The organism is Rhizobium croatiense, assembly GCF_019793465.1.
GTDB lineage: Bacteria > Pseudomonadota > Alphaproteobacteria > Rhizobiales > Rhizobiaceae > Rhizobium > Rhizobium croatiense.
The window spans coordinates 56,063-167,576 of record NZ_JAILYJ010000009.1; the positions used below are offsets into that span (position 1 = coordinate 56,063).

Sequence of the window (111,514 nt, forward strand, 5' to 3'; positions counted from 1 at the left end):
GCCGTCGATGTTCTCGGCTTTCATGGTCAGACCGTGCTTCACAGGCCCGACGACGGACTGACGATTCAGATCGGCGACGGAGGCGACCTCGCCCGGCGAACCGGCATATCGGTGGTCTACGACATGCGCGCCAATGACATGCTCCATGGCGGGCAGGGCGCGCCGCTGGTGCCGGCCTATCACGCCGCACTCGCCGGAAAATTCCAGCAGGCGCGACAGGCGGTGTGCTTCGTCAACATCGGCGGCATCTCCAATCTGACCTCGATCGGCACTGACGGCCGCATATCGGCCTTCGACAGCGGGCCGGGCAATACGCTGATCGACCAATGGGTGGAGATGAAGACCGGCAAAACCTATGATCCCGGCGGCGAGATCGGCGGACGCGGCAAGCTGGTCGCCGCCCTGGCGGAGCGATATCTGCAAAGCCCGTTCTTCCGCGGCAATGTCCGCCGGTCGCTCGATCGCGGCGATTTCGCGCCGCTTCATCAGGGCGAGGCGAGCCTCGAAGACGGCGCCCGGACGCTCGCCCATGTCGCTGCCGCTTCGATCATTAAATCTGCTGGCTTCCTGCCCGAGATCCCGTCGATCTACATCGTCTGCGGCGGCGGTCGGCTGAACGCCACTCTGATGGCGGAGTTTTCAATCATGGCCGAAGGGCGGGGATCGCGGGTCTTGACCGCCGAGGAAGCCGGATTCGACGGCGATGCGATGGAGGCCGAAGCCTGGGCTTATCTCGCCGTTCGCTCGCTGGACGGGCTGCCGCTGACATTTCCGGGCACGACCGGCGTTGACGCTCCCGTCAGCGGTGGGGTGCTGGCAAAGCCATGAGTGACGAGCGGCTGATCCTTCGGACGTCGCGGCTGCGTTTCGTCATGTGGAACGAAGGCGATGCGCCGCTGGTGCAGCGGCTGCATTCGACGACGGCGACGACGCGATATCTCCCCGGTAACGCGCCGTGGAGTATCGAGAAGGCGGAACAGCGGCTGCGGGGCTGGTTCGAGGAACAGGCGCGCGACGGCACAACCAAATACAAGCTCCTCGGGGAGGACGGCCGGTTCATCGGCCGCGCCGGCATTTCGCGGTTCAGGGGCGAGCAGTTCGAGCTCGGTTATTCCCTGATCGAGGAGGCGTGGGGCAAGGGCCTGGCAACGGAAGCGGCAAGCGCCCTGGCCGACTGGTTTTTCGAAAGCAGACTTGCGCCCGCTTTCATTGCCTTCACGCATCCCGAAAACGTCGCCTCCCAGCGCGTTCTCAGGAAGATCGGCATGCGCGAACGCGCGCCGATCCTGATCGACGGAGTGTCCGGCACCGCTTTCGAGCTGACCGCCGCGATGCAGTCAAAACTCTAACTCTTTACGGCAACCGGCCGAACGCGTCCGCCTAGGGTCCGACCGCTGCTCGACGGATAAAGGGCTCGCGTTACGCGTCAGCGAATTCGCTTGGCCGCCGGCTCCGGCACCAGTTCGCCGTTGAGGCGGCGGTCGAGATAGTCCTCGCATTCGCTCATCAGCGTCTCCACCTGACCGTTGAAAAAGTGGTTGGCGTTGGCCACGGTGCGATGGGTGATGAGAATGCCCTTCTGGGTCTTCAGCTTCTCCACAAGGCCGTTGACGTCCTTTTCCGGCGCCACCTTGTCGGCCTCGCCGTTGATGATCAGGCCGGAGGAGGGGCAGGGCGCCAGGAAGGAGAAGTCGTAGGTATTGGGCTGCGGGGCGATCGACATGAAGCCCTCGATCTCCGGCCGGCGCATCAGGAGCTGCATGCCGATCCAGGAACCGAAGGAATAACCGGCGACCCAACAGGTCTTCGAATCGGGATGCAGGCTCTGCACCCAGTCGAGCGCCGAGGCGGCATCCGACAATTCGCCGGCGCCGTGGTCGAATTCGCCCTGGCTGCGGCCGATGCCCCGGAAATTGAAGCGCAACGTCGTGAACCCGCGCTTCTGGAACATGTAGAAGAGCTGGTAGACGATCTGATTGTTCATCGTGCCGCCGAACTGCGGATGCGGATGCAGGATCAGGGCGATGGGCGCGCTTTTTTCCTTGGAGGGCTGGTAGCGGCCTTCAAGACGGCCGGCTGGGCCGTTGAAAATTACTTCGGGCATTGGTACTCCGGGTTTTATTTCGCGTTCGCGCTGCGTTGGACGACAACATGACTTGACTAACGTTGTCAGCTTTTCTAAAACGCAGTTTAGAACAATTCGAAACTTGCATGGCGATCCACGCTTCGTGGAACGTGTCATAAGGCAAGCCCGGCGGAAATTTCAAGAAAAATGAACCGCGGGTGCTGAAGCAAGCTCGTCAAGCGCAGGACTGAAGATCATGGCGCCGCCACGCCTTTATCTCGACTGGAATGCCACAGCGCCGCTGCACCCGGCAGCGCGCGAGGCGATCATGCGCGCCATCGACGTGTTTGGCAATCCGAACAGCGTGCATGGAGAGGGACGCGCCGCGCGCGCCGCCATCGAAGGCGCGCGACGCAAGGTAGCGGCACTGGCCGGCACCGATGCCGGCAATGTGGTCTTCACCAGCGGCGCGACGGAAGCCGCCAATCTGGTGCTGACGCCGGATTTCCGCATGGGGCGGACGCCGCTTCAGCTTGGCCGTCTCTATTTTTCGGCGATCGAACACCCCGCCGTGCGCGAGGGCGGGCGCTTTCCCAAGGAGAAAATGACCGAGATTCCGGTGACGGAAGCCGGCATCGTCGATCTCGACGCGCTTGACCGCCTGCTTGCTGCCCATGACAAGGCCGCCGGCCTGCCGATGGTCGCCGTCATGCTTGTTAACAACGAGACGGGCATTGTCCAGCCGGTCGAGGCGGCGGCAAAAATCGTGCATGCCCATGGCGGACTTTTCGTGGTCGACGCCGTGCAGGCGGCCGGCCGTATCCCGCTCGATATCAACAGGATCGGTGCCGATTTCATGATCGTCTCCTCGCACAAGATCGGCGGACCGAAAGGTGCCGGCGCGCTGATTGCGCGCGGCGAGGCGCTGATGCCGCGGCCGCTGATCCAGGGTGGCGGGCAGGAGCGTGGTCACCGGTCGGGGACACAGAATTCGCTGGCGCTGATCGGTTTTGGCGCGGCGGCCGAGACGGCCACGGGCGAGCTGGAGACGCGCAATGCGGCAATCGGCGCGTTGCGCGAGCGGCTGGAGGAAGGCATGCGACGGCACGCCGCCGACGTGATCATCCATGGCGAGAGCGGCGAGCGTGTCGCCAATACGATCTTCTTCACCCTGCCGGGGTTGAAGGCCGAGACCGGACAGATCGCTTTCGATCTCGAAGGTGTCGCGCTCTCGGCGGGCTCGGCCTGCTCGTCGGGACGGCTTGGCGAAAGCCATGTGCTGACGGCGATGGGCCGCGACGCCAAGCTCGGCGCACTGCGCATCTCGCTCGGCTTCTCGACCACGGAAGAAGACATAGACAGGGCGGTTGCCGCTTTTGCGAAGATCGCCTGCCGGCGCAGGTCGGCGGGCGAGGCGGCCTGACCGCATCATAAACTTGCGGAAACGCAAATTTCTGCTTGCCAATCGGGCTGAAAAGTCCCTTTTGGCCTCTTACATCAGGGCAAGGAATTGCCCGACCATCAGGGCAAAGTATTGCCCGACATGAAGGGCGAGACGATTGCCCATATGCTACAAGCTGCCGGACCTTGGATCCGGCGAGATTGGAGAATGAAATGGCTGCCGTGCAGGAAACGATCGACCAGGTGCGCCTGATCGATGTGGACCAGTACAAATACGGTTTCGAGACCGTCATCGAAATGGACAAGGCGCCGAAGGGCCTGTCCGAGGATATCATCCGCTTCATTTCGGCCAAGAAGCAGGAGCCGGAATGGATGCTGGAATGGCGTCTGGAAGCTTATCGGCGCTGGCTGACGCTGGAAGAGCCGACCTGGGCTCGCGTCAATTATCCGAAGATCGATTTCAACGACATCTATTATTACGCTGCGCCGAAAAGCACGCCGGGTCCGAAGTCGCTCGATGAGGTCGATCCGGAGCTGTTGAAGGTCTATGAGAAGCTCGGCATTCCGCTGCGTGAGCAGGAGATTCTTGCCGGCGTCGAGAAGCCGAAGATCGCCGTCGACGCGGTCTTCGACAGCGTCTCTGTGGTCACCACCTTCAAGGCGGAGCTGAAGAAGGCGGGCGTGATCTTCATGTCGATCTCGGAAGCCATCCGCGAACATCCCGATCTCGTCCGGAAATATCTCGGTTCGGTCGTACCGACCTCGGACAATTATTACGCGACGCTGAATTCGGCTGTCTTCACCGACGGTTCCTTCGTCTTCGTGCCGAAGGGCGTTCGCTGCCCGATGGAGCTGTCGACCTATTTCCGCATCAACGAGAAGGGCACCGGCCAGTTCGAGCGCACGCTGATCATCGCGGAAGAGGGCGCCTACGTCTCCTACCTCGAAGGCTGCACGGCGCCGCAGCGCGACGAAAACCAGCTGCATGCCGCCGTGGTCGAGCTCGTGGCGCTCGACGATGCCGAGATCAAATATTCCACCGTCCAGAACTGGTATCCGGGTGATAAGGAAGGCAAGGGCGGCATCTACAATTTCGTCACCAAGCGCGGCGATTGCCGCGGCGACCGCTCGAAGATCTCCTGGACGCAGGTCGAAACCGGCTCGGCGATCACCTGGAAATATCCGTCCTGCATCCTGCGCGGCGACGACTCCAGGGGCGAATTCTATTCGATCGCCGTCTCGAACGGCCATCAGCAGATCGACAGCGGCACCAAGATGATCCATCTCGGCAAGAATACCTCGAGCCGCATCGTCTCCAAGGGCATCGCCGCCGGTGTTTCCAACAACACCTATCGTGGCCAGGTCTCGGCTCACCGCAAGGCGTCAAACGCGCGCAACTTCACCCAGTGCGATTCGCTGTTGATCGGTGACAAGTGCGGCGCCCATACCGTGCCTTACATCGAGGCGAAGAATTCGACGGCGCAGTTCGAGCATGAGGCGACAACCTCGAAGATCTCCGAGGATCAGCTGTTTTACTGCCTGCAGCGCGGTATCCCGACGGAGGCGGCGATTGCACTCATCGTCAACGGCTTCGTCAAGGAAGTGCTGCAGGAGCTGCCGATGGAATTTGCCGTCGAGGCACAGAAGCTGATCAGCATTTCGCTTGAGGGGAGTGTCGGCTAAAACACAGCCTCCGTCATCCTCGGGCTTGTCCCGAGGATCTGCTGCGGTCAGGGACAGGGATGACTGGTTTTGTCTATATGATGTCCGACAAACCGCGGGGCGTCCGGCGTTACGAGTGATCTGCACGGTCGCATATGGGAACACCGCAACGAAATCCATAAGGGTTTCACGCAGAAATACAGAGCAAAGAATCTCGTTTGGTTCGAGAACCATCCGAACATTGTGTTGGCGATCCAGCGGGAGAAATCCCTGAAGCGCTATATGCGCGAGTGGAAAATAAAGCTCATAGAGGAGCTCAATCCGACCTGGATAGACCTTTATGAGCGGATTGATGAAATTGAGAATGTCTATCGACCGCATCCGAATACGCGGGAGTGGAGCGATTACAATTGAGGGCTTAGATCCTCGGGACAAGCCCGAGGATGACGGATCGAGACCAGCGCGAGCGGTCAATTGGGCGGATCCTTGAAGTCCGCCGGATAACAGGAAAGACAAAGATGCTTGAAATCAAAAACCTTCATGCCCGCATTGCCGAAGACGGCACCGAGATCATCCGTGGCCTGAACCTCACCGTGAAGGCTGGCGAAGTTGCCGCGATCATGGGGCCGAACGGCTCCGGCAAGTCGACGCTCTCCTATGTGCTGTCCGGCCGCAGCGACTACGAAGTCACCGAAGGCGACATTCTCTATAATGGCGAGAGCATTCTCGAGCTCGATCCGTCCGAGCGCGCCGCCAAGGGTATCTTCCTTGCCTTCCAGTATCCGGTCGAAATCCCGGGTGTCGCCACCATGCAGTTCCTCAAGGTGGCGATGAACGAGCAGCGCAAGGCGCGTGGCGAGGACGAACTGACGACGCCGGATTTCATGCGTCGCGTCAAGGATGCTGCGGCCAAGCTGCAGATCAACACCGAGATGCTGAAGCGGCCGCTCAACGTCGGCTTCTCCGGCGGCGAGAAGAAACGCGCCGAGATCCTGCAGATGGCGCTGCTGGAGCCGAAGCTCTGCGTGCTCGACGAAACCGACTCGGGCCTCGACATCGACGCGCTGAAGATCGTCGCCGACGGCGTCAATGCGTTGCGTTCGCCCGACCGCGCTGTCGTCGTCATCACCCACTATCAGCGCCTGCTCGACTATATCGTGCCTGATATGGTTCACGTGCTCTACAAGGGCCAGGTGATCAAGTCGGGCGACAAGACGCTGGCGCATGAGCTCGAAGCCAACGGCTATGCCGATATCATCGGCGCGGCGGCCTGAGTTCGGGTGGAAAGGACGACCTCCATGAACATGCAGACGACGAGTCGCCTGACTGCGGCCGAAACGGCGCTGATCGACGCCTTCAACCAGCAGATCGGCGAGTTGCCAGGCAACGGCATGGTGACGGCGCTGCGCGACCGGCTTCTCGATGACCTGAAGAAGGCCGGCCTGCCGACGCGCCGCATCGAAGCCTGGCATTACACCGATTTCAAAAACCTGCTGCGCGGCTTGCCGCCGCAGGCAGGTGACGCCGGCTCCGACCCGCTTGAGCCGCTCGTCGCGGGTTCCAGGGTGCTGGCGGTGATCCAGGGCCATGCCAATCAGAAGGCGGTCGCAGAGGGGCTTGGTGTGTCAGCCTATAGCGAACGTCTGCGGGACGGCTCGGCCGCAGGCGGGCTCGATGCGCTCGGCAGCGACGATGCGGTCGGCCGCATCAATGGCAGCTTCGTACGCGACGGCTATGTGGTTGACGTGCCCGATGATACCGAGCTTGAAAATCCGCTCGAGATCCAGTTCATCCATGCTGGCGGGCAGACCCATACGCGCCTTCCCGTTTCCTTCGGCGCCGGCGTCAAGGCAACCGTTATCGAGCGTCACCGTGCGGTGACGGGCGATGCTGCCTTCGTGTCCCATGTCAGTGACATCACCGTCGGCAAAGGCACGGAACTGACCTGGATCATCCTGCAGCAGCAGGGTGCCGACGATACGCATCTCGGCCAAATCCGCGTCGATCTCGGCGCCGATGCCAAGCTTCGCCTGTTCGTGATCAATGCCGGCGGCAAGCTGGTGCGCCAGGAGCTGCACATCAAGGTGACCGGCGAGGGCGCCGATCTGACGCTGCGCGGCATCAACCTGCTCGGGGCCGAGAGCCATACCGACGTGACGATGGTGCTCGGCCACGACGTGCCGCATACCGGCTCGACCGAGGTGATCCGCAACGTGGTGTTCGACCGCGCCAAGGGTGTCTTCCAGGGCATGATCCGGGTGGCGCCCGATGCGCAGAAGACCGACGCCAAAATGGCGTGCAACACGCTTCTGATGTCGGACGATGCCGAGTTCTCGGTCAAGCCCGAGCTCGAGATCTTCGCCGACGACGTCCAGTGCGGCCACGGCGCGACGGTGACCGATATCGACGCCAATCATCTGTATTACATGATGGCGCGCGGCATTCCGGAGAACAAGGCGCGGGCAATGCTCGTCAACGCCTTCGTCGCCGAGATCGTCGAGGAACTGGAAGACGAGGCCCTGGTCGAGGCGCTGGAAGGCGTGATTTCGGCCTGGCTCGAAAAGCACACCTGATCGGATATAGCCATGGACAAGATCGTGCCGGCCACGCAATACGACGTCGAAGCCATCCGCCGGGATTTTCCGATCCTGGCGGAGAAGGTGCACGGCAAGCCGCTGGTCTATCTCGACAACGGCGCCTCGGCCCAGAAGCCGCAGTCGGTGATCGACGCGATCTCGCATGCCTATAGCCACGAATACGCCAATGTGCATCGCGGCCTGCATTATCTCTCCAATGCCGCGACCGATGCCTATGAGGCGGCGCGCGAAAAGGTCCGCCGTTTCCTCAACGCCCCTTCGGTCAATGACATCGTCTTCACCAAGAATTCGACGGAAGCGATCAACACCGTCGCCTATGGCTGGGGCATGCCCAAGCTCGACGAAGGTGACGAGATCGTCCTGACGATCATGGAGCACCACTCCAACATCGTGCCCTGGCATTTCATTCGGGAACGGCAGGGCGCCAAACTGGTTTGGGTGCCGGTGGACGACGAGGGCGCCTTCCATATCGAGGATTTCGAGAAGAGCCTGACGGAGCGCACCAAGCTCGTCGCCATCACCCATATGTCGAATGCGCTCGGCACGATCGTTCCGGTCAAGGAGGTCTGCCGCATCGCGCATGAACGCGGCATTCCGGTCTTGATCGACGGCAGCCAGGGCGCCGTGCATCTCCCGGTCGACGTGCAGGATATCGATTGCGACTGGTACGTCATGACCGGCCACAAGCTCTACGGCCCGTCGGGCATCGGCGTGCTCTACGGCAAGAAGGAGCGGCTTTTCGAGATGCGCCCCTTCCAGGGCGGTGGCGAGATGATCTTCGAGGTTGCCGAGGATGCGGTCACCTACAACGATCCGCCGCATCGCTTCGAAGCCGGTACGCCGCCGATCGTCCAGGCGATCGGGCTCGGTTATGCGCTCGACTATATGGAGAAGGTCGGCCGCGAGGCGATCGCCCGCCATGAGGCCGATCTTGCCGCTTACGCGGTCGAGCGGCTGAAATCGGTCAATTCGCTGCGCGTGTTCGGTACGGCGCCCGACAAGGGCAGTATCTTTTCCTTCGAGCTTGCCGGCATCCACGCCCACGACGTCTCGATGGTGATCGACCGGCAGGGCATTGCGGTGCGTGCCGGCACGCATTGCGCCATGCCGCTCTTGAAACGCTTCGGCGTCACCGCCACATGCCGTGCATCCTTCGGCATGTACAATACCCGCGCCGAGGTCGATGCCCTGGCCGATGCGCTTGAATATGCGCGCAAGTTCTTTGCTTGAGGAGTGTCCGTGATGAGCCTGGACGAAAGCGAACAGAAGATAGACGTGCGTGAAGGCATCGTGCATTCCAGCATTCCGGCCGATGAACTGGCACGGCTGAGCGACGACGTCATCAGCGCGTTGAAAACCGTCTACGACCCGGAAATTCCCGCCGACATCTTCGAACTCGGTCTGATCTACAAGATCGACATTGAGGACAACAGGATGGTGAAGATCATGATGACGCTGACCGCGCCCGGCTGCCCGGTCGCCGGTGAGATGCCGGGCTGGGTGGAAAACGCCGTCGGCGCCGTCGAAGGCGTGTCCGGCGTTGAGGTCGAAATGACCTTCGATCCGCCGTGGACACCGGACCGCATGTCGGAAGAGGCGCAGGTCGCGGTCGGCTGGTACTGACATCCCGCGGTATTGATCCGTTTACCTCAGGGTACTACATTTGAGTCACGATGCGCCGGATCTTGACCCCGGTTGCGGAAGGAGAATGGGCCGATGGGCTTTGCAATCATGAGCATGACGGACGGGGCCGCTGCCCGCGTCAAGGCAATCGTCGAGAATTCCGGGCCGGAGGCCAAGGGCGTTCGCGTCGGCATAAAGAAGGGCGGCTGCGCCGGGATGGAATATACCATCGACCTGGTGACGGAGCCGAATGCCAAGGACGACCTGATCGAGCGTGATGGTGCAAAAGTCTGGGTCGAGCCATCGGCAGCTCTCTATCTCCTCGGCACCGAAATGGGCTTCGAGCAGACGACGCTACGCTCCGGCTTCACCTTCACCAACCCGAACCAGACATCGGCATGCGGCTGCGGCGAATCCGTCGAACTGAAGCCCGCCGATCTCGCGGCCCTTGCCGCGCAGCGCCAAAGCGAACCGGCGCATTCTTGACGCCGTTCGCATGGGCTGGCTGAAATTACCCGCTAAGCGTCGCTGGTGAAGCCGGTTTGGCTCCATCAAGATCACCGGGTCCCGTTTTGCGGATGCTCAAAACGAGGCGCTGCACCACAGGCTGCGTCTTGCTCAGCGGTACCTGTCGCGAAAAACGATAACGATTGTGATCGTGTCTCGATTTGCATGATAGAGACGACGCGGCAGCCGGAGGGATTTTTTTCGGCTAACCGAACACCAAGGTTGGTGGAAAATATGGGGTCCGGGTTCCAGCGCTCGTAGCGCCCGGTGCCGAGGAGTTCATCTCGCTCGGCGAGAAATGCCGTCCTCAGGTGGTTTTCTTCGTCCGCCGAGATCGGCTTTGCTTCCTGAGCGAGTTCGAGTTCGCACGAACGTCTTGATTTGCCATGATCGGGTGGATACTCGGTTTCCACGACAACGAAGCGAGCTCCGGGAACCTCCCAGCGCTGTTCAGCCATTTTGTACCCGTGCAGAAGTGGAAAGGGGACCCCAGGAACGGTCACCGGGGCCACCGTCCTGACGTCACGCCCAAGGTCGCGCAATCCTGTTGCATCAAAGTCTTTGCCTGTCTCTACGGCAATTCGACAGCGTGTGAACAGGTCACGCCAAACACCGGAAAGGTCTTCGCTAGCGCGAGCACTGGTTATCAGGGCGAAATTCAGAAGAATTGACAAGGTAATGCGGCGCAAGCGGAATTCTTTCCTGAGATGATGTATGAGCGCCTATAGGGCAATTCTGCTAGTCTAGCAGAGCGGCTTATTTCGCGACGGCCGAGGCAGTCGGCAGATCGACATAGGTCCGATCCACGTTGAATTATAGCAGAGCGACTACTTTGAGAATCGCACTCAGTCGCGCTTAATGTTCATCAGCATTTCCCACATATCCGCGCCGGTCTCGAAGACCACGGCGTTCGCCTTATAGGCCTGTTCGGCTTCGATGAGATCGGTCAGTCCGGTGGCCGGATCGACATCCGACGCCGTCGGGTTGACCGCGGCCTGGACGCCGCCGGATGCAACGGAGGTGAGGCTGGTATTCAGTCTGGCATAGTCCGGCGTGCTGCTGTTGGCGACGTTGTTGGCGATCGCGCCGATTCGCGTCGTCTGCGACCGCATGCCCGAAAGAGCAATGTTCGAGATGCCCGATATGCTCATCAGCCGTTTCCCCAGAACTGGATAATCGTCTTTTACCGACAAGGATTTAGAGAATGCTGAAGGCGTTGCGTTAGCAAAGATCTATCAAACGCACGCCCTGCCGTTCCGCCTGTTCCGGATTGGCACAAGAACTCATCGCTATCGCGATGCCACCCAGTCGTGCCAATCGCTTTCGTTGCCGTTGAAGACGTTGAGGTCGATCTTGCCATCGACGCCATCGGAAAGACCCGAACCGGAATATTGCCAGAAGACCCATTTGCGGCCCGGATAGACTTTGGAGGGGTGGGCGGCCACTGAGCGCAGCCAGAAGGGATAGTCGAGCATCTGGCCCTTTAAATTGTCGCGGTAGAAATCCGGTGCCGTGTAGATGATCGGGCGCTGGCCGTAATGGCGCTCCAACTTGTCCATGAACACCTGCATCTTTTCCCGGACGCGGGCGGGGGAAATCCGCCGCTTGCAGCTCGATTCGCCGTTCCATTCGACGTCGATCACGGGCGGAAGCGCGTTTGCTTCTCTCGGCACGTTGCGGATGAACCAGTCGGCCTGTTCGCCTGCCGTCCGGCACCAGTAGAAGAAGTGGTAGGCGCCGTGTTTCAGGCCGGCCTCCTTGGCCCGGCGCCAGTTCTTCCTGAACATCGGATCGAGGTGATCGCCGCCGTCCGTCGCCTTGATATAGACGAAGTTCGCGCCTTGCCTGCGCAACGTCTCCCAGTCGATTTCACCTTGCCAGCGCGATACGTCGACGCCGTGCACGGCAAACTTTCTCGGCGACGTCGAGCCGAAATTAATCGGCTTGGCGTCGCGGAAACGGTGGCTGTAGATCTGGCCGCGCGATGGCGATCTCGTGCGGAGATCGGGCTCGATTCTTGGGTTGGAAGGCATGAGCATCGCGACGGGCTTTTCCGTCGGCATCGGCATGCCGACCGGCCTTTCCGCGGGCACGAGCGCCTGCGGCTCTGGAACCGGTCCGGTCCAACTCAACGCTTCTTGCGGCGCGCTTGCCTGTGCGGTGTCGCCCACGGCGGCTGCCGGTATCGGGCCGTCCGGCTTGGTGATGGCATTGGTTGTTTCCGCCGAAGGCACAGGAGTGAGCACATCTTCGGCGCCGGAACTGGCGGCGCATCCCGACAGGATCAGGGCGGCGAGGAAGATTGCAGATACAGCCGATGGACGCATGAGAACCTGTACGCAAAACAAGAGATCGACGGTGATCGGAACCGCCTTTATGAAAAGCTAACAGGGACTTGCTAAGAAAGGTTAAATTTGAACCCGGTGCCCAGAAACGGGCATCGCTGGGTTCGACCGCTTGCCAAACGTTGAGGCCGACAGGCAACCAGCCCCTCCCGACGACGGGAGGGGCTTGCCGAATTGCTGTTACTCCGCTGCTTCCGCGTAGCTTTCCACCGGCGGGCAGGTGCAGATCAGGTTGCGGTCGCCGTAGACGTTGTCGACGCGGTTGACCGGCGACCAGTATTTGTCGACGCGGAAGGCGCCGGGGGGGAAGCAGGCCTGCTCGCGCGAATAGGGCCGGTCCCATTCGCCGACGAGGTCTTCCACCGTGTGCGGGGCGTTCTTCAGCGGGTTGTTGACCTTGTCCATACGGCCTTCCTCGATAGCGCGGGCTTCCTCACGGATCGCCAGCATCGCCTCGCAGAAACGGTCGAGCTCGGCCTTGGTCTCGCTTTCCGTCGGCTCGATCATCAGCGTGCCGGCCACCGGCCAGCTCATGGTCGGCGCATGGAAGCCGCAGTCGATCAGCCGCTTGGCGACGTCGTCGACGGTGACGCCTGAACTGTCGACCAGCGGCCGGGTGTCGATGATGCATTCATGCGCCACGCGGCCGGTCTTCGACTTGTAGAGCACGTCATAGGCGCCCTTCAGCCGGGCGGCGATGTAGTTGGCGTTGAGGATCGCCACCTTGGTCGCTTGCGTCAGGCCTTCGCCGCCCATCATCAGGCAGTAGCTCCAGGAGATCGGCAGGATCGAAGCCGAGCCGAAGGCGGCGGCCGAAACCGCGCCCGGACGGCCGTCGGTCTCGGGATGGCCGGGCAGGTGGGGCGCCAGATGCGCCTTGACGCCGATCGGACCCATGCCGGGGCCGCCGCCGCCATGCGGGATGCAGAAGGTCTTGTGCAGGTTGAGATGGGACACGTCGGAACCGATGTCACCAGGGCGGGACAGGCCGACCATGGCGTTCATGTTGGCGCCGTCGAGATAGACCTGGCCGCCGTGTTTGTGCACGAGATCGCAGATCTCCCTGACGGTTTCCTCGAACACGCCGTGCGTCGAGGGATAGGTGATCATGCAGCAGGAGAGATTTGCCGCATGCTCCTCTGCCTTCGCACGGAAATCCTCCATGTCGATGTCGCCGTTCTCGCGCACCTTGACGACGACCACCTTCATGCCGACCATCTGGGCCGAAGCCGGGTTGGTGCCGTGCGCCGAGGTCGGGATCAGGCAAACGTCGCGATGAGCCTCGCCATTGGCGATGTGGTAGTTGCGGATCGTCAGCAGGCCGGCATATTCGCCTTGCGCGCCGGAATTCGGCTGCATCGAGAAGGCGTCGTAACCGGTGACGGCGCAGAGCTTTTCCGTCAGGTCGTCGAGCATCTCGCGATAGCCGAGCGCCTGATCGGCCGGCACGAAGGGATGGATGTCGGAAAATTCCGGCCAGGTGATCGGCAGCATTTCCGCGGTCGCATTGAGCTTCATCGTGCATGAGCCGAGCGGGATCATGGCGCGATCGAGGGCGAGATCCCGGTCGGAGAGCCGGCGGATATAGCGCGTCATCTCGCTCTCGGCCCGGTTCATGTGGAAGATCGGATGGGTGAGATAATCGCTGGTCCGGAGCAGGCCCTTCGGCAGGCGGTAGGAGGGCTCGAAATCGGCGATGGTGAAATTGCCGCCGAAGGCGCGCCAGACGGCTTCGAGGGTCGCAGGTCGCGTGCGCTCGTCGAGGCTCATGCCGATCCCGGTTTCGCCGACCTTGCGCAAATTGACGCCTTCGGCGACGGCGGCGCGCAGGATGAGCCCCTGCATGTGGCCGACATCGACGGTGATCGTGTCGAAGAAGCTTTCGGGTTCAATCTTATAGCCAAGCTTTTCCAGGCCCTTGGCCATCAGCACGGCCTTCTGGTGCACCTGCTGGGCGATCGCCTTGATGCCATCGGGTCCGTGAAAGACCGTATACATCGAGGCCATGACGGCAAGCAGCACCTGGGCGGTGCAGATGTTCGACGTCGCCTTCTCGCGACGGATATGCTGTTCGCGGGTCTGCAGCGACAGGCGGTAGGCGCGGTTGCCGCGGGCATCGACGGAAACGCCGACGAGGCGGCCGGGCATGGAGCGCTTGATGGCGTCCTTCACCGCCATATAGGCCGCATGCGGGCCGCCGTAGCCAACGGGAACGCCGAAGCGCTGCGAGGAGCCGATGGCGATGTCGGCGCCCATTTCGCCGGGTGATTTCAACAGCGTTAGCGCCAGGATATCGGCGGCAACGACGGCGATGGCGCCGGCCTGGTGCAGGCGTGCGATCAGCCCGGTGAAATCATGCACGTGGCCATGGGTGCCGGGATATTGGAAGATCGCCCCGAAGACGTCGACGGGATCGAGATCGGTGAAGGGATTGCCGACGATGACGCTCCAGCCGAGCGGTTCGGCGCGGGTGCGGATGAGGGCGATGGTCTGCGGATGGCAGTTGGCATCGACGAAGAAAGCCTTCGCCTTCGACTTGGAGACGCGCTCGGCCATTGCCATGCCTTCGGCAGCGGCGGTCGCCTCGTCGAGCAGCGAGGCGTTGGCGACATCGAGGCCGGTCAGGTCTGAGATCATCGTCTGATAGTTCAAGAGCGCTTCCAAACGGCCCTGGCTGATTTCAGGCTGGTAGGGCGTGTAAGCCGTGTACCAGGCGGGATTCTCCAGGATATTGCGCTGGATGACCGGCGGCGTGATCGTGCCGTAGTAGCCCTGGCCGATCAGCGAGACCAGCACCTTGTTCTTGTTGGCGGTCTCGCGCAGCTTGTCGAGCGCCTCGCGTTCGGTCATCGGCGCGCCCCAGACGAGCGGCGCCTTCTGGCGGATGGCGGGCGGCAGCGTCGCATCGATCAGCCCGTCGAGGCTGTTATAGCCGATCACCTTCAGCATGTCGGTCATCTCGGCCGGCGAGGGGCCGATATGGCGGCGATTGGCGAAATCGTAGGGCTGATAATCGGTGAACTGGAATTCGGTCGGCGTCGTCATTACGCGATGAGCTCCTTGTATGCGGCCTCGTCGAGGAGACCATCGGCATCGGCACGATTCTTGAGCTTCAGCTTGAAGAACCAGCCGGCGCCCTGCGGATCGGAGTTGATGAGCGAGGGATCGGCGACGATCGCCTCGTTGACCGCGGTGATCTCGCCGTCGAGCGGACAATAGACTTCGGAGGCTGCCTTGACGGATTCGACGGTTGCCGCATCGTCGTTCTTCGCGAAGCTCTTGCCGACTTCGGGCAGCTCGACGAAGACGAGATCGCCCAGCTGTTCGACGGCATAGGTGGTGATGCCAACGGTTGCGACATCGCCGTCGAGTTCAAGCCATTCATGTTCAGCGGTAAATTTCAGCATGGAAAAATCCTTTCGGAAACAGGGTCAGCGTTTGTAGGTCGGCGTAACGAAGGGCAGGGCAGAGACGGTCACGGGCAGGAACTTGCCGCGTACCTCGGCATAAACCTGCGTGCCGGCCGCAGCATGAGAGACCGGCACGTAGCCCATGGCGACAGGGCCTTCGACGCTGGGGCCGAAGCCGCCCGAGGTGACTTCGCCGATTTCGGTCTGGCCCTCGGCATCGGCATAGAGCTTTGCATGGCCGCGCACCGGCGCCTTGCCTTCCGGCTTCAGGCCGACGCGGCGGCGGGCAGCGCCGTTTTCGAGTTCGGAGAGAATGCGGCCGGAGCCCGGGAAGCCGCCGGCGCGTGCGCCGCCGGCGCGCCGCGCCTTCTGCATTGCCCATTCGAGCGCTGCCTCGACGGGCGAGGTGGTCGTGTCGATATCGTTGCCATAAAGGCAGAGGCCGGCTTCCAGGCGCAGCGAATCGCGGGCGCCGAGGCCAATCGCCTGGACATCGGGATGTTCGAGCAACCGCATGGTGACATCCACGGCTTTGTCTGATGGAATCGAGATCTCGAAGCCGTCCTCGCCGCTATAGCCCGAGCGCGAGACCAGGCAGGAAACGTCGTGCAGGCGGCAGTGGCGCACATCCATGAATTTCATCGCCGCGACATCGGCCCAGAGTTCGGCGAGAACCGCGACTGCGCGCGGCCCCTGCAGCGCGATCAAAGCGCGGTTGAGAAGGGTGATGTCGCACTGGTCGCCGATATGGGCCTGCAGATGGGCGAGATCGGCCTCCTTGCAGGCGGCGTTGACGACGACGAAGAGGTGGTCGTCGAGATGGGCGATCATCAGGTCGTCGAGAATGCAGCCGGTGTCGTCGGTGAAAAAGCCGTAGCGCTGGCGGCCTTCGGCAAGGCCTAGGATGTCGACCGGCACCAGGCTTTCGAGCGCCAGCGCAGCATCCTCGTAGCGGCCCGACTTCGCCTTCACGATGACCTGGCCCATGTGGGAGACATCGAAGAGGCCGGCCTCAGTGCGGGTATGAAGATGCTCCTTCATCACGCCTGCGGGATATTGCACCGGCATGTCGTAACCCGCGAACGGCACCATGCGGGCGCCGAGCGAAAGATGCAGGGCATGCAGCGGGGTTTTCTTCAGGGCAGCAGTATCGTCCAAAAGACGCCTCCGGGGTTTGCGCCTTCTCGCGAAGGCGCGGGCTCAAATCTGAAGGCGCGGCTGCGCACTTCTCTCCTGAGCCCCCTCTGTCCCTTTGCCTGAGATTGTTATCCCTTCGGCGAGCGTTTCGAGAACGCTTCTCTCCAGAGTTCCGTCTGCCCCTTGCTGGTCCTTTTGCCTGAGAGTTTCCGGGGCGGTTGCTCCTTCGGCACCGGTGGCGAAAGCACCGGATTCTCCCAACAGGGTTGGCCGCAATTATCCGGCGGAGGCAGCGCTTGGCAAGGCCAAATGTCGTGACCGGACAAATTTTTGTCGCCATAGTCAGGTCCGGCCGCCAGCTACGGCAAATCTGCTTTTGCAATTTAAGGGGAAACCGGCTATCGCGACAGGCTGTTGAAGGGGGTCTCATGCGGCGGAACGGACTGAAAGCAACGCTCTTTCTGCGCATGCTTTGCGCCTTGAGCTTGGCTTTGCTTGGATTTGCCCATCAGGCGCCGCAGGCTGCCGCTTCCGACGGTTATGACGCCGCCGCCTATGTGCTGCCCGACGGCAGCTTTGCCTCGCTTTGCGTCACCGTGAGAGACAGCGGCGGCAAGACCGTCGCCTTCAAGCCGAATTGCGAGGCCTGCCGGCTATCGGCCTCGGTGATCCTGCCGACGCCGGATGCTGGGTCCTGGCTCGAGCGCAAGCTCGCCTCGCTCGGCAATGCGCCGATCGAGATCGCCGCCTTTGCCGGCGCCAGCGCCGTCAGCCGGGCGAATTCGCGCGCGCCTCCGTCCCTCGTCTGATCTGCCTCCGCAACCGATGACGCAGCATGCCGGTCCGCCCAAGAGAAGTCCGCGGCCGGCGAGGAGATATCCGATGAAGACTATCAAGACTTTTGCGCTTGCCGCGCTTCTTTCCGCAACCGCCTTTGCCGTCGCCGAAGCACATATGACCTTCCTCAACAAGGAGGCGACGCAGGAAACCACCATTCTCGCCACGCTGCAGCTGCCGCATGGTTGCGACGGCAGGGCGACCACCGAAGTGCGGGTCAAACTCCCGGAGGGCTTCGTCTTCGCCAAGCCGCAGCCGAAGGCCGGCTGGGAGCTCGAAGTGATCAAGGGCGACTACCAGAAGACCTACGACAACCACGGCGACAAGGTGAAGACGGGCGCGGTCGAGATCCGCTGGAAGAACGGTAATCTTTCCGACGATTTCTACGACACCTTTGTCATCCAGGGGAAGGTATCCGGCATTGCGGCGGGTACGTCGCTGGCCTTTCCGGTGATCCAGATGTGCGGCGACGCCGTTGCGGCCTGGGATCAGGTGGCAAAGGACGGCAGCGACCCGCATGGGATGAAAAATCCGGCGCCGCTCTTGAAGGTCGTCGCCGGGGACAGCCATAGTCACGATCACGACATGGCCGGCATGGACATGTCGGGAATGGGCGCTGCGGTGCCGGCCGGCGAAACGGTCAAGGCGGGGGATCTTGAAATCTCAGGCGGTTTCGCCAAGGCGATGCTGCCCGGCCAGCCGGTCGGCGGCGGCTTCTTCACGGTGAGGAATAGCGGCCAGGCGGACGATCGCCTGGTGTCGGTCACCTCGCCGGTATCAGGTGAGGTTCAGATCCATGCGATGGAAACGAAGGACAATGTCATGCGGATGCGGCAGCTGAAGGATGGCATCGCCATCGCTGCGGGCGAAACCGTCAAGCTCGAGCCCGGCAACCTGCATCTGATGTTCCAGAAGGTGAAAACGCCGTTCAAGCAGGGCGATGCCGTGCCCGTGACGTTGACCTTTGAGAAGGCCGGCAAGGTCGACCTGGTGCTGCAGGTGCTGTCGGCCCAGGGCAAGTGAGAGCGCAGTCCAGGAGCCCGCGGCCGTGGCTGCGGGCTCTTCTTAACCCAGGTATGGCTTCGTTCGGAAAGCGGTCGCCTCAGACGTCTTCATAGGATTGCAGCGCCTGCTTGAGGCCGGTCTGCGGCTGGCGGTTGCCTTTGGCCATCAGGTCGAGCGCCACTTCCGTCGATTGAATGATGCTGGAGGGCTCCTCGGCCTGGTCGGGGCTTTCGGCCTTCAATTGCCGGTCGGCAATGCGCTTTGCATCACGCGCTGCCGTGCTCGTTGCCACGCGCTGCGGGATCCTCAGCGATTCGAAGGCAATGGCGGCGGTGTTGGCCGATATGGACAGGAGCTGCGTCATGCCGTCACGGTAGCGGCATGGTCTTGGCGCTATCGTAAGAAAATCATTGGCATTTTACCGAGTGGCAGGAATTCGCGCGATGCCATTGGAACAGCTGCCGAATTGCGGTAAATCCGGCTTATGATTCAGGCTTTCCTTGTCGCCCTCGGCGGCGCGATCGGTTCCGTTCTCAGATATTACGTCGGCCAGTGGGCGCTGAGGCTCATGGGGCCCGCCTTTCCCTGGGGCACGCTTGCCGTCAACGTGGTCGGCTGCTTCGTCATCGGCGTCTTCGCCGAACTGATCGCACGCAGGTTCAACGCCTCAATGGAGCTGCGCCTCCTGCTGATTACCGGCTTTCTCGGCGGCTTCACCACCTTCTCGGCCTTCTCGCTCGATGCGATCTCCCTGTTCGAGCGCGGCGAGGCCGTCGCCGGCGGGATCTACATCGCTGCAAGCGTCGGGCTTTCGATGGCGGCTGTCATATCAGGGCTCGCCGTCATGCGCGCTTTGGCCTGATTTCGATTCCGGTTTCCGTTTTGTGAGAAAATGCTCTAAAGGCTCCGGCAAGAACGCCGGCTCGGCCCGTGCGGCAATTTCCGAAAGATCGACTATGGCTGGCATAGAACATATCAAGGTTGAACCCGACGAAGCCGGCATGCGGCTCGATCGCTGGTTCAAAGTGCATTTTCCCGGGCTCGGCTTCGGTCCGCTGCAGAAGCTGCTGCGCTCCGGCCAGGTGCGCGTCGACGGCGGTCGTGTCAAATCGGATGCGCGCGTGCAGCCCGGCCAGACGGTGCGCGTGCCGCCGCTCGATGTCGATGCGAAGCTGAAATCCGGTCCGATCGCCGGCAGGGATCTCAAGCATTCGTCCGATTTTGAACTCCTGTCGCGCATGGTGCTGCATGAGGACGAAAAGGTGATCGTGCTCAACAAGCCGCCCGGGCTTGCGGTGCAGGGCGGCTCCGGCGTCGCCCGGCATATCGACCAGATGCTCGAAGCCTGGATCAGCCCCAAGGGCGAGAAGCCGCGGCTCGTCCACCGCCTCGACCGCGACACGTCAGGTGTTCTCGTCATCGCCCGCACCCGCGGCGCCGCACAGAAGCTGACGGCCGCCTTCCGCGAGCGCGATACCAAGAAGACCTACTGGGCACTGGTCAAGGGCGTGCCGCGCAAGCACGAGGACAAGATCTCGACCTGGCTCGTCAAGGAGCCAACCGCCGATGGCGATCGCATGCGCATCGCCAAACACGGTGAGGACGGCGCCGATCATGCGATTTCCTTCTACCGCGTGCTGGAGACGGCGGCGCAGAACCTCGCATGGCTGGAGATGGAACCTTATACCGGTCGTACGCACCAGTTGCGCGTCCATGCCCTGCACATCGGCCATCCGATCATCGGCGATCCGAAATATTTCGACGACGATCCGAACTGGGATTTTCCGGGCGGTATCCAGAAGCGGCTGCATCTACACGCGCGCCATATCGATATTCCGCACCCTTCCGGCGGTCGCCTGCGCGTCAGCGCGCCGTTGCCACCGCATATGGTGCAGACCTGGAACCTCCTCGGTCTCGATCTTGCCGGTGCTGAAAGGGATAGCGAATGAAACTTGCGCTTTTCGATTGCGACGGCACGCTGGTCGACAGCGCTGGGCTGATCCACGAAACGATGCGCCGCACCTTCGAGAAGTTCGGCAAGCCGGAACCGCGGTTTGAGGACACCAAGGCCATTATTGGCCTGTCGCTGGATATCGCGATCGCCCGCATGCAGGGCAGGCCGCATGTCGAGCAGCAGGACATCGACATGACGGCGCATTACAAATCGCTGTTTACGGTCGTGCGCCAGGACCTCGACTACAGGGAGCCGCTGTTTGCCGGCATCCGCGAGATGATCGACGCGATTAGCGGCCGCGAGGATCTGCTGATCGGCGCGGTGACCGGTAAATCCCGACGCGGGCTGAAGCTGGTGATGAAGACGCACGGCTTCGACCAGCATTTTGTCGTTACCCGCACTGCCGACGATTGCCCGTCCAAGCCGCATCCGGCCATGGTGACGGAATGCTGTGACGAAACCGGCATGAATGCGCGCGATGCCGTTGTCATTGGCGATGCGGTTTACGATATGCAGATGGCAAAGGCGGCCGGCGCCAAGGCGATCGGCGTTGCCTGGGGCTATGCCAGCGTGGATGAGCTGATCGCTAATGGCGCCGATGCGATCGCCTATCATCCGAACGAGATATTGCGCCATTTTTCCTGAGGTGAGCCCATGCGCGATCTGCTGAACGATCTTTCCGAAGGCCTGAGCCATCCCGATCCCATCCGCCGGGCACAGATTCAGATGAAGAAACCGCTGCCGAAGCGCTTCTATGCCGAGGTCGCCGTTGCCGAGCACGAGGGCGGTTTTGCGATCACGCTCGACGGCAAGATGGTGCGCACGCCGGCGCGACAGGTTCTCGCCGTGCCGACCGAAGCGCTCGCGCAGCTTGTCGCCGCCGAATGGCAGGCCCAAGGCCAGGAGATCGATCCCGTGACCATGCCGGTGACCCGGCTCGTCAACACCGCGCTCGACGGCGTGGCCACCAATGTGCAGGCGATCTTCGAAGACATCCTGCGCTTTTCCGCGAGCGACCTCCTCTGCTACCGCGCCGACGGCCCCGAACTGCTGGTCGAGCGCCAGTGGGAGCGCTGGGATCCGGTAATCGACTGGGCGGCCAATGATCTGGGCGCCCGCTTCATCCTCATTGAGGGGGTGATGCACCACGAGCAGCCGCGCGAGGCGACCGCAGCCTTTGCCGTCACGCTGGCGCGGCATCAGAGCCCAATGGCGCTCGCCGCTCTCCACACCATCACGACGCTGACCGGTTCGGCGATCCTGGCACTGGCCTTTGCCGAGGGTCGGGTGACGGTGGAAGAGGTGTGGTCGCTCGCCCATCTCGACGAGGACTGGACGATCGAGCATTGGGGGCGCGACGAGGAAGCCGAGGAGCGCCGCGCCAAGCGCTTTGTCGAGTTCAAGGCGGCGGCGGATGTTTTTTTCGCCCTAAGCGCCTGAAACATATTGCCTTCCCGGGCATTATGACGAAACTGCGACTCCAATGGGGTGGGTGCGGGATTTTGTCATGAATTGGCTGAGGTCGAGTTTTTGCCGGGCCGTACTCGTCTGTATTGCGCTCACGGACTGCGCCAGCCTTTTAGGTCCGAAGCCTGCGCCGCAGCTCTACGATGTGCGCAGCGCGGTCGTTCTCTCCGGACCGAACATGCCGGCCGAACTGCTCTCCGGCATCAACGACCGCGTCAATGCCGCGATCAATGCCACTGTGCGCGATACCGCGCTGCCGCGGGTTGTGCTGACGATCCGCGTGATATCCATCCAGAAAGGCCTCGGCTTCCAGAAGGACCGCAACGTCGCCAAGATCAGCGTCGACGCGGCTTCGGTGGAGGATGGCTCGGTGATCGCCGTCAGCGCCTTCGACGTGACCAGCATGGCCGCCGATCCCAAGCTTGCCGACGAAATCATCGCCGAGGATGTGGCAGCCAGGATACGCTCGGTTTTCTCGCTCAGCGGACGTAGCCGCTAAGGATGATTGGGCCTGGTCGGCCTAGAATCTGAATCTTGTTCTAAATTAAAGAGTTAAAGCATGATGTCGCCCGAAAACCGCTCACACTTTTCGGCATCATGCTCTAACGCATATCCAACACGCAGGCGGTGAGGGAAATCGCATGAAGGAAATTCTCGAAGAACTGGAACGCCGCCGCGGCATCGCCCGCCTTGGCGGCGGCAAGGCGCGTATCGAGGCTCAGCACAAGCGTGGCAAGCTGACGGCGCGGGAGCGCATCGACCTCTTTCTCGACGAAGGCTCCTTCGAGGAGTTCGACATGTTCGTCGAACATCGCTCCACCGATTTCGGCATGGACAAGAGCCGCATTGCCGGCGACGGCGTCGTGACCGGCTGGGGCACGGTCAATGGCCGCACGGTCTTCGTCTTCGCCAAAGACTTCACCGTCTTCGGCGGCTCGCTTTCGGAAGCGCATGCCGAGAAGATCATGAAGGTGCAGGACATGGCGCTGAAAAACCGCGCGCCGATCGTCGGCATCTATGATGCGGGCGGCGCCCGCATCCAGGAAGGCGTGGCCGCACTTGGCGGTTATGCCGAAGTGTTCCAGCGCAACGTGCTCGCTTCGGGCGTTATCCCGCAGATCTCCGTCATCATGGGTCCCTGCGCCGGCGGCGACGTCTATTCGCCTGCCATGACCGATTTCATCTTCATGGTGCGCGATACCTCCTACATGTTCGTCACCGGCCCCGATGTGGTGAAAACCGTCACCAACGAGACGGTAACCGCTGAGGAACTCGGCGGCGCCGTGGTGCATAGCACCCGCTCTTCGATTGCCGACGGCGCCTATGAGAATGATGTCGAAACGCTGCTGCAGGTGCGCCGGCTGATCGATTTCCTGCCGCTTTCGAACACCGCGCCGCTGCCCGAGATCGAATGTTACCAGTCGGTGACGGAGACCGACGCATCGCTCGACACGCTGGTGCCGGCGAGCGCCAACAAGCCTTATGACATCAAGGAACTGATCCGGAAGGTGGCGGACGAGGGGGATTTCTTCGAGATCCAGGCGAGCTTTGCCGGAAATATCGTCTGCGGCTTCGGCCGCATCGAAGGCTCCACCGTCGGCTTCGTCGCCAACCAGCCGATGGTGCTGGCCGGCGTGCTCGACAGCGACGCCTCGCGCAAGGCCGCCCGCTTCGTGCGCTTCTGCGACTGCTTCAACATTCCGATCGTCACCTTCGTCGACGTGCCGGGCTTCCTGCCGGGCACCGCACAGGAATATGGCGGGCTCATCAAGCATGGCGCCAAGCTGCTCTTTGCCTATGCCGAGGCGACGGTGCCGAAGCTCACCGTCATCACCCGCAAGGCTTTCGGCGGCGCCTATGATGTGATGGCGTCGAAGCATCTGCGTGGCGACTTGAACTATGCCTGGCCGACGGCGCAGATCGCCGTGATGGGCGCCAAGGGCGCGGTCGAGATCATCTTCCGCAAGGATATCGCCGATCCGGAAAAGATCGCCGCCCATACGAAAATGTACGAGGACCGGTTCCTGTCCCCCTTCGTCGCCGCCGAGCGCGGTTATGTCGACGAGGTGATCATGCCGCATTCGACCCGGAGGCGGCTGGCGCGCGGCCTGAAGATGCTGCGCAACAAGGATCTCGCCAATCCGTGGAAGAAACACGACAACATTCCGCTCTGACATTCGAAAATGAAAAAGCCGCTGGCTCAGGTGTTTGCCTGCTGTCGAAAAAGTGAACGGATGTCAGCGATCCGTGTGTTCAATCCCTGTCGGGGACGGGCTAACGCTCGGCTGCAATATTTTAAATGGAGAGGTTTTATGTCAAGTTTCGAGCGTCTTTCTGCCTATCAGCCCTATGGGCTGGCCGCTCTCAGAATCATCACCGCGCTGCTGTTCATCGAACATGGCACGATGAAGCTTTTCAGTTTCCCCATTCCGGCGATGGAGGGCTCGCTGCCGCCGCTGATGCTTTTTGCAGCCCTCCTGGAGTTGGTCGGCGGCATCCTCATTCTCGTCGGCCTGCTGACGCGTCCCGTCGCCTTCCTGCTGGCCGGCCAAATGGCGGTCGCCTATTTCATGGCGCATGCGCCGCGTAGCTTCTTCCCTGTTGTCAATGAGGGCGACGCCGCGATCCTGTTCTGCTTCGTCTTCCTCTACCTGTTCTTCTCCGGTCCCGGCGCGTTTGCCGTCGACAGCCGCAAGACAGCCTGATGATATAGACTGCGGGGCGTTGCAATGCCCCGCAGCGTTTTCTTTATTTAGGCGGTGAGCTTGAGACCGGCGATGCCGCCGACGATCAGCGTGATACAGGCAAGACGGGAGACACTTGCCTGATCGCCGAGCAGCCAGATGCTGAGCAGCACGGTGCCGACCGTGCCGATGCCGGTCCAGACCGCATAGGCGGTGCCGATCGGCAGTTGCTTCACCGCCAGGCCGAGCAGCACGACGCTGACCACCATGGATATGACAGTCAACGCTGTCGGCAACGGCCGCGTGAAACCATCAGTGTATTTAAGGCCGATCGCCCAACCACATTCGAAAAGACCGGCAAGAAAAAGCAGAAACCAGGCCATGCGACTCTCCTTGTTCAAGAGCGAGGCCGTCCCCGCGACGTCGCATCCGTCAGGATGCCGCAGTCGTCTGCGATAGCGTCTATATGCGTGAGGGGACGGCTGCGTTCAAGGTGGGAATCCGCATGGCCGCCATGCCACCCGTTTCATGCGGGTGTGATCAGGGCTGCCGGCCAGCCTCGGCGGAAAGGCTCTTGGCACGGCGGCAGAGGCGATCGAAAGTCTCGAGGAAGCGTGAGCGGTCTTTCGGGCTGAAGGCGGCGTTGTAGCCCTTGCTCTCGCCGGTTTCGCGCAAATGCGCGCCGAGATCGCGCATGGCACTGGCCATGCCGATATTGGTCTCGTCGAAGACACGGCCCGTCGGGCCGCTGACGAAAGCGCCGGTGGCGACACAGCGCACAGCGAGCGGCACGTCGGCGGTGACGACGACATCGCCCGGACCGGCGTGCTCGGCAATCCAGTTGTCGGCGGCATCGAAGGCGTTGGAGACGATGACGTTGTGAACCATCGGATCGCGCGATGGGCGCAGGCCGGAATTGGCGACGAAGGTAACTTCGAGGCCGTGGCGTTCGGCAACTTTCAGGACTTCCGGCTTCACCGGGCAGGCATCGGCATCGACATAGATCATGACAATATCCTTGCCGGCCGGATGGCGAGCTGGCGGACCATATCGATATGGGGAATGCCGTCTTCCAGATATTCCTCCGATACCACGACGAAACCGAACGCTTCGTAGAATCGGCGCAGATGGGCCTGCGCCGACAAGGCAATGGGGTTTGCCGGATAAAGCCGTTCGCAAGCAGAGATCGCTTCGCTCATCAATGCATCGCCCAGCCGCTTGCCGCGATGGGCGGGTGAGACGACGACGCGGCCGATCTTAGACGGATCCTGCGGCTCGTGCGGTTTCAGGATCCGCGCCGAGGCCAGGAGTTCGCTGCTCTCCATCAGCCGTAGATGCAGGGCATCGATATCCTTGCCGTCCAGTTCCGGATAAGGGCAGTTCTGCTCGACGACGAAAACATCGACGCGCATTTTCAACAGGTCGTACAGCTCCCGCGCGAGGAGCTCATCGACACTCTTGAGGTCGGTCGTGTAGGTCGTCGAAGCCATCAGTAGACCACCACGCCGCGGATGCTCTCGCCCTTGTGCATCATCTCGAAGCCCTTGTTGATGTCTTCGAGCGGCATGGTGTGGGTGATCATCGGGTCGATCTGGATCTTGCCCTGCATGTACCAGTCGACAATCTTGGGCACGTCGGTGCGGCCGCGCGCGCCGCCGAAGGCGGTGCCCATCCAGTTGCGGCCGGTGACCAGCTGGAACGGCCGGGTGGAGATCTCCTGGCCGGCGCCGGCAACGCCGATGATGATCGACTTGCCCCAGCCGCGGTGCGATGCTTCCAGCGCCTGGCGCATCACCTTGGTGTTGCCGGTGCAGTCGAAGGTGTAGTCGGCGCCGCCGATTAGGTCGCCGCCCCGCTTCGTCATGTTGACGAGATAGGGCACGATGTCGTCGCCGACCTCCTTCGGATTGACGAAATGCGTCATGCCGAATTTCTCGCCCCAGGCCTTGCGCTCGGGATTGATGTCGACGCCGATGATCATGTCGGCGCCGGCCAGGCTTAAGCCCTGCAGCACGTTGAGGCCGATACCGCCGAGACCGAAGACGATGGCGGTGGCGCCGATCTCGACCTTGGCGGTGTTGATCACCGCGCCGATGCCGGTTGTCACCCCGCAGCCGATGTAGCAGATCTTGTCGAAGGGCGCGTCGGGATTGACCTTGGCAAGGGCAATCTCCGGCAGCACGGTGAAATTGGCGAAGGTCGAGCAGCCCATATAGTGATGGATCTTGTCCTTGCCGATCGAGAAGCGCGAAGTACCATCAGGCATCAGACCCTGGCCCTGGGTCGAGCGGATGGCGGTGCAGAGATTGGTCTTGCGCGACAGGCAGGAATAACATTCGCGGCATTCCGGCGTGTAGAGCGGAATGACGTGGTCACCCTTCTTCACCGAAGTGACACCGGGGCCGACATCGACGACGATGCCGGCACCTTCATGGCCGAGGATCGCCGGGAACAGGCCTTCCGGATCGGCGCCCGACAGGGTGAAATCGTCGGTGTGGCAGATGCCGGTCGCCTTGACCTCGACCAGCACTTCGCCGGCCTTCGGCCCCTCCAGCTGCACGGTCATCACTTCCAGCGGTTTTCCGGCCTGAACGGCTACGGCGGCGCGAACGTCCATTTGACATCTCCCTGACAATATTATTGGGGCTGAGCTTGGCATGGTCGGCGCGCCGCGCTCAAGCGAAAACGGCCGGCTGCGGGGCTTTCTCTCAGGCGAATTCCATGATCACGGCATCGACGGCCAGGCTTTCGCCGGCCGCGGCATTGATCTTCGAAACAACGAGATCGCGCTCGGCGCGCAGCACGTTTTCCATTTTCATCGCTTCGACGATCGCAAGCGTCTCGCCGGCCTTGACCTCCTGTCCCTCGGCAACCGCGATGGCAACGACGAGGCCGGGCATAGGGCAGAGCAGGAGCTTGGAGGTATCAGGCGGCAGCTTCACCGGCATCAGCCTGTCGAGTTCGGCATGGCGCGGCGAAAAGACCTTGGCGGTGACGGACAATCCCTGCCAGTCGATGCGCAGGCCGTTGAGAACGGGACGGATCTGGGCAGTGATATCCCGGCCGCTGACCTTGCCGCTCCAGACCGGGTCACCCGGTCTCCAATCGGTGACAACGCTCCGGTTCTCGCCCTCTATCGCCATGTCCATATCGAAGGGGATGGTGACGAGGCCGTCGAGCAATCTGACATCGACATAGTTTTCGCCTGTCTTGACCACCCAATGCTCACGCAGCGGGCCGGATGCGGCGCGCAGGCGATCGGCGAAACCTTCGCGGCGGTTCGTTTCGATCAGCGAGGCCGACAGCGCGATCGCAGCGAGCGTGGCTTCCTCCTGCCGGTCCGGCTTCATCGGCGCGAAGCCGTCAGGATATTCCTCGGCGATGAAACCGGTGGAAAGCCGGCCTTCGCGCCAGCGCGGATGTTTCATCAGCGCCGACAGGAAGGGGACATTGTGTTCGATGCCGTCGACGACGAAGCCGTCGAGCGCCCGGCCCATGGCGTCGATCGCCTCGCCGCGCGTCGGCGCCCAGGTGCAGAGCTTTGCGATCATCGGATCGTAATACATCGAGATTTCAGCGCCTTCGAAAACGCCGGTATCGTTGCGGACGACGACATGGCCGGTCCGGCCTTCCACCGGCGGGCGGTAGCGCGTCAGGCGGCCGATCGAAGGCAGGAAATTGCGGTAGGGATCTTCGGCATAGAGCCGGCTTTCGATCGCCCAGCCGTCGAGGCTGACATCCTCCTGGCCGAAGCGGAGCGGCTCTCCGGCCGCGACGCGGATCATTTGTTCGACGAGATCGATGCCGGTGACGAGCTCGGTGACCGGATGCTCGACCTGAAGGCGGGTGTTCATTTCGAGGAAATAGAAGTTGCGGTCGCGGTCGACGATGAATTCGACGGTGCCGGCGCTCTGGTAGTCGACGGCTTTAGCCAGCGCCACCGATTGTTCGCCCATGGCCTTGCGGGTCTTTTCGTCGAGGAACGGCGAGGGCGCCTCTTCGGCCACCTTCTGGTTGCGCCGCTGGATCGAGCATTCCCGCTCGCCGAGATAGACGACGTTGCCGTGTGCATCGGCCAGCACTTGGATTTCGATGTGGCGCGGCTCGACGACGAACTTCTCGATGAAGATGCGGTCGTCGCCGAACGAGCTTTTCGCCTCCGACCGGGCGCGCTCGAAGCCATCGCGGACCTCCGTCTTGTTCCAGGCGATGCGCATGCCCTTGCCGCCGCCGCCGGCCGACGCCTTGATCATGACGGGATAGCCGATGCCGCCGGCGATCGTTTCCGCATGGGCAGCATCGTCGATGATGCCGAGATGGCCGGGCACGGTGGACACACCGGCGGCGTTGGCGAATTTCTTCGATTCGATCTTGTCGCCCATCGCCATGATTGCCTTCGGCTTCGGGCCGATGAAGACGATTCCCTGCTTTTCCAACTCGGCGCAGAAGGAGGCGCGCTCGGAAAGAAAGCCGTAGCCGGGATGCACCGCCTCGGCGCCGGTCGCCTTGCAGGCGGCGATGATCTTCTCGGCGACCAGATAACTTTCGGAGGCTGCGGCGGGGCCGATATGGACGGCCTCGTCGGCCATTTCGACATGCAGCGCATCCCGATCCGCATCCGAATAGACCGCAACGGTCGAAATGCCCATACGGCGCGCGGTCTTGATCACGCGGCAGGCAATCTCGCCGCGATTCGCGATCAGGATTTTCTTGAACATCGAGACTCCACCCAGAAATGCGTTCCGGAGTTTTACGCATAAAACACCGGAACGCACAATCGCGCTTGAGAAAGCTCAGGCGACCGCGGCTCTGGCAACCGGTTCTTCGTCGACGATGCGAAGCCAGCGGCTGCGGCGCGGCTCGGGACGATCGCGCAGTTCGACGGCAGCCATGATGCCGGCCCAGTGCGGATGGTTGGCAGCCGGCAGGGTTGCCTGCTCGATCTGCTGGAAGACGCCATATTCGCCCGAAGACACGGCGATGACGCCGCCTGCGGCGATGCTTCTGAAGATGCGCATCGTAAAGTCGACGTCCTGGCGGGTGATGCTCCTGCGGTCGACGGCGCGTGACAGCTTGTAGCCGCCGATGCCGTCGGTGATCGCCAGACGAAGCTGGTCGAGGGCAAGCGCTCTCAATTCACCCGGGACATCGGCCGAAATCTCCATGATGTGGAGAATGAGCTCGAGCTCCAGCGCCGAGTTGACGACGCCGTCGGTCGTGAACATGCGCATGATCCAGGCAACGTTGATGTCATCCAACGAGCCCTGCGGATAGGTGTGGTTGACGATGAAACCGGCGAGTTGCTCCACGAAGAAGGCGTTCCACTCGGCACATTTTTCAGGACAGGAATTGTTGAGCGCCAACATCGCCGCGACATCCTGGGATGTCCGGATTCCCTCGGGAAAGGCATGTTTGCGCAATAGCACGATATCTTCGGCCGCCAGCCGATGCTTGCCGGCCACGACGCAGGCCGGAAAAGCGAGACGAAATTCGCTCATGTTTTAACTCCAGGCTTCATCATGAAGCCACAGAGAGTTCTATCCCCTGCGAATTGACGATCCCTCAAGAAGGGGAGTTAACCCGATACTCTCGAATTCAGGAGGATTTTAGCGACTGTGCTGCTGGCGCTCGCGCCAGATGATGAAGAGCCCCGATGCAATGATGATGAAGATGCCGATCCACTTGGAAAAATTCGGGAAATCGTTGAACAGCGCATAGCCGAGCACCGTGGCCGAGATGATCTCGAAATATTGGAAAGGCGCAAGCAGCGACATCGGCGCAAGCCGGAAAGCCCGGACAACCAGCAGATGCGCATAGCCGGAGATCGAGCCGAGAGCGAGAAGCAGGGCGAGACCGAGACCGGAGGCGGGCAGGGAGATGGTGAAATTCGCATTGCCGGCGCCGCTGCCGACGAGAAGGGCGGCGGCCATGAACACCGTTCCGCCGATGCCGGCCATCGTCTGCATGGTGAGCGGCGAATCGGCCTCGCCGATCGCGCGGTTGAGGAAAAGATAGAGCGAGAACAGAAAAGCGCAGGCGACCGGCAGCAGCGCCTTGAGGCCGAAAATCTCGTAGCTGGGCTGAATGACGATCATTGCGCCGCCGAAACCGACCGCGATCGCCATCCAGCGGCGCCAGCCGACCTTCTCTCCCAGGAACACCGCCGACATGGCGGTCAGCATGAAGGGCTCGACGAAATAGATGGCGAAGACGTCGGCAAGCGGCATGTATTTGACGGCGACGAAGAACAGCAGGCTGGCAGCCCCGTGCAGCACGCCGCGCAGAATATTCATCCATGGTCGTTTGGCCGAAAACGCCTTGAGCCCGAACAGAGCGACGAGGATTGGCAGGGTGCAGGCGATCTGGAAAAAGAATCGGTAGAACGTCACCTGGCCCGGCGACATCGCCTCGAAAGTCGCCATGTATTTGGCGATGGCATCCATGGTTGGCAGGATGACCATGGCGCCGGACATGATGGCCATGCCCTTCAGGGAGTTTTGATGAGGATCTGACATGGCGGCCGATTCTTGCGGGAACGGCGGCCATCAATCACGGGAAAGCCGGGCAAATCAAGCCGTCAAACCTCGCAAGCGGTCAGCTCTCGTTCACCGTCTCGCCAAAAACCGTCTCGAAAGCGGCGCGCAGCCTGATATCGACATCCGCCATCATGACAGGCAGGCCGAGGTCGACGAGGCTGGTCACGCCATAGGCCGATATCCCGCAGGGCACGATGCCGCTGAAATGATCGAGGTCCGGATCGACGTTCAGCGACAGGCCGTGGAAGGTCACCCATTTGCGCAAGCGGATACCGAGGGCGGCAATCTTGTCTTCAGCCATCGTTCCGTCGGCCAGCAACGGTTTTTCCGGGCGGCGTACCCAGACGCCGACGCGATCCTCGCGCCGCTCGCCGCGCACGTTCATCATGTCGAGCGTGCGGATGACGACCTCCTCGAGGGCGGCGACGAAGGCGCGCACGTCCTGGCGCCGGCGCTTGAGGTCGAGCATGACGTAGGCGACGCGCTGACCGGGGCCGTGATAGGTATATTCGCCGCCGCGCCCCGTCGCAAAGACCGGGAAGCGATCCGGCTGGACGAGGTCACCGGCATTGGCGCTGGTGCCGGCGGTATAGAGCGGCGGATGCTCGACGAGCCAGACAAGCTCGTCGCCGCCGTCTGCGATCGCCGCGACCTCCCGCTCCATCATTTCCACCGCTTCCTCATAGGCTACGAGCCCATCGGCGATGCGCCAGCGCACCGGGCGGGTATCGAGTTTGGGAAGCATGGAGAATTCGAGATCGGTGCGAAGCATGGCCATTCCTTGCCGCTTGCCCCGAAATGCCTGATAAATAGGGGCTGCAGGGGACCTATATGGACCCGTTTTCCAGCCAATTCAAATGCTGTGAAAGGTTTTCAAAAAAACTGTCATATCGCCCTTGTGCACCCCAAATGCTTTTGCTACATGCTGCCCCGCCGACGCAAATCGGCACCTACCACGATGCGGTCGTGGCGGAATTGGTAGACGCGCAGCGTTGAGGTCGCTGTGGGGCAACCCGTGGAAGTTCGAGTCTTCTCGACCGCACCATCCCTTTTCAGGGAACGCTCGCCGGGCGATGATGTCGGTATAAGCTGATCACTTTGTATATGTGTAACACGGCCGGTTGGCCGTGATTGACGCCGCGACGGTGAAACACGTCGCGCTGATCTGAGGCGCGACTCACGCGTCAATTGATTCTCGAAGATCGAGATGTAATTTTGAGACGCTCCGCGAAATTTTCTCGTAAACGGCTTAACCCATCCTTAGTTGCGGCCAAGATATATGTCGGCCCGGTGTGTATCTGCGGAAGCATTGGGAATAATGAAGATAAAAGACGCGGCAAGCGGGTCGTTCCTCGACATCTATTTCGTCCTCGACATCATCGAGAAGGTTCTGGTCGTCTATCTCTTTGTCGCGATTGTCCTGCGCATCCTGCCGCAGGCGCACGGTGACAGAGCGATTATCGATTGCCTGCTGCTAGTCTCGGAAGGCGCTGCCGCCTTTCTGATCCTGACCCGCCGACCGACGAAGAATGCGTCGCTACGGGTCTATGACTGGATTGTCACCGCCATAGGAACGCTCTTCCCGCTGCTCGTCTCGCCAACGACGACGGAGCCGCTTGCGCCGCTCTGGCTCTGTGGATTGGTGATGTGCCTCGGCTTTATCCTGCAAATATCGGCAAAGCTGGTATTGCGGCGAAGCTTCGGTCTGGTGCCGGCCAACCGTGGCGTCAAGATCGGCGGCCCCTACAGGTTTGTCCGCCACCCGATGTATGCGGGCTATTTGATGACGCATGTCAGTTTCTTCCTGGCCAATCCCTCGATCTCGAATTTCGCCATTTATGCGACGGCTCTTGGCGCGCAATGTCTGCGGCTTCTGGCAGAGGAACGTCTGCTCAAGGAGGATCCCGCCTATGCGGCCTTCATGGCCACGACCCGTTACCGGCTCGTTCCATTCGTATTCTGAGGCGATAAAGCGCGTCGCATCAAATTTGATTCATGCGACGCGCTTTAGCCCTTTGCTTTGATGCATGTCGTTGTCCCGGAACCGCTGCACACTTCCGGGCGACATGCATTAGAAGCAGATTGAAAGGAAGGGGCCGATTTTCCGGCCCCTTCCTTTTTGATCAATGCGTTGCGCGGCAGGCTTCGGTGCGTGAGGCGCCGCTGTCGGCACCCTTGGTATGGGAGCCGCTCGGACCGACCATGCTGTGGCACGGGGGCAGGGGCTTGATGCTCGCGGTCGCCGTCTTGTCGACGACTGGGGCGGCCATGGCGGACGGGGCGAAGCCGTCGCTGTCATTGGTATAATCGCTGGAATAGGCCGGGGCCTTGCGGTTGCTGTAGTGAACCGAAGCGGGCTTGGCCATCGGGCTCGGCGCAAAGCCGTCACTGTCATTGGTATAGTCGTCGGAATATGTCGGCTGGGCGAAGGCAGCGCCTGCGAGGCTGACGGCGAACAGGGATGCGGCGAGGGCAAATTTGATGCGCATGGTTTCTTCTCCTCAATCTGTTGTTGAATTCAACAACATAAACCATCCCCGGCGAGTTATGAGATCGCGCCGCAATTCAGGCGAAATTGTGAGCGGAAAACGGTTGGCCATCGGCCTTTTGTTCAAATGAAATCACGGTCTTGTCAACGATTTTGACGTTTTCGTTACGGCAGCCGCCTGACAAAAAAGGCCAACGGATTGCCCGCGCTTGCTACAATCGCAAATTGTTAACTTTTGGTAATGTTAGACGCAGCCATACGGGGGCGGAAGCCCGCCTCCCGTCCTAATCGCCATGTCACCCGTGACGTTCAGTCTTCGTTGGGGATATGGGCGTCGACGCCGGTCAGCTGCAGCTTGTTGCGCACATGATGGACGCCGTCGACAGAAAGTGCGCCGAGCTCGACCTTGCGGGCAATGCCGATCGTCTCCACCGAGCCTTCCAGGGTGATGACGTGGCCGTCGGCATGGACCTCGATGCTGTTGATGTCGACTTCGGGAATGTTTTCGAGATTGTCGTTTACCCGCGCCTCGAGCTCGTCGCTGACGTCACGATCGATCGTGCCGGCGCGCAGCGAATCCTTCAGGCGATTCTCGTTGCCGTCCTTATCCGTGCCGTCGACGCGAAAGCCTTGGTTGGGATCGCTGTCGAAATTTGCCTTTGTCTCGCCATAGGGGCGGTTGGCCGGATCGCTGGCAGCGGTGCCGTCGGCATAGGGCCAGCCATCGTCGAGATTGCGTTCTTCGAGGTCGCGATACTCTTCCTCACGGGAAAGCTCGGGGGCCTCGCGTGAAATCGGGGTCTTGTCACCGATCCTTGCCATTATGGTCGCTCCTTGTTTCTCTCCGGGAGAACGCCGGCAGGGGCGAATGGTTCGGTGTGCCGGGCGATTTGTCAGCCTTGCGTCTTCTCCCATTTTTTGACGAGGCGGTCGCGCTTCAGCCGCGAAAGCCGCTGCAGCCAGAAGATGCCATCGAGCTGGTCGACCTCGTGCTGGATGCAAATGGCGAGGAAACCTTCGGCGGCCTCGTCGTGCATCTTGCCGTCGGCATCCTGATAGCGGAAGCGGATCGCCCGCGGGCGTGTGACTTCGTCGGTCGCGCCGGGCATGGAGACGCTGCCCTCGGCATGGATCATCGTCTCCTGCGACCGCCAGGTGATCTCAGGATTGACATAGAGGCGCACGCCGTCGGCCCTGTCGAGTTCGAGTACCGTCACACGAAGGAAGACGCCAATATGGGCGGCGGTGATGCCGACGCCGGGGGCGGCGCGCATCGTCGCCAGCAGGTCGTCGGCCAGCGCGGCCAGCGACGCATCGAACGCCGTTACCGGCGCGCAGACGGTCTTCAGGCCCTGATGCGGATAACGCAGGATCGGACGGACGGGCATGAAGCGGGCTTTCTCAGTTTGAACGACGGGGAAACTATCGCCGGTCGCAGGCATTGTCATCAAGAAGCGCGGTTTGGCGCTTTACGGCAGGGATGCTTTGAGCTAGCAGGAGCAGGAATTCCGACTGCGGGAAGCCTTGCGCGGGATTTACTATCCGCTTGTTGACAATGTGTTTTCGGCCGACATTTGCGAATGGGGCGCGGCAGTCGTTGAAATTCGAACCAGGTGCGAGGGCGGCAGATGACGACGACCGATACGGAAGACCGCATTCGCCGGCGCGATGACGAGGAAGCGGATATTTACGACGAGGATGGCAATGTCCGCGGCGATTTCCTGGCGCTCGTCGGCGCCGCGATCGCCGATCGCGATACGCTGTTCCTGCGCCAGAATGTTGCTCGGCTGCATGAATCGGAAATAGGCGACCTGCTGGAATCGATCCAGCCGGATCAGCGGCTGGCGCTGGTGCGCCTGCTCGGCGAAGATTTCGACATGACGGCACTGACCGAGGTCGACGAGGCGATCCGCCGCGAAATCGTCGACCAGATGCCGAACGAGCAGATCGCCGCGGCGATCGGCGAGCTCGATTCGGACGATGCCGTCTACATTCTCGAAGATCTCGACAAGGAAGACCGGGAAGAGATCCTTGCGCAGCTGCCGTTTACCGAGCGGGTGCGGCTGCGCCGGGCGCTCGACTATCCGGAAAGCTCGGCCGGGCGCCGCATGCAGACGGAATTCGTCGCCGTGCCGCCGTTCTGGACGGTCGGCCAGACGATCGACTACATGCGCGACGAGGAGGATCTGCCCTATTCCTTTTCGCAGATCTTCGTCATCGATCCGACCTTCAAGCTGCTCGGCGCCGTCGATCTCGATCAGATCCTGCGCACCAAGCGTCAGACGAAGATCGAGCAGATCATGCGTGAAACCAACCATCCGGTTCCTGCCGAGATGGACCAGGAAGAGGCCGCCCAGCTCTTCGAACAATACGACCTTCTCTCGGCCGCCGTCGTCGACGAAAACGGCCGGCTGGTCGGCGTATTGACCATCGACGACGTCGTCGACGTCATCCATGAAGAGGCGGACGAGGACATCAAGCGCCTCGGCGGCGTCGGCGACGAAGAGCTGTCCGACAATGTGCTGTCGACGGCGCGCTCGCGTTTCCTCTGGCTGCTGATCAATCTCGGCACGGCAATGCTCTCGGCCAGCGTCATCGGCCTGTTCGACGCCTCGATCGAGAAGATGATCGCGCTTGCGGTGCTGATGCCGATCGTCGCCTCGATGGGCGGCAATGCCGGCACGCAGACGATGACGGTGACGGTGCGCGCGCTCGCCACCCGCGATCTCGACATCTACAATGCCGGCCGCATCATCCGCAGGGAGGCGGGCGTCGGCATCCTCAACGGCGTCATCTTCGCGACGATCATGGGCGCGATAGCCGGCACATGGTTCCACGACTACCAGCTCGGCGGCGTGATCGCGGCGGCGATGATCATCAATCTGATGGCGGCAGCCCTTGCCGGCATCCTGCTGCCGCTTCTGCTCGACAAGATGGGGGCCGATCCGGCCATCGCCTCCTCGGTCTTCGTTACCACGGTGACCGACTGTACCGGCTTTTTCGCCTTTCTCGGCATCGCGACCTGGTGGTTCGGCATCTGAATGGTGGCTGAAATTGACTATTACGTAAAAGTCAATATTATTGCCGGTTCGACGACGGGGAACACATGCCGGTGAACAAATATTATAGCATAACGGAGCTCACGCGCGAATTCGGTGTCTCGACGCGCACGCTCCGATTCTACGAGGATGAGGGGCTGATCCATCCGGAGCGGCGAGGGCGCACCCGCCTGTTCCGGCCGGCGGATCGCCGGCTGATTGGCGAAATCCTGCGCGGGCGGCGGATCGGTTTCACCATCGCGGAAATTCGCGAGATCATCCAGGTCTACAAGGAGCCGCCGGGCGAACTCGGCCAGCTGAAGCTTCTGATGAAGCGCGTCGACGAGAAGCGTGAGGACCTGCGCCAGAAGCGCAAGGATATAGACGACACGCTGACGGAACTCGACAATATCGAGGAGGCCTGCCTCGGCCGCCTCGCCGAAATCGGCGTCACCACCTGACAACGGGGGCAGAGCCTTCGTCCGTCCCTATTCCGCCTCGGCGCTGCATTCGGTGACGAGCGTCTGCACCCGGTCATCCTTCTGGACGTCGATCTCGTTCGCCTGCAGTGGGATCAACAGGTTTTGGGCCTGCAATTTTCCGAGCGTACACTGGCAGAAACTCCGGCAGAGCGCTTCACCTTGCTGCATCACGCAAGTGGAGTTGCATTGCCTTAGGTAAGTTTCCGCCGGATCCGGCTTTGGCGGCGGGACGAGAAGGGAAAGCCCGTAGGCGATGGCGATCAGCACCGGCTGGTGGATGAGATAGAAGGCAAGGCTGTGACGGCCGAGCCGGGCCGGCCACCAGGAGCCGGTGCCAAGGGCGGCAAGCCGGTGCGGCAGACCGGTTCTGATGGCGATCGAGGCGATGCTCAGTCCGGCAAAGAACGGCGTTGCCCAGGGAAACAGTGGCACGTAGTCGTTCGATCGTTGCGGCATTTCGGCAAGGCCGATCCACGCGAGATATCGCGGATCGAAAAAGGACGAGCGCAGCAGCCCCGGCGTGCCGAAATTATCGGTGATCCAGGCGGCCAGGAGTGCCAACGTGACGACGAGCGTGACGGCGAGCGGCAGCCGGATGAAAACGATGCCGATGAGTGTGAGCGCCGCGATACAATGCAGAATGCCGAAATAGATCCACCCGTCCGGCATCGCGATGCGGGTGACGATCGAAATGGCCGCGGCTGCCGCGGCAATCATGCCCAAACGCTTCCAGAAGGACGGCCAGCGAATCGTCGGCGTGCTGGAAAGCACCAGACTGACGCCGACGATGAAGAGGAAGGTCGTGGCGATCGCCCGGGCATAGATCTTCAGCCAGCCGGTCTCGGCCGTGCCCGGCGCGAGATATCCCATGAACTCCAGGTCCCAGGAGAAATGGTAGCTCGCCATGGCGATCAGCGCGATGCCGCGCGCCGTATCCAGTAGACCGATGCGTGGCGGTCTTGCCGCCGCATCGGCCTGCATTGCCGGCATGGTCATCAAAGTCTCCCGGTCAGATCATTTCCGTCGTTCGACGGCATGTCGCGGCGAAGTGCGGAAAGGTGAAGATTGGATGGCGGGCCGGCATCCATGATCGCCAGCCGCGCCTCCGAGAAGAACTGCCGCCGTGTCAGCACGAAGATGACGATCGCCGTCGTCAGCATGAAGACATAAGGGTTGATGAACCAGCCGAGGTAGCCGATCGACAGAAAGATCGCCCTGAGACCTTCGTTGAAATGGCTGCCCGCGATGACATTCATGCGGATGACCCGTTCGGCGGCGCGCTCGGCGGCGATGACGTCGCTCTCTGTGTCGCGCATCATCGGGATGGCACCGAAAAGGATGGTGCAATAGTTGAACAGCCGATAAGACCAGCCGAACTTGAAGAAGGCATAGCCGAAAAGCGCCGCAAGCCCACCGACCTTCATCTCGAAGGCGGCATGGCCGCTGTGGAAGACGAAGGGCAGGTCGGCAAAGACGGCGTCGACCTTCTCCGTCGCGCCGAGCAGGGCGAAGCAGCTGCCGATCGCGAAAATCGAGGTGGAGGCGAAAAAAGCCGTGCCGTTCTGCAGGCCGGCCATGATCTGCGTGTCGATCATCTTCAGGTCGCGGCGCAGCGAATTGTAGATCCAATCTCGCCGCCGTTCGGTCATCGCATGAGTCAGGCTGGTACGGCCGAAGAAGGTGCGGCCCTTCAACAGCCAGGAATAACCCGCCCAGACACAGGCAAAGAAGGCCAGAGCAATGTAGTCCGCCGTCGTCATCACTGATTCAGTCTCCGCATGAAGTGCGGCCACCTTACATATGCATCGAGATGCTGCAATGACCGGTGAGCCAGCGCCGCCGGATTTTGGCGCGCGGCGCGTCCGGAATGACGCTGCAACACTTGAATCTGTAAATCGCAGTTTCCGAAAAGCGATTCCGATTTTCCGGCCGACATGCCAGAACAGGATGATTTCGGGTCGGGTCGGCGAAATCAGAATCCTGTGCCAAATTAACAAGTTAGAGCATGACGTCGTCCGAACGCCGCTTCCGCTTTTCGGCATCATGCTCTGGGTGTATGGTCCCGGGATGTCGCATCGGCTCCAGGCGATGTCGGTGGCTCGCACGGGTTCGAAACCGACCTTGCTTAAGCTTGCATCCTCATATTCAGAAGGCGCATCCATGTTTCTCTCGGTATTCGATGTGTTCAAGATCGGTGTCGGGCCGTCGAGTTCGCACACGATGGGTCCGATGTCGGCCGCCAACCGCTTTATCGACCTGATCCTGTCGAATGAATGGCCGCGCCCGTCATCGGGTGCGCAGGTCGCCGCCATCAAGGTAAGCCTGCATGGTTCGCTCGCCCATACCGGCATCGGCCATGGAACGGGCAGGGCCGTCATCCTCGGGCTGATGGGCGAAGCGCCCGACAGCGTCGATCCCGACAAGATGGACGGCATCATCGATACGGTCGAGCGCACCGGCCGCATCGCGCCGGCGGGACATCCGGCCTACCAGTTCCAGCCGAAGACCGACCTGGTTTTCGACAAGAAGCAGCCGCTGCCCGGCCATGCCAACGGCATGATCTTTTCCGCTTATGATCGCGACGGCCGGCTGCTCTTGAAACGCATCTATTATTCGGTCGGCGGCGGCTTCGTCGTCACCGACACCGAACTGGAACAGATGCGGGCGAAGAAGAACGCCGCAGGCGGCGCGCGTGTGCCCTATCCTTTCGCGACCGCCAGGCAGATGCTCGACATGGCCGAGCGCTCGGGGCTTTCGATTGCGCAGATGAAGCGGGCGAACGAGGAGAGCCAGCGCAGCCGCGAGGAGCTCGATCAGGGGCTCGACAGAATTTGGGAGGCAATGCGCTCCTGCATCGAGCGCGGCCTCAAGGTCGAAGGCGTCATGCCGGGCGGCCTCAACGTCAAGCGCCGCGCCCGCAGAATTCACGACAAGCTGCAGGAGGAGTGGCGCAGCAATCGCGTCAATCCGCTGCTCGCCAACGATTGGCTCAGCGTCTATGCGATGGCCGTCAACGAGGAAAATGCGGCCGGCGGCCGTGTCGTCACCGCGCCGACCAACGGGGCGGCCGGCGTCATTCCGGCGACGATCCGCTATTACGAGCATTTCCATGAGGACTGGGACCAGAACGGTATTCGCGATTATCTGCTGACGGCCGCCGCCATCGGCGGCATCATCAAGCATAACGCCTCGATCTCGGGCGCCGAGGTCGGCTGTCAGGGCGAGGTCGGTTCGGCCGCGGCGATGGCGGCTGCCGGCCTTGCGGCCGTGATGGGCGGCACCCCGGAGCAGATCGAGAACGCCGCCGAGATTGCGCTCGAACATCATCTCGGCATGACCTGCGATCCGGTTGCGGGCCTCGTCCAGGTTCCCTGCATCGAGCGCAATGCGCTCGGGGCGGTCAAGGCCGTCACGGCGGCATCGCTCGCTGTCAAGGGCGACGGCCAGCACTTTGTGCCGCTGGACGCCTGCATCGAGACGATGCGCCAGACCGGCCACGACATGAGCGAGAAATACAAGGAAACCTCGACCGGCGGCCTCGCCGTCAATGTCGTCGAATGCTGAGTTTGCGACCGCGTCAGAGCGGTTCAACTTTTCAGCAAGTGCAAAACCGCTGCACAGTTTCGCCCGGCATGCCGTAGGCGCTTGACGCTCGCCGCCAAAAGGATTTCAACGGCGGTATGGCATTGCATCTCATCAAACTCTGTGTCGGCGCCGACTCGATCGACGATCTGCGCGAATGGGTGGCGGAACGTTCGCTACGCGCCATTGCCACCGGGCTCGAGCCGCATTCCGTGCATACGACCCGCATGGTGCCCAAACGCATGGAGGAGCTGCTCGACGGCGGCTCGCTCTACTGGGTGATCAAGGGGCAGGTGCAGGCGAGACAGCGGCTGCTCGGCATCGAGAACTTCACCGACGCCGAAGGGATTTCACGCTGCCGCCTGATGCTCGGTCCCGAAGTCATCGAAACCGCGGTACAGCCGAAGCGGCCGTTCCAGGGCTGGCGCTACTATGCGCAGGATGACGTGCCGGCCGATTTGGCGAGCCTGGGCGCCGGCATCGCCGAGATGCCGGCCGACCTGCGACGCGAGCTTACCGAGCTCGGCCTGCTCTAACCTCTATTGCCGAAGACAACGTTCCCGACAGCACCGGCGGCTCAGCGCAGGCGCAATTGCACCGGGGCGCTGCCGTCGGGCGAGGTCACATGCAGATGGATCCGGGCTTCCGGCTGGGAATAGCGCCAGGCGCGAGCGCCGTGGCAAAGCAGCAGGTTGATGAGATCGCGGGTCTTGGCAGATTTCGCTCTCGGCCGCGGCAGGCCCATCTCGGCGAGCCGCAGCGCCGCTTCGTGCAGCGGATGCAGGGCTGAGCGCCCCTTGGCCCCGATGCGGCGGTCGCCTGGCATTCCCGGAACATTTTCATTGATTGCCATTGTTTTCCCCGTACGCACTACTGATCGAGTTCAAGAATGGTGGCCGGAAACGCAAACACCGATTCCGGCCGTTACCAATGCCGCCGGCCATGTTGCAGGCAGCATCGAATAGCTCATTGTGCAGCCGCCCAGCACTTGATGCCGGCCTTCTTCAAGGCCTTGCAGGCGTTGACCGCATCACGCTGATCATCGAAGCCGCCGAAGCGGGCGCGGTAGACCTGGTCATTGCCCGTACCGTAGGCGACGGCGAAGGGTTTTGCCGAGGCCAGCGCCTTGCCGCCCTTGCTCTTGGCGCCCTCCAGAAGGTCCATGGCCATCTGCCGGCTCGGCGAGACGCCGACCTGTACGACCCAGCCCCCCGGCGCGACGCTTGCCGGGGCGGAGCTGGTCGAAGCAGTCGTGACGTGATCGACGGCGGCGCTGTCCGGTTCGGCAGGTGCTGCGGCCGGAGCCTGCGGCTTGAAGCTCGTGGTCTTGACCTTGGTCGGTGCCGGCATGGCCTGGGCGATCAGCGGGTTGTCTGACTTCGTCGCGGATGTTTCGGTATAGGCGACTTCGGTTGCGGCCACCTGATAGCGAGCGTCCGGCAGCGGCCCCTTGTGCGGCAGGCCGAGATCGGCGGCAGCGGCGGAAATCGGCGGCTGCGCTGCGGTGATCGTCTTTGCGACCTGTTGCTGGGCGACCTGTTGCTGGGCGACCGGCTGCGGGGCGAGCTGCTGTCGGGCCTTCTGCGGCTGAACCGGAGCGGGCGTTTCGATAATCGCCGGGGCAGGGGCTGCTTGAGCCACCAGCGCCGAGTTTCCGCCGCGGCTCGACGCCTTGGGCAGGTAAGTGGCGATCAGATTGCGCATCTGGGCGTCGCGAGCCGCTCCGGAAGTACCGCCAAGCACCACGCTGACGATCGACTTGCCGTCAACTTGGACAGAACTCACAAGATTGAAGCCGGCGGCCCGCGTGTAACCGGTTTTGATTCCGTCGACACCGCGCACCGAGCCGACCAGCCGGTTATGACTGCGGATCGTGCGGCTGCCGAACTTGAAGGCGCGGGTGGAAAAATAGCCGTAATATTGCGGGAAATGCTGACGGAGAGCGATGCCGAGGCGGGCCTGGTCGCGCGCCGTCGTCATCTGCGCAGTGTTCGGAAGGCCGTTGGCGTTGCGATAGGTCGTGCGGGTCATGCCGAGAGCATGCGCCTTGGCTGTCATCAACTGGGCAAAGCGATCCTCGCTGCCTGCCAGCAGTTCGCCGAGGGCGGTTGAGGCATCATTCGCCGACAGAGTGACGAGACCGAGGATGCCCTGTTCCACGGTAATCGTGCCGCCGGCGCGCACGCCAAGTTTGGTGGGCGCCTGGGCAGCGGCATGAGCGGAGAAGGGAACCGGCGTGTCGAGACGGATGCGCCCCTGCTCCAGCGCTTCGAAGACCATGTAGAGTGTCATCATCTTGGTTAGCGAGGCCGGGTATTGCAGCCGATCGGCGTTCTCGCTGTAGAGAACGTTGCCGGTCTTGGCGTCGACGACGATGCCTGCATATTTCGGATTGGCCGTCTTCGCTTCCGCATTGACTGAATCAACCAGGACGACCGTGAGAGCCACCGAAAGGATCGCCAGGAGCTTTGCGAAAAAGCTGCCGGACCGGAATGATGATACGGAGGAGACTGACCTTGACACTATTCCACTCTTCGCTTGCATTTCAGATATTGGGCAGGAACCGCACACCCCCCGCCGTATAGCTCGTCTTTTGAAATTACCGATTCAGCGTTACCAATCCGTTTATGATGAATCGTTTCACTCGCCTTCCGGAAGCATTTTAGGGACCTGTCGCAGAACGGTTCATAAGACGCGCCTCTACAAAGGTGCGGATCGCGGCATCAATATGTTCCCAATCGTCGAGATGGTTGCTGGAGAAGCGGTAGAGGACGCTGAGATCCTTGCCGACCTTGATATCTCGCTGGCAATCACCGCTTGCCGCCTTGTCCGGGGTTGACGGCAATATGCAGCGCACGACGTAGTCCGGTTCGCCCTTGACAGGTGCCGTCAGCAGCACTTCGTCGCCATAGCCGGCATCGGCGCGAAGACGGTGCAGCGTCAATCGGTCGCGAAAAGCCTCGGACGGTCCTTCGATCAGATGCGAATAGATCGGCTCCAGCCGGCCGGACATGTCGCGCGACATGGTGCTCTGGGCGATCTGCAGGAAGATCAGCCCGGAGGATTGGGCGACATCGTCGAATCGAAGATGGTTGTCCTTGCCGTAACCCCGCATGTCAGGCCAGGCGAGGTAGAGATCGACGCGCTCGGCCGCACCTTCATGCCGCTGGCTCGGGAAGCGGATGGCATTCTCGGGCAGTTTCACGGTGTCGCGGCCGATGGTCAGCGTGATTTCAGATGTGCTGTCGGTATTGCCGGCAAGGGAGATGTGCCGGCCGAACCAACGACCTGCGATGCTGATGGCGACAGTCAGGACCGCAAGGACGGCGATCACCGCCATCGTGCGCAGGAGGAAACCCATGGAAAAAAGCGGCTGCTCGTCCGGTGTGCTTTGCGCGGCTTGGCTCATGGCGGTTCTTCGTGTTTCGGTCCGCCGCAGGAAGAACATGAGCCGCCGGTGCCGATGATGAATCTCACCAACATGATCAGACCGGCAGGGTTAATAATTCGCTAAGTTTTCGGGTTGCCGCTGTACCGGAATGGCCCTTGTCCCAAAAAGGAGAGAGCCGTTCCCGGGACAGCGGGAACGGCTCTTGGGCACCGGTCGGGACGGGATGCGGGGACTGACCGGGCCGGAGCCAGCGCCGGCTTGGCCGGCGGGTTATGCTGCTACTTGACGCTACCGACCGCGACGGCGCGGCCGTCCTGAAGCTTCGACCAGCGGCCCGGATCATTGGCGGACTGGCGCTTGAGATAGGTGTATTCAGTGTCCGACCACAGCAGCACCTTGTTGCGCATGTTGTCGAGAATGAAGTCGCCGTGGTCGGTGCGGACCGTCAGCACGGCATGGCCTTCGCCGTTCGGCTGCAACACGACCGTAATCAGCGTGTCGGATGGTGAAAAGCCGTCCTCGATCAGCATCTTGCGCTTCAGCAGGACATAGTCCTCGCAGTCACCGACGCTGGAGGGATAGGCCCAGCGCTCTTCGACGCCGTAGATCTGTTCATCCGTTTCCGGCTGGACCGACGAATTGACAGTGTAGTTGACCTTGAGAATTTCCTTCCAGCGCTCCTCGGTGAGAATGGCCGGTCCGGCGTCGCCGCCGGCATAGGCGCATTCCGTTGGATTTGCCTTGCAGAACTCATAGTGTCCGATCGGCGGGCTGGCATTGCCTGCCAGTGCCATGCTTGCTGGGGTTGCCTGTCCCGAACCCGCCATGGTCATCGCGATGACACCGGCCAGAAGGCCGCCTTTCAGGATATTCGCAGTCGTCATTGCCGTCTCCCCTAAGTTGAGGCGACAATGACACTGACGTTTTTATCTCGCGCAAAATTGCGTAATAGAATTAAAGGCTTAGTTGAATCAAATGCCGATAAAACTTGGCTAAAAACAAACTCGAATGCGCATAAAATTCGAGGCGCATTTGTCTCGAAGTCGATTAAAATTGTAATTTGCGCGGCAAGGCTTTCGCGCTCGAAAAGGCTGTGCTGCCGTCCGGCCATTAAGGGTTTCCCCTGAGCTGGGTAAACTCCTGCGCGGAAGCCGTCCTTGCCGGCGGCATGCGGTCTTCGGACCAAAGGGCCCGGAATGACTGGAATTGTCCGGCCGATGACCGGAAAACTGCCGCGCACCGCGACTCAAAAGGAAAAATTATTTTTGAGGGAAATTGCGAAACCGGTCGGTGGCGGCGACGATTGCTGCGCTCATATCAGGATTTGCGGCGGAATGGGCAGCGTACGGGAGAATCCTGAGTTCACTTTCGGGCCAAGCGCGCACCAGTTCCCAGGCGGTGACAAGTGGTGCCTCGATGTCGAACCGTCCCTGCAACAGGATGCCTGGAATACCGGCAAGCTGTGCGGCGTTCCTCAAGAGCACGCCGTCCTCCAGCCATGCACCGTTGAGGAAATAATGGGTGATGATGCGGGCGCGTGTCAGAACGTAGAACGGGTCGGCCCAGCGGCGCGGCAGGCCGTCCGGATCGGCGAGCAGGATCGAGGCTGCCTCCCAGTCATGCCAGTCGCGCGCCGCCTTCAGACGCGTCTGCGGGTCCGGATCGTTGAGGAGACGGTGATAGGCTCCGGCCATATCCTCATCCAGCCCCTTCATGCTGGAAGGAATCCCCTGACGGAAACGATGCCATTCTTCCGGAAAGAGCGGCGCCATGCCGCGACAGAGCCAGTCGATTTCCGAGCGCCGCGTGGTGGTGACGCCCGACAGGACGATCGCAGCGGCTCGCTCCCGATGCGTTTCGGCATAGGCCAGCGCCAGCGTCGAGCCCCAGGAGTTGCCGAAAAGCAGCCAGCTGTCGATGTCGAGAGAGAGCCGCAGCTTCTCGATATCAGCCACGAGATGCCAGGTCGTATTCAGGGAGAGGTCGGTCGTGGGATCGGCCGCACTCGGCAGGCTTCGGCCGCAATTGCGCTGATCGAAGAGGACGATCCGATAGGCCTCCGGATCGAACTGGCGTCGGGCGTCAGTCGAACAGCCGGAGCCCGGCCCGCCGTGCAGCATCAGTGCCGGCCGCCCATTCGGATTGCCGCATGTCTCCCAATAGATCAGGTTGCCGTCGCCCGTGTCGAGCAGACCATGATCATAGGGTTCGATTTTTGGATAGAGAGCTGACATCGGCGCCTCTGCGGTCGGGGAGGACCTTATCCTTTATCTCGATAACGAAGGGAAGGGCGGTGCTGTCGGGCGTAAAATCGCTACCGAATTATGCGCGACCTGCTCCCGGCTGATCGGTGTCGCAGGTTATTCCACTCATAAGCTTAGGCATCTACTGGTGGGAACAACTTGCGACAGGATTTCGCGCTTGCTTTCCCAAGCCGGATTTGTCGCCGCTTGCAGATTTGTTGCGGTCAAATCCAGGTGTTCTCGATGCGACCTGACCGGGTGAGCGCCGGCGCTGGCAGCAGCCTCGGCGGAAGTCTGGCGAAAACGCAGCCGCCGCGGAAATCCCCGGCGGGGCAGCGCGCTTCGCTACAGCTGTCAGAGGAATTCCCGCAGCGTCTCGCGGGACTGGATCGACAGGAATTCGATCGCCACACCTTCGACGAAATGGCGCACGACACGGCCGCGCATATTGCCGAGACGCACCGCCGTTCCGATGGAAGGGCGCATCTCGACGTCGACGGCCGCGCCGGAGAGCGAAAGGTCCATGATGCGGCAGGCATATCGCGTACCGTCATCGAGCGTCAGTTCGGTCTTGACGTCGCGCGGCGTCAGACGGTCGTGGCGGCGATCTTCCGGCAGGCCGAGCTCGTGCTTGTTGGCAAGCCAGGTGAGCTGAGCGGCGAGCTTCTCGCGTTTGCGCTCGGTGGCATTGATCGACATGGTGAAGCCGCGGCCGTCGAGCGTCTGGACATAACCTTCGACGCGCCCGAGATGGTCGATATAGGCGACGACGCGTTCGTTGGCGCGCGGCCGGCCGGAGCAGGTGACGTACATATCGCCGGGCGACATGTCGATCACCATGCATTCAAACTCCTCGTAGTTTGCAAGCATCAGCCGGCCCTGCATATTGATCGGCACGCGCTGGAAAACGCCTTGTTCAGGGCGCGGCGCAGGTCGTTGCGTCTGTGCTGGCTGGAACGAGTGCATCAAAAGGCTTCTTCATGAAAATCTCAGAGGCCAATCTTTACCTCCAATCCATTAACAGAAGGTTGTCTCGGCGCCCGCCGACATAGCCAAAAACGAGTATGGCCGCTGTCCTGAAACGAGACGCTCAGCGCGCCTCGACACTCAGCAGCTGCGACACCACGCGGCGCATGGCCTGGCCGAAACCGATGCTTTTTCCCGCGACGATCTCGTTGATCGGGCGCAGTTCGGCCGGCGCGACCTTGCTGAACTTTTCGGGCAGCAGACGGCTGCGGTCGAGCGCCAGCAATTCGAGCGGCACGATCTCCAGCCAGCTTGCGGCCGCCACCGGCGCGATCGCGCCGAGCACCCGGTCGCAAGCGCCGTGCGACGAGCGCAGCGGCATCATGATGATCTCGAAGGATGCCTGGTGCCCGACGGTGCTGTAGCCGGTGGCATTGAACAGGGCCGGCATGGCGTGGTCCATGACACCCATCGCGGTGCGTTCGATATCCGCGTGCTGGCCATGCGCCCAGAGCGATGAGAAACGTTCGCCGCGCAGATCCCGCCCAAAGAGATCGCAGATGCGGGTGCCGGCGAGCCGGAAAACGATGTCTCCGTCCCCGCGCGCCTCGAGGATGAAGAGACTTTGCAGTAGATGGGGTACGGCGGACGGTTCGACCTGGGATTTCAGCGGCGCATCGGCTGCGCCGCGGATACGGTTCCAATAGTCAAAAATTTCGATGGTCGTTTGCACACGCATTTCACACCAACCTGTCCCATTCCGGAGCATTTGCGGGCACTCATTGCCCGTACAGCTTCTACCTTGCGGATTTCATGCCAAATCCCGGCCGTTAAGGTTAAGAAATGGTTTCGGTTGAGGCGTGACGCCTGTCGTGACACTGTCGCGCCATCACTTCGAATTTCGAGTTCTGCACAACCTGCCCGGGCCGAGATCTTTCCTCAGGGTTCCCGGTACGCCGTCCGACCTTCGGGCGGCTTTTTTTTTGACCATCGCTCCTGTATGGCTGGGGCCACAACGAGGCGAACACAGATGAATGAGCAGACGGGCGAGCCGCAGAAGGCGCCCGAATCTTCCGAGGTCGAGCCGCCGGCGCGGTCCCCGCGCGTACCGGTCTTCAACCTTCCACCGGCGCTGTTCTTCAGCCTTTGCCTGCTGATCGTCATCTATGCGGCGCAGGCGCTCGTGCTGTCCGACGATGCTGTCAGCTGGCTGCTCTTCACCTTTGGCTTCGTTCCCGCACGCTACGTGATTCCGCTGTCGCAGCAGGGTTTCGAGCTGTTCTGGACGCCGGTCACCTATTCGCTGTTGCACGGCAGCGTCCAGCATATCGTCTTCAACGCCTTCTGGCTGATGGCCTTCGGCGCGCCGGTCGTGCGTCGCATCGGGACGCTGCGATTCGTGTTCTTCTGGCTGTTTTCCGCCGCCGCTTCCGCCGCTCTGCACGCGGTTCTCAACTGGGGAGACGTGTCGCTGCTGATCGGCGCCTCCGGCGTCATTTCCGGGCTGATGGGAGCCGCCTGCCGATTCGCCTTTCCCGCTGAGCGACGTCCGATGCTGGCGGCGCATCTCAATGCGCGGCTTTCCATCGTCGAGGCGCTGAAGAGCCGGACCGTCGTCATCTTCACGCTGCTCTGGCTGGTCGGCAACGCCTTGATCGCCGTCGGCATCCCGCTCGTCGGCGACAGCGATCAAGAGATTGCCTGGGACGCGCATATCGGAGGCTTCGTCTTCGGCTTCTTTCTGTTTTCGCTGTTCGACCGGGCACCGCCGACGACTGAGGAACCAACCGCAGCGGAGAAGGATGTGTTGCAATCCTGAGCGGGGCAGTGCACCATCGAACGATCCGTGATTGGGGGGAGAAACCGCCGCGGATAGCTGTGACAAGCGTTGCAGGTTCGACATAGGAGGTTCGAATGACCAGTTCAGTCAAAGCAATCCTCGACCTGAAGGGCAGGGACGTCATTACCGCCGGGGCGAACACCACCGTAGCGGAAGCGGCCGCCATCCTCAGCAAAAAGAAGATCGGCGCCATTGTTGTCGTCGGCATGGAGAATCGCATTTCGGGCATGTTCACCGAGCGCGATCTCGTGCATGCCATCGCCAAACGCGGCAAGGAGGGCCTCGACCAGCCGCTCTCCCAGGTCATGACATCAAAGGTCTATCGCTGCCATGAGGAGACGACCGTCAACGAGCTGATGGAGTTGATGACCAGCCGCCGCTTCCGCCACGTTCCGGTGGAAAGCAACGGCAAGCTTGCCGGCATCATCTCGATCGGCGACGTGGTCAAATCGCGTATCGCCGAGGTCGAGCGCGAAGCCGAGGATATCAAGGCTTATATCGCCGGCTGAGGTTCGCCCATTCGTTCCAACGATGCCGTCGTCCCATCGCGCTGTCGCAGGGACGACGCCTTATGGTGCGCTGGCGTAGACTTCCTGCATGCGCTTGATCTCGGGAAGCCGGGCTCTCGCTTCCTCGTAGCCGCGCTCGATCGCCTCGCCGGCGCGGTGGAATTCTGAAAGGCCGATATAGCTGAGGCGCGGCTGCAGCGAAATGTCGGGCGGATCGCCGGCAAGGCGGGCGCGGGCAATCCTGTCCTGGATAATGTTGAAAGCTTGGACCATCACGCCGGTCATGCCGAGGCGGGCATAGGGCGCCTCTTCCTGTTTCTGCACTTCCTGCGGCGAAAGGCTGGCATTGTGCCGGACGACGGCCGAGCGGCCGTAGAGATCGTAATTGAGATTGACCGCGACGACCAGCGGCTGCTCATAGGCGCGGCAGACCGAGACGGGAACCGGATTGACCAGCGCGCCATCGACCAGCGTGCGGTGATTGCTGCGCACCGGCTCGAAGATGCCGGGCAGGGCATAGGAGGCGCGCAGCGCCGTGATCAGCGAACCGTTGGCGATCCAGACCTCATGGCCGGTATTGACCTCGGCCGCGACCGCGACGAAAGGCCGGTCCAGATCCTCGACGTTCAGGCCTTCGAGATGCTCCTGCATGCGCTTGGTCAGCCGCATACCGCCGAACAGGCCGCTGCCGCCGATGGTCAGATCGAGTAGGCTTGCGATCCGGCGCATGGTCAGCGAGCGTGCGAAGGTTTCGAGTTCGTCGAGTTTGCCGGCAAGATAGCAGCCGCCGACCAGGGCGCCAATCGACGTGCCGGCAATCATGCCGATTTCGACCGCGGCTTCGTCAAGGGCGCGCAATACGCCGATATGGGCCCAGCCGCGGGCCGCGCCGCCGCCAAGCGCGAGCGCGATCTTGATTTTCTTGGCAGGCGCAGGGGCGGGAATCGTCTCGAGGATCGTCGACATGCCGGAACCGGAACCTTCGCCTTCAGCGCTTTGACGATGCAGACTCCAGTTCAGCATTGCGCTCTCCCCTCCCAGCAGAACACGTGTGGTGCGATAGTGTGCCCGATCAATTGCCAAATGGTATATAGAAGCAGTTTCTGGCACAATAAGGGGCAAATGCCGGGAAGTTCGACCTATTTTCCGTAGATGTCCTGCGGATCGAAATGACGCTCGTCGTCGACGATATCGAGCATCGGTTTTCCCTGGCGAAGCGTGACCGTGCGATAGAAGCAGGAACGGCGGCCGGTGTGACAGGTGGCGTCATGGCCGGCGACCTCGACCTTCAGCCAGATGGCGTCCTGATCGCAATCGGTGCGAATTTCCTTCACCGTCTGAAGGTTGCCCGAGGTCTCGCCCTTCTTCCAGATCTTACCGCGCGAGCGGCTGAAATAATGGGCCGTCCCCGTCTGGATGGTCAGCGCCAGCGCCTGGGCGTTCATGTGCGCCACCATCAGCAGTTCGCCGTCGCCGGCGTCTGTCACGATCGCGGTGATCAGGCCGCGGTCGTCGAAACGCGGCGTGAAATCGCCGGCGTCTTCCAAGGCCGACTTGTCCTCGGATGGTTGATTGAAGATCAGGTGACTCATCGCGGCCCTCCTGCGGGAGCCGGTATCAGCGGCTCCGCACCATGCTCATGAAACGGGCCTGATCGGCCGGTTCCGTCTTGAAGGTTCCCGTAAACGTCGTCGTCAACGTGGTCGAACCCTGCTTCTGTACGCCGCGCATCGCCATGCACATATGTTCGGCCTCAATCATCACGGCAACACCGCGCGGCTGCAGCGTATCGTCGATGGCGCGGGCAATCTGGGCGGTCATGGTTTCCTGCGTCTGCAGGCGGCGGCCATAAATCTCGACGACACGGGCAATCTTCGACAGGCCGAGCACGCGTCCATCCGGCATATAGGCGACATGGGCCTTGCCGATGATCGGGACCATGTGGTGTTCGCAATGCGAGTAGAAGGGAATGTCCTTGACGAGGACCATGTCGTCGTAGCCTGCGACCTCTTCGAAGGTCCGGCCGAGCACGTCCTCCGGCGCCATGTCGTAACCGGCGAAAAGCTCGCGATAGGCCTTGGCGACACGGGCGGGCGTCTCGATGAGGCCTTCGCGCGTCGGATCGTCACCGGCCCAGCGCAGCAGAACGCGCACGGCTTCCTCCGCCTCCTGCTGGGAGGGGCGGTCCGAGTCGCGGTTCGGCTGCGGAAAGTTCTTTACGATGGCGTCCATGATCAATGGTCTCCTGGTCCGCAGCGCGGACCCATCTGTCGGAATTGCCACTGGTCAGTCCCATGCGGGAATTCATGCACCTTTGGCAGGCTCCGGGGCTTTCAGGGCAATTCAACGCCCGTCCGGCACGGTTTCCCAATCAAACTTACACAAGGCCATTGCATTTTCATGGCCTTCGAACGACATACATATAGGAAGACGGCCATGGTATGTAAGTATCCTCAGGCGACACGGTGTGTTTTTTGTTTCAATAACAATAACAGCGCCATTAAGGCCGATCCGCAGCGATTTTGGAGCGGAAACCCAGCATGGATGACATCTACAACAGCAAAATCCTCGAATTCGCCGGCAATATTCCGTTGACCGGCACGCTGGCGGACGCCGATGCGACCGCCCAGGCACACTCCAAGCTATGCGGTTCCAAGGTGCGGATATGGCTGAAGATGGACGGCGAAGTCGTGACCGCTTTTTCGCATGACGTGAAGGCCTGCGCACTCGGCCAGGCATCGTCCTCGATCATGGCCCGTCATGTCGTCGGCGCCACATCGGGCGAATTGCGGCAGGCGCGTCTCGACATGCTCGCCATGTTGAAGGCGGATGGGGCTGGGCCTACCGGACGGTTCGAAGACATGCGCTACCTGCTGCCCGTGCGGGACTACAAGGCCCGACATGCTTCGACGATGCTGACCTTCGATGCGGTCGTCGATGCGATCGGACAGATCGAGGCGAAACGGACGGAAGTGATCGAGGCGTAACCGAGATGTGCGAGTTCTGCGTCCGGCAGGCTGACGATGAGGGCGATGGCGGCGCGGCCGGATCGAGCCAGCCGCGCGAAAGGCCTGCGCGCTATTCCCGCAATTATACCGGCCCGTTCCGCAAAACCCCCGATCGCCTGCTCGGCATGGGGCTGATCCGCCTCTATCAGCTGACGCTTTCCGGCTTTGTCGGCAACTCCTGCCGCCATATCCCGACCTGCTCCGAATACGGCTATGAGTCGATCGCCCGGCACGGATTATGGGCCGGCGGCTGGATGACGCTGTTTCGCGTCAGCCGCTGCGGTCCGGGCGGCACCAGCGGCCTCGACCCGGTGCCCGAGGCGCTCGGCGACGGCTTCCGCTGGTGGAGCCCTTGGCAGTATCTCTCCCTTGGACGCAAAAGAGGGTGAACGCCATGGCGATACCAGGCGAATATGCGTGCGTGGCGGAGAGCCGGCAGCGACGACGGGTGAGGTGCGGTCACCATTCGGTGACCGTGGTTTCTCACCTGGAATAACGGAGGATTCCTGGCGGCCATGAGCACCTTCATTGCCCTCCTGCACAGCATCGTCCTGACGCCGGACCGCCGGGTGATCATGGAAGACCTGCGCGCGCTTGCCAAAGAGCTTGGCTATCGCGAGCCGCGCACGCTGGTTTCGACCGGCAATCTCGTTTTCGAGGCCGACGAAATGCGCCCGCATGAACTCGAGGTCGCGCTGGAAGAGGGCTTCGAAGAGAAGTTCGGCAAACATGTCGATATCATCGTGCGCAGCGACTGCACCTGGATGGCGCTTTGCAGTACCAATCCGTTCAGGGACGGCAGCGGCGACCAGGTGATCGTCCGGGTGATGCGCCTGCCGGTCGACCCGAAGAAGGTCGAGGCTTTGAAGCCGCTGATGACGGAAGGCCAGCGCATCGCCATCGTCGGCGGCGACCTCTGGATCGATTTCGCCGGCAAGCCGAGCCAATCCAAGCTGCTTTCGGCACTGACGACCAAGCGGATAGGCATCGGCACGATGCGCAACTGGAACACGGTCTGCGGTCTCGCGCAAATGATCATGTAGGCCGCTCCTTCTTTACTCCCGAGGGAAATCTGAGTATCAGGCGGCAGCGCATCCAAGGACGGAGGCGCTGTCGTTGCAACCACCCGCATTCGTTGGCGGGACTGGACAAGGAGAATTTCAATGTCCCAAGCTATTTCCCTGACATTTCCCGATGGTTCCGTGCGCAGCTTCCCGGCTGGCGCAACCGGCAAGGATGTCGCCGAATCCATTTCCAAGTCGCTCGCCAAGAGCGCCGTCGCCATTGCGATCGACGGCGCCGTGCGTGACATTTCCGACGCCGTCACGGACGGCAAGATCGAAATCATCACTCGCAAGGACGCGCGTGCGCTGGAACTCATCCGCCATGACGCCGCGCACGTGATGGCCGAGGCTGTGCAGGAACTCTGGCCCGGCACCCAGGTGACGATCGGCCCGGTCATCGAAAACGGCTTCTATTACGACTTCGCCAAGAACGAGCCGTTTACGCCCGACGATCTGCCGAAGATCGAAAAGAAGATGAAGGAGATTATCGCCCGCAACGCGCCCTTCACCAAGCAGATCTGGTCGCGCGACAAGGCCAAGGAAGTTTTTGCCGCCAAGGGCGAACAGTACAAGGTCGAGCTCGTCGATGCGATTCCGGAAGGGCAGGATCTGAAGATCTATCATCAGGGCGACTGGTTCGACCTTTGCCGCGGTCCGCACATGGCCTCCACCGGCCAGGTCGGCACCGCCTTCAAGCTGATGAAGGTTGCCGGCGCCTACTGGCGCGGCGACAGCAACAACGCCATGCTGTCGCGCATCTACGGCACCGCATGGGCCGACCAGGCCGATCTCGACAATTACCTGCATATGTTGGCCGAAGCCGAGAAGCGCGATCACCGCAAGCTCGGCCGCGAGATGGATCTGTTTCATTTCCAGGAAGAAGGTCCGGGCGTCGTCTTCTGGCACGGCAAGGGCTGGCGCATCTTCCAGACGCTCGTCGCCTATATGCGCCGTCGCCTGGCGGCCGACTACCAGGAAGTCAACGCGCCGCAGGTGCTCGACACGTCGCTCTGGGAAACCTCGGGTCACTGGGGCTGGTATCAGGAAAACATGTTCGCCGTGAAATCGGCGCATGCGATGACGCATCCCGAAGACAAGGAAGCCGACAACCGCGTCTTCGCGCTGAAGCCGATGAACTGCCCGGGGCACGTGCAGATCTTCAAGCATGGCCTGAAATCCTATCGCGAGCTGCCGATCCGGCTTGCCGAATTCGGCCTGGTGCATCGCTACGAGCCCTCGGGCGCGCTGCATGGGCTGATGCGCGTGCGCGGCTTTACGCAGGACGACGCGCATATCTTCTGCACCGACGAGCAGATGGCCGCCGAATGCCTGAAGATCAACGATCTGATCCTGTCGGTCTACGAGGACTTCGGCTTCAAGGAAATCGTCGTCAAGCTTTCGACCCGGCCGGAAAAGCGGGTCGGTTCCGATGCGCTCTGGGATCGCGCCGAAGCCGTGATGACCGACGTCTTGAAGACGATCGAGGCGCAGTCCGAGGGCCGCATCAAGACCGGTATCCTGCCGGGCGAGGGTGCCTTCTATGGTCCGAAGTTCGAATATACGCTGAAGGATGCGATCGGCCGCGAATGGCAGTGCGGTACGACACAGGTCGACTTCAACCTGCCGGAACGCTTCGGCGCCTTCTACATCGACAGCAATTCCGAAAAGACGCAGCCGGTGATGATCCACCGCGCCATCTGCGGCTCGATGGAACGCTTCCTGGGTATCCTGATCGAGAACTTCGCCGGCCATATGCCGCTCTGGGTATCGCCGCTGCAGGTGGTGGTCGCGACGATCACCTCGGAGGCCGATGCCTACGGGCTTGAAGTGGCCGAGGCGCTGCGCGAGGCCGGTCTCAACGTCGAGACCGACTTCCGCAACGAGAAGATCAACTACAAGATCCGCGAGCATTCGGTCACCAAGGTTCCTGTCATCATCGTCTGCGGCAGGAAGGAGGCCGAGGAGCGCACGGTCAACATCCGCCGCCTCGGCAGCCAGGACCAGGTTTCGATGGGGCTCGACGCCGCGGTCGAGAGCCTGACGCTCGAGGCGACACCGCCTGATATCCGCCGCAAGGCCGAAGCAAAAAAAGCCAAGGCGGCCTGAAAACGCCCCATCCGGCAGCGCCATCCGGCGCTGTCGGAAATCTGAAATGAAACCGCAATATTGTCGTCGCGAACGGGGAGCGGATCATCCCGGGGCCGGCGTGCGCTTCAAAGAACTATCCTATGCCAATGACGCAGACCCGCGGCTGAAGCGGTGGCTGATCCGCTCGATCGAAAGGCTTTCGGGCCGCGATCACTATGTCGGCCTCTACGAGATCTGGTGCCGCGACATCATCGGCAAAAGCGATCGCGTCTTTGCCAGGACGCTCGATCTCATCGACGTCGCGATCGACGTCAAGGGCCACTGGCCGCTCGAACCCGTTCCCACTGAACCGATCGTCATCATCGCCAACCACCCTTTCGGCATCGGCGACGGCATCGCTGTCCTGGCGCTTGCCGAACAGCTCGGTCGTCCCTTCAAGATACTGATTCATAACGACTTGCTGAAGGTGCCGGAGATGGCATCCTATTCGTTGCCGATCTCCTTTGAAGAGACCCGGGAGGCCCTGGCGATGAATATGAAGAGCCGGAACGAGGCGGTGCGGCTGCTCAAGGAAGGCACGACCATAATCGTCTTTCCGGCTGGCGGCGTTGCCACCGCGAGAAGGGGTTTCGGCCGCGCCGAGGACCTGCCGTGGAAGCTGTTTCCGGCAAAACTCGTCCAGGCGGCGCGGGCAAATGTGCTGCCGGTCTATTTCGAGGGCCAAAACGGCCGGCTGTTCCACCTGGCGAGCCTGACATCGATGACGCTACGTCTGTCGCTGCTGATCCACGAATTCCGCCGGCTGTCCGGCCGCACGATCACGGCCCATGTCGGCGAGATGCTGAGCTGGGAGTCATTGAGCGAGGGTAGCGATCGCAAAGATCTGCTCGCCCGCCTCCATGAGGCCGTCTTTTCGATGGCACCGCCCTCGAAGCGGCCGAGACGGCACCGCTTGCGGTAAGGTCAATCGAGGCTGGCGCCGTCGCCGCCCTGCGGTACGAGCTGTTCATAGGAGGGCAGAGGCGTTTCGGGGGCCGGCTGGACACCAGGCGGTGGCGGCGTGCCGGCCGGCACCTGCTGCACCGTGCGCGCCGCACTCTCCGGCTGCTGCGGCTGCTGGTCCTTCATCAGAACTTCGACATCGGTGTTCCTGCCAGCGACCACTTTGAAATCCCGCTGGTAGATCTTGTCCTTGTTGCGGGCGACGGCGGAATATTCGCCTTCGGCAAGCACCATGGTTGGAAAGGCGCTGACGCTTTCGCCGACGCTGTCGCCGGCCGCCGTCAGGATCGACCAGGCCGTATCGGCGATCGCTTCGCCCCCGGCTTCCGAGACCAGCTTGAAAGTGATCTGGGCCGCGCGGTGCTGGATCGTCGCTTCGGTCAGTTTGCCGGCCTCGACCTGGATGTCGGCGCGGATGACGGCATTGACGCTGCCATATTCGGAAACGATGTGATAGGTGCCGGCATTGAGGCGCACGACCGTGTTCGGAGAGACGTCGGCCACGACGAGGCCACGCTCGCCATCGTCGCGCACTTCCGAGGAATAGATCGAGAAGCTCAACTGATCGGGGCGGATGCGGGCATCGGTGCCGGAGACGGCATTGAGCAGCAGGCCGCCGGCATCAAGCACCATCACCTGCTTGTCGACCTGGCCGTCGGCCGGCACCGTCAGCTTCTTGGTGACGCCGGCGCGGCCGAAGGAGACATTGACGAAATAATCACCCGGAGCGAGTTGGAAGGCGGCGGGTCCGCCCTTGGCGCTGGCGATCAGCGGCAGCTTGCCGTCGGTTCCGGCGATCGGGCTGAAGACGTACCAGGACAGACCATCCTCGACAGGCGTGCCGTCGGCCGTCAGCTTGGCTTCCATCGCGACGTCGCGCAGCTTGGCGGCTTCGGGTGCGGCGCCCGGCGCGATGAAAGCGTTGAGCTTCGGCATCTTCGGCGTCGATTCGATCTGCTTGAAGTCCTTGAAAGCGTCCTGCGCGCCCGCGCCGAGGGGCGTCACCACCATCAGGGCGATGGCGAGGCCGAGGCGTGCAAAAGGCGAAATGCCAAACATCTGTTTCGTGAACCGATTGACTTCTGAAATCGCAAAGGTCACTTCAAGACCAACGCGATGGCAAATTCAAGACCCACGCTTTGCAGCAGCATAAAAATGAAAGTTTCTCCCGCATGAAATCCGATATCAAGCTGATCGACTACCTCGCCGTGCGCCGCTCCATCCCCGCTTTCCAGATGTGCGAACCAGGCCCCAAGAAGGCCGAGATCGAAGAAATCCTGCGTCTTGCCTCGCGTGTTCCCGATCACGGCAAGATCGCGCCCTGGCGCTTCATCGTCTATCGCGGACAGGAGCGAGTCCGGCTCGGCGAGGCGCTGCTGACGCTGGCGCTCGAGACGAAACCCGACCTTTCCGAAGAGATGATCCAGGTCGAACGCACCCGCTTCACCCGCGCGCCTGTGGTCGTCGCTGTCGTCAGCAGGGCGGGGCCGCACATCAAGATCCCGGAATGGGAGCAGCTGATGTCGGCCGGCGCACTCTGCCTCAACGTCATCCTGTCAGCCAATGCCCATGGCTACGTGGCCAACTGGCTGACGGAGTGGTTCGCCTATGATGAGCGCGCCTATCCGCTGCTCGGCGTCGGTTCCGATGAAAAGGTGGCCGGCTTCATCCATATCGGTTCGACGACATTTCCGGCAATCGAGCGGCCGCGGCCGGAGCTTGCCGACACCGTCACCTGGATCGGTGGAGAGGATTGATGTTCTACACCACCGACAGCAACCGCCATGGGCTGGCGCATGATCCCTTCAAGGCGATCGTCTCGCCGCGGCCGATCGGCTGGATCGGCAGCAAGGGCAGGGACGCCTCGATCAATCTTGCGCCCTATTCCTTCTTCAATGCCGTCGCCGACCGGCCGAAGCTGGTGATGTTTTCTTCGGCGGGGCGCAAACACAGCCAGCGCAACGCCGCCGAGACCGGCGTCTTCACCTGCAATTTCGTCAGCCGCGATCTCGCCGAAAAGATGAACCTCTCCTCGGCGGCGCTGCCCTATGGCGAGAGCGAATTCGGCTTCGCCGGACTGACGCCGAAGCAGGCCGAACTTGTCGACGCCCCCTATGTCAGCGAGGCTTTCGCGGTGCTCGAATGCAGGGTCACCGAGATCATCGAGCCGAAAACGCTGTCGGGTGCGCCATCCGAAAACGTCATCGTCTTCGGCGAGGTCATCGGCATCCGCATCGACGAAGCGATTGTCAGGGACGGCCGCCTCGACATGTCGATCGCCCGGCCTGTGGCCCGCATGGGCTACATGGATTACAGCGAGGGCAGCGATGTCTTCGAGATGCTCCGGCCGCGGGTCGAGGGCTGACGCGAAGGCATGCAAGGGCTTAAGAAACATGGTGAACGAATCTTAAACCTTTTGCCGCTACGGTCGCAGCAATGAAAGGAACGCGAGGGAATCGCGTTCAAGTGCTGGGGCGTCGCGTGATCGTAGAAGCTTTCCTTCGTTGGATCGAAACGGCCAAGACCGGCGATCGGGCCCGGGCCGCGAACGCACTCGGTCGAGCCTATCTGCAATCTCAGATGAGCGCGGAGGAGCGGACGGCGGCCGAGATGGCAATGACCTTTCTGCTCGACGATCCGTCGCCGCGCGTGCGGCTTGCCCTTGCCGAGGCGATCGCCTGGTCGCCCGACGCGCCGCGCAGCCTGGTTCTTTCGCTTGCCGCCGATCAGCCTGAGATTGCCTGCCACGCCGTCACCTGTTCACCGCTTCTGACCGATGCCGATCTCGTCGATCTCGCCGCACGCGGCAATGGCGCAACCCGGATGCTGATCGCCGCGAGGGCGCGTGTGACGCGGCCGGTTTCAGCCGCCCTTGCGGAAGTCGGCGATGAAGATGAGCTGCTCTGCCTGCTCGAGAACGAGTGCGCTGTTATTTCCAGCCTTTCGTTGAAGCGCATCGCCGAACGGCTCGGCGACTGCTGCGATATCCGCAATCTGCTTCTCGAACGCAACGATCTTCCGGCCGATGCCCGCCAGCTGCTGACCCAGCATGTCAGCAATGCGCTGGTCGGTCTGCCGCTTGTTCAGGCGGCGATCGGGCTGCAGCGGCTGCAGCGGATCAGCCGCGAGGCGACGGAAGCGGCGATCGTATCGATTGCCGGCGATATCGCGCCCCGGGAGATACCGGACCTCGTCGAACATTTGCGCCTCAACGGCCGTCTGACGCCGTCCTTCCTGATGCACGCCCTCTGCTGCGGCAAGGTGGACTTCTTCGCCGGAGCGATCGTCGATCTGACAGGCTGCGGCGAGCGCCGCGTGCGCTCGATCCTGGCGACGGGACGCATGCATGCGGTGCGCGCGCTCTATGAGTCCGCCGGCCTGCCGAGGGATATCAGCGTGATCTTCGTGGAGGCGACGCTTTTGTGGCGCGAGGCGGCCCGGAAGGCGCCGGGCAGCGTGCTCGGCACCGTCTGCGGTCGTCTTCTCGAAAAATTCCGCCATCACGACGGCGCACATGGCGCGGTCGGAGAACTGCTCGATATGGTGGAGAAGCTGCATGTCGCCGAACAGCGGCAATCGGCCCGCGTCTATGCGGCGCTTGCAGCGGCCTAAAGCGCATCGCGATCTTTCAGATTCGCTGCTTGCGCTTTAGCTCTCGGTTTTCACGCATGTCGTTGCCGCAAAACCGCGCACACGTTTGCGCGACATGCTTTAATCGGCGATCCGAGTCACTACCCAGGAATAGCTGGCGGATACGAAGTGCACGGGCTTGGAGAGCGTTTCCTTGACGTCCCGCCCCGAGGGAAGATGCGCGCGGACCTGGCCTGCGATATTTTCAGCGAAGTTGGCGAGCTTTCCGACGGGTTCTTCGACAGGCTCGGGCGCAGGAATGGGGGCCGGCTTCGGCGGTTCGGCGGCGGCAACCGCTTTCGGCGCCTCGCAGACGGCGATCACCGAGGGATAGCTGACATTGGCATAGGCCTTCAGCCGGCGCTCTGCCTCGGCATCGCAGGCAGCAACGGTTTCCCAACGCTTGTCGACTGTCGCGACATAGCTGCACTGGGTGACGGAATCGTCGCAACCGAGAATCGTCATCGCGATGAGCACCGCTTGCATATTCTGCTTCCTTGGCTATTGAACCTGACATCGCCTTAGACGGCGCAATTCCAACCGAATGAAGGCAAGAGCATTAACTCTTCGTCATCTCATGGAAAAATTGCGCCTCGCAAGCATCGGGAGCCAGCATGTCCGTCACCATTGCTCAAGAGCCGCCGCGGCAGGAGGGCGTCATCCGCCTTCTCGATCTTTCCGATGCCTATGCGCAGTCGCTCTATCCGGCCGAGAGCAATCATCTGGTGGACCTTTCTCTCCTGGAAAAACCGTCAGTGAGTTTCTTCGTCGCGCGCAACCATGGCGCAATCGTCGGATGCTGCGCATTGGTGGAGGCCGGCGACGGTACGGCAGAGATCAAGCGCATGTTCGTCGACCCGCAGGCGAGGGGACTGAGGATCGCCAGCGGCCTGATGACCGCGCTGGAGGCGGTCGCACGGGAAAAGCGGCTGATGGCGATCCGGCTTGAAACCGGCATCTATCAGCCCGAGGCGATCGCTCTCTATGGCAAATACGGATATCGGGAGATCGAGGCCTTCGGCGCCTATCTGCCGGACCCGCTCAGCCTGTTCATGGAAAAACGGCTGGGTTAGAGCCTTTCCTGGTTAGATTGAATCGTTCTGTTGGCTCAAACGGAGTCGGATGGTCGACCGGCCGGCGCGCGTCGTAGCCTGGCTCTACGGCCAAGCCGGCCGGTCGATCAGCCGGCCCGCTTCAGCCTTCGGCGACGCGGGGAACCGGCTTGGACGGTGGAGCCTGTTCGTCGATCACGATCTGCGGCCCCCGCTCGCTGGTCTCGTCGGCGTTTCGGGCCTCGTGGATCCATTCGCGCCAGATGGCGACGATCAGCGCCATCAGCACCGGGCCGATGAAGAGGCCGAGAAAGCCCATTGTCTTGACGCCGCCGACAAGGCCGAAGAAGGTCGGCAGGAAGGGCAGCTTGATCGGGCCGCCGACGAGCTTTGGCCGCAGCGTCTTGTCGACGATGAAGAGCTCGACCGTGCCCCAGACGAAGAGACCGACGCCGGCGACATGCGAGCCGCTCGCCAGGAGATAGATGGAGACCAGCGTGAACGAGAGCGGCGCACCGCCCGGTATCAGCGCCATCACGCCCGTCAGTACGCCGAGCGTCACCGGCGACGGCACGCCGGCGATCCAATAGGCAAGGCCGAGCACGATGCCTTCGCCGATCGCAATCAGCGTCATGCCCATGACGGTGGAGCTGATTGTCGCCGGGACGACGCGGGAAATGCGTTCCCAGCGGTTCGGCAGGATGCGCTCGCCCAGCATGTCGATCTGCTTGGAGAATGAGACGCCGTCGCGATAGACGAAGAACAGCGCGATCAGCATGAAGAGCAGCGTCAGCAGAAGATGGAAGGCGCCACCGCCGGCTGCAAGAACGGCACGGTAGATATTGCCGATATGGGCGCCGCTGACCGCCTGGATGAGCTCACCGAGCGCGCCCGGGCTGCCGATATATTTTGTCCAAAGCTCGTCGAGATAGGGGCCGGCAAACGGCAATGCGGCGATCCAGCCAGGTGTCGAGGCCCCCGAACGGTTGGCGTGGATTGCCCAGGCGAGCCAGGTGCGCACTTCGCCCGTCGTATAGGTGGCCGCAAATCCGATCGGGATGACCAGAAAGGTGACGATCATGATGATGGCGATGGTCGCGGCGATCGTCGTATTGCCGCCGACACGGGCAAGAAGCTTGCGGTAGAGCGGCCAGCTGGCGAAGCCGATGACGAGGGCGGCCAGCACCGGCACAAGGAAGCCGTAGAAGAAATAGACGCCGGCGGCGACGATCAGCACCAGCAGCCAGCGCGCCGCGGAGATGGAGGGTATCAGCGGCGTGCGTGTTGGCGCCGACGAGCCCAGCCATCGCGGTTCATGATTGCTTCTCTGACGGTCAAACACACCCACGCGCGCCTCTTCTTATTCTTGTCTTCTGGTTATGGGCTATGAACCCGGCGGTTTCAAGGTCCGCGCCGTGAAAGCGTATACAAAGCGTCGCTATTCAGCCATCAGAGCTGATGTCGTACTGTTGCGGACGACGCAAAATCTTGAAGGCGTAGAACTGCGTCTTCTGCGCGGCCGAGAAATTATTGTCCGAGCCGAGAATGAGGACGTCGGTTCCATCCTTGGCCTTACCGAGCGACATGGCCTCGATATTGTCGGGGACAAGGCCGATTGCTCTGAGATCAAGGATCTGGCTCTTGCGAACCGGGACGACGCGCTGGTCGTTCTTGGCGAGCGAGGCGATGGCGGATATGTCGGTCGCGTCGGCGAGATCCATCATCATGATCTTGATGTTGTTGCCGACGCCTTCGGCATAGCTTCGCTCGACGGCGAGCAGGCGGTGATCGTCGAGAGCGAGCATTTCCGACATGCCGTTGTCGTTGCCGCCGTCGGGCTTGGCGGCGGCCTGCGGAATCGGTGAGACCGGGTAGACATATTGCGCCTTCGGCTCGCCGGTCGCGCCGTCGTAACGGATGATGCGCGACAGGCTGCCCGTCGTCAGCGACGGCTTCGGACCGTCCTGGTAGAGGGCGGCTTCGACGCCGAGGAAAACGTCGCCCGAGGGGGCGACGGCGAGATCCTCGAAGGCGAGATTGTCACGGATGCCGGTCGACTTGTCGATGGTCGGCGCAAAGCCTTCCGGCAGCTTGAATTCGCGCAGGAAAGTACCGTCCGGCGCAGCGACGCGGACGAAGGGCGGCAGCAGCACCTTGGCGTCGCCTTCGCTGCCCCAATAGATGCCGTCCTTGCCGAGGCGGATCGATTCCGGATCGACGGTCTTTGCCGCGAAAGGCTCGCCGTTCTTGTCCTTCAGCGTCACGTGCTTGACGACGGAAACACCCTTGAGGCCCGACGCATCGACATCGACGTCGAGTTCATAGAAGCGGGCCGGCGCCTTGTCCGAGCGATCGTCGCTGATGGCGAGATAATGGCCGGTGGCGGCATCGAAATCGAGGCCGGAAATGCCGCCGAATTCGACGCCGTTTTCCATCTGGCCCGTCGGGATGACGAATTCTCCGAGATAAGAGAGCGAAATGCCGGCGGCGCAATCGCCGAAGGGGCAGGCGGTTTCGGCGGTTGCGCCGATATCGGTGGCCCTGACAGTCACGGTGCTGGACAGGAGAACGAAAGCGGCAGTCGCGAGAAAACGCTTGGTCATGCAAATATCCGGCAAGGGTTGAAAAGGTTCGAACGGACGCAGGCGTTCCTCCCCGGGGAGGGCACGCGCCGACCGCTTCATGCGCCGGTTGTTTGACGGAGTTGTTACGGTTCTTCGTCAGTTCCGTGAAATCGCAAATGCTAAAATGAGGGCGCGCCGAGAGTCTCTTTCGGGGGCGGCGCGCCTCAGGCCTGCTTAAATATCCAGGTTTTCGGCGAAGGCGGCGCGCTCCTGAATGAAGCGGAAGCGGGCCTCGGGCTTGGTGCCCATCAGATCGTCGACGGCGCTGCGTGTGCCTTCGAAATCCACCTCGTCGATCAGCACCTTGAGCAGGGTGCGCTTGGACGGGTCCATGGTGGTTTCCTTGAGCTGCGCAGGCATCATTTCGCCGAGACCTTTGAAGCGGCTGATCTCGACCTTGGCCTTGCCCTTGAACTCCGTCTGCATCAGCTCGGCGCGATGATTGTCGTCGCGAGCATAGGCGGATTTCGCCCCTTGCGTGATCTTGTAGAGCGGCGGAACGGCGAGGAAGAGGTGGCCGCCGCGCACCAGCTCCGGCATCTCCTGATAGAAGAAGGTGATGAGCAGGGAGGCGATATGGGCGCCGTCGACATCGGCATCGGTCATGACGATGATGCGCTCGTAGCGCAGGTCTTCGTCGCGGTATTTCGACCGTGTGCCGCAGCCGAGCGCCTGGATGAGATCGGCGAGCTGCTGGTTGGCGCCGAGTTTTTCGCGGCCGGCGCTGGCAACGTTGAGGATCTTGCCGCGCAGCGGCAGGATCGCCTGATTGGCGCGGTTGCGCGCCTGCTTGGCCGAACCACCTGCCGAATCGCCCTCGACGATGAAGAGCTCGGCGCCTTCGGCGGTGTTCTGCGAGCAGTCGGCGAGTTTGCCGGGCAGGCGCAGCTTGCGCACCGCCGTCTTGCGGTTGACTTCCTTTTCCTTGCGGCGGCGCAGGCGCTCCTCGGCGCGCTCGATCACCCAGTCGAGCAGCTTGGCCGCCTCGTTCGGATTGTCGGCGAGATAGTGGTCGAAGGGGTCGCGCAGGGCGTTTTCGACGATGCGCTGAGCTTCGACGGTCGCCAGCTTGTCCTTGGTCTGGCCGACGAATTCCGGCTCGCGGATGAAGACCGACAGCATGCCGACGGCCGAGATCATCACGTCATCGGTGGTGATCTGCGCGGCGCGCTTGTTCTGCGTCAGTTCGGCATAGGCCTTCAGACCCTTGGTCAGCGCGATGCGCAGGCCCGCCTCATGCGTGCCGCCTTCGGGCGTCGGGATGGTGTTGCAATAGGAATGCACCTGCGGATCGCCGCCATACCAGGTGATCGCCCATTCCATTGAACCATGGCCGCTCACCTTTTCGGTCTTGCCGGCGAAGATCTCGCGGGTGACGGTGAACTCCTTGCCCATCGTCGCCTGCAGATAGTCCTTCAGGCCGCCGGGGAAGTGGAAGACCGCCTTGTCAGGAACCTCGGAACCTTCCGGCAAGACGCCCGTTTCGCAGCTCCAGCGGATCTCGACGCCACCGAAGAGATAGGCCTTGGAGCGCGCCATGCGGAAGACGCGGGCGGCGTCGAACTTCATATGCTCGCCGAAGATCTGGGCGTCGGGATGGAAGCGCACGCGGGTGCCGCGACGATTGTGGACGTCGCCCAGTTCCTCGAGCCCGCCCTGCGGCAGACCGCGCGAGAAGCGCTGGCGATAGAGCTTGCGGTTGCGCGCGACTTCGACTTCAAGGTCGTCGGAGAGGGCGTTGACGACCGAGACGCCGACGCCGTGCAGACCGCCCGAGGTCTCATAGGCCTTGCCGTCGAATTTGCCGCCGGCATGCAGCTTGGTCATGATGACTTCGAGCGTCGACTTGCCCGGCACCTGCGGATGGTTCTCGACCGGGATGCCGCGGCCGTTGTCGGTGACGGTTAGGTACCCCTGCAGATCGAGATGCACTTCGATAAAATTGGCGTGTCCGGCGACCGCCTCGTCCATCGCATTGTCGATGACTTCGGCAAAGAGGTGATGCAGCGCCTTTTCGTCGGTGCCGCCGATATACATGCCCGGGCGCATGCGCACCGGCTCGAGCCCCTCGAGGACGCGGATCGACGAGGCGCCGTAATCGTCCGAATTGGATCCGGCGGGCACCGGCCGCGCAGAGGCGGCGTGCGGCGTCGCGGCGATGGGCGCTGCGGCCGCTGGCCGCTCGGCCGGCGCTACGGGCTTCTGTGCCTCCTCGCGTTTTTCAGAAAGGGGCAGTCCGGAAAAAAGGTCGTTGCTGTCGTCCATGGAGCCGTTCAGATCTTCATCCTGTCTTGGGCTTGCATCCGCCGCCGACCCAAAATCACCGCATTTCATATCACGTTTTCGAATCAGGCAGATTCTGCCAGAAAGCACCTCTATACGCGACACCGCCAATTCTGGCGGAGTTTGACACATGATTTGCGTTGCCGGGCGCGGAATGGCAAGCGGCGGCAGGCTTCAGGAAACCATCCGCATGCGAATGTCCACAAGTGATTGCACTGTTATATCAGCAATTGCGGCGTTTTTCCTGTCCGCGGTGGTGCTGTTATCAGGCGGGCCGGCGCGGGCGGCCGGCCCGCTGGGGCCTTTCAAGGACGATCTGTTCTCGAAGCAGACCATCCTGCAGACCGGCGACGACGGCGCTTTCGAGGTCATCGACTACGACGAGATGCGCGATATCAACGGCCGCGACCAGGTCCCGCAAAAGCGGGTGCAGCAGAAATATGTGGCGCTCGGCATCCGCAAGGCCCAGGCGGACGAAACGCTCTCCCTCGACGGCATCAGCCTCGATGTCACCAGGGTGGGACCGGCGCAAAATGCCGCTTTCACGGTGATCTTCATCCACGGCCGCGACGGCGACCGCCGGCTCGGGGCCAACGACTACAGCTTCGGCGGCAATTTCAACCGGCTGAAGAACCTCGCCGCCGGCAATGGCGGCGTCTACTATTCGCCGACGGTGAAAAGCTTCGACAGCAACGGCGTTGCCGCCATCGCCGGCCTCATCCGCTATGCCAGCGCCCAATCGCCCGGCCGGCCGGTGATCCTCTCCTGCGCCTCGATGGGCAGCCAGGTCTGCTGGGGCATTGCCCGCGACGAGGCCAGCGTCAAGCGGCTGAAGGGCATGCTCGTCATGAGCGGGGTTACCGATCCCGATTTCACCAGAAGCGCCTTCTACCGAGCGAAACTGCCGCTCTGGTTCGCGCATGGAAGCCGCGATCCGGTCTATTCCGCCAGCGACCAGCAGGCGCTGTTCGAAAAACTGCACAAGGCAAAGTATCCGACGCGCTTCACGCTGTTTCAGACCGGCAATCACGGAACGCCGATCCGGATGATCGACTGGCGCAGGGTGTTGAACTGGATTTTTGCCGCTTAGCCGCGGATTTTCGGCAAAATTTGCCTGGGATTCGCCGAGATTCCCCTTACGTCAAGGGCATGATGCTTTTCTTTGCCGCAAGCTTTTGATATGGCCGCAGGCATAAGCAGATTTAGGGAAGGCCGGCATGACACCTGACGTGCGCCCGCTCGTGGCGGGAAATTGGAAAATGAACGGCACCCGTGCCTCTCTGGATCAGATCAAGGCGATCGCCGAGGGTGTTCGCCCGCCGCTCGCCGACAAGGTCGAGGCGCTGATCTGCCCGCCGGCGACGCTGCTCTATGTGGCGACCGCGCTTTGCACCGACAGCCCGCTTTCGATCGGCGCGCAGGACTGCCATCAGAAGGCGTCCGGGGCGCATACCGGCGACATCTCGGCCGAAATGATCGCCGACAGTTTCGGCACCTATGTGATCGTCGGCCATTCCGAACGCCGCACCGACCACGCCGAAACGGACCATCTGGTGCGCGCCAAGGCGGAGGCCGCCTTTGCCGCCGGGCTGACCGCGATCATCTGCATCGGCGAGACGGCGGACGAACGCCGCGCCGGCCAGGCGCTCGACATCATCAAGCGCCAGCTTTCGGCCTCCGTTCCGGATGGCGCAACCGCCGAAAATACGGTTATCGCCTATGAGCCGATCTGGGCGATCGGTACCGGTGTGACGCCGACATCGGGCGACGTGGAAAAGGCGCATGCCTTCATGCGCGCCGAAATGGCGGCGCGCTTCGGCGACCAGGGCCGCAAGATGCGCCTTCTCTATGGCGGCTCGGTCAAGCCCGCCAATGCCGGCGAACTGATGGGCATTACCAATGTCGACGGCGCGCTGATTGGCGGGGCGAGCTTGAAAGCCGCCGACTTCCTCGCCATCTACCGGGCCTACGAGGCGCTGCTCGCCTGAGGCGTTGTTTATTCCCGGGTTATTCGTTCAATCCGGGGCGTATTCTCGGCCGAAGGGCTTGGAATAGATGAACGCCTCATGTAAAGAGCCGCCAGAATTTTTAATTATGTCCGTCTTCCGGCGGGCAGGACTGGACCCATGCAGACAGTATTGATTGTCATCCATCTCATGATCGTGCTCGCGCTTGTCGGCGTCGTGCTCATCCAGCGCTCGGAAGGCGGCGGCCTCGGCATCGGCGGCGGTTCGGGCTTCATGTCGGCCCGCGGCACGGCCAATGCGCTGACGCGCACGACCGCGATCCTTGCCACGCTGTTCTTTCTGACGTCGCTCGGTCTCGGCATACTGACGCGTTACGAGGGCCGTCCGGGCGATATTCTCGACCGCATCCCGGCCACGAGCGGCCAGGGCAACGGTATCCTCGATTCGCTCGGCGGCGCACAGGCTCCGGCCAACCAGCCGGCCGGCAACGGCGTTCCGAGCAGCGGCGCCGCCGCGCCCGCTCCGCAGGCTCCGGCCGCACAAGCTCCGGCAGCCCCGGCCCCGGCGGCCAGCGCGCCTTCAACGGATGCGCCGGCAGCAACCGCTCCGGCAACGACTGCCCCGGCAACGCCCGCAGCTCCGGCCGCGCCGGCGCCGGCTCAGCCCTCCGGCGTCCCGACGGGACAGTAAACCGGTCTTCGACATAAACCGCCGGCAGGCCTCGGGTCTGCCGGTTTTCTTTTGTTCAGATTCCCGCCTCAGGCTTCGAAAGTTCTGGAAAAGAATTTTTGGGCTGGTGGAATCGTTTTTGAAAAGGTATCCGGTGAATCCCATGGCGCGATACGTATTCATCACTGGCGGCGTGGTTTCCTCCCTCGGAAAAGGAATCGCGGCCGCGGCTCTCGGAGCCTTGCTGCAGGCTCGTGGTTATCGGGTCCGGCTTCGCAAGCTCGACCCCTATCTGAACGTGGATCCGGGCACGATGAGCCCGACCCAGCATGGCGAGGTCTTCGTCACCGACGACGGCGCGGAAACCGATCTCGATCTCGGCCACTACGAGCGCTTCACGGGGCGTTCGGCAACCAAGACCGACAACATCACCACCGGCCGCATCTACAAGAACATCATCGACAAGGAACGGCGCGGCGACTATCTCGGCGCGACGGTGCAGGTCATCCCGCACGTCACCAACGAGATCAAGGATTTCGTCACCGAAGGCAACAAGGACTACGATTTCGTCATCTGCGAGATCGGCGGCACGGTCGGCGACATCGAGGCGATGCCCTTCATGGAGGCAATCCGCCAGCTCGGCAACGACCTGCCGCGCGGCACCGCCGTCTACGTGCATCTGACGCTGATGCCCTATATTCCGGCGGCCGGCGAACTGAAGACCAAGCCGACCCAGCACTCCGTAAAGGAACTGCAGGCGCTCGGCATTCATCCCGATATCCTGCTGGTGCGCGCCGATCGCGAAATCCCGGAAGCCGAGCGCCGCAAGCTCTCGCTGTTCTGCAACGTGCGCCCGTCCGCCGTCATCCAGGCGCTCGACGTCGCCAACATCTATGACGTGCCGATGGCCTATCACAAGGAAGGCCTCGACGACGAAGTGCTCGCCGCCTTCGGCATCGAGCCGGCGCCGAAGCCGCGCCTCGACCAGTGGGAAGAGGTCTGTAATCGCATCCGGACGCCGGAAGGTGAAGTGACGATCGCAATCGTCGGCAAATATACCGGCCTCAAAGATGCCTATAAATCGCTGATCGAGGCGCTGCATCACGGCGGCATCGCCAATCGCGTCAAGGTCAAGCTCGAATGGATCGAGTCCGAGGTCTTCGAGAAGGAAGATCCGGCCCCCTATCTGGAAAAGGTGCATGGCATCCTGGTGCCGGGCGGCTTCGGCGAGCGCGGCTCGGAAGGCAAGATCCATGCGGCCCGCTTTGCCCGTGAGCGCAAGGTGCCGTATTTCGGCATCTGTTTCGGCATGCAGATGGCCGTCATCGAGGCGGCCCGCAATCTCGCCGATGTGCCGGCGGCTTCGTCGACCGAATTCGGCCCGACGAAAGAACCGGTGGTCGGCCTGATGACCGAATGGGTCAAGGGCAACGAGCTGCAGAAGCGCACCGCGGCCGGCGATCTCGGCGGCACGATGCGCCTCGGCGCTTACAAGGCGGCCCTGAAGAAGGGCACGAAGATCTCGGAAATCTACGGTTCGACCGATATTTCCGAGCGTCATCGCCACCGCTACGAGGTCAATGTCGACTACAAGGACCGGCTCGAGAGCTGCGGCCTCGTTTTCTCCGGCATGTCGCCGGACGGCGTTCTGCCGGAGACGATCGAATATCCCGATCACCCCTGGTTCATCGGCGTGCAGTATCACCCCGAACTGAAGAGCCGCCCGCTCGACCCGCATCCGCTGTTTGCCAGCTTCATCGAAGCTGCGACGGAACAGAGCCGTCTCGTCTGACGAATGCGCATACCAGATCGCGCCGCCGTCGCGCGATCTGGATAATGGCGATGCTTGCACTATGTTGGCGGCATGGCAGCCCGCAGTACGACCGTCTCACGCTTCATCGCCGCGCCGCGCGAGCGCATCTACCGTGCCTTTCTCGATGCGGAAGCCGTCGCTACATGGCTACCGCCTGGTTCGATGACCGGTATTGTCCACGCCTTCGAAGGCCGGGAAGGCGGTGCCTTCAGCATGTCGCTCGTCTACCCCGACGACGAGGCGTCACAGCTAGGAAAAACCTCTCACAAGACCGACAGATTCGAGGGCCGCTTTGCCAGACTCGTGCCTGACGAACGGATCGTCTGGGCGACCGTATTCGACTCCGAAGACGAGGGCTTTTCAGGCGAAATGACCGTCAGCACGATCTTGTCGCCTGCTGACGGCGGCACCGACGCGACGATCGTCTGCGAAAACATTCCCGCCGGTATCCGGCTTGAAGACAATGAAGAAGGTTGCCGCTTGACGCTCGACAAACTTGCCACTTTCGTCGGTGGTTGAGATTGGCGGCGAATCAAGGGCATGCCTCGCCGACGAATCCAAGTGTCAGGCTGCAGCCGGCAATGGCCCGATATAGACCGAACGCGGGCGAATCAGCCGGCCGTCGAGCGCCTGTTCGCGCGCATGCGCCAGCCAACCGACGGTGCGGCCGATTGCAAACACGCCGGTAAAGGCTTGCCGCGGGAAGCCGAGCGCTTCGAGCAGCAGCGCGGTATAGAATTCGACATTGACGTCGAGCGGCCGGTCCGGCTTGCGCGCCTTTAGGATTGCCAATGCGGCGGCCTCCACGGCTTCCGCCAGCGCGCTGCGGGCGCTGTCCACCTGTCCCGACGCGATCAGCGGCTTCAGCGCGCCTTTCAGCGCATCGGCGCGCGGATCGCGCACGCGATAGATGCGGTGACCGAAGCCCATCAGCCTATCGCCGCGATCCAGCGCCTCGCCAAGCCAACGGCCGGCATTCTCCGCCGTTCCCACTGCATCCAGCATATCGAGGACGGGCCCGGGCGCGCCGCCATGCAGCGGTCCCTTCAGCGCGCTCAGCGCCGCCAGCACGGAAGAGGTGAGGCCGGCCTGGGTCGAGGCGATGATCCGCGATGCGAAAGTCGAGGCGTTGAGGCCATGGTCCGAGATCGTGACGAGATAGGTATCGAGCGCCGCCACCTGCTCCTTGCTCGGCAATTTTCCGGTCAGCATACGCAGGATATCGGCTGCCTGCGACAGCGCGGGATCGGGCGCGATCGGCTTTTGGCCGCGCTGCAGCCGCAGTACTGCGGGCAGGAAGACTGCGGGCGCTGCCAGAAGGTTGAGCGCGGTGTCGAAATCCTCGCCGTCGGGCAGCCGGGCGATGAGCGCCCGCATCGCATCGACCGGCGGCAGGGCCAGCAGGGCAGCATCGGCGGCCTCGACATGGGCGAAAACCCTGGTTCGCGCTTTCGCCAACCAGCCGCGCAATTCCGCTTCATCGAAGCTTCGCTCCATCAGGCCGTCGAGCAGCAATGCGGCGACGCCTTCATAGCTGCAGTCTGCCAAGAGATGATCCAGCGATACGCCGCGGATGATCAGCCGCCCCGCTTCGCCATCGACATCCGAGAGCTGCGTTTCGGCGGCGATGACGTCTTCCAAGCCATTTTTCATGTTGTTTCTCCTTTACGACAAGGATGATCCGACCTAGTCTCGTTGACGTCAATCTTGATGCAATTGATCAATATGAGGCTCCGATGCCGTGGCTGACCGCCGAGGAGGCGCTGCAGGCGCTTAAGACCAAGCCGCAGACGCTTTACGCCAATGTCAGCCGCGGGCGTATCCGCGCCAAACCCGATCCCGCCGACCCGCGCCGCAGTCTCTACCAAGCTGCCGACGTGCAGCGGCTGGCCGAACGCCATGCCGGCCGCCGCAAGGCTGAAACGGTTGCCGCCGAGACGATCCGCTGGGGTGACCCGGTTCTCTCCTCGGCGATCTCCACCATCATTGCAGGACGGCTTTTCTATCGCGGACGGGACGCCGCGGATTTCGCCGAGGCGGCGACGCTGGAGCAGACGGCGGCACTGCTCTGGAACGGTGCGGAAACGCTGTTCTCGGGCACGGTAGCCGGAAATGGCCCGCCGTCGCTTCAGGCTGCGTTCCTGGCGCTGGCCGGACGGGTGACGGCGGATCTGCCATCGCTCGGCCGATCGCAGGCCGCCCTGCGGCGCGAGGCGCACGGCGTTCTCTCCACTATCGCCGATGCGCTGGCGCCGGGGCCTGCGGCCCAGCCGCTGCATCTGCGGCTGGCGGCAAGCTGGGAACGGCCGGATGCCGCCGATTGCCTGCGCCGGGCGCTGGTACTGCTTGCCGATCACGAACTCAATGCCTCGGCCTTTGCGGCGCGGGTCACCGCCTCGGCGGGTGCCGCACTTTCGGCCGCCGTGCTTTCCGGCTTGGCAACGCTCACGGGGCCACTGCACGGCGCCGCCTGGCAAGGCGTCGACGCCTTGATCGAGTCATCGTCGACGCTCGGCGCGGAGCAGGCGATCCGCCGCTCGCTTGTCCAGGGAAATCACCTCTCGGCCTTCGGCCATCCGCTCTACCCCGATGGCGATATCAGGGCTTTGGCGCTGCTTTCGCATTTTTCCCTGCCGCCGCAATTTGCCGCGCTTCGGGAAACCGGCGAGGAGATGGTCGGCGAGAAGGTCAATGTCGATTTCGCGCTTTCCGCCATGGCGGCCGCCTTCGGTTTGCCTCACGAGGCGCCGATCATCATTTTTTCGCTTGCCCGTTCCACCGGCTGGCTGGCGCATGCGATGGAGCAGATCGAGAGCGGGGAGTTGATCCGGCCGCGCGCGCGTTATGCCGGGCCGGCGCCGCAGATGAGAAGCGGTCCCTGAGAATTCGCCGTTGGTCTCACCGGTCTACTTTTTGGCCTAGGGAAATATCGGAATTCGGCTATCATGGTTGATATGGAAGAAGACGGTTGGCGGGCGCTTTCGTAAAAGCTGTTTCGCACGGTCACGGGGGCTTTCCATGCATACGACCCTTCGCAACCTGTTTGTCGCCGCGCTGGCTGCCGGCCTCATTCCGCATGAGGCGGCCTTGGCGCAGTCTGCGGGCTGCGCGATATCGCGTGACGCCGGCGCCCGTCAGGTGCTGAGCTGCCCCGGCGGCGTTAAGGTGACGGCAGAAGCCGGCGCGTCTTTCCGCCTCTCCGACCGTAATCGTGACGGCAGTCCCGATTCGGCGTCGCTACGGAGCAAGGCCATCCTCGTCGATGTCGACGGCAGTCAGCACACAGGTGGCTTCCAGGTGGTGACGCCGCAGGCGATTGCTGCCGTGCGCGGCACGCAATGGGCTGTCGACGTCGCAGGCGGCAAGACCTCGGTGCTGGTGGTCAGGGGCAGCGTTGCCGTCCGTCGGCCGGCCGGCGAGCCGGTGGTGCTGTCGCCAGGTGAGGGCGTCGATGTGACCAGCTCAACCGAACCTCTTGTTGTGCGCCGCTGGCCGGCGCCGCGCGTCGCTGCCCTTCTTGCCCGCCTCGGCCAGTAAATATCATGAGCCATCGCCTGCTGACCGTGATCGCGCTGTTGTTTGCCGGTCTCTGGGGGGCGGCGCTCGGCTATCTCAATCTCAACGGCGAGGTCGGCCTTCTCGACCGGATGGAGGCCACGCTTGCGGATATCCGCAGCCTCGTCGTCGGCGCAAGAGAGCCGCCGCCCGTCGTCTCGATCATCGCGATCGATGACCGCACCGCCGCCGCCCATGGCTATCCGCTCGACCGGGCGACGCTTGCCCGCCTTGTCGACGCGATCAATGCGGGCAAGCCGAAAGCCCTGGCGCTCGACATTCTGCTCGTCGATCCGGGGCAGGAGGAGGGCGATGCGGCGCTGACCGCCGCCTTGCGCCAGGGGCCAACCGTCATCGCGGGCGCGGCCACCTTTGCGCAAAGCAGGCAGCGGGTCACCGATGCCGGCGAGGATCCGTTGGCCGCCATCCCCGAGGCAAACCAGCTTCTGTTGCCGCTCCCGCGTTTTGCCGAGGCGGCCGCGGTTGGCATCGTCAATGTCGCAACCGATCAGACCGGCACGCCGCGTTTCATTCCTCTGATTTCGCGCAGCGCCGACCGGCTGGATCCGGCTTTTCCGTTGCGTGCCGCCTCGGTGGCGCTCGGCGCCGATCCCAGTATCGAACGTGATGCCGTCATGCTCGGAGCGCTGCGTATTCCCACGGATATCGGTCAACGTCTGCCGCTGACCTTCTATGGCGGGCGCGGCAGCATCGCCACCTTCAGCGCCGCCGATGCGCTTGACGGCAAGCTGCCGGCAGCGGCGGTGGCAGGCCGCATCGTTGTCATCGGTTCGACGGTCACCGGCGGCGGCGATGTGTTCCCGACACCGTTCGATCCCGTCATGCCCGGCGTCGAGGTGATGTCGACGGCAATCATCCATCTCGTCACCGGCGACGGCATGGTGCGCGATCGCAGGATGAGGCTGATCGATGCCGGCACTGCCATCGGCCTGGCGCTCCTGCTCGTTTCGTTGATGGCTTGGCGGCGGAGTGCTGCGGGTTACCTCATCATGGTGCTGGTGCTGGTGGTCTGGGCCATGCTCAATCTGTCGGCCTTTGCCCATGGCTACTGGCTGAGTGCGGCGCTGCCGATCGCCGCGGCGCTGCCACCGGCGTTGATGCTGGGTGCGGCCGAACTCTGGCTCGACCGCGGCCGCGCCCACCATTTCGCCGAGCAGAGCGCGCTCCTGCAACGCATCGAGGCTCCCGGCCTGGGCGAATGGCTGGCGCGCGATCCGAATTTCCTTGCCACGCCGGTGCGCCAGAACGCTGCGGTTCTCTTCATCGATCTCTCGGGCTTCACGGGGCTCAGCGAAAAGCTCGGACCGGTCAAGGTCAGCGAAGTGCTCAGCGGTTTCTTCGAAATCATCGACGAGGAGGCCCGCTCTCACGGTGGCGCCATCACCAGCTTCATGGGCGACGGGGCAATGATCCTGTTCGGCCTGCCGCAGCCGGCCGATGACGATGCCGCCCGCGCCGTCGCCTGCGCGGTCGGTCTCTGCGAGCGGACGCGGGCCTGGCTTGGCGCGCATGCGGGCTTTGCCGAGAAGAAGGTCGGCTTCAAGGTCGGCGCCCATTGCGGCCCGATCGTCGCCTCCCGGCTCGGCACCGGGGACCGGCAGCAGATCACGGCGGCGGGCGACACGGTGAATGTCGGCAGCCGGCTGATGGAAGTCGCCGCCCGCAACGGCGTCGAGCTGGCGCTGAGCGCCGAAATCGTCCGTGCTGCAGGTCCCGACAGCGCGCTGCTGCAGGCCGGCCGGATGGAGGGGCCGTTGGAAACGGAGCTGCGCGGCCGGGCAAGCCATATCGACGCATGGCTGTGGCGCAGCCGCACGCTTTGACAATCGCTGCGGGAGCGGCTAGGAACGGCGCAAATATCCCGCCGGCTGGCTCCGGCCATGGCGCATTTCGCGCGTGACAGCTCCGAAAGATCGAACTCATGACAGAATTCAACGGCGTCGTTCAGGCGATCGCCAAGGCGTTGCAGAAGCGCGGTTACGCCGAACTCACCCCGGTGCAGAAGTCGATGCTCGATCCTGATCTTGCCGCATCCGACGCTCTGGTTTCCGCCCAGACCGGTTCCGGCAAGACCGTCGCCTTCGGGCTGGCACTGGCGCCGACACTGCTTGAGGGCAGGGAGCGCTTCGGCAATGCCGGTGCTCCGCTCGCCCTCGTCATCGCCCCGACCCGCGAGCTTGCCCTGCAGGTTAAGCGCGAGCTCGAATGGCTCTATGAGATGACCGGCGCAGTGATCGCCAGCTGCGTCGGCGGCATGGACATCCGCAGTGAGCGCCGTTCGCTCGAACGCGGCGCCCATATCGTCGTCGGCACGCCGGGCCGGCTCTGCGATCATATCCGCCGCAACGCGCTCGACATGTCGGAACTGAAGGCCGCCGTACTCGACGAGGCCGACGAAATGCTCGATCTCGGCTTCCGCGAAGATCTGGAATTCATTCTCGACTCGGCGCCGGACGAGCGCCGGACGCTGATGTTTTCGGCAACGGTGCCGGCAGCGATTGCCAAGCTTGCCAAGAGCTATCAGCGCGATGCGGTGCGCATCAGCACCGCGGCCGAGGAAAAGCAGCATGTCGATATCGAATATCGGGCGCTGATGGTCGCTCCGAGCGACCGCGAGAACGCGATCATCAACGTGCTGCGTTATTACGAGGCGACCAACGCCATCGTCTTCTGTTCGACGCGCGCCGCCGTCAATCATCTGACCGCGCGCTTCAACAATCGCAATTTTTCGGTCGTGGCGCTTTCCGGTGAGCTGACGCAGAACGAACGCAGCCACGCGCTGCAGGCGATGCGCGACGGGCGCGCCCGCGTCTGCATCGCGACCGACGTCGCTGCCCGCGGCATCGATCTGCCGGGCCTCGATCTCGTCATCCATGCCGACCTGCCGACCAATCCGGAAACGCTGCTGCACCGCAGCGGCCGCACCGGCCGGGCCGGGCGCAAGGGTATCAGTGCCATGATCGTGCCGCTGAATGCGCGGCGCAAGGCCGAGCGCCTGCTCGAGAATGCCGGTATTTCGGCCGCCTGGGCACGGCCGCCGTCGGCCGAAGAGGTGAACGAGCGCGACGACGAACGGCTGCTCGCCGATCCGATCTTCAGCGAAGCGCCCCAGGAGGAAGAACAGGGGCTGGTGCAGCAGCTTCTTTCCAGCCACGGCGCCGAGAAGCTCGCCGCCGCCTTCCTGCGTCTCTACCGCACCAATCATTCGGCGCCGGAGGATCTGATCGAGGTCACGGTGCAGGACGGGGGCAGCCGCAAGCGCCGCGACAATGCCGAGCCATACGAGCCGGCGCAGAAGGGACCGCGCGAAGATTTCGGCCCCAGCGTCTGGTTCTCCGTTTCGGTCGGCCGCAAGCAGAATGCCGAGCCGCGCTGGCTGATCCCGATGCTCTGCCGCAACGGCAACGTGACGAAGCGCGAGATCGGCGCGATCAAGATGCAGCCCGAGGAAACCTATGTGGAAATCGCCGTAGCAAGCGCCGACGGCTTCCAGGAGGCTCTCGGGCCGAACAAGATGCTCGAACGCGGCATCCGCGTGACCCGGCTTTCCGGCACGCCGGATTTCAGCCGTGCGCCGGCACAGAAGCCCTATGCCGGCAAGTCTTCGCGTGACGAACGGCCGGGCGATAGCTTCCGCGACGAGCGGCCGAAGAAGAAGTTCGGCAAGGGTTCGGGCGGCGGATATGCTGCGGCCGAGAATGTCAGCGGGGAGAAGCGGGATAGCAAGCCCTGGAGCAAGAAACCCGGCAAGCCTGGCTTCGATGGCCCGAAATCCGACAAGCCCAGATACGACAAGCCGAAATTCGAAGGCGGGAAATCCGAAGGCGCCAAATCCGAACGCCCGAAATACGAAGGCAAGGGCGGCGCCGGGCCGAAGAACAAGTTTTCGAAGAAGAAGCCCGGCTGATTTCGCCGGCAGCCCTTTGCTCGTACCGGCGGAGGGCTTTGTCTGACGGCCGATAAGCTACGCCGCATCTTGCGCGGAAGAATTGCTGAAGTTGGATTTAGAGCGGGATAGGGAGCACAACGATGATGAAACGCTCCGGCATGCCGCATCCCGATCCGGCCGCCTTCATCCGGGCCAATCTGCCGATCTCACCCGTTCCGGCCATTCCCGAAATCCTGCTGCATACGGCAGGGCCCGCGAGCGGACTCTGGCGGCTTGCCGGCCGCAAAGAAGCCGATCCGGCGCCTTATTGGGCCTATCCCTGGGCCGGCGGCGCAGTGCTTGCCCGTCACCTGCTCGATCGGCCGGAAACAGTTATCGGCCGCCGCGTCCTCGATCTCGGCGCCGGCTCCGGGCTCGTCGCCATCGCGGCGGCGAAGGCCGGAGCTGCCGCCGTGACGGCGATTGATGTCGATGCCAATGCCATTATCGCGATCGGCCTTAACGCGGCGATGAACGGTGTGAGCATCGTTGCGGTTGCCGCCGATATTATCGACGAGCCGCCGCCGGAGGAGATCGATCTCCTTGTGGTTGGCGACCTGTTCTACGATCCCTCACTTGCTTTACGGGTAATGGCCTTCCTGCGGCGCTGCCAGGCAGCCGGTATCGAGATGTTGATCGGCGATCCCGAGCGCGCCCATCTGCCGCATGGGGAACTCACGCGAATCGCAACCCATGGGGTTGCGGATTTCGGGGCGGGATCGGCGGCCAGGGCGGTGCAGGCGGGCGTCTTTTCGCTTTCCGATAACTAAAGACGCGACTAAGCCAGTAGGTCCGGCCGCAACAGCATGACCGGGCAGGGTGCCCCAGGGGGCAGTTCCGGCGCATGCGGCGGGCGAATGATAAGGCAGTCCGAACGGGCGAAGGTTTTCATCATCGACGAGTCCTGCTTGTCGAAGGGTTCGGCGAGCCAAGTCCCGGCGGCGGACTTCGACAGTTTTGCCCTGATATAATCCTGCCGATGGTCGTTGGCGCGCAGCGGGACGGCCGCCTCCATCGTCGCCTCGCGTCGCACCGGCGGCAAGGAGGCAAGTTTGCGGATCAGTGGCTCCAGGAAGAGCAGGGAGCAGACGAGGCTCGAGACCGGATTGCCGGGCAGGCCGAGCACATGCGTCTCGCCGAAGCTGCCGACCATCAGCGGCTTGCCGGGACGCATGGCAATGCGCCAGAAATCGAGTTGCATGCCGGCCTCGATCAGCGTCGCCTGGACCAGATCATGATCACCGACCGAAGCGCCGCCGAGCGTGACGATGACATCGGCCTTGGCGTTCCGCGCCGTGTCGATCGCCGCCGTGATCCTGGCCTTGTCATCCGGGACGATGCCGAGATCGAGCACATCGGCGCCGGCTTTGCGGGCAAGGGCTGCAATGCCGAAGGTGTTGGACGCGATGATCTGCGAAGGGCCGGGCGTGCTTCCGGGCGGCAGCAATTCGTCGCCAGTCGCAAGGATGGCGACCAGCGGGCGCCGGAGCACTTCAACATCGGGCCGGTTCATGCCGGCTGCGACCGTCAGCCGCGAGAAATCGAGCACGGTGCCGGCCGACAGCACGGCTTCGCCTTCGACGAAATCCTGGCCGCGCGGACGGATATGCTGCCCCTGTCGGACGGGAAAATTGGTTCGAATGCCGCCTTCGATCTTCTCCGCATCCTCCTGCAGCAGGACGCTGTCGGCACCCGGCGGCACCGGCGCGCCGGTGAAGATGCGGACGGCTTCTCCGTGGCCGACGTTACCCTCGAAGCCGTGGCCGGCGGCCGAGGTGCCGATGACCTTCAGCACAGCACCCGGTTCCGGCGCGTCGTCGCGGCGCAGCGCATAGCCATCCATCGCCGATGCATTGAAGGGCGGCTGCGTCAGGCCGGCCGTGAGATCGACGGCAAGGACGCGGCCCTCTGCTTCGGCAAGCGGCAGCGTCTCAGATGTCGCGACCGGCTTTGCCCGAGAGAGCAGGCGGTTCTGTGCCTCAGTGACCGGGAGCAGGTTCATCTCCCCTCCGGATGACGGAAATCGCCGGATTTGCCGCCGGATTTTTCGAGCAGCCTAATACCGCCGATTTCCATTGCCTTGTCGGCAGCCTTAGCCATATCGTAGATCGTCAGACACGCGACGGAGACGGCGGTCAGCGCCTCCATCTCCACACCGGTCTTGCCGGTCAGCTTGGCGGTTGCCGTGACGCGCAGGCCGGGCAGAGCCGCATCTTCCGCGATCTCGACGGTGACCTTCGTCAGCATCAGCGGGTGGCAGAGCGGGATCAGATTGGCGGTCTGTTTGGCGGCCATGATGCCGGCAAGGCGGGCCGTGCCGATGACATCGCCCTTCTTGGCATTGCCCTGGCGGATGAGCGCGAGTGTTTCCGGCGCCATTCTCACACGGCCTTCGGCGGTGGCGACGCGCACCGTCTCGGCCTTGTCGGAAACATCGACCATATGCGCCTCGCCTGACGCGTCGATATGGGTGAGGCCGGGCTTTCCGCCGCTCATCTTATTCGGCCGCGATTGCCGCTTCGCCGATGAGCAGCGCGCGGGTGGCGGCCGTCACGTCGTCCTTGCGCATCAGGCTTTCGCCGACCAGGAAGGTATTGAGGCCGGCGGCCTGCAGGCGCTTGCAATCGGCATGGGTGAAGATGCCGCTTTCGCCGACGAGGAGCCGGTCATCAGGAACCATCGAGGCAAGCGTCTCGCTGACGGTCAGGCTGACTTCGAAGGTCCTGAGGTTGCGGTTGTTGATGCCGATAAGCGGCGAGGAGAGCTTCAGCGCGCGTTCCATTTCCGGCGCGTCGTGAACCTCGACCAACACATCCATGCCGAGCGAAAAAGCTTCGTCCTGCAGACGCTCCGCCTCATCGTCGGTCAGCGACGCCATGATCAGCAAAATGCAATCGGCGCCCCAGGCGCGGGCCTCATGGACCTGATAGGTCTCGAACATGAAGTCCTTGCGCAAAGCGGGCAGGGCGCAGGCGGCACGCGCCGCCGTCAGAAATTCCGGCGCCCCCTGAAAGCTTGGCGTATCGGTGAGCACGGAAAGGCAGGCCGCGCCGCCGGCTTCGTAGGCCTTTGCCAGCGCCGGCGGATCGAAATCCGGACGAATGAGGCCCTTGGAGGGGCTTGCCTTCTTGATCTCGGCGATCAGGCCGAAGCGGCCAGCCTCACGCTTGGCCGTAAGCGCCTGGTAAAAACCGCGCGGCGCGGACTGCCCGGCCTGCATTGCCTTCAGGTCGGCCAGCGACACCGTCGCCTTGGCGGCGGCGATTTCCTCACGCTTGTAGAGTTCGATCTTCTTCAGAATATCGCTCATCGGGCAATCCTAATCGATATCGTTGGAAACGGCGATGAGTTTGTCGAGAGCGAGCGCCGTGGCGCCGCTATCGAGCGAATGCGCGGCAAGGGTCATGCCGTCGCGGATCGTTTCGACTTTGCCCGAGATGACGAGCGAGGCGGCAGCATTGACCAGCGAGACATTGCGGTAGGCGTTTTTCGCGCCGCCAAGAACCTCGCGAAGCGCTGCAGCATTGGCGACACCATCGCCGCCCTTGATATCGGCGAGCACACAGGGGCTGACGCCGAAGTCGGCGGGTGACAGCTCGAAGGTGCGGATCTTGCCGTCTTCGAGGGCTGCAACCTTGGTGATGCCGGTTGTGGTGATCTCGTCGAGACCGTCGCCATGGACCACCCAGACGCATTCGGAGCCGAGATCGCGCATGACTTCGGCCAGCGGCACCAGCCATTGCGGCGAAAAGACGCCCAGCAGCTGGCGGCGGACACCAGCCGGATTGGAGAGCGGCCCCAGAAGATTGAAGATGGTGCGGGTGCCGAGTTCGACGCGGGAGGGGCCGACATGGCGCATGGCGGAATGATGAAGCTGCGCGAACATGAAGCCGACGCTGGCCTCCGCAATGCAGCGGGAAATGATCTCGGGACCGACATCGATATTGACGCCGAGTGCAGCCAGATTGTCGGCCGCGCCGGATTTCGAGCTCAGCGCCCGGTTGCCGTGCTTTGCCACCGGCACACCGGCGCCGGCGACGATCAGTGCCGCGAGCGTCGAAATATTGTAGGTGCCGCTGGCATCACCGCCGGTGCCGACGATGTCGATGGCATCGGCCGGCGCCTGAACGGTCAGCATTTTCGACCGCATGGTGGTGACGGCGCCGACGATCTCGTCGACGCTTTCACCGCGCACGCGCAGCGCCATCAGGAAGCCGCCGATCTGCGAAGGCGTCGCCTGGCCCGACATCAGGATGTCGAAGGCAGCACGCGCCTCGTCACGCGTCAGCGGCTCGCGGCTTGCGGCCTTGGCCAGGAACGGCTTCAGATCGGTCATAAAACCTCCCAAAGCATGACACCGGAGCGGCGTTCGGCGACGTCATGCTCTAACTGTTGAACTCGACAGGATTCAGATTTAGGCCACCGCGCCTAAAATCATCCTGTTCTAGAGCATGATGCCGAAAAGTGTGAGCGGTTTTCGGACGACATCATGCTCTAACTCTTTAATTTAGAACAGGATTCAGATTTCAGGCCGACCGGGCTTAAAATCATCCTGTTCTACCGGGCCGCCGTCTGTTCGGCGAGCGTCTGGTTGACCTCAGCGCCGTACTGCGTCTGCAGCAGGTTGACCATCTGATCGAGGATATCATCGCCGGCGGCGTTGGCCATGGCGGTGAGCTGGGCATCGCGGTTGTTGAGCACGTCGCCCGTCGGCTGGCTGTTGACCTCGGTGACCTTCATCAGGATCTGCGTCGAGGGGTCGGCGCCGACAGCGCTCGCCACCGTGTCGACGGGGCCGGAGAAGGCGGCCTTGACGCCGGCGCGGCCGAGAACCGCATCATCGGTGGAGCGGGTAATGCTGCTCTTGCTTTCGACGGCGATGCCGAGTGGCGCCGCAATGTCAGCAAGGGCGGTGCCCTTTTGCGCCTTGGCCTTCAATTCGTCGGCCTTTTTGGCGAGTTCTGCCTTCTGCTGCTCCGCCGTCCAGTCCTCGATGGCTTTTTCGCGCACCTCGGCGATCGGACGGTCACGGTCCGGCGTGATTTCGCGGACGTTGAACCAGACATAGCCATCATTGCCGATCGGAAGCGGTGGCGCATCGACGCCGACCTCGGTCTTGAACGCTTCCCCGAGCAGCTGCTGTTTGACGGGGATATCCTTGACCTCCTTGCCGTCCTTGTCGGCACCGGTCGCGTCGACCGCATCGACGGTCATGGCCTGAAGCTTCAGCTGGCCGGCAATAGCTTCAAGCGTGGCGCCGCCGGCGCGCAGATCCTCGATCTGGTCGTGAACGTTGATGACTTCCTGAGAGGCATTGGAAAGCGCCAGCTGCTTGCGGATCTCCTCCTTCACCTCGTCGAAATTCTTCACCGTTTCCGCCTTGATGTTGGTGATGCGCAGGATGACAGGACCGAAGGAGCCGTCGACAACCGGCGTCGTGCCGCCATCCTTGGAAACTGCGAAGGCGGCATCGGCGACTGCCTGGTCGGGAACCTTGTCCTTGGTGAATTCGCCAAGCAGCACGTCGCTTGCGGTCTTGCCCTGGTCGGAGACCAGCTGATCGAAGCTGGTGCCGCTCTTCAGCGCGGTTTCGGCGGCGGCGGCAAGATCCTTGCTGGTGAAGGTCAGCTGCTCGATGGTGCGGCTTTCGGGCGTACGGTAGCTATCCTTGCCCTTATCGAAAGCCTCGCGGACCTGGTCGTCGGTGACGGTCGCGGCATCGGCGATGTCGGCCGGCTGCAGCTTGAGATAGGCGATCTTGCGATATTCCGGCGCGCGGTAACGCTGCTTGACGCCCTCGAACCAGGTGGCCAGCACGTCGTCGGCCGGCGCCTTGATCGGTTCGATATTGGCGTTGGTCAGCAAGAGGTAGTCGACAGTGCGGCTTTCATCGCCATAAAGCTTCATTGCGTCGACCAGCGTCTTCGGCGCGGTGAAGCCGTTGGAAACCGCATCGACGATCTGGCTGCGGACGGCGACCTTGCTGCGCTCCTTGATGTAATCGTCCTGGCCGATGTTGGCATTGCGTAGGCGCGAGATGAACAGCTCGCGATCGAACTGGCCGTTGACGGCCTTGAACGCCGGATCATCGCCGATCAGCTGGGCGAGGCGGTCCTCGGACAGCCCGAGATTCATGTCTGCGGCGAGCTGGTCGAGCGAAGCGCCCGCAATGAGCTGAGAGAGGACCTGCTGTTCGACGCCGAAGGCACGGGCCTGTTCCGGGGTAAGACGCATGCCGAATTGCTGGCCGAGGCTTGCCACCTGACGCTGATAGGCGAGGTGGAATTCGTTGACGCCCACACGCTGATCACCGACGGTCACGACCGTGGTGCTGTTGCCGCCTGATATCAGCTCGCGCGATACGCCCCAGACGCCGAAGGAGGCGACCAAGAGAAGCAGGAGCAGCTTGGCAACCCAGGTCTGAGCAGCTCTTCTCAGAAAATGGAACATGGAAACGCAAACCTCGCAGTATTCATTGACCCGCGCGCGGGCAGACATTCGACGTTCCTTAGAACAAACCCGACAGGAAATGAAGGGTTGTCACGCGAAAAGCTGCGCAGAGCGGCGGTGGCGACGCAAGGCGTTGACGGCAAACAAAAGATCGGCTTCGGCGGAACCTTTCGGGCCGCCATTTCGTTGAAGCGGCATCCCATGAAACAGGAGCAGACCATGGCAGATTTGAAAACCGCTTCCGCCGAATCCACCGCTGCGCGCGTCAAGGCGGATATCGCAGCAGACGATCTGTCGGCGCAGGTCACGGCACTGCGTGAAGATCTGTCCAGACTGACGGACAGTGTGCGGGCGCTGGGGCAGGGGGCGAAGTCGGTGGTTACGGACGAAGCTTCGCTGATGACGGAACGGTTGCGCGACAAGGTTCGCGAAGAACCGATCATGGCGCTCGCGGTGACGGCGGGCATCGCCTATGTTTTCGGCCTGCTGAGCCGCCGCTGATACGGAATCCGGACAGAAAAAAGCCGGACGCAAGGCGCGCCCGGCTTTGAGTGATGTCTGACAGTTATGTCTGGGGCGTCAGCGGCGAATGGCGCGGCCGATGAAAATCAGAATGCAGGCGCCAACGAAGCCGGTGATCAGGTAACCCAGCCAGCCGGCCAGCGGTTGAATGTGCAAAAGACCGAGAATCCAGTTGGCGACGATCGCGCCGACGATGCCAAGCAATATGTTCATGAGCAGGCCCATGCTGCTGCTCATGGCTTTCTCCGCTAGCCAGCCGGCGATACCGCCGATGATGATGGCTGCAATCCAACCCACGCCTTCCATGGTAATCCCTCCTGGTAAACCGACTCGCAGGAAAGCACGAAACCGCAGAAAGTTCCACTCCTGGAGGAACTTAGTCGATTATGGCTGCAGCAGGGTGACCGGGGTTTCCATCAGGTAGGCAATCAGCTGGAACAGCAGGCCTGCCACAGCAAGCATTGCGAAGCCGAAGGGCATGATCAGGCTTTTGCTAAACATTCTTTCCTCTCCCCATTTGAGTAAAGAATAAGCCTAAGTGCGATCTTCGCAAGATTATTGTTAATTAATAGTTAAACGTGATATTTAACTAAAATTATAATACCACAGATGTATTATGATTATCCATTGCGTTCGAAGCAACATACACGCCTTACCGGTATTACTCGCCCCAATCGTCAAGAAATGCGACATTTCGTGGAGTTTTTACCTGGCATAAGCTGGACCATTGGGGAATGGGCGCCAGAATGTGCCCCCGATTTGGCGCAGGTGCTTAAACTCCTCGGTTAGAACCCGCTTTCATGTCCTAATGCGGCGGATTGATTTTGGCGCCGACTGCATCATTTTTCATGGAGTTCGCCTCTATCAGGGAAAAACTCGATGTCAAAAGCTGCTATCGCCTTTGCCTGCCTCTGCCTGCTCACGCTTTCCGCCTGCGGCAATACCGCGTACGGACTGAAGAAGGATGGACAGGAGGCCAGCCACGCAATGGACAACGCGACGCATCGGGTGCTTTCGGCCGGTGCCAAGAAGTAAGGGCAGCAGCGAAATTCGCGCCGTCACCGGGTGCCAAGCTTGCAGGAAAAAAGCCCGCCTGGGGTGAGGCGGGCTTGGCATAACAGAGAGAATGGACGGATGGAAACCGTCCCGACTAATACAGCATTTCCTTAAGCGTATGGCCTTGCGTCATTCGACGTAACCGCGACCGACAGATTCCGGCCGCGACCGCCAGGATGGGGTTCAAAAGTTGCCCCAATTCTGAGCGCGAGCGCGGGCGCGAATAATCCGATATTCGCGACCGCCATAGAGCGAACCGATGGTCAGCAGAAGTGTCAGAACGTCCCAGATGATATGCATGGTATCCTCTTAGGTTGGACGGCTCTGCCGTCGATCGGTCAAGGTACAATAGCAATCTTTCAAACCTGCTTATATGACAAGAAATCGGGATATGCGGGGAAGCGGGAAGGGCGCTTCATGAGGAGACGGAGTCGCCATCTTGGGAGCAGTAAGGTGAATAGATCACCCGGTGGCGGGCCATGACGATTTTTACGGTCCGCCACATCACGGCCTATCGTTACCGCAGGGAGGTCGATTTCGGCGAGCATCGCCTGATGTTCCGGCCGCGCGACAGTTTCGACCAGCGGCTGATCGAGGCATCGCTGAAGACCTATCCGGAGCAAAGTCATGTGCGCTGGATCCACGATGTTTTCGGCAATTGCGTGGCGCTCGTCGATTTTTCGCGGCCGTCGTCCGAGCTTCGCTTCGAAACCTGGATCACGCTCGACCACACCCCCCAGCTCGCCCCGGATATTCGAATCGACGAGGCGGCGCTCACCTATCCCTTCTCCTACGACAAGGACGAAATCGCCGATCTCGCGCCGGCGATGCAGCGCCATTATCCCGATCCGGGCGATGAGATCGGCCGCTGGGCGCGACGGTTTGTGCGCCTGGGGCACCCGACTGAGACCGGGCACCTGCTGATGACGCTCTGTTATGCCATTCGGGAAAGCTTCGTTTATGCGCGGCGCCACGAACACGGGACGCAGGCTCCGCTTGACACCCTGCACCTTCGCTCCGGCACGTGCCGGGATTTCGCGCTTTTGATGATGGAGGCAGCACGCACGCTCGGCCTGGCAGCGCGATTCGTCAGCGGCTATGTTTACGTTCCCGATCGGGACGGCTCCACCGTGCTCGGCGGCGGCTCCACGCATGCATGGTGCCAGGTCTATCTTCCCGGGGCCGGGTGGGCGGAGTTCGATCCGACCAACGGCATCGTCGGAAACCGCGATCTCATTCGCGTGGCCGTTGCCCGTGATCCGCGCCAGGCAGTCCCTTTGAGCGGCAGCTATGACGGCAACGGGTCGGACTTCGACAGCATGACGGTGCAGGTCAACGTGACCACGCGGCAGCCATGGATCGAAGAGGGGTAGCGGTCGATTGCCAGCCGGCGATGCTGGATCGGCGCGGAACGATAGCCGCGGTCGGCGGAACCGGGCAGCGCGATCGGCGTTCCATACTCACCTCCACCCATGCGGGAGAGGACGAGGAAGCCACAATGAAGATACGCGCCGGGTTTCATCTGGGCTATGAATGCATCCAGCCGACGCCAATGCTGCTGGTGCTCAACATTCACCCCTCCCGTCGCGCCGATCTTCTGAGCGAGCAGGTCCTGACATTCGACCGGCCAATCGAAGTCTGGGAATATACCGACAGTTTCGGCAACGCCTGCAGCCGGATCATCGCTCCGCCCGGGCTGACGACGATTTCGACCAGATTCGAGATTTACGATACGGGGCAACCCGACGTCGTGCCCACCGAGGCCGTACAACACGCGATCAAGGACCTGCCCGACGAGGTGCTCGTCTTCCTGCTTGGCAGTCGTTACTGCGACACCGACAGGCTTTCGGATTTTGCCTGGAGAACCTTCTCGTCGACGCCGCTCGGCTGGGCGCGCGTGCAGGCGATCTGCGACTTTGTGCATAACCACATCACCTTCGACTATCAGAAGGCCGACGTTCTCAGGACCGCGCATGGCGGCTTTACCGACAAGAGCGGCGTCTGCCGCGACTTCGCTCATCTTGCCATGGCGCTTTGCCGATGCATGAATATTCCTGCCAGATATTGCACGGGCTATCTCGGCGATATCGGCGTTCCAGCCGATCCCAATCCAATGGATTTCAGCGCGTGGTTCGAAGTCTTTCTAGGCGGTCATTGGCACACGGTCGATGCCCGCCACAACACGCCGCGGATCGGCAGGATATTGATGGCGACCGGCCGCGACGCCACCGACGTCGCCATGTCGACGGCTTTCGGCCCGGCCACACTTTCCCGCTTCGAGGTGATCACCGAGGAAGTGCCGTGAAGGCACTCAGAGATTGCCGCGGGTGAGTGAATCCTATGCTTTCTTGAGGAATTCCGTTTTCAGCACGAGGCCCTTGACCTGCTTGGTGTTGCACTCGATCTCGCCGGGATTGTCCGTCAGTCGAATGCCCTTGACCAGCGTTCCGCGCTTCAGCGTCTCCGAGGTGCCCTTGACCTTGAGGTCTTTGATCAGCGTGACGGAATCGCCGTCGTGAAGCTGGCTTCCGTTGCTGTCCTTTACGATAATGTCGTCGGCCATGATGTCCTCGCTTGTTGATGCGGTAGGGGAAATCACGGCGACACGGGATAGTCAACCGCCGCCCTGCCGCGCCTCCCAAGGCCGTTCACCTGGGCATGCAGATCACTTTTGCCGTCGCGGCCACATTGATCACCGCGGCACTCGCCGTCGCGGTCGGGACTTACCGTCGTCGGCGAGCGCGCGCGGGGCATTGAGCGGACGGGGAGACTACCCAGGTCAATTCCCGGCCCCTGACCCTTCGAGCCAAACCGACCAAGGTCCGATCCGACCCGGACTTCGTGCCGATACCAAACGCTTGATTGCTGCAATAGGTTTTCGCGGCGGGGCGGAATTGCGGAGTTTTATAGCCGTGACGAAATTTATCGTTGTAGGAATGATACTGACGCCGGTGATCTTCTGGGGTTCTATCGGCGTCTGGGTCTACTCGCTATTATCGTGAGGAGGCCCCACACCTTCAGCCCTCGATCATATCATCGGGTAGTCGCGCGAAGCGAAGTCATGGCCGGCGACGGTCCTGGACAATCTCAATCAAACCAGGATCATGGTCGAAGCTCCTGACCAAGAGTGCAGATCAACCGGAAGGCTGAGCCGGTTCATTGTCTTGGCACGAGCCCGTCAAGCAGGAAATCCAGACCTTTCCTGAAAGCGCCGTCCCAATCATTATCCAGCAGCAGACGAGCACGCTCGATCGTCGGATATTTTTCGCTGAGATGAGCAAGGCGCTGCTGCGCGGCGGCCATGTCGTCGTCGGAAAGGTCGAAATTCGCACGGGTGATGGTCGCGCCGATCACATAGTTCCAGAGCGACCATATCGCGCCGTTCAAATCTGCCTCGGCGACGCCGGCTCCGGATAAGATCCTGCCCAGCAGTTCCAGGCGGCTGAGGATGTTCGGGCCGAGCGCCCGGCGCGGCAGCAGCGATGCCGACCAGGGATGGCCCAGCATGCTGGCGCGCCAGTCCTCGAGCATGTGAAAGATTGCGCCGCGCCAGTCGGCAGCCTCGATCCCTTGCGGCGGCCCGCGATATTCGAGAACCGAGTCGAGCGCCAGATCAAAAACTTCCTCTTTGTTGTCGACGTGCCAATAAAGGCTCATCGCGCCCGCGCCGAGGCGATCGGCCAGGCGGCGCATCTTCAATCCGTCGACACCTTCGGCGTCCAGCAGTTCGACCGCGGTCGCTACGATCCGTTCGATCGAAAGCGCCGGTTCACTGTCCGCCTGCTGCAGGGACGGGACCGACCCAGCTTGCCATTGAGGCCCTTTACCCTGAGCGCCGCCGCCTTTGGCTGCCATGCGTCCTTCCCAAATGATCTGAAGGTGGTTTTAAGCCGACAAAGCCACGAATGTCGACTCCGGCCGATTGACTCGTACAACGTACGATGCGATTTGATCGTACGTCGTACGAGTCAATTATGCGACGATCGAACGAGAATTCAATCCGGAAGACCGCGGGCGACGTTGCTCGCAGTCCGTACGGCCAAGAGAAAATCATGTCACACACCATCAAACATCTGCTTTTCGGAGGGCTGATCATCATGACCACGGGAGTTTCCACTGCGACGACGGCAATTGCGGGCGAAAAGCCAACCATCGTCAATCCGAAAAACCTCTACGACCCGACGCCGAATGGCTACAGCACCGCTGTGATTGCACCGCGCGGCGCGCGGTTGGCCTATATTTCCGGGCAGGGTGGCCAGGACAGCACCGGCGCCTTGTCGCCGGACTTCGCCGTCCAGGTTAAGCAGGCCTACGCAAATCTGCGCGCCGCTCTCGATGGGCTCGGCGCAAGGCCGGATCAGGTCGTCAAGCTTACGGTCTTCGTGGTCGATCACGACATGTCCAAGCTCGAAGTGCTGAGCAAAAACGTTAAGGAAACCTTCGGCGCGGCGCTGCCGGCGCAGACGCTTGTCCCGGTTCCCAAACTTGCAATAGACCCGATGCTCTTCGAGGTCGAAGCCGTCGTCGTTCTGGAATGACGGCCGCAAGCGAACCGGCTGCGGCAAGGCTGCCGCTCTCGCTGGCTGTTCGATCGACTTGATATCCGGAAGATCGCTTTCGACCGCTGGAACTGGCGGCACTTGAAGCCCTGGCTGTAGGCGGAAGGCTTCACTGACGAGCAGCTTGAGGGTGAGGCGGCTGTATTTGAGCAGTTTGCTGATGAACTGCCAGCATGACAAAGCCTCCTCGTAAGCCTTCTCAGCCGCTGCTCGTGACGCCGAAGCGCCCGCCTTACGGGCTGCGAGGTCCGCTTCGTAGCGTGCCAAAAAGCCGGCGCTGTTGCTCAGCGCTCAGCCGCAGTCGCCGGATGACTCGGCTGAGCGCCACAAATTATCAATGGCCGGCGCGATCACCACACTCTCCGACACATGAGGCGCGTCGGCCGGTCTTCCGACGCGTAGCGAATTCATGCTAAAACGGCTCCATGACAAAGCTATCGCTTTCAAATCTCCGACACATAGGCGTGCGCCATCGGGGCGCACCGATTTCGTTCGGAGATAAACATGCATCACAAAAGAAAGCGCCCCCGCAAAGCTGCGTGCGGACTTTGCAAGCCGCATAAGACCAGGGGCAACTGCCCACGTCATAAGAACATGCAGTTGGGCAACCTGCGTCGATACTTGTCCGGGTCTGAGCAACTCCGCTGCCAGGAGATTAGGGTATCGGGCATGGATGGGAATTATCGGCAGTCGCCACAGTACGGTATTGGATAAAAAGAAAGGTCGGCGCGAATGGTCGCTCCGACCTTTCTTTGATTGCATCAGCACGGTGCCAGTACATCCGTGGTCACCAGCGGAAGCCATCGGATAGATTGAATCTATGCGCCTTGTGAATTTATGCAAGGAGTAGGAGGTGCCGATTTAGGGCTAGGCGAGGGAGGAGCCTGCCGGGTAACTTTGCCACGACAATCGCACCGCCCGCCTCACCAGCTGGCGATTTCATCCGCCTGCATTCGGTCCCTTGGGGTCATGCCTCAAGACCGCCGCATCGGGCGGCTGAACGCCGGCACGTAAAATGGAAAATGGCGGAAGAGGTGGGATTCGAACCCACGGTACGGTTTCCCGCACGCCGGTTTTCAAGACCGGTTCCTTAAACCACTCGGACACTCTTCCAAGTAATTGAGAAGCTGTAAGAAATTCCGTTGCGGGATTTCTGGTGCATCGGTGGTTTCTGCCGATTTGCTGCCCATTCACTCACAGGCCGGCTTTTTAGCAGCTTTGACCGCAGCGTCAACTTGTTCTGCAGAGAAGCGGCTTCGACAGCCGCTTCTCTCTGCCGTCGTCAGACCAGGACGGTGAAGTTGTCAAATGCGAGCTGCGGGAAGCCCGTCGGCTCTACATCGGGCTGAATATCGAAGCGGATGAAATCGACTGCTCCCAAGGCTTCCAGCGAAATGTGCTGGCCATCGGCAATGGTGTCGCCATAAACCGTCAGCGACATCTCGCTCACCTTGTTGCCGCCGATATAGCCTTCGAACGTCACAAGGGCATCGACACCTTGATAGGCCGGGTCGAAAACCGTCGCGACGTCGACACCCTCCACGGTGAAGAGCTTGCCGTCAACGCGATCGAAGAATGGATTGTAGGGGTTGGTGACAACGTATTCATTGCCGCCGGATTCGGCGACCGTCCACAGATTGCCGTCGAGCTTGTCGCCAAACTTGAAACCGGCATAGCCCGAGGCGATATCCGGCTGCCCGGGATATTCCGTCGGAGCATTCTCGAAATCGATGGAATACAGCCCTTGCGGAGGCGTATGCACGCCGATGTTGAGATTGGCGACATCCGTGCCGCCTTTTCCATCGGAGATCTTGAAGGAGAATTTCTCGGCGAAGACTTCAGCGGACTCAAGGCTTGCGGGATCACGGACCATGTAACTATAGCTGCCGTTGCTCCAGATCGTCAGCGTTCCGTGCTCACCCTCGATGGTCAGATATCCTGCTTCACCCGCCTTGTTGGGAATTCTTATTCCGTTGACGAACTGAACCTGAAGCAGGTCGCCATCGGAATCTGAGGCGCTGTCGAGAAGGTTTCCTTCAATGGCTTCCGCTGGTGCGTAGTCGTGGACCGACACGTCAGGCACTGCTGGTTTGTGATTTGCCATAGCTCGTCTCCCTAAAGATGAGCGTGGAAAGGACGCCGGGCTACGACCCGAACGCCGCAAATAAACTTTCTACTCCACTTTGAGTCAAGCAACAAACTACACGCTGCAAGGGAGTGACTGCCGCGGTTTCCGCTGTAGGCCACACCCAACAGCGTGAAGAGCAAAGCCGGTCTACTACCCTAAGGTGAAAGCTCCAACTCCAGCGGAGATTGGCGGCCTCTTGGCGCTCGGTGGCCGTTAACCTTCATGTCGCAGCTGTTTCGCTGAGGGGCATCTCGCGCCCCGAAAGCTGGCTTTGCAGTGCCAAATGATCCGCATCGGCACGCCGATTGCGGCTCTGACTGCAGCCGTGGAAGGGCAGGGCGGTAGCTTCGCGTTAGCGATCTGTAAACCATAATCATTGGAATTGTCGCTATCGCTTCGAAAACGTTCGTAAATTCGCCACGAACCTAGCAAATTTAAAGTCTCGTTAGGCGGGTGGGCATAAGGCGTTATTGGCCCAAGATGGGGCAAAGTTCCTTAACCATAACGATGTTTGAGCGGCGTGGGACATATGACATTGGGATACGGGGCAACGTCTTTCGCAACGACAGCGCGATGGCTGGCGATATCTGCGATGTGTGCGACGGTTGCAGCATGCGGCACGACACAGGCCGTGCCGAAGAAAAAAGCCCATGGCAAAGAGTATTTCTCCGAATCCGAATATGGCGTAAAGGCCAGCCCCCGCGTCGCCACCGGCAACAACATCCCGAAGGGCGGCGGCCGCTACATCGTCGGCAATCCTTATGTGGTGAAGGGTAAATGGTATTATCCGAAGGAAGACTTCTCCTATAGCAAGGTCGGCATCGCTTCCTGGTATGGTTCGGCCTTTCATGGACGCCTGACGGCGAACGGCGAAGTCTACGACCAGATGCATCTTTCCGCCGCGCATCCGACTTTCCCGCTGCCGAGCTATGCTCGCGTCACCAATGTCGAGAACGGCTCATCGATCATCGTGCGCGTCAACGATCGTGGTCCCTATCACGAAGGACGCATCATCGACCTTTCCAACAAGACTGCCAACATGCTGGATCTGCAGCACAGCGGCACCGGCAAGGTGCGCGTGCAATATGTCGGCCGCGCTCGTATGGACGGCCACGACATGCCCTATCTGATGGCTTCCTACGTACCGAAGGGCAGCCGCATTCCCGGCGTCAATCCGGAAGGGCAGATTGCAAGCGGCGTAATGGTTGCCTCCAACAGCCGCAAGATCACCCGCGATCAGCTGCAGAGCGCCGAAGATTACGAGGCGCAGCCGGCCAGGGTACCGGTGCCGATGTCGGCGACCTCCTATGCCGGCTCGACGCCGAGCGCGCGCTACAATGCGGCGCCCGCGCTTGCCCCGGGCGCTCATGTTCTGGTGGCGCCAACGGCACCGGCCGCAAACGCCGCGCCGGCCTTCGATCAGATGGTCGTGCTGCCGGAGATCGGTCCCATGCCCTATGAACGGCCCTATGGCGGCTCTCAGCCTTCCCTCGCGCTCGGCTATCAGAACGAGGGCGTGAAGACGGTGACGGTCGATCTCGCCTTCGACGCGGTGATGGTGCGTAATGACGGGCTGACGCAGGCCTCGATCCTTGCCTCGGCCAAGCGCCAGCAGGCAAAATCCGCGGCGCGCTGAGCATGGCGATTGCATCGGATTTCGCCGCGCTCTAACCTTCTCAAAACTGCCGTTCACCGATGGGACTTGCGATGCTGAGGCCTGTGCTTCGCCTTCTAGAGCGGTTGCGTTTTTCACCGAAGCGCAGACCCGCTCTAACCTTTTGTTTTGCTGCAATTCCGGAGGCAAAACCGATCGGCACTTTTGCCGCAGTTGCTCTTGCATGCCTGATGCCGCTCGCCGCAGGCGCGCAGGCAGCCGATGGCGCCGCCGCCGGTTTCGCCACCAAGGCAGCGCAGGCCTATATGATCGAGGCATCGACCGGCACGGTGCTTCTCGCCAAGAACGAGGATCAGGGCTTTTCGCCGGCTTCGCTTGCCAAGCTGATGACCATGGATCTCGTCTTCGAGGCGGTGACCAAGGGGCAGATCACCCTCGACACCAAATATCCCGTTTCCGAATATGCCTGGCGCACCGGCGGCGCACCGTCGAGGACGGCGACGATGTTTGCCGCCCTGAAATCGCGCGTGCGCGTCGAAGACCTGATCAAGGGCATCGCCATCCAGGGCGCCAATGACAGCTGCATCATTCTCGCCGAGGGCATGGCCGGAAGCGAGCAGCAATTCGCCGAATCGATGACGCGCCGCGCCCGCGAAATCGGCATGGAGAAGGCGGTGTTCGGCAATTCCACCGGCCTTCCAGATGGTAAGAGCAAGGTGACAGCGCGCGAGATGGTGACGCTTGCCGCCGCCCTCCAGCAATCCTATCCCAATCTTTATCCCTATTTTGCCCAGCCCGATTTCGAGTGGAACAAGATCTTTCAGCGCAACCGCAACCCGCTGCTCGGGCTCGATCTCGGCGCTGACGGACTTGCCACGGGCTTTACCGAGGGTGAGGGTTATTCGATCGTCGCCTCGGTCCAGCGCGACGGCCGGCGGCTGTTTCTGGCGCTCGCCGGAATCGCCTCCGACAAGGAGCGGACGGAAGAGGCCAAGCGTGTGCTCGAATGGGGCCTGACGGCCTTCGAGAACCGGCAGATTTTCGCCGAGCATGAAGTGATCGGCGCAGCCAGCGTCTATGGCGGCACGGCGCGCACCGTCGATCTGATCGCCAAAGCGCCGGTCAGCGTCTATATTCCGGTCAGCAATCCCGACCGGCTGTCGGCGCGCATCGTCTATCGCTGGCCACTGACAGCGCCGGTGCAGCCGGATTATCAGGCCGGCACGCTCAGGATTTTCGCCGGCAGCCGGCTTCTCAGGGAAGTCCCACTCTATACCGCGCAGGCGGTGGGCGAAGGCTCGCTCAGCAGCCGCGCCGTCGATGCCATGCTGGAGCTCGGCGAATCGCTGTTTTTCTCCTGGCTCTGGGACAAGTCCGCGCGCGGCTGAAGCCGTTATCGCCAAGCGGCTGCACTGTCGTGCGCCACATGTTCAAGACTTGAGCGCCGGGCCTTCTGATATAATTTGCCGGGGAAGGTGATTATGTCGCCGCGGCGAAAGGTTTTCCTTCCCGATGTCTTCGGATAGATAGAAGAGGCGGGGCGCGCGCGTGCGGCGCCCGGAATGCGGGAAGCTGTCATTGTCATCCGGTACGGGATTGTTCGTTACGTTTGAAGGCGGGGAGGGCGCGGGGAAATCCACGCAGATCCGCCGCCTCGCGGAGGCGCTGAAGGGCGAAGGTCATGAGGTGCTGGTGACGCGGGAACCGGGCGGGTCGCCCGGCGCCGAGGCCGTGCGCCACGTGCTGTTGTCCGGGGCTGCCGAGGCGTTCGGCACACGGATGGAAGCAATCCTTTTTGCCGCTGCGCGCAATGACCATGTCGAAGAGGTGATCCGGCCGGCCCTTGCCGCGGGCAAGATCGTGCTCTGCGACCGCTTCATGGATTCCTCCCGTGTCTACCAGGGTATCACCGGCAACCTCGAACCCGATTTCATCGAGACGCTGCAGCGCATCGCCATCAATGGCGTCGTGCCCGATTGCACCTTGATACTCGACATTCCCGCAAAGGTCGGCCTGGAGCGGGCGCAGAAGCGCAGCGCTGCCGAAGCGCCCGACCGCTTCGAGAAGGAGCGGCTCGAAACGCATGAAAAACGGCGCGAAGCCTTTCTTGATATCGCCGTGCGCGAGCCGGAGCGCTGCCACGTGGTCAACGCCATGCAGACGGAGGAGGCGATCGCGGCCGAGATTCTGGCAATCGTCAGGCAGCTCAAGTCGCCCGCAGACCGCGCCCGATTGCCGGAAGCGGCCCATCATGAGTGAAGCCCATTATGAGTGAGGAGAGGCCGGGACTGCTCGACGGCGCCATCTGGCCGGCCGAGAACACCAGATTATTTGGCCATGAGGAGGCGGAGGCTTTCCTCGCGCAATCCTACCGATCCGGCAAGGGGCATCACGCCATCCTGATCGAGGGGCCGGAGGGCATCGGCAAGGCGACGCTCGCCTTCCGCTTCGCCAACCACGTGCTTTCGCATCCCGATCCAGAGACGGCGCCGGAGACGATCGGCGATCCGGATCCCGCCTCGGCGGTCAGCCGGCAGATTGTCTCCGGCGCCTCGCACAATCTCTTGCATCTTGCCCGACCGGTAGACGAAAAGACCGGCAAGGTGAAATCGGCGATAACAGTCGACGAGGTGCGCCGCGCCGGCAAGTTCTTCTCGCAAACGTCGGGCACCGGCAACTGGCGGATCGTCATCATCGATCCGGCCGACGACATGAACCGCAATGCGGCCAACGCCATCCTGAAGATCCTCGAGGAGCCGCCGAAGCGGGCGCTGTTTCTGGTGCTGTCGCATGCGCCGGGTCGGTTGCTGCCGACGATCCGTTCGCGCTGCCTGCCGCTGAAACTGGCGCCGCTTGCCGACGACGCGCTTGTCGCCGCCCTTGCCCATCTCGGCATATCGGGAGAGGGCGGGGCGGTGCTTTCGGCGGCCAAGGGCAGCGTCGGCGAAGCGTTGAAGCTCTTGAACTATGGCGGCGGAGAGATTATCGCCGCCTATGACGAGGTGCTTTCCGCCGAACGGCCGGCGGCCCGCAAGGCGATGCACCGGCTGGCCGATGCGCTGTCGGGCAAGGAAAGCGACACGATCTTCGATTTCTTCGTCAGCCATGTCGGCGACGACATCATGAACCGTGCGCGTGTGGCAGCGGGCGAGGGGCAGATCGCTGCTGCCGAACGTCTGGCGCGGCTCTATTCCGAGATCACCGAGCGGCTCACCATTTCGGATGCCTATAATCTCGACCGTAAGCAGACGATCATCAGCATTCTCGCCGATATCAAGCAGCCGGGCCTCTAAAGCGCGTCGCATCAAATTTGATTCATGCGATGCGCTTTAGCCCTTTGTTTTTATGCATGTCGTTGTCCCGGAACCGCCGCACACTTCCGGGCGACATGCATTAGAATCCTGAGCCTAGTCAGCCGGTCAAGAGCTTGCCTGCGACGACGGCGAGCGTGGCGGCCAGGACGATGCGGATGGTGCGCTCGTGCAGCTTCGGCGCCAGAAGGCTGCCGATGATGATGCCGGGAATCGAGCCGACGAGCAGGGCAAACAGCATCGCCCAGTCGATCTCGCCGATCAGCCAATAGCCCATGCCGCCGATCAGGGTCAGCGGAACCGCATGGACGATATCGGAACCGACGATCTCGCGCACGTTAAGCCTGGGATAGAGGACCAGCAGGATCGTCACACCGAGCGCACCGGCGCCGACCGAGGTCAGGGTGACGAGGATGCCAAGACAGAACCCAAGAATGACGGTGAGGATGAGGATGGTTGCCGGCTGCGGCGGCGTGCGATCGCCGATGGCGCGCCGCGCCAATTCGAGGATCGAGCCTCGGAAAACCAGCATGATCGCGGTCATGACAAGCAGCCAGCCGAGCGCAACCGTAATGGTGTTGGTCACGCCGATGCTTTTACGATCGACGCCGGCCAACAACCAGAGCATCAGCACGGCGGCCGGCACACTGCCGGCGGCGAGGCTGCCGACGATCTTCCAATTGATCCGTCCATGCATGCCGTGAACGGCAGTGCCCGCCGTCTTGGTGATCGCCGCATAGAGGAGATCGGTGCCGACGGCGGTTGCGGGATGGACGCCGAAGAGCAGCACCAGCAGCGGCGTCATCAGCGAACCACCACCAACGCCGGTGATGCCAACAAGCGCGCCGACGAACAGGCCCGAAATCGAATAGAGCGGCTCGAATGTCAAACAAGCGCCCCCAACGGCGCGCGGCCACAACAAACCGGATCGATGAAAACTGACACTTCGTTCTGTCCCGCCCTCTTTCTGACGACCGGTAAATTGGGTGTGAAGCGGAGTCAAGTTCACGACCCCGTGCCCCGGAAATCATGACGGCGCCAAAACTTGAGGTTTCGCTTGACGGAGACATGCGCTAAGAGCGGCTGACCATTTTTATAGAGTAAGCCGGACATTGGCCGCCATGACAGACAAGACACCCTTCTACATCACCACCGCGATTTCCTATCCCAACGGCAAGCCGCATATCGGCCATGCCTATGAGCTGATCGCGACGGATGCGATGGCCCGCTACCAGCGCCTGGACGGCAGGGATGTCTTCTTCCTGACCGGCACCGACGAACACGGCCAGAAGATGCAGCAGACGGCGCGCGCCGAGGGGATTACCGCCCAGGAGCTCGCTGACCGCAACTCCGGCGAATTCCAGGCGATGGCGAAGCTGCTCAACGCCTCGAACGATGATTTCATCCGCACCACGCAGGAGCGCCATCACGAGACGTCGCGCAACATCTGGAAGATGATGGCCGACAATGGCGACATCTACAAGGACAGCTATGCCGGCTGGTATTCGGTGCGCGACGAGGCCTACTACCAGGAAAACGAGACGGAGCTGCGCGCCGACGGCGTGCGCTACGGCCCGCAGGGCACGCCCGTCGAATGGGTGGAAGAGGCAAGCTATTTCTTCAAGCTCTCCGAATACCAGGAGAAGCTGCTGGCGCATTACGAGGCCAATCCCGATTTCATCGGTCCGGCCGAGCGCCGCAACGAGGTGATCTCCTTCGTCAAATCGGGGCTCAAGGACCTGTCGGTCTCGCGCACGACCTTCGACTGGGGCATCAAGGTGCCGAACGATCCGTCCCACGTCATGTATGTCTGGGTCGACGCACTGACCAACTACATCACCGCGACCGGCTATATCGAGGACAGGGACGGCCCGCGGGCGAAATACTGGCCGGCGGATGTCCACATCATCGGCAAGGACATCATCCGCTTCCATGCCGTCTACTGGCCGGCCTTCCTGATGTCGGCGAAGCTGCCGCTGCCGCAGCGGGTCTTTGCCCACGGCTTCCTGCTCAACAAGGGCGAGAAGATGTCGAAGTCGCTCGGCAATGTCGTCGATCCCGTCAATCTGGTGAACCATTTCGGTCTCGATCAGGTGCGCTACTTCTTCCTGCGCGAAGTTTCCTTCGGCCAGGACGGCAGCTACAGCGAAGAGGCAATCGGCACGCGCATCAATTCCGATCTCGCCAACGGCATCGGCAATCTCGCCAGCCGCTCGCTGTCGATGATCGTCAAGAATTGTGACGGCAAAATCCCGGAATGCGGGGCGCTGACCGACGAGGACAAGGCGATGCTGGCGCAGGCCGACGCGCTGCACGCGTCGACGCGCGAAGACATGGGCAAGCAGCAGATCCACCGGGCGCTTGCCTCGATCATAGCCGTCGTTTCCGAGACCGACCGCTATTTCGCCGGCCAGGCGCCGTGGGCGCTGAAAAAGACTGATCCGGCGCGCATGGGTACGGTCCTTTACGTCACCGCCGAAGTCGTGCGCCAGATCGCCATCCTGCTGCAGCCGTTCATGCCGGAATCATCGGGCAAGCTGCTCGATCTCGTGGCTGCGCCTGCCGACAAGCGCGATTTTGCCGCCCTCGGCGAGGCCGGCCGCCTGATCGCCAAAACGCCGCTCGAGGCGCCGACGCCGGTCTTCCCGCGTTACGTGGCTCCGGAGGCTTGAGGCCGTGCTGATCGATACGCATTGCCATCTGGATTTCACCGACTTCGAGGCCGAGCGCGACGAGATTGTCGCGCGCGCGCATCGGGCTGGTGTCAAACAGATGGTGACGATCTCGACGCGGGTGCGCAAGCTCGACGGGCTGCTCGCCATTACCGAGAAATATCCCTCGGTCTTCTGCTCGGTCGGCACGCATCCGAACAATGCCGACGAAGAGCTAGATATCCAGACGGAAGAGTTAGTACGCCTTGCCAACGCCCATGAGAAGGTGGTGGCGATCGGCGAGGCGGGTCTCGATTATTTCTACGACACGCAGAAGCCTGAGGACCAGCAGACCGGCTTTCGCCGGCATATTGCCGCCGCGCGGGAAACGCAGCTTCCGCTCGTCATCCACAGCCGCAGCGCCGATGAGGACATGGCAGCAATCCTGACCGAGGAAACGGGGAAGGGGGCTTTCCCCTTTATCCTGCACTGCTTTTCGGCGGGTCCGGAACTGGCGCGAACCGGCGTCGAACTCGGCGGCTATGTCTCCCTTTCCGGCATCCTGACCTTCCCGAAGTCGGAGGAGCTGCGCGAGATCGCCAAGACGATCCCGCATGAGCGGCTGCTGGTGGAAACGGACGCGCCGTATCTGGCGCCGAAGCGCTGGCGCGGTAAGCGCAACGAGCCGTCCTATGTCGTCAACACGGCCGAAGTGCTCGCCGAGACGATCGGCCTTTCTTACGCGGAGATCGCACGGATCACGACGGAGAACGCTTTCCGCCTGTTCTCGAAAATGCCGAGGATCTAGCAGCGTGCTCTACCGGCGGCGTTTCACCATTCTCGGCTGTTCGTCGTCACCGGGCGTGCCGCGCATTTCTGGCGACTGGGGTGCCTGCAATCCCGACAATCCGAAAAACCGGCGCACGCGCGCCTCGTTCATGGTGCAGCAATTCGGCCCTGACGGCGTCACGACGGTTGTCGTCGACACCGGGCCAGATTTTCGCGAGCAGATGATCAGGGCAGGGGCCGACCATGTCGATGCCGTGCTCTACAGCCATCCGCATGCGGACCACATTCACGGTATCGACGATCTGCGCGGCTATTTCCACAATACGCGCCGCCGGGTGCCGATCTTTGCCGACCAATATACGATGGACAGGCTGCGTGAAGCCTTCCGCTATTGCCTGGAAACGCCGCCCGGCAGCAATTATCCGCCGATCGTGCTGCCTGTTGTCATCGAAAATATCGACGAACCCGTCGAAATCCGCGGTCCCGGCGGCAAGATCGACTTTTACCCGCATATCCAGCAGCATGGCGATATCCATTCGCTCGGGTTCCGCATCGGCGATGTGGCTTATTGCAGCGATATCAGCGATTTCCCGCCGCAGACCGTCGAGAAGCTGCAAAATCTCGACGTTCTGATCATCGACGCCCTGCAATATACCTATCATCCGAGCCATCTGTCGCTGGAACAGTCGCTCGACTGGATCAGCCGGCTCAAGCCGAAACGGGCGATTCTCACCCATATGCATACGCCGCTGGATTACGACGCGGTGATGGCTGAGACGCCCGAGCATGTGGTGCCGGCGTTTGACCAGATGAGCTTCGAGATTGAGGTCAGCGCATAATTCTGGGCGGCGCAGCCTCCTGCTCCATGTCTGAAAAGACGCTGCGGGTCGAGGCGAAAACCCCGACCCTGATGCAGGATCACGGCATATAGGGCAGAACCTCGACGGCGCCGCGATAGATCATATCGAGCGAGACGTAGAGGATGATCAGCAGACCGACATAGGCGATCCAGCGATGGCGGCCGAGCAGCCGGGCGATCAGATGGGCGGCGATGCCCATCAACGCGATCGACAGACCGAGGCCGATGACCAGCACGCTCGGATGTTCGCGCGCAGCTCCGGCAACAGCGAGCACGTTATCGAGCGACATCGAGACGTCGGCGATGACGATCTGGGTCGCCGCCTGGAAGAAGGTCTTTTTCGGCGCGCCTTCGCCGGTCTCCGCCAGGTGTTCCTCACTGTGGCCATTGCGAAGCTCGCGCCACATCTTCCAGCAGACCCAGAGCAACAGCAGGCCGCCGGCCAGGAGCAGGCCGACAATGGCCAGCAGATAGACCGCGACGCTGGCAAAGAGAATGCGGAGAATGGTTGCGGCCAGAATGCCGACGATGATCGCCTTGCGCCGTTGCGTGGCCTCAAGGCCGGCCGCGGCAAGACCGATAACCACGGCGTTGTCGCCAGCGAGAACAAGGTCGATAGCAATGACCTGCAGCAAAGCCGTCAGACCGGCTGCCGTGAAGATGTCCATATGAAATGTCCCCAATGCGTCAAAAGCCGTGCTAGCGTCTCCACGGTTTGACGTCAACCGCTGAGGGATGCAACAGCCGGTGCAATTCACTGCGCGGTGCATCCGAAACGACAAGCGGCAGCGTTATGGAACTGGCGGTCAAGCCCCGCCGAGCCGTCGCCCTTACCGTGGAACATTCGTCTCGGCTGCCGGTTCTCCGAGTCAGGAAACCAGACGTCGGGTCGGCGGCTGGAACGCGACATCGAGAGGAGAGTTCCCGTGAGCAACATTCACAACGATACCAACCCGGGTTTTTCAGGCCCCGTGGGCGGCGGCAGCCTTACCGCATTTTTCGACAGCCGGTCGGAGGCCGAATCCGCGGTTTCCCGTCTCGAGGACGCCGGCGTCCCCGTAGCGAGAATAAGATTGATGCCGGGATATGAGGCGGATGAAAAAAATGCCGGCGTCATGGGCGACGACCGCAGCGGCTTCTTCGACGCGCTGGCCGACTTCTTCTTCCCGGACGACGACCGCGCGATGTACGCAGAAGGGCTGCGGCGAGGCGGCTTCCTCGTTCAGGTCAACGATATCGATGACGCGCTCTACGAAACCGTTCATGATATCCTGGACGACGAGGGCAGCATCGACATCGACGAGCGGGCGGATCTCTGGTTATCGGAAAGCGGACGCCAAGGCGGGTCGAATACCGGTTTCGCGGGCTCGGCCCATGGCGGCAACGCCGCGGACGACCTGGCAGTATCCGAAAGCGCATTCGAAGGGCCGGCTTCCGACGAGGCGCCGGTCGCAGTGCGCGACACCGCGCATGGAAGCGCCAAGGTTCGTGCTTATAAATTCACCGGCGCTTCTGCATCATCGAACGATTCGGAACAGCAGTCGCAGACGCAAGGCGGATCGCAGCAGAGCCAGAGTTTCCGGCGCGATCATTGATGTGCAGCGAGGCCGGCGGCAATGCCGAGCTTTGCTGCGCTCACTTATTCGAGGACAAGTCGATGCAATCATCCATCAACCGCGACGGCTTTCTTCCGCCCGATCCCGATGAACTGGTCGAGGAAGGCGAACCGCCTTTTGCCGATGCCGCCGCCGAGTCCGCGCGTGAGAAGGCCGACCAAAGTCTTCACCACCTGCAGCGGGAATTGCGGCTGCTTCAGGCCCGCATCGGCCTGCTGCGTGACGATGCGGAAGCAGCGCTGAAAGCCAAGGCAACATCCGTCGATGCGAATGCCCATGTGCAGCTCGGCGACTATCCGTGGCTGAAACTCGCCATCGCCACCGGCGCAGCCTTCGTCGCGGCGAGGGCAATCAGAAGCTTGCCGGTCGGCGCATTGCTGGCCGGATTTGCCGGTCATGTCTCGCAGACCAAACGGTGGTGATCGATCCGGCATGCTTCCGGATCGAGACGAGGCGCGTGCGCCTGCTGGCCTGGCCGTTCTCAGGGGCTGGGGCTTGGCAGGCCATCGCCGAAATCAGGGCACGAGATCACGGTCTTTTGTCGAAGTCGAGATGCACAGCGAGTCCGGCGCCACGCACGACGCGACGAAGAAATCCTTCGCTGAGGCTCCTGAAGTCCAGCAGTGCTACTACGTGACAGGCGAAGTGGATTTCATTCTGATCGTCGTTATCCGAACCGTGGGAGACTACGAAGCCATGACCCGGCGCCTGTTCTTCGCCAACAAGAACGTCAAGCGGTTCCGCAGTTTTAAAAGCGGAGCGCGTAAGCCTTTGGCCTCGTTGTCGAAGGATTGTGTTCCATAATCTATCTTATGTGATCTTTGTATGTAGAGGCTATTTAGGAATGCGACAGTTGGGCGAGTTAGAGATGCGTGACAAACCCGCCTCCTCGCTCGCCCTCTCGCGGCACCGCAAAGATGGACGCAGTCGTGCGCCTCGGGCTCACCATATTCCCACTGCATTGTCCTTTCCTGCAACCGGATCGACGGTTTAGCGTTGCCTTAAAGAAGCTGTGCAAGGATGCAAGCCTGTCATTCACGCTGGCGACCTGATGAAGTTTCGAAGAAATACAAAGACAATTCGCAACCTCGCGAGCGCATTCGCTCCGGCACTATTTGCGGCCATTATCGCAGCCATCGTCGTCTGGGTGGCAACGGACTGGCGGCTTGAGCGGTCGTTGGCCGACGAACGTTCGGTTGTTGCCGGCGAGCTTGCGACGATATCATCTCGACTGCAGACGAACCTCAATAGCAATGTGAAGCTGTTGCAAGGTTTGGCGGCGGGTATCGCGGTCGATCCGGCGATGGGCCAGAACAGATTTTCCAAACTTGCCGCGCAGATTCTGCAGCCCGAGTCACAATTGCGAAGCTTCGCTGCAGCGCCCGACATGGTGGTCCAGTGGGTTTATCCGGAAAAAGGAAATGAAAAGGCCATCGGACTCGACTACCGAAAAAATGAGAAGCAACGGGCCGCCGCGATGCTGGCGCGCAACACCCACAATATCGTCCTGACTGGCCCGGTGGAGCTTGTCCAAGGCGGAACGGCTTTCATTGTCAGGTGCCCGGTTTATATCGACGACGGAAACAGCCAGATCTTTTGGGGTCTGCTTTCGGGAATCATCGATATTCCGGGGCTATACCGGGACAGCGGTCTCAGTTCGACCGGCCTGGAGATCGCCATCAGCACGACGCCGGAGCCGAATTCGGCCAAACAGGTCTTTCTTGGCAGCCTGGAAACTTTTGGGAAGAAACCGGTCGTCGCCTCCGTCGATATGACGTACGGCCGGTGGTCCCTCGCCGCACTTCCCAGGCATGGATGGGGCCAGAATAACGGCATCGGCACTTTTGAGGTTTATGCCAGCCTGTTGGCCTTGTGTGTCGTCGCGCCGATCGTCTGGGTCGGCTTTCTGACCAAATCGCGCCAGAAGACCATCGAAAAACTTCGCCTTCACAAGAACAAGCTCGTACGAGCACGACAGAGGCTGGAGCACCTGTCACTGCATGACGCCCTCACCGGGCTACCCAATCGGCGGTTCGTCGATCAGATGATCGCGCAGCCGCCGAGGCCCGATCCGCAAGACCGCCTGATCCTTATCCATATCGACCTTGACCGGTTTAAAGAGATCAACGACACGAAGGGGCACGCCGGCGGCGACATGGTCCTGCAAACAACGGCTTCGCGGCTTGCCGATTTGACCGGCCCAAACGACGTCGCGGCGCGCATCGGCGGAGACGAGTTCGTCTTCGCCAGCTGGAGCCGCAATCCCGAGCCTAAAGCAACCGAATTGGCCAGGCAGATCGTGGACACGCTGCAGCAGACCATCTTTATCGATGGAGCCGGTTATGTGGTCGGCGCAAGCGTCGGTGTCGCCTGGGAGACTGAACGCGCTCGCGACGAGGATCTCGGTCAGCTGCTCCTGAATGCCGATTTGGCTCTGTACGAGGCGAAGAAAGCCGGCCGCGGCCGCTCCGCGGTTTTCACCGAAGAGCTTCGTAGCGCCGCAATCCATTCAAAAGAACTGGCGGATGAATTCAATCAAGCGCTCGACCGCGATGAACTCGTTGCATTCTTCCAGCCACAGTTCAATGCAAGCACACTCGATATCGCAGGCGTCGAAGCGCTCGCCCGCTGGGATCATCCACGAAAAGGTCTGCTCGGCCCGAACGCGTTTCTGGATGCTGCGGAAAGACTGGGGCGCAGTGCCGACATGGACAGGCTGATCCTGCAAAAGGCGCTGTTCGAGCTGACACGGTGGGACGGCTTGGGAATGCAAATCCCACGGGTTTCAGTCAATATTTCAGCCCGCCGGCTGGCGCAGGCCAATCTTCTCGGCGAGTTGTCCGAGCTTCCCGCAGCAAAGGGCCGGCTATGTTTCGAGCTGCTCGAAACGATCTCCTTCGATGAGCTTCAGCCTGCCCTCAATGAGGTCATTCCGGCAATCAAAGCGCTCGGCATTGAAATCGAAATCGACGATTTCGGCACGGAACATGCCAGTATCGTCAGCTTGCTTCGATTTGAACCACGAAGGCTTAAGATCGATCGAGAGATCATCAAACCGATCATCGCGTCTGCGTCTCAACGCCGTCTGGTCTCCTCGATTATCGAAATCGGCCGGTCGCAGAACATCGACATCGTTGCCGAAGGCGTGGAGACAATGGAGCATGCCAAGATCCTGAAAGATCTTGGCTGCCATTTGCTGCAAGGTTACGCTCTGGCCCGACCCATGACCTCGGAGCAGTTGATCGAATTTTGCCGTATGAAGGATAGAGACGCGGCAAAGGCGGGCCGATAGCCTCGGCCGCATTCAAATGACGATCGTTATTGCGCTGTCTATTTGTGCTTGCGAGCTTTCGTCAGCAGGTTCATTCTTATCTCTTGTGAGGCCCGCCGGCTGACATGGCCGTTGCACATCGGGTTTCGTGAGATGCCTGCGATGGACTGCGCCGGCTGCGGTTTCGATATTCAGAGCGGTTTTGCTTTCTGTCCGCGATGCGGCGCAAGGCAACCCCTCTCCTGCGCCGTCTGCGGCTATGCGTGTCAGCCCGATTTTGCCTTCTGCCCCAAATGCGGTGCATCGGTCTCAGGTAGAGCCCCGCCTGCGCCGAAGCCGACTATTGAGCTGGTGCCGACGAAATCCAACGGCGATGCCGACCGGCGGCCGGTGACGGTGCTCTTTGCCGATCTCTGCGGCTTCACCACGCTGAGCGAGCAGATCGACCCCGAAACCATGCGGGTGCTGCAGAACGAATTGTTCGAAGAGATGACCCGGGCGGTGGAAGCCTTTGGCGGCTTCGTCGACAAGTTCGTCGGCGACGCGCTTCTGGCGCTGTTCGGCGCGCCGGTTGCCCATGAGGACGATCCGGTGCGTGCGCTTGGCGCCGCACTTGATATGATCGACCGGGCCGCCGCGGTCGGCACACGCTGGGAGTCGCGCGCCGGCGTACCGCTGCGCCTGCATATCGGCATCAACAGCGGCCCTGTCGTTACCGGCGGCTTCGGCGCGGTCGGCGCCAAATCCTATTCCGTGACCGGCGATACGGTGAACACGGCCCAACGGCTGCAATCCATGGCCGGCGAAAACGATATTCTCGTCGGTCCGCTGACCTATCGCCTCACCCGCCATGCCTTTGCCTTCGAAAGTCTCGGCGCACAAATCTTGCGCGGCAAAAGTGGAAACGTCCACGTCCATCGGCTGACCGGGCTGCTGGACGCGCCGCATAGGGCGCGCGGGCTCGAAGGTTTCGGCCTTCAGGCGCCGATGATCGGACGGGATGTGGAGTTGTCGCGCCTGCTCACTTGCCTCGATCTCGCCTGCGACGGCGCCGCGCAGCTCGTCCGCCTGATCGGCGAAGCGGGCATCGGTAAATCGCGGCTGGCCACCGAATTCGTCGCGATTGCCGCGAATGCGACCCGTTTCCCTGGCCTTGCCATCCGCAAAACTACCTGCTCTCCCCTTGGCGAACAATCCTACGGCACCCTCGCCGCGGTCGTGCGAAGCGCCTACGGGATCGGCGAGCGCGACGATTGCGACAGGACACGACAGCTGTTGACGACGGGGTTTCGCGCACTCGATCTGACGCAGGAGGATGTCGACGGGCTCCTGCCGCTTTTCCTGCATGTGCTCGGCCTCGGTGATCCCGACGGTGCGTTGCGGTACATCGAGCCGGAGCAGTTGCGGCGGCAGATCTTCTACGCGATCCGCACTGTCTTCGAGCGGCGGCTGGCGCAAGGCCCTCTCCTGCTGGTCATCGAGGACCTGCATTGGGCGGACGCGGCTTCGCTGGAAGTGCTTCGCTTCATGATGGACCGGCTGGAGCGCAGCCGGCTGATGCTGCTTGCAATCTATCGGCCGACGGCCCAGACCGACCCTCTGAACTCCAATCGCGTCAACGTCACCGTGCAGCGTCTTGGCCCACTCGCCGCGACCGACGGGCAGAGGCTGCTTGCCGCCTTCTTCGGCGAGGCGCATGGCAAGCTGCCGGTCGCAATGCGCAAACGCATCCTCGACCGCGCCGGTGGCAATCCGCTCTTCATCGAAGAAATCCTGCGTGGACTGATCGACATGGGCACGTTGCATCATGACGGTGAGCGCTGGCATGTTGCGGCGGACGACACGGATGTCGCCATCCCGGTGAACCTGCAAGCTCTGTTGCTTGCCCGCGTCGATCGTCTGCCTCAAGAAATGAGACGGTTGGCGCAGGAGGCGGCGGTGGTCGGCCCGAAATTTGATACCGCCCTGCTCCGCGCCGTCGCCACCGATCCGGCCGCCATTGATGCCGCACTGGACTATCTCTGCGATGCCAATATCGTCGAGGAATTGCGCGGCCCCGATGCCGCCGGGTCGCCTGGCTACCGCTTCAGCCAGACATTGATGCACGACGTCATCTATCAGAACCTGCTGCTGCAACGGCGCATGGAGCTCCATGGCAGGATCGGCCGGGTTCTGGAGCGCCAATACGGCCTGGCGCCCGAGCGTCCCGAGCATCTGGCGCAACTCGGCCATCACTTCAGCCTGACCACCGACAAAGCCAAGGGCGCCGCCTATCTGATGGCGGCGGGCGATCAGGCGCGCAAGACCTATGCCAATGACGATGCAATGCGCCTCTATCGTCAAGCGCTCGCGGCCTTCGCAGACGAGCCGGAGGTGACGCCGGAGCAATTGGCGCTGCTGGAGCGCCTTGCCGATCTCTGCGGCCCTGCCGGTCGCCGCGACGATGCCTTGACCCATTATCAGCAAGCGCTTGCGATCCACCGCGCCAACGACGACCGGATCGCCGCAGCAAGAATATTGCGAAAGATCGGCCGCCTGCATCTCGATGCGGGGCGCCGCGACCAGGCGGAGACGCATTGCGCCGCGGCGGAAGAGATGATCGCGGCGATCGACGCGCCGGTCGAACATGCCCACCTGCTGCAGGAGCGCGGTCATCTGGCCTTCCGCATGGGTGATCAGGCCGCCGCCGCCGAGTGGGCGACGCAGGCGCTGCAATGCCTGCAAACGCTACCGATCGACGGAACGACCGAGGCCGGCCGCGAGGCAGCCCGGGCGATGGCGGAGGCGTTGAACACCAAGGGTGCAGCGCTCGCGCGGCTCGGACGCCGGCGCGATGCGGTGCAGGAAGTGGAGCGCAGCCTGGCGGTCGCCTTAAAGGCCGATCTGCAAAGCGCCGCCTGCCGCGCCTATTCCAATCTCGGCGTTCTCTACACGATCGTCGATCCGGCCAACGCCATCACGATCTGCCGCCGTGGGCTGGAGGTCGCAACCCGTATCGGCGATCTCGGCTTCCAGGCGCGCCTTCTCGCCAACCTCGCTGTGTCCTGCTGCACCTTCACCGATCGCTGTGCGGCCGAAGGCGTGCCGGCGGCGGAAAAGGCAGTCGAAATCGACCGGGCGCTCGATCAGCGCGATCATTTGTCCGTGCCGTTGATCGTGCTCGGCCAGATTCATCAATGCCATGGCCAGCCGAAGCTAGCTCGTAGGTATTACGAAGAAGCTCTTGAGGTTGCTAGGGAAATTGACGAACCGCAACTGCTCTTTCCGTGTTATGATGGCTTGGCGACGCTGAGCCTCGAACATGACGATATGGACGAAGCGGAACGGTATTTCACGCTGGCCCAGGATGTGTGCATCCGCCACAACCTGGATCCAGGCACGCTCGTCGTCTTGCCGTTTCTCGACTGAAGAGGTTCGCATCGCGCTGATCGCCTGATATCGAATATATCAAGCGATTCAAACATATAAATGGAGGAACGAACAATGCAGGAGAACCACGCCGATAGACCACTACAGCCTGGAGATCGCGCGCCCAACGTCGTGCTGGATGCGATCACCCGCCAGGGCAAGATCGCCATCGACGACTTTCGCGGCCAGAAGCCGCTGCTCGTCGGCCTATTCCGCGGACTGCACTGCCCCTTCTGCCGCAGGCAGATCGCCGCCATGGCTGAACTGACCGATGCATTGCAGGAGAAAGGCATCGACAGCCTGACCGTCGTCAATACCCCGATCGAGCGAGCCCGCCTTTATTTCCGCTACCACCCGCTTCCCAATCTGCTGGCGGCCTCCGACCCCGAACGGGTATCGCATCGCGCCTTCGGCTTACCGCGCCTTCAATTCACCGAGACCGAGAACGAGTGGCCGCACAAGGTCAGCATGGACACGGTGATGTCGATGCGCGTCGACATGCCGGGCGAGCTTCCCGAACCGATGAACCCGATCGCCGCGATGGAGTTTCTCGACAAGGCTGACGGCTATGAAATGACCGATGATGACAAGCGGATGATCTCCCCCGGCGAAGGCCAGCTTGTCGGCGAATTCCTGCTCGATCGTGATGGCGTCGTGCGCTGGTGCTTCACCGAAGTCGAGGAGGCCGGCCGCCATATGTTCGGCGTTCCCGCGCCGCGGGAAGTGATGTCGGCGGCGTCGAATATGGCGGTCTGAAGCGGCGGCCTTAACTCGCCTGATCCGGAATGCGAAGCCGGCGCCCGCGG

At 62.0% G+C, this 111,514-nt stretch carries 111 protein-coding genes, 2 tRNA genes, 1 pseudogene and 1 riboswitch (1 of these 115 only partly in view); of the genes and pseudogenes, 64 read left to right on the forward strand and 50 right to left on the reverse strand.

Annotated elements, in window-relative coordinates; translation table 11 throughout:
• Together K6M89_RS15975 and K6M89_RS15980 are read left to right on the forward strand one after the other, a co-directional pair.
• On the forward strand, positions 1–828 hold the 3' portion of the coding sequence (locus tag K6M89_RS15975) for an anhydro-N-acetylmuramic acid kinase (protein WP_222140107.1). It extends 291 nt beyond the left edge of the window; only the last 828 of its 1,119 coding nucleotides appear in the window; the start codon falls outside the window, past its left edge; it ends in the stop codon at positions 826–828.
• The gene (locus K6M89_RS15980) at positions 825–1,349 is read left to right on the forward strand and encodes a GNAT family N-acetyltransferase (protein ID WP_222140108.1); all 525 of its coding nucleotides are present in this window, start codon (positions 825–827) and stop codon (positions 1,347–1,349) included. Before K6M89_RS15975 ends, K6M89_RS15980 begins: the two co-directional genes overlap by 4 nt.
• A gap of 77 nt (positions 1,350–1,426) precedes the next feature.
• On the opposite strand, the gene K6M89_RS15985 is transcribed toward K6M89_RS15980, so the two are convergent.
• Positions 1,427–2,104, reverse strand: coding sequence for an alpha/beta hydrolase (locus K6M89_RS15985; RefSeq protein ID WP_004675601.1), 678 nt, complete (start codon positions 2,102–2,104; stop codon positions 1,427–1,429).
• Between the two features lie 217 nt (positions 2,105–2,321).
• On the opposite strand from K6M89_RS15985, the gene K6M89_RS15990 reads away from it, so the two are divergent.
• The 8 genes from K6M89_RS15990 (at position 2,322) to sufA (ending at position 9,834) form a co-directional block, all read left to right on the forward strand.
• The gene (locus tag K6M89_RS15990) at positions 2,322–3,488 is read left to right on the forward strand and encodes a cysteine desulfurase family protein (protein WP_222140109.1); all 1,167 of its coding nucleotides are present in this window, start codon (positions 2,322–2,324) and stop codon (positions 3,486–3,488) included.
• 191 nt (positions 3,489–3,679) lie between these two features.
• On the forward strand, positions 3,680–5,149 hold the full coding sequence (sufB, locus tag K6M89_RS15995) for a Fe-S cluster assembly protein SufB (protein ID WP_097583892.1): 1,470 nt from the start codon (positions 3,680–3,682) through the stop codon (positions 5,147–5,149).
• 153 nt (positions 5,150–5,302) lie between these two features.
• The gene (locus tag K6M89_RS31770; RefSeq protein ID WP_369010566.1) at positions 5,303–5,542 is read left to right on the forward strand and encodes a GIY-YIG nuclease family protein; all 240 of its coding nucleotides are present in this window, start codon (positions 5,303–5,305) and stop codon (positions 5,540–5,542) included.
• Positions 5,543–5,646: 104 nt separating this feature from the next.
• Positions 5,647–6,402 carry a Fe-S cluster assembly ATPase SufC gene (gene sufC, locus K6M89_RS16000; RefSeq protein WP_222140110.1) on the forward strand — a complete coding sequence of 252 codons (756 nt, stop codon included), beginning with the start codon at positions 5,647–5,649 and terminating at the stop codon, positions 6,400–6,402.
• Positions 6,403–6,426: 24 nt separating this feature from the next.
• Entirely contained in the window at positions 6,427–7,701 is a 1,275-nt protein-coding gene (gene sufD, locus K6M89_RS16005; protein ID WP_222140111.1) for a Fe-S cluster assembly protein SufD, read from the forward strand.
• 12 nt (positions 7,702–7,713) lie between these two features.
• Positions 7,714–8,955, forward strand: a complete 1,242-nt coding sequence (locus K6M89_RS16010; RefSeq protein ID WP_222140112.1) for a cysteine desulfurase — start codon at positions 7,714–7,716, stop codon at positions 8,953–8,955.
• A 12-nt stretch (positions 8,956–8,967) separates the two neighbouring features.
• The gene (locus K6M89_RS16015; RefSeq protein WP_097583884.1) at positions 8,968–9,348 is read left to right on the forward strand and encodes an SUF system Fe-S cluster assembly protein; all 381 of its coding nucleotides are present in this window, start codon (positions 8,968–8,970) and stop codon (positions 9,346–9,348) included.
• Positions 9,349–9,441: 93 nt separating this feature from the next.
• Positions 9,442–9,834 (forward strand): Fe-S cluster assembly scaffold SufA, encoded by a 393-nt coding sequence (gene sufA / locus K6M89_RS16020; RefSeq protein WP_097583882.1) that lies wholly within the window; start codon positions 9,442–9,444, stop codon positions 9,832–9,834.
• A 71-nt stretch (positions 9,835–9,905) separates the two neighbouring features.
• On the opposite strand, the gene K6M89_RS16025 is transcribed toward sufA, so the two are convergent.
• The 6 genes from K6M89_RS16025 to gcvT form a co-directional block, all read right to left on the reverse strand.
• On the reverse strand, positions 9,906–10,544 hold the full coding sequence (locus tag K6M89_RS16025) for a hypothetical protein (RefSeq protein ID WP_222140113.1): 639 nt from the start codon (positions 10,542–10,544) through the stop codon (positions 9,906–9,908).
• A gap of 156 nt (positions 10,545–10,700) precedes the next feature.
• Positions 10,701–11,006 carry a flagellar basal body rod C-terminal domain-containing protein gene (locus tag K6M89_RS16030; RefSeq protein WP_222140114.1) on the reverse strand — a complete coding sequence of 102 codons (306 nt, stop codon included), beginning with the start codon at positions 11,004–11,006 and terminating at the stop codon, positions 10,701–10,703.
• 138 nt (positions 11,007–11,144) lie between these two features.
• Positions 11,145–12,182: a glycoside hydrolase family 25 protein gene (locus tag K6M89_RS16035; RefSeq protein WP_222140115.1), complete on the reverse strand. Its 1,038-nt coding sequence runs from the start codon at positions 12,180–12,182 to the stop codon at positions 11,145–11,147.
• 198 nt (positions 12,183–12,380) lie between these two features.
• Positions 12,381–15,245, reverse strand: a complete 2,865-nt coding sequence (gcvP, locus tag K6M89_RS16040) for an aminomethyl-transferring glycine dehydrogenase (protein WP_222140116.1) — start codon at positions 15,243–15,245, stop codon at positions 12,381–12,383.
• On the reverse strand, positions 15,245–15,607 hold the full coding sequence (gcvH, locus tag K6M89_RS16045; RefSeq protein ID WP_097665936.1) for a glycine cleavage system protein GcvH: 363 nt from the start codon (positions 15,605–15,607) through the stop codon (positions 15,245–15,247). Before gcvH ends, gcvP begins: the two co-directional genes overlap by 1 nt.
• 24 nt (positions 15,608–15,631) lie before the next feature.
• Complete coding sequence (gcvT, locus tag K6M89_RS16050; RefSeq protein ID WP_222140117.1) at positions 15,632–16,768, reverse strand: glycine cleavage system aminomethyltransferase GcvT; 1,137 nt, start codon at positions 16,766–16,768, stop codon at positions 15,632–15,634.
• A gap of 156 nt (positions 16,769–16,924) precedes the next feature.
• Positions 16,925–17,017: riboswitch (glycine riboswitch) on the reverse strand.
• Between the two features lie 158 nt (positions 17,018–17,175).
• Between gcvT and K6M89_RS16055 the strand changes: the two genes are divergently transcribed.
• The gene (locus K6M89_RS16055) at positions 17,176–17,556 is read left to right on the forward strand and encodes a hypothetical protein (protein ID WP_222140118.1); all 381 of its coding nucleotides are present in this window, start codon (positions 17,176–17,178) and stop codon (positions 17,554–17,556) included.
• 73 nt (positions 17,557–17,629) lie between these two features.
• A complete protein-coding gene (locus K6M89_RS16060; protein WP_222140119.1) occupies positions 17,630–18,607 on the forward strand; it encodes a copper chaperone PCu(A)C domain-containing protein in 978 nt (325 codons plus the stop codon).
• A 79-nt stretch (positions 18,608–18,686) separates the two neighbouring features.
• Here the strand turns inward: K6M89_RS16060 and K6M89_RS16065 are convergent, their stop codons facing one another.
• Positions 18,687–18,953 carry a hypothetical protein gene (locus K6M89_RS16065; protein ID WP_097583869.1) on the reverse strand — a complete coding sequence of 89 codons (267 nt, stop codon included), beginning with the start codon at positions 18,951–18,953 and terminating at the stop codon, positions 18,687–18,689.
• Between the two features lie 120 nt (positions 18,954–19,073).
• Between K6M89_RS16065 and crcB the strand changes: the two genes are divergently transcribed.
• The 7 genes from crcB to K6M89_RS16100 all read left to right on the forward strand — a co-directional run bounded on the left by crcB (position 19,074) and on the right by K6M89_RS16100 (position 24,715).
• Positions 19,074–19,451: a fluoride efflux transporter CrcB gene (gene crcB / locus K6M89_RS16070; RefSeq protein WP_012483949.1), complete on the forward strand. Its 378-nt coding sequence runs from the start codon at positions 19,074–19,076 to the stop codon at positions 19,449–19,451.
• 94 nt (positions 19,452–19,545) lie between these two features.
• Positions 19,546–20,538: an RluA family pseudouridine synthase gene (locus K6M89_RS16075; RefSeq protein WP_222140120.1), complete on the forward strand. Its 993-nt coding sequence runs from the start codon at positions 19,546–19,548 to the stop codon at positions 20,536–20,538.
• The gene (locus tag K6M89_RS16080) at positions 20,535–21,188 is read left to right on the forward strand and encodes an HAD-IA family hydrolase (RefSeq protein ID WP_222140121.1); all 654 of its coding nucleotides are present in this window, start codon (positions 20,535–20,537) and stop codon (positions 21,186–21,188) included. Before K6M89_RS16075 ends, K6M89_RS16080 begins: the two co-directional genes overlap by 4 nt.
• A 9-nt stretch (positions 21,189–21,197) precedes the next feature.
• The gene (locus K6M89_RS16085; protein WP_222140122.1) at positions 21,198–21,983 is read left to right on the forward strand and encodes an ATP12 family chaperone protein; all 786 of its coding nucleotides are present in this window, start codon (positions 21,198–21,200) and stop codon (positions 21,981–21,983) included.
• A gap of 67 nt (positions 21,984–22,050) precedes the next feature.
• Complete coding sequence (locus tag K6M89_RS16090; protein WP_097583861.1) at positions 22,051–22,509, forward strand: calponin homology domain-containing protein; 459 nt, start codon at positions 22,051–22,053, stop codon at positions 22,507–22,509.
• 142 nt (positions 22,510–22,651) lie between these two features.
• On the forward strand, positions 22,652–24,184 hold the full coding sequence (locus K6M89_RS16095; protein ID WP_222140123.1) for an acyl-CoA carboxylase subunit beta: 1,533 nt from the start codon (positions 22,652–22,654) through the stop codon (positions 24,182–24,184).
• Between the two features lie 138 nt (positions 24,185–24,322).
• The gene (locus K6M89_RS16100; protein ID WP_097583857.1) at positions 24,323–24,715 is read left to right on the forward strand and encodes a DoxX family protein; all 393 of its coding nucleotides are present in this window, start codon (positions 24,323–24,325) and stop codon (positions 24,713–24,715) included.
• Between the two features lie 47 nt (positions 24,716–24,762).
• Here the strand turns inward: K6M89_RS16100 and sugE are convergent, their stop codons facing one another.
• The 8 genes and pseudogenes from sugE to lipB form a co-directional block, all read right to left on the reverse strand.
• On the reverse strand, positions 24,763–25,077 hold the full coding sequence (gene sugE / locus K6M89_RS16105; RefSeq protein ID WP_222140124.1) for a quaternary ammonium compound efflux SMR transporter SugE: 315 nt from the start codon (positions 25,075–25,077) through the stop codon (positions 24,763–24,765).
• A 157-nt stretch (positions 25,078–25,234) separates the two neighbouring features.
• Positions 25,235–25,702 (reverse strand): YaiI/YqxD family protein, encoded by a 468-nt coding sequence (locus K6M89_RS16110; RefSeq protein WP_222140125.1) that lies wholly within the window; start codon positions 25,700–25,702, stop codon positions 25,235–25,237.
• Positions 25,699–26,184 carry a GNAT family N-acetyltransferase gene (locus tag K6M89_RS16115; RefSeq protein ID WP_222140126.1) on the reverse strand — a complete coding sequence of 162 codons (486 nt, stop codon included), beginning with the start codon at positions 26,182–26,184 and terminating at the stop codon, positions 25,699–25,701. The genes K6M89_RS16110 and K6M89_RS16115 overlap by 4 nt, the downstream gene beginning before the upstream one ends.
• Positions 26,184–27,311 carry an S-(hydroxymethyl)glutathione dehydrogenase/class III alcohol dehydrogenase gene (locus K6M89_RS16120; RefSeq protein ID WP_222140127.1) on the reverse strand — a complete coding sequence of 376 codons (1,128 nt, stop codon included), beginning with the start codon at positions 27,309–27,311 and terminating at the stop codon, positions 26,184–26,186. Before K6M89_RS16120 ends, K6M89_RS16115 begins: the two co-directional genes overlap by 1 nt.
• Positions 27,312–27,402: 91 nt before the next feature.
• On the reverse strand, positions 27,403–29,412 hold the full coding sequence (locus tag K6M89_RS16125) for an acetyl-CoA carboxylase biotin carboxylase subunit (protein WP_222140128.1): 2,010 nt from the start codon (positions 29,410–29,412) through the stop codon (positions 27,403–27,405).
• 75 nt (positions 29,413–29,487) lie between these two features.
• The gene (locus tag K6M89_RS16130) at positions 29,488–30,192 is read right to left on the reverse strand and encodes a hypothetical protein (RefSeq protein WP_222140129.1); all 705 of its coding nucleotides are present in this window, start codon (positions 30,190–30,192) and stop codon (positions 29,488–29,490) included.
• A 97-nt stretch (positions 30,193–30,289) separates the two neighbouring features.
• Positions 30,290–31,209: pseudogene (locus tag K6M89_RS16135) on the reverse strand (DMT family transporter).
• Positions 31,210–31,288: 79 nt separating this feature from the next.
• Entirely contained in the window at positions 31,289–32,008 is a 720-nt protein-coding gene (lipB, locus tag K6M89_RS16140; RefSeq protein ID WP_222140131.1) for a lipoyl(octanoyl) transferase LipB, read from the reverse strand.
• 182 nt (positions 32,009–32,190) lie between these two features.
• Here lipB and K6M89_RS16145 point away from each other — a divergent pair.
• Both K6M89_RS16145 and K6M89_RS16150 read left to right on the forward strand, forming a co-directional pair.
• Positions 32,191–32,275 (forward strand) — tRNA-Leu (locus K6M89_RS16145).
• Positions 32,276–32,548: 273 nt separating this feature from the next.
• Positions 32,549–33,193, forward strand: a complete 645-nt coding sequence (locus tag K6M89_RS16150; protein WP_222140132.1) for a methyltransferase family protein — start codon at positions 32,549–32,551, stop codon at positions 33,191–33,193.
• Between the two features lie 160 nt (positions 33,194–33,353).
• On the opposite strand, the gene K6M89_RS16155 is transcribed toward K6M89_RS16150, so the two are convergent.
• The 3 genes from K6M89_RS16155 to K6M89_RS16165 all read right to left on the reverse strand — a co-directional run bounded on the left by K6M89_RS16155 (position 33,354) and on the right by K6M89_RS16165 (position 35,106).
• Positions 33,354–33,719, reverse strand: coding sequence for a hypothetical protein (locus K6M89_RS16155; protein ID WP_097579370.1), 366 nt, complete (start codon positions 33,717–33,719; stop codon positions 33,354–33,356).
• Positions 33,720–34,027: 308 nt separating this feature from the next.
• Positions 34,028–34,540, reverse strand: a complete 513-nt coding sequence (locus K6M89_RS16160) for a BON domain-containing protein (RefSeq protein ID WP_222140133.1) — start codon at positions 34,538–34,540, stop codon at positions 34,028–34,030.
• Between the two features lie 71 nt (positions 34,541–34,611).
• Positions 34,612–35,106: a peptide deformylase gene (locus tag K6M89_RS16165; RefSeq protein WP_222140134.1), complete on the reverse strand. Its 495-nt coding sequence runs from the start codon at positions 35,104–35,106 to the stop codon at positions 34,612–34,614.
• Positions 35,107–35,346: 240 nt separating this feature from the next.
• Between K6M89_RS16165 and mgtE the strand changes: the two genes are divergently transcribed.
• Positions 35,347–36,759, forward strand: a complete 1,413-nt coding sequence (gene mgtE, locus K6M89_RS16170) for a magnesium transporter (protein ID WP_097579367.1) — start codon at positions 35,347–35,349, stop codon at positions 36,757–36,759.
• Between the two features lie 65 nt (positions 36,760–36,824).
• Positions 36,825–37,217 carry a MerR family transcriptional regulator gene (locus K6M89_RS16175; RefSeq protein WP_011425479.1) on the forward strand — a complete coding sequence of 131 codons (393 nt, stop codon included), beginning with the start codon at positions 36,825–36,827 and terminating at the stop codon, positions 37,215–37,217.
• 27 nt (positions 37,218–37,244) lie between these two features.
• Here K6M89_RS16175 and K6M89_RS16180 read toward each other — a convergent pair whose 3' ends face one another.
• Both K6M89_RS16180 and K6M89_RS16185 read right to left on the reverse strand, forming a co-directional pair.
• Positions 37,245–38,234 (reverse strand): heparan-alpha-glucosaminide N-acetyltransferase, encoded by a 990-nt coding sequence (locus tag K6M89_RS16180; protein ID WP_222140135.1) that lies wholly within the window; start codon positions 38,232–38,234, stop codon positions 37,245–37,247.
• Positions 38,234–38,998: a DUF599 domain-containing protein gene (locus K6M89_RS16185; RefSeq protein ID WP_064685816.1), complete on the reverse strand. Its 765-nt coding sequence runs from the start codon at positions 38,996–38,998 to the stop codon at positions 38,234–38,236. Before K6M89_RS16185 ends, K6M89_RS16180 begins: the two co-directional genes overlap by 1 nt.
• Before the next feature lie 400 nt (positions 38,999–39,398).
• Here K6M89_RS16185 and K6M89_RS16190 point away from each other — a divergent pair, with 400 nt between their 5' ends.
• Together K6M89_RS16190 and K6M89_RS16195 are read left to right on the forward strand one after the other, a co-directional pair.
• Positions 39,399–40,802 carry an L-serine ammonia-lyase gene (locus tag K6M89_RS16190; RefSeq protein WP_222140136.1) on the forward strand — a complete coding sequence of 468 codons (1,404 nt, stop codon included), beginning with the start codon at positions 39,399–39,401 and terminating at the stop codon, positions 40,800–40,802.
• Between the two features lie 116 nt (positions 40,803–40,918).
• Positions 40,919–41,356, forward strand: coding sequence for a DUF1489 family protein (locus K6M89_RS16195; protein WP_222140137.1), 438 nt, complete (start codon positions 40,919–40,921; stop codon positions 41,354–41,356).
• A gap of 41 nt (positions 41,357–41,397) precedes the next feature.
• Here K6M89_RS16195 and K6M89_RS16200 read toward each other — a convergent pair whose 3' ends face one another.
• The 8 genes from K6M89_RS16200 to K6M89_RS16235 all read right to left on the reverse strand — a co-directional run bounded on the left by K6M89_RS16200 (position 41,398) and on the right by K6M89_RS16235 (position 48,189).
• Positions 41,398–41,673, reverse strand: a complete 276-nt coding sequence (locus K6M89_RS16200) for a hypothetical protein (protein WP_097579363.1) — start codon at positions 41,671–41,673, stop codon at positions 41,398–41,400.
• Between the two features lie 113 nt (positions 41,674–41,786).
• Positions 41,787–43,364 carry a D-alanyl-D-alanine carboxypeptidase gene (locus K6M89_RS16205; protein ID WP_222140138.1) on the reverse strand — a complete coding sequence of 526 codons (1,578 nt, stop codon included), beginning with the start codon at positions 43,362–43,364 and terminating at the stop codon, positions 41,787–41,789.
• A 118-nt stretch (positions 43,365–43,482) separates the two neighbouring features.
• Positions 43,483–44,268, reverse strand: coding sequence for a hypothetical protein (locus K6M89_RS16210; RefSeq protein WP_222140139.1), 786 nt, complete (start codon positions 44,266–44,268; stop codon positions 43,483–43,485).
• Positions 44,269–44,489: 221 nt separating this feature from the next.
• Positions 44,490–45,095, reverse strand: a complete 606-nt coding sequence (locus tag K6M89_RS16215; protein ID WP_097579360.1) for a transglutaminase-like cysteine peptidase — start codon at positions 45,093–45,095, stop codon at positions 44,490–44,492.
• Positions 45,096–45,106: 11 nt separating this feature from the next.
• Positions 45,107–45,451 (reverse strand): hypothetical protein, encoded by a 345-nt coding sequence (locus tag K6M89_RS16220; RefSeq protein ID WP_222140140.1) that lies wholly within the window; start codon positions 45,449–45,451, stop codon positions 45,107–45,109.
• A 19-nt stretch (positions 45,452–45,470) separates the two neighbouring features.
• The gene (gene pip, locus K6M89_RS16225; protein ID WP_222140141.1) at positions 45,471–46,445 is read right to left on the reverse strand and encodes a prolyl aminopeptidase; all 975 of its coding nucleotides are present in this window, start codon (positions 46,443–46,445) and stop codon (positions 45,471–45,473) included.
• A gap of 363 nt (positions 46,446–46,808) precedes the next feature.
• Positions 46,809–47,420, reverse strand: coding sequence for a PilZ domain-containing protein (locus K6M89_RS16230; protein WP_038689051.1), 612 nt, complete (start codon positions 47,418–47,420; stop codon positions 46,809–46,811).
• A gap of 124 nt (positions 47,421–47,544) precedes the next feature.
• Positions 47,545–48,189 carry a PAS domain-containing protein gene (locus K6M89_RS16235; protein WP_222140142.1) on the reverse strand — a complete coding sequence of 215 codons (645 nt, stop codon included), beginning with the start codon at positions 48,187–48,189 and terminating at the stop codon, positions 47,545–47,547.
• A gap of 261 nt (positions 48,190–48,450) precedes the next feature.
• On the opposite strand from K6M89_RS16235, the gene K6M89_RS16240 reads away from it, so the two are divergent.
• Both K6M89_RS16240 and K6M89_RS16245 read left to right on the forward strand, forming a co-directional pair.
• Entirely contained in the window at positions 48,451–49,239 is a 789-nt protein-coding gene (locus tag K6M89_RS16240) for a rhomboid family intramembrane serine protease (RefSeq protein WP_222140143.1), read from the forward strand.
• A gap of 95 nt (positions 49,240–49,334) precedes the next feature.
• On the forward strand, positions 49,335–49,769 hold the full coding sequence (locus tag K6M89_RS16245) for a CBS domain-containing protein (RefSeq protein WP_097579356.1): 435 nt from the start codon (positions 49,335–49,337) through the stop codon (positions 49,767–49,769).
• Between the two features lie 60 nt (positions 49,770–49,829).
• Here K6M89_RS16245 and K6M89_RS16250 read toward each other — a convergent pair whose 3' ends face one another.
• From K6M89_RS16250 to folE, 3 genes are all read right to left on the reverse strand, one after another.
• Positions 49,830–50,792, reverse strand: a complete 963-nt coding sequence (locus K6M89_RS16250; RefSeq protein ID WP_097579355.1) for a patatin-like phospholipase family protein — start codon at positions 50,790–50,792, stop codon at positions 49,830–49,832.
• A 116-nt stretch (positions 50,793–50,908) separates the two neighbouring features.
• Positions 50,909–51,361, reverse strand: a complete 453-nt coding sequence (gene hisI, locus K6M89_RS16255; RefSeq protein ID WP_097579354.1) for a phosphoribosyl-AMP cyclohydrolase — start codon at positions 51,359–51,361, stop codon at positions 50,909–50,911.
• A gap of 25 nt (positions 51,362–51,386) precedes the next feature.
• Positions 51,387–52,001, reverse strand: coding sequence for a GTP cyclohydrolase I FolE (folE, locus tag K6M89_RS16260; RefSeq protein WP_010004221.1), 615 nt, complete (start codon positions 51,999–52,001; stop codon positions 51,387–51,389).
• Between the two features lie 308 nt (positions 52,002–52,309).
• Between folE and K6M89_RS16265 the strand changes: the two genes are divergently transcribed.
• The 5 genes from K6M89_RS16265 to K6M89_RS16285 all read left to right on the forward strand — a co-directional run bounded on the left by K6M89_RS16265 (position 52,310) and on the right by K6M89_RS16285 (position 56,890).
• Positions 52,310–52,756, forward strand: a complete 447-nt coding sequence (locus K6M89_RS16265; RefSeq protein WP_097579353.1) for an iron-sulfur cluster assembly scaffold protein — start codon at positions 52,310–52,312, stop codon at positions 52,754–52,756.
• A 5-nt stretch (positions 52,757–52,761) separates the two neighbouring features.
• Positions 52,762–53,166 (forward strand): membrane protein insertion efficiency factor YidD, encoded by a 405-nt coding sequence (gene yidD / locus K6M89_RS16270; RefSeq protein WP_222140144.1) that lies wholly within the window; start codon positions 52,762–52,764, stop codon positions 53,164–53,166.
• A 126-nt stretch (positions 53,167–53,292) separates the two neighbouring features.
• On the forward strand, positions 53,293–53,820 hold the full coding sequence (locus K6M89_RS16275; protein ID WP_004680208.1) for a DUF1697 domain-containing protein: 528 nt from the start codon (positions 53,293–53,295) through the stop codon (positions 53,818–53,820).
• A gap of 120 nt (positions 53,821–53,940) precedes the next feature.
• Entirely contained in the window at positions 53,941–55,947 is a 2,007-nt protein-coding gene (gene thrS / locus K6M89_RS16280) for a threonine--tRNA ligase (RefSeq protein ID WP_097579351.1), read from the forward strand.
• Between the two features lie 100 nt (positions 55,948–56,047).
• Positions 56,048–56,890, forward strand: coding sequence for a lysophospholipid acyltransferase family protein (locus tag K6M89_RS16285; RefSeq protein ID WP_097579398.1), 843 nt, complete (start codon positions 56,048–56,050; stop codon positions 56,888–56,890).
• Positions 56,891–56,892: 2 nt separating this feature from the next.
• Here the strand turns inward: K6M89_RS16285 and K6M89_RS16290 are convergent, their stop codons facing one another.
• Positions 56,893–57,990 carry an RgsD C-terminal domain-containing protein gene (locus K6M89_RS16290; RefSeq protein WP_222140145.1) on the reverse strand — a complete coding sequence of 366 codons (1,098 nt, stop codon included), beginning with the start codon at positions 57,988–57,990 and terminating at the stop codon, positions 56,893–56,895.
• A 113-nt stretch (positions 57,991–58,103) separates the two neighbouring features.
• Between K6M89_RS16290 and K6M89_RS16295 the strand changes: the two genes are divergently transcribed.
• The 3 genes from K6M89_RS16295 to K6M89_RS16305 all read left to right on the forward strand — a co-directional run bounded on the left by K6M89_RS16295 (position 58,104) and on the right by K6M89_RS16305 (position 60,543).
• Complete coding sequence (locus K6M89_RS16295) at positions 58,104–58,688, forward strand: nitroreductase family protein (protein ID WP_097579349.1); 585 nt, start codon at positions 58,104–58,106, stop codon at positions 58,686–58,688.
• Positions 58,688–59,296 carry a flavin reductase family protein gene (locus K6M89_RS16300; protein WP_222140146.1) on the forward strand — a complete coding sequence of 203 codons (609 nt, stop codon included), beginning with the start codon at positions 58,688–58,690 and terminating at the stop codon, positions 59,294–59,296. Before K6M89_RS16295 ends, K6M89_RS16300 begins: the two co-directional genes overlap by 1 nt.
• A 101-nt stretch (positions 59,297–59,397) precedes the next feature.
• Entirely contained in the window at positions 59,398–60,543 is a 1,146-nt protein-coding gene (locus K6M89_RS16305; RefSeq protein ID WP_222140147.1) for a DUF2336 domain-containing protein, read from the forward strand.
• Between the two features lie 99 nt (positions 60,544–60,642).
• Here K6M89_RS16305 and K6M89_RS16310 read toward each other — a convergent pair whose 3' ends face one another.
• Entirely contained in the window at positions 60,643–61,047 is a 405-nt protein-coding gene (locus K6M89_RS16310; protein WP_222140148.1) for a hypothetical protein, read from the reverse strand.
• Between the two features lie 128 nt (positions 61,048–61,175).
• Here K6M89_RS16310 and K6M89_RS16315 point away from each other — a divergent pair, with 128 nt between their 5' ends.
• Positions 61,176–61,634, forward strand: coding sequence for a GNAT family N-acetyltransferase (locus tag K6M89_RS16315; RefSeq protein WP_097579345.1), 459 nt, complete (start codon positions 61,176–61,178; stop codon positions 61,632–61,634).
• Between the two features lie 121 nt (positions 61,635–61,755).
• Here K6M89_RS16315 and K6M89_RS16320 read toward each other — a convergent pair whose 3' ends face one another.
• The 3 genes from K6M89_RS16320 to parE form a co-directional block, all read right to left on the reverse strand.
• Complete coding sequence (locus K6M89_RS16320; protein ID WP_097579344.1) at positions 61,756–62,961, reverse strand: AI-2E family transporter; 1,206 nt, start codon at positions 62,959–62,961, stop codon at positions 61,756–61,758.
• 94 nt (positions 62,962–63,055) lie between these two features.
• Positions 63,056–64,216, reverse strand: a complete 1,161-nt coding sequence (locus K6M89_RS16325) for an esterase-like activity of phytase family protein (RefSeq protein ID WP_222140149.1) — start codon at positions 64,214–64,216, stop codon at positions 63,056–63,058.
• Positions 64,217–64,411: 195 nt separating this feature from the next.
• Complete coding sequence (parE, locus tag K6M89_RS16330) at positions 64,412–66,502, reverse strand: DNA topoisomerase IV subunit B (RefSeq protein WP_097579397.1); 2,091 nt, start codon at positions 66,500–66,502, stop codon at positions 64,412–64,414.
• Between the two features lie 208 nt (positions 66,503–66,710).
• On the opposite strand from parE, the gene K6M89_RS16335 reads away from it, so the two are divergent.
• The 5 genes from K6M89_RS16335 to K6M89_RS16355 all read left to right on the forward strand — a co-directional run bounded on the left by K6M89_RS16335 (position 66,711) and on the right by K6M89_RS16355 (position 71,488).
• A complete protein-coding gene (locus tag K6M89_RS16335; protein WP_222140150.1) occupies positions 66,711–67,610 on the forward strand; it encodes an alpha/beta hydrolase family protein in 900 nt (299 codons plus the stop codon).
• A 127-nt stretch (positions 67,611–67,737) separates the two neighbouring features.
• Positions 67,738–68,508 carry a triose-phosphate isomerase gene (gene tpiA, locus K6M89_RS16340; protein WP_097579342.1) on the forward strand — a complete coding sequence of 257 codons (771 nt, stop codon included), beginning with the start codon at positions 67,738–67,740 and terminating at the stop codon, positions 68,506–68,508.
• Between the two features lie 138 nt (positions 68,509–68,646).
• The gene (gene secG, locus K6M89_RS16345) at positions 68,647–69,177 is read left to right on the forward strand and encodes a preprotein translocase subunit SecG (protein WP_097579341.1); all 531 of its coding nucleotides are present in this window, start codon (positions 68,647–68,649) and stop codon (positions 69,175–69,177) included.
• A gap of 142 nt (positions 69,178–69,319) precedes the next feature.
• Entirely contained in the window at positions 69,320–70,948 is a 1,629-nt protein-coding gene (pyrG, locus tag K6M89_RS16350) for a CTP synthase (RefSeq protein ID WP_064685859.1), read from the forward strand.
• 72 nt (positions 70,949–71,020) lie between these two features.
• Positions 71,021–71,488: an SRPBCC family protein gene (locus K6M89_RS16355; protein ID WP_097579340.1), complete on the forward strand. Its 468-nt coding sequence runs from the start codon at positions 71,021–71,023 to the stop codon at positions 71,486–71,488.
• A gap of 45 nt (positions 71,489–71,533) precedes the next feature.
• Here the strand turns inward: K6M89_RS16355 and K6M89_RS16360 are convergent, their stop codons facing one another.
• Positions 71,534–72,622: a citrate synthase/methylcitrate synthase gene (locus K6M89_RS16360; protein WP_222140151.1), complete on the reverse strand. Its 1,089-nt coding sequence runs from the start codon at positions 72,620–72,622 to the stop codon at positions 71,534–71,536.
• An 83-nt stretch (positions 72,623–72,705) separates the two neighbouring features.
• On the opposite strand from K6M89_RS16360, the gene K6M89_RS16365 reads away from it, so the two are divergent.
• The 5 genes from K6M89_RS16365 (at position 72,706) to K6M89_RS16385 (ending at position 79,243) form a co-directional block, all read left to right on the forward strand.
• Complete coding sequence (locus tag K6M89_RS16365; protein WP_222140152.1) at positions 72,706–73,851, forward strand: citrate synthase; 1,146 nt, start codon at positions 72,706–72,708, stop codon at positions 73,849–73,851.
• A gap of 136 nt (positions 73,852–73,987) precedes the next feature.
• Positions 73,988–74,506, forward strand: a complete 519-nt coding sequence (locus K6M89_RS16370; RefSeq protein WP_222140153.1) for a FecR domain-containing protein — start codon at positions 73,988–73,990, stop codon at positions 74,504–74,506.
• A gap of 5 nt (positions 74,507–74,511) precedes the next feature.
• Positions 74,512–76,368 (forward strand): CHASE2 domain-containing protein, encoded by a 1,857-nt coding sequence (locus K6M89_RS16375; RefSeq protein WP_222140154.1) that lies wholly within the window; start codon positions 74,512–74,514, stop codon positions 76,366–76,368.
• A 98-nt stretch (positions 76,369–76,466) separates the two neighbouring features.
• The gene (locus K6M89_RS16380) at positions 76,467–78,452 is read left to right on the forward strand and encodes a DEAD/DEAH box helicase (protein ID WP_222140155.1); all 1,986 of its coding nucleotides are present in this window, start codon (positions 76,467–76,469) and stop codon (positions 78,450–78,452) included.
• Positions 78,453–78,577: 125 nt separating this feature from the next.
• Positions 78,578–79,243 carry a class I SAM-dependent methyltransferase gene (locus K6M89_RS16385; protein ID WP_222140231.1) on the forward strand — a complete coding sequence of 222 codons (666 nt, stop codon included), beginning with the start codon at positions 78,578–78,580 and terminating at the stop codon, positions 79,241–79,243.
• A gap of 8 nt (positions 79,244–79,251) precedes the next feature.
• On the opposite strand, the gene K6M89_RS16390 is transcribed toward K6M89_RS16385, so the two are convergent.
• The 5 genes from K6M89_RS16390 to K6M89_RS16410 all read right to left on the reverse strand — a co-directional run bounded on the left by K6M89_RS16390 (position 79,252) and on the right by K6M89_RS16410 (position 84,923).
• Positions 79,252–80,475: a molybdopterin molybdotransferase MoeA gene (locus K6M89_RS16390; protein ID WP_222140156.1), complete on the reverse strand. Its 1,224-nt coding sequence runs from the start codon at positions 80,473–80,475 to the stop codon at positions 79,252–79,254.
• Positions 80,472–80,969, reverse strand: a complete 498-nt coding sequence (moaC, locus tag K6M89_RS16395; protein WP_222140157.1) for a cyclic pyranopterin monophosphate synthase MoaC — start codon at positions 80,967–80,969, stop codon at positions 80,472–80,474. The genes K6M89_RS16390 and moaC overlap by 4 nt, the downstream gene beginning before the upstream one ends.
• Position 80,970: 1 nt before the next feature.
• Positions 80,971–81,783 (reverse strand): indole-3-glycerol phosphate synthase TrpC, encoded by an 813-nt coding sequence (gene trpC, locus K6M89_RS16400; RefSeq protein WP_222140158.1) that lies wholly within the window; start codon positions 81,781–81,783, stop codon positions 80,971–80,973.
• Between the two features lie 9 nt (positions 81,784–81,792).
• Positions 81,793–82,809, reverse strand: coding sequence for an anthranilate phosphoribosyltransferase (trpD, locus tag K6M89_RS16405; protein WP_222140159.1), 1,017 nt, complete (start codon positions 82,807–82,809; stop codon positions 81,793–81,795).
• Between the two features lie 221 nt (positions 82,810–83,030).
• Positions 83,031–84,923, reverse strand: coding sequence for a SurA N-terminal domain-containing protein (locus K6M89_RS16410; RefSeq protein WP_222140232.1), 1,893 nt, complete (start codon positions 84,921–84,923; stop codon positions 83,031–83,033).
• Positions 84,924–85,142: 219 nt separating this feature from the next.
• Between K6M89_RS16410 and K6M89_RS16415 the strand changes: the two genes are divergently transcribed.
• Complete coding sequence (locus tag K6M89_RS16415; RefSeq protein ID WP_004672489.1) at positions 85,143–85,424, forward strand: hypothetical protein; 282 nt, start codon at positions 85,143–85,145, stop codon at positions 85,422–85,424.
• Positions 85,425–85,502: 78 nt separating this feature from the next.
• Here K6M89_RS16415 and K6M89_RS16420 read toward each other — a convergent pair whose 3' ends face one another.
• Positions 85,503–85,751: a GlsB/YeaQ/YmgE family stress response membrane protein gene (locus K6M89_RS16420; RefSeq protein WP_222140160.1), complete on the reverse strand. Its 249-nt coding sequence runs from the start codon at positions 85,749–85,751 to the stop codon at positions 85,503–85,505.
• 573 nt (positions 85,752–86,324) lie between these two features.
• Here K6M89_RS16420 and K6M89_RS16425 point away from each other — a divergent pair.
• The 3 genes from K6M89_RS16425 to K6M89_RS16435 all read left to right on the forward strand — a co-directional run bounded on the left by K6M89_RS16425 (position 86,325) and on the right by K6M89_RS16435 (position 88,806).
• Positions 86,325–86,480, forward strand: a complete 156-nt coding sequence (locus tag K6M89_RS16425; protein WP_183913785.1) for an entericidin — start codon at positions 86,325–86,327, stop codon at positions 86,478–86,480.
• A 500-nt stretch (positions 86,481–86,980) separates the two neighbouring features.
• Positions 86,981–87,874: a transglutaminase family protein gene (locus K6M89_RS16430; protein WP_222140161.1), complete on the forward strand. Its 894-nt coding sequence runs from the start codon at positions 86,981–86,983 to the stop codon at positions 87,872–87,874.
• Positions 87,875–87,999: 125 nt separating this feature from the next.
• Positions 88,000–88,806 carry a transglutaminase-like domain-containing protein gene (locus K6M89_RS16435; RefSeq protein WP_097579327.1) on the forward strand — a complete coding sequence of 269 codons (807 nt, stop codon included), beginning with the start codon at positions 88,000–88,002 and terminating at the stop codon, positions 88,804–88,806.
• A gap of 33 nt (positions 88,807–88,839) precedes the next feature.
• On the opposite strand, the gene K6M89_RS16440 is transcribed toward K6M89_RS16435, so the two are convergent.
• Entirely contained in the window at positions 88,840–89,064 is a 225-nt protein-coding gene (locus K6M89_RS16440) for an alkylphosphonate utilization protein (protein ID WP_010035073.1), read from the reverse strand.
• 593 nt (positions 89,065–89,657) lie between these two features.
• On the reverse strand, positions 89,658–90,356 hold the full coding sequence (locus K6M89_RS16445) for a TetR/AcrR family transcriptional regulator (RefSeq protein WP_222140162.1): 699 nt from the start codon (positions 90,354–90,356) through the stop codon (positions 89,658–89,660).
• Positions 90,357–90,553: 197 nt separating this feature from the next.
• Here K6M89_RS16445 and K6M89_RS16450 point away from each other — a divergent pair, with 197 nt between their 5' ends.
• Positions 90,554–91,039 carry a RidA family protein gene (locus tag K6M89_RS16450; protein WP_222140163.1) on the forward strand — a complete coding sequence of 162 codons (486 nt, stop codon included), beginning with the start codon at positions 90,554–90,556 and terminating at the stop codon, positions 91,037–91,039.
• 1,044 nt (positions 91,040–92,083) lie between these two features.
• On the opposite strand, the gene K6M89_RS16455 is transcribed toward K6M89_RS16450, so the two are convergent.
• Both K6M89_RS16455 and K6M89_RS16460 read right to left on the reverse strand, forming a co-directional pair.
• Positions 92,084–92,173: transfer RNA gene (locus K6M89_RS16455), tRNA-Ser, on the reverse strand.
• Positions 92,174–92,342: 169 nt separating this feature from the next.
• Positions 92,343–93,164 (reverse strand): cadherin-like domain-containing protein, encoded by an 822-nt coding sequence (locus tag K6M89_RS16460; protein ID WP_222140164.1) that lies wholly within the window; start codon positions 93,162–93,164, stop codon positions 92,343–92,345.
• Positions 93,165–93,717: 553 nt separating this feature from the next.
• Here K6M89_RS16460 and K6M89_RS16465 point away from each other — a divergent pair.
• The 4 genes from K6M89_RS16465 to K6M89_RS16480 all read left to right on the forward strand — a co-directional run bounded on the left by K6M89_RS16465 (position 93,718) and on the right by K6M89_RS16480 (position 98,096).
• Positions 93,718–94,824, forward strand: a complete 1,107-nt coding sequence (locus K6M89_RS16465; RefSeq protein WP_222140165.1) for a septal ring lytic transglycosylase RlpA family protein — start codon at positions 93,718–93,720, stop codon at positions 94,822–94,824.
• A gap of 209 nt (positions 94,825–95,033) precedes the next feature.
• On the forward strand, positions 95,034–96,191 hold the full coding sequence (locus tag K6M89_RS16470; protein WP_222140166.1) for a D-alanyl-D-alanine carboxypeptidase family protein: 1,158 nt from the start codon (positions 95,034–95,036) through the stop codon (positions 96,189–96,191).
• Between the two features lie 190 nt (positions 96,192–96,381).
• Positions 96,382–97,062, forward strand: coding sequence for a dTMP kinase (tmk, locus tag K6M89_RS16475; RefSeq protein WP_097579321.1), 681 nt, complete (start codon positions 96,382–96,384; stop codon positions 97,060–97,062).
• Between the two features lie 8 nt (positions 97,063–97,070).
• Complete coding sequence (locus tag K6M89_RS16480) at positions 97,071–98,096, forward strand: DNA polymerase III subunit delta' (RefSeq protein ID WP_222140167.1); 1,026 nt, start codon at positions 97,071–97,073, stop codon at positions 98,094–98,096.
• Positions 98,097–98,214: 118 nt separating this feature from the next.
• Here K6M89_RS16480 and K6M89_RS16485 read toward each other — a convergent pair whose 3' ends face one another.
• Positions 98,215–99,003: a sulfite exporter TauE/SafE family protein gene (locus tag K6M89_RS16485; protein WP_010032467.1), complete on the reverse strand. Its 789-nt coding sequence runs from the start codon at positions 99,001–99,003 to the stop codon at positions 98,215–98,217.
• Positions 99,004–99,235: 232 nt separating this feature from the next.
• Between K6M89_RS16485 and metG the strand changes: the two genes are divergently transcribed.
• Genes metG through K6M89_RS16500 form a run of 3 tightly spaced genes read left to right on the forward strand, consistent with a single transcriptional unit; the run spans position 99,236 to position 102,393 of the window.
• A complete protein-coding gene (metG, locus tag K6M89_RS16490) occupies positions 99,236–100,786 on the forward strand; it encodes a methionine--tRNA ligase (protein ID WP_222140168.1) in 1,551 nt (516 codons plus the stop codon).
• A 4-nt stretch (positions 100,787–100,790) separates the two neighbouring features.
• Complete coding sequence (locus K6M89_RS16495) at positions 100,791–101,573, forward strand: TatD family hydrolase (RefSeq protein WP_097579318.1); 783 nt, start codon at positions 100,791–100,793, stop codon at positions 101,571–101,573.
• A gap of 4 nt (positions 101,574–101,577) precedes the next feature.
• Complete coding sequence (locus K6M89_RS16500) at positions 101,578–102,393, forward strand: MBL fold metallo-hydrolase (RefSeq protein WP_097579317.1); 816 nt, start codon at positions 101,578–101,580, stop codon at positions 102,391–102,393.
• Positions 102,394–102,472: 79 nt separating this feature from the next.
• Here K6M89_RS16500 and K6M89_RS16505 read toward each other — a convergent pair whose 3' ends face one another.
• On the reverse strand, positions 102,473–103,081 hold the full coding sequence (locus tag K6M89_RS16505; RefSeq protein ID WP_097579316.1) for a TerC family protein: 609 nt from the start codon (positions 103,079–103,081) through the stop codon (positions 102,473–102,475).
• Between the two features lie 258 nt (positions 103,082–103,339).
• On the opposite strand from K6M89_RS16505, the gene K6M89_RS16510 reads away from it, so the two are divergent.
• The 6 genes from K6M89_RS16510 (at position 103,340) to K6M89_RS16535 (ending at position 111,464) form a co-directional block, all read left to right on the forward strand.
• Entirely contained in the window at positions 103,340–104,008 is a 669-nt protein-coding gene (locus K6M89_RS16510; protein ID WP_222140233.1) for a hypothetical protein, read from the forward strand.
• Positions 104,009–104,070: 62 nt separating this feature from the next.
• Positions 104,071–104,451: a hypothetical protein gene (locus K6M89_RS16515; RefSeq protein ID WP_222140169.1), complete on the forward strand. Its 381-nt coding sequence runs from the start codon at positions 104,071–104,073 to the stop codon at positions 104,449–104,451.
• Positions 104,426–104,833, forward strand: a complete 408-nt coding sequence (locus K6M89_RS16520) for an Lrp/AsnC ligand binding domain-containing protein (protein WP_246642493.1) — start codon at positions 104,426–104,428, stop codon at positions 104,831–104,833. Before K6M89_RS16515 ends, K6M89_RS16520 begins: the two co-directional genes overlap by 26 nt.
• Positions 104,834–105,080: 247 nt before the next feature.
• Positions 105,081–107,321 carry a bifunctional diguanylate cyclase/phosphodiesterase gene (locus K6M89_RS16525; protein ID WP_222140170.1) on the forward strand — a complete coding sequence of 747 codons (2,241 nt, stop codon included), beginning with the start codon at positions 105,081–105,083 and terminating at the stop codon, positions 107,319–107,321.
• Between the two features lie 141 nt (positions 107,322–107,462).
• On the forward strand, positions 107,463–110,708 hold the full coding sequence (locus K6M89_RS16530) for an adenylate/guanylate cyclase domain-containing protein (protein ID WP_222140234.1): 3,246 nt from the start codon (positions 107,463–107,465) through the stop codon (positions 110,706–110,708).
• 75 nt (positions 110,709–110,783) lie between these two features.
• Entirely contained in the window at positions 110,784–111,464 is a 681-nt protein-coding gene (locus tag K6M89_RS16535; protein WP_222140171.1) for a peroxiredoxin-like family protein, read from the forward strand.
• Positions 111,465–111,514: the final 50 nt, after the last annotated feature.

Bases quoted from the DNA above. Each gene is read 5' to 3' on its own strand.
- K6M89_RS16160 (WP_222140133.1), bottom strand. From the start codon at position 34,540: ATGGCAAGGATCGGTGACAAGACCCCGATTTCACGCGAGGCCCCCGAG.
- tpiA (WP_097579342.1), top strand. From the start codon at position 67,738: ATGACACCTGACGTGCGCCCGCTCGTGGCGGGAAATTGGAAAATGAAC.
- K6M89_RS16190 (WP_222140136.1), top strand. From the start codon at position 39,399: ATGTTTCTCTCGGTATTCGATGTGTTCAAGATCGGTGTCGGGCCGTCG.
- K6M89_RS16385 (WP_222140231.1), top strand. From the start codon at position 78,578: ATGAAACGCTCCGGCATGCCGCATCCCGATCCGGCCGCCTTCATCCGG.
- K6M89_RS16370 (WP_222140153.1), top strand. From the start codon at position 73,988: ATGCATACGACCCTTCGCAACCTGTTTGTCGCCGCGCTGGCTGCCGGC.
- K6M89_RS16195 (WP_222140137.1), top strand. From the start codon at position 40,919: ATGGCATTGCATCTCATCAAACTCTGTGTCGGCGCCGACTCGATCGAC.
- K6M89_RS16355 (WP_097579340.1), top strand. From the start codon at position 71,021: ATGGCAGCCCGCAGTACGACCGTCTCACGCTTCATCGCCGCGCCGCGC.
- K6M89_RS16515 (WP_222140169.1), top strand. From the start codon at position 104,071: ATGCAATCATCCATCAACCGCGACGGCTTTCTTCCGCCCGATCCCGAT.
- K6M89_RS16435 (WP_097579327.1), top strand. From the start codon at position 88,000: ATGAAGATACGCGCCGGGTTTCATCTGGGCTATGAATGCATCCAGCCG.
- pyrG (WP_064685859.1), top strand. From the start codon at position 69,320: ATGGCGCGATACGTATTCATCACTGGCGGCGTGGTTTCCTCCCTCGGA.
- K6M89_RS16115 (WP_222140126.1), bottom strand. From the start codon at position 26,184: ATGGCTTCGACGACCTACACGACCGACCTCAAGAGTGTCGATGAGCTC.
- sufC (WP_222140110.1), top strand. From the start codon at position 5,647: ATGCTTGAAATCAAAAACCTTCATGCCCGCATTGCCGAAGACGGCACC.
- K6M89_RS16380 (WP_222140155.1), top strand. From the start codon at position 76,467: ATGACAGAATTCAACGGCGTCGTTCAGGCGATCGCCAAGGCGTTGCAG.
- K6M89_RS16310 (WP_222140148.1), bottom strand. From the start codon at position 61,047: ATGCAAGCGGTGCTCATCGCGATGACGATTCTCGGTTGCGACGATTCC.
- K6M89_RS16525 (WP_222140170.1), top strand. From the start codon at position 105,081: ATGAAGTTTCGAAGAAATACAAAGACAATTCGCAACCTCGCGAGCGCA.
- moaC (WP_222140157.1), bottom strand. From the start codon at position 80,969: ATGAGCGGCGGAAAGCCCGGCCTCACCCATATCGACGCGTCAGGCGAG.
- metG (WP_222140168.1), top strand. From the start codon at position 99,236: ATGACAGACAAGACACCCTTCTACATCACCACCGCGATTTCCTATCCC.
- K6M89_RS16185 (WP_064685816.1), bottom strand. From the start codon at position 38,998: ATGACGACGGCGGACTACATTGCTCTGGCCTTCTTTGCCTGTGTCTGG.
- K6M89_RS16180 (WP_222140135.1), bottom strand. From the start codon at position 38,234: ATGACCATGCCGGCAATGCAGGCCGATGCGGCGGCAAGACCGCCACGC.
- gcvP (WP_222140116.1), bottom strand. From the start codon at position 15,245: ATGACGACGCCGACCGAATTCCAGTTCACCGATTATCAGCCCTACGAT.
- K6M89_RS15980 (WP_222140108.1), top strand. From the start codon at position 825: ATGAGTGACGAGCGGCTGATCCTTCGGACGTCGCGGCTGCGTTTCGTC.
- trpD (WP_222140159.1), bottom strand. From the start codon at position 82,809: ATGACCGATCTGAAGCCGTTCCTGGCCAAGGCCGCAAGCCGCGAGCCG.
- K6M89_RS16200 (WP_097579363.1), bottom strand. From the start codon at position 41,673: ATGGCAATCAATGAAAATGTTCCGGGAATGCCAGGCGACCGCCGCATC.
- K6M89_RS16130 (WP_222140129.1), bottom strand. From the start codon at position 30,192: ATGAGCGAATTTCGTCTCGCTTTTCCGGCCTGCGTCGTGGCCGGCAAG.
- K6M89_RS16530 (WP_222140234.1), top strand. From the start codon at position 107,463: ATGGACTGCGCCGGCTGCGGTTTCGATATTCAGAGCGGTTTTGCTTTC.
- sufA (WP_097583882.1), top strand. From the start codon at position 9,442: ATGGGCTTTGCAATCATGAGCATGACGGACGGGGCCGCTGCCCGCGTC.
- K6M89_RS16175 (WP_011425479.1), top strand. From the start codon at position 36,825: ATGCCGGTGAACAAATATTATAGCATAACGGAGCTCACGCGCGAATTC.
- K6M89_RS16210 (WP_222140139.1), bottom strand. From the start codon at position 44,268: ATGTTCTTCCTGCGGCGGACCGAAACACGAAGAACCGCCATGAGCCAA.
- hisI (WP_097579354.1), bottom strand. From the start codon at position 51,361: ATGAGTCACCTGATCTTCAATCAACCATCCGAGGACAAGTCGGCCTTG.
- K6M89_RS16470 (WP_222140166.1), top strand. From the start codon at position 95,034: ATGCCGCTCGCCGCAGGCGCGCAGGCAGCCGATGGCGCCGCCGCCGGT.
- K6M89_RS16445 (WP_222140162.1), bottom strand. From the start codon at position 90,356: ATGGCAGCCAAAGGCGGCGGCGCTCAGGGTAAAGGGCCTCAATGGCAA.
- K6M89_RS16120 (WP_222140127.1), bottom strand. From the start codon at position 27,311: ATGGACGTTCGCGCCGCCGTAGCCGTTCAGGCCGGAAAACCGCTGGAA.
- K6M89_RS16205 (WP_222140138.1), bottom strand. From the start codon at position 43,364: ATGCAAGCGAAGAGTGGAATAGTGTCAAGGTCAGTCTCCTCCGTATCA.
- K6M89_RS16245 (WP_097579356.1), top strand. From the start codon at position 49,335: ATGACCAGTTCAGTCAAAGCAATCCTCGACCTGAAGGGCAGGGACGTC.
- K6M89_RS16460 (WP_222140164.1), bottom strand. From the start codon at position 93,164: ATGGCAAATCACAAACCAGCAGTGCCTGACGTGTCGGTCCACGACTAC.
- sugE (WP_222140124.1), bottom strand. From the start codon at position 25,077: ATGGCCTGGTTTCTGCTTTTTCTTGCCGGTCTTTTCGAATGTGGTTGG.
- K6M89_RS16095 (WP_222140123.1), top strand. From the start codon at position 22,652: ATGAAGGAAATTCTCGAAGAACTGGAACGCCGCCGCGGCATCGCCCGC.
- trpC (WP_222140158.1), bottom strand. From the start codon at position 81,783: ATGAGCGATATTCTGAAGAAGATCGAACTCTACAAGCGTGAGGAAATC.
- K6M89_RS16240 (WP_222140143.1), top strand. From the start codon at position 48,451: ATGAATGAGCAGACGGGCGAGCCGCAGAAGGCGCCCGAATCTTCCGAG.
- crcB (WP_012483949.1), top strand. From the start codon at position 19,074: ATGATTCAGGCTTTCCTTGTCGCCCTCGGCGGCGCGATCGGTTCCGTT.
- K6M89_RS16480 (WP_222140167.1), top strand. From the start codon at position 97,071: ATGAGTGAGGAGAGGCCGGGACTGCTCGACGGCGCCATCTGGCCGGCC.
- K6M89_RS16465 (WP_222140165.1), top strand. From the start codon at position 93,718: ATGACATTGGGATACGGGGCAACGTCTTTCGCAACGACAGCGCGATGG.
- yidD (WP_222140144.1), top strand. From the start codon at position 52,762: ATGTGCGAGTTCTGCGTCCGGCAGGCTGACGATGAGGGCGATGGCGGC.
- K6M89_RS16065 (WP_097583869.1), bottom strand. From the start codon at position 18,953: ATGACGCAGCTCCTGTCCATATCGGCCAACACCGCCGCCATTGCCTTC.
- K6M89_RS16275 (WP_004680208.1), top strand. From the start codon at position 53,293: ATGAGCACCTTCATTGCCCTCCTGCACAGCATCGTCCTGACGCCGGAC.
- K6M89_RS16365 (WP_222140152.1), top strand. From the start codon at position 72,706: ATGCCGTGGCTGACCGCCGAGGAGGCGCTGCAGGCGCTTAAGACCAAG.
- sufB (WP_097583892.1), top strand. From the start codon at position 3,680: ATGGCTGCCGTGCAGGAAACGATCGACCAGGTGCGCCTGATCGATGTG.
- K6M89_RS16155 (WP_097579370.1), bottom strand. From the start codon at position 33,719: ATGCGCATCAAATTTGCCCTCGCCGCATCCCTGTTCGCCGTCAGCCTC.
- K6M89_RS16450 (WP_222140163.1), top strand. From the start codon at position 90,554: ATGTCACACACCATCAAACATCTGCTTTTCGGAGGGCTGATCATCATG.
- K6M89_RS16520 (WP_246642493.1), top strand. From the start codon at position 104,426: ATGTCTCGCAGACCAAACGGTGGTGATCGATCCGGCATGCTTCCGGAT.
- sufD (WP_222140111.1), top strand. From the start codon at position 6,427: ATGAACATGCAGACGACGAGTCGCCTGACTGCGGCCGAAACGGCGCTG.
- gcvH (WP_097665936.1), bottom strand. From the start codon at position 15,607: ATGCTGAAATTTACCGCTGAACATGAATGGCTTGAACTCGACGGCGAT.
- K6M89_RS16535 (WP_222140171.1), top strand. From the start codon at position 110,784: ATGCAGGAGAACCACGCCGATAGACCACTACAGCCTGGAGATCGCGCG.
- K6M89_RS16035 (WP_222140115.1), bottom strand. From the start codon at position 12,182: ATGCGTCCATCGGCTGTATCTGCAATCTTCCTCGCCGCCCTGATCCTG.
- K6M89_RS16265 (WP_097579353.1), top strand. From the start codon at position 52,310: ATGGATGACATCTACAACAGCAAAATCCTCGAATTCGCCGGCAATATT.
- K6M89_RS16440 (WP_010035073.1), bottom strand. From the start codon at position 89,064: ATGGCCGACGACATTATCGTAAAGGACAGCAACGGAAGCCAGCTTCAC.
- K6M89_RS16360 (WP_222140151.1), bottom strand. From the start codon at position 72,622: ATGAAAAATGGCTTGGAAGACGTCATCGCCGCCGAAACGCAGCTCTCG.
- K6M89_RS16125 (WP_222140128.1), bottom strand. From the start codon at position 29,412: ATGTTCAAGAAAATCCTGATCGCGAATCGCGGCGAGATTGCCTGCCGC.
- K6M89_RS16390 (WP_222140156.1), bottom strand. From the start codon at position 80,475: ATGAACCTGCTCCCGGTCACTGAGGCACAGAACCGCCTGCTCTCTCGG.
- K6M89_RS16410 (WP_222140232.1), bottom strand. From the start codon at position 84,923: ATGTTCCATTTTCTGAGAAGAGCTGCTCAGACCTGGGTTGCCAAGCTG.
- mgtE (WP_097579367.1), top strand. From the start codon at position 35,347: ATGACGACGACCGATACGGAAGACCGCATTCGCCGGCGCGATGACGAG.
- K6M89_RS16165 (WP_222140134.1), bottom strand. From the start codon at position 35,106: ATGCCCGTCCGTCCGATCCTGCGTTATCCGCATCAGGGCCTGAAGACC.
- parE (WP_097579397.1), bottom strand. From the start codon at position 66,502: ATGGACGACAGCAACGACCTTTTTTCCGGACTGCCCCTTTCTGAAAAA.
- K6M89_RS16085 (WP_222140122.1), top strand. From the start codon at position 21,198: ATGCGCGATCTGCTGAACGATCTTTCCGAAGGCCTGAGCCATCCCGAT.
- K6M89_RS16425 (WP_183913785.1), top strand. From the start codon at position 86,325: ATGTCAAAAGCTGCTATCGCCTTTGCCTGCCTCTGCCTGCTCACGCTT.
- K6M89_RS16150 (WP_222140132.1), top strand. From the start codon at position 32,549: ATGAAGATAAAAGACGCGGCAAGCGGGTCGTTCCTCGACATCTATTTC.
- K6M89_RS16415 (WP_004672489.1), top strand. From the start codon at position 85,143: ATGGCAGATTTGAAAACCGCTTCCGCCGAATCCACCGCTGCGCGCGTC.
- K6M89_RS15985 (WP_004675601.1), bottom strand. From the start codon at position 2,104: ATGCCCGAAGTAATTTTCAACGGCCCAGCCGGCCGTCTTGAAGGCCGC.
- folE (WP_010004221.1), bottom strand. From the start codon at position 52,001: ATGGACGCCATCGTAAAGAACTTTCCGCAGCCGAACCGCGACTCGGAC.
- thrS (WP_097579351.1), top strand. From the start codon at position 53,941: ATGTCCCAAGCTATTTCCCTGACATTTCCCGATGGTTCCGTGCGCAGC.
- lipB (WP_222140131.1), bottom strand. From the start codon at position 32,008: ATGGCCATGCTTCGCACCGATCTCGAATTCTCCATGCTTCCCAAACTC.
- K6M89_RS16015 (WP_097583884.1), top strand. From the start codon at position 8,968: ATGAGCCTGGACGAAAGCGAACAGAAGATAGACGTGCGTGAAGGCATC.
- K6M89_RS16505 (WP_097579316.1), bottom strand. From the start codon at position 103,081: ATGGACATCTTCACGGCAGCCGGTCTGACGGCTTTGCTGCAGGTCATT.
- K6M89_RS16110 (WP_222140125.1), bottom strand. From the start codon at position 25,702: ATGATCTATGTCGATGCCGATGCCTGCCCGGTGAAGCCGGAAGTCCTG.
- K6M89_RS16315 (WP_097579345.1), top strand. From the start codon at position 61,176: ATGTCCGTCACCATTGCTCAAGAGCCGCCGCGGCAGGAGGGCGTCATC.
- K6M89_RS16010 (WP_222140112.1), top strand. From the start codon at position 7,714: ATGGACAAGATCGTGCCGGCCACGCAATACGACGTCGAAGCCATCCGC.
- K6M89_RS16250 (WP_097579355.1), bottom strand. From the start codon at position 50,792: ATGCTGAACTGGAGTCTGCATCGTCAAAGCGCTGAAGGCGAAGGTTCC.
- K6M89_RS16075 (WP_222140120.1), top strand. From the start codon at position 19,546: ATGGCTGGCATAGAACATATCAAGGTTGAACCCGACGAAGCCGGCATG.
- K6M89_RS16060 (WP_222140119.1), top strand. From the start codon at position 17,630: ATGAAGACTATCAAGACTTTTGCGCTTGCCGCGCTTCTTTCCGCAACC.
- K6M89_RS16030 (WP_222140114.1), bottom strand. From the start codon at position 11,006: ATGAGCATATCGGGCATCTCGAACATTGCTCTTTCGGGCATGCGGTCG.
- K6M89_RS16090 (WP_097583861.1), top strand. From the start codon at position 22,051: ATGAATTGGCTGAGGTCGAGTTTTTGCCGGGCCGTACTCGTCTGTATT.
- K6M89_RS16375 (WP_222140154.1), top strand. From the start codon at position 74,512: ATGAGCCATCGCCTGCTGACCGTGATCGCGCTGTTGTTTGCCGGTCTC.
- K6M89_RS16055 (WP_222140118.1), top strand. From the start codon at position 17,176: ATGCGGCGGAACGGACTGAAAGCAACGCTCTTTCTGCGCATGCTTTGC.
- K6M89_RS16430 (WP_222140161.1), top strand. From the start codon at position 86,981: ATGACGATTTTTACGGTCCGCCACATCACGGCCTATCGTTACCGCAGG.
- K6M89_RS16235 (WP_222140142.1), bottom strand. From the start codon at position 48,189: ATGCTCCGGAATGGGACAGGTTGGTGTGAAATGCGTGTGCAAACGACC.
- K6M89_RS16335 (WP_222140150.1), top strand. From the start codon at position 66,711: ATGCGAATGTCCACAAGTGATTGCACTGTTATATCAGCAATTGCGGCG.
- K6M89_RS16230 (WP_038689051.1), bottom strand. From the start codon at position 47,420: ATGCACTCGTTCCAGCCAGCACAGACGCAACGACCTGCGCCGCGCCCT.
- K6M89_RS16290 (WP_222140145.1), bottom strand. From the start codon at position 57,990: ATGTTTGGCATTTCGCCTTTTGCACGCCTCGGCCTCGCCATCGCCCTG.
- K6M89_RS16420 (WP_222140160.1), bottom strand. From the start codon at position 85,751: ATGGAAGGCGTGGGTTGGATTGCAGCCATCATCATCGGCGGTATCGCC.
- K6M89_RS16300 (WP_222140146.1), top strand. From the start codon at position 58,688: ATGTTCTACACCACCGACAGCAACCGCCATGGGCTGGCGCATGATCCC.
- K6M89_RS16325 (WP_222140149.1), bottom strand. From the start codon at position 64,216: ATGACCAAGCGTTTTCTCGCGACTGCCGCTTTCGTTCTCCTGTCCAGC.
- K6M89_RS16080 (WP_222140121.1), top strand. From the start codon at position 20,535: ATGAAACTTGCGCTTTTCGATTGCGACGGCACGCTGGTCGACAGCGCT.
- K6M89_RS16100 (WP_097583857.1), top strand. From the start codon at position 24,323: ATGTCAAGTTTCGAGCGTCTTTCTGCCTATCAGCCCTATGGGCTGGCC.
- pip (WP_222140141.1), bottom strand. From the start codon at position 46,445: ATGTCAGCTCTCTATCCAAAAATCGAACCCTATGATCATGGTCTGCTC.
- secG (WP_097579341.1), top strand. From the start codon at position 68,647: ATGCAGACAGTATTGATTGTCATCCATCTCATGATCGTGCTCGCGCTT.
- K6M89_RS16215 (WP_097579360.1), bottom strand. From the start codon at position 45,095: ATGACGACTGCGAATATCCTGAAAGGCGGCCTTCTGGCCGGTGTCATC.
- K6M89_RS15990 (WP_222140109.1), top strand. From the start codon at position 2,322: ATGGCGCCGCCACGCCTTTATCTCGACTGGAATGCCACAGCGCCGCTG.
- K6M89_RS16295 (WP_097579349.1), top strand. From the start codon at position 58,104: ATGAAATCCGATATCAAGCTGATCGACTACCTCGCCGTGCGCCGCTCC.